Genomic DNA, 92,904 nt, shown 5'->3' with positions numbered 1-92,904 from the left:
CCCCAACCCGACCACTGCCCTCGCCTCGACAGCCGCCCCCGCCCCCGCCCCCGCCTCCGCCCCGGCTCCGGAGATCGCCGCAGCCACCCCATGGCCCGCCACCGGGTCCGCCGCTCCCGGCAGAACCGGCGGCCCCGATGCCCGGGGCGGCGTCGGCGGGGGCGCGCTGCGGCGGCTGGACGCCGTGCCGCGAGCCCGGGCCGGCACCGCCACCGGAGCCGACACCGCCACCGCCACCGGAGCCGGGGCCGGTTCGTCGGCCGAGGTACTGGACCATCCCGACCCGGGCGTCGCCGCCGAGGGCGCCGCCGTGGAGAACCTGCTGCGGTGCTGGGTTCGGGAAAGCGGGATCGGGCGCTCCGGCGGGGTCGTCGGGAGCGTGCTGCGCATCCCCCTCCCCGCATCCGGGACCGCCCTGACCGTCGGCGTCCGGTACTGGTCGGCCACCGGCTGGCACCGCTTCGGCCCCGCCCGGTTCGAAGGCGCGCCCGCCCACGCCCCCGCCCTGGACGCCGTCACCCTCGCCTCGCTGCTCGCCCGCGAGGGCGACTCCCGCGGCCGCGGCGGCGCCGACCTCGTCGGCCGGGTCGCCGACTCGGTACGCCGCACTGCCGAGTTCATCGCCGACCGGCGCGAACGGCCCACCCCGCCCGAACCCGTCGCCGGTGACCTCTTCCTCACCGCCGAACAGTCCCTCCTCCTCGGCCACCCCCTTCAGCCGGACCCGAAGAGCCGCGAAGGACTCTCCGCGGCCGAGATCCGCCGCTACTCACCCGAACTCCACGGCTCCTTCCCCCTGCACTGGCTCGCCGTCGCCCCCTCCGTCCTCGCCACCGACTCCGCCTGGACCGAACGCGGCCGCCCCGTCTCCGCCGCCCGGCTCCTCGGCCGGCTCACCCCCGGGCTCCCGCTGCCCGACGGCACGACCCCCCTTCCCCTGCACCCCTGGCAGGCCCGGGACCTGCTCCAGCGCCCCGCCGTCGCCGCCCTCCGTGACGCGGGGCTCCTGCACGACCTGGGCCCGTTCGGCGAGCCCTGGCACCCCACCTCCTCCGTCCGCACCGTCCACCGCCCCGGCGCCCCCGCGATGCTCAAGCTCTCCCTGGGCCTGCGCATCACCAACTCCCGCCGCGAGAACCTCCGCAAGGAACTCCACCGCGGGGTCGAGGTGCACCGGCTGCTCCGCACCGGCCTCGCGGAACAGTGGCAGGCGGCCCACCCCGGCTTCGACATCGTGCGCGACCCCGCCTGGATCGCCGTCGACGCCCCGGACGGCACCCCCGTCCCCGGACTCGACGCCGTGCTCCGGCACAACCCCTTCCGCTCCCACGACGACGCCGTCTGCGTCGCCGCACTCACCTCGCCCCGCCCGTGGCCGGGCCGGACCACCATGCGCTCCCGGCTCGCCGAGACCGTCGCCCGGCTCGCCGCCGCCACCGGGCGCCCGACGGCCGCCGTCGCCGCCGAGTGGTTCCTGCGCTACCTCGACCACGTCGTCCGGCCGATCCTGGCCTTCGACGCGCTCGCCGGGATCGCCCTCGAAGCGCACCAGCAGAACACGCTGGTCCTCCTCGACCCGGCCGGCTGGCCGGTCGGCGGCCGCTACCGCGACAACCAGGGCTACTACTTCCGCGCCTCCCACCGCGCGGAACTGGAGCGCCGGCTCCCCGGTATCGGCAGCGCCAGCGACACCTTCGTCTCCGACGCCGTCACCGACGAACGCTTCACCTACTACCTCGGCATCAACAACGTGCTCGGCCTCATCGGCGCCTTCGGATCCCAGCAACTCGCCGACGAACGCGTCCTGCTCGCCGCCTTCCGCCGGTTCCTCGGCAAGGCCTCCGGACTCGGACCGCTCCCCGCACGGCTGCTCGACTCACCCACCCTGCGGTGCAAGGCGAACCTGCTCACCCGCCTGGGCGGCCTCGACGAGCTCGTCGGCCCCGTGGACTCCCAGTCCGTCTACGTCACCCTCACCAACCCCCTCCACGATTGAGCGCCGATGCCCTCCACCGACACGTCCCCCTACGCATCCACCGTCACCGCGACCGCCACCCTTGCCATCGACTCCTCCGCCACGGCCCGCATCCCCGGACGGCGGCTCACCGCCCGGCTGCTGCCCCTGCTCGCCGAGGCCGAACTGCTCGACTCACCGGCCGGCTGGCGCGCCGCCGCCACCCCGGTCGGTGCCTTCCGCCTCGAACCCGTACGCCTGGGCCGCGACCTGGAGCTGCTGACCGGCTGGATGAACGACCCCGAGGTGGCCGCGTACTGGGAGCTCGCCGGCCCCGCCGCCGTCACCGCCGCCCACGTACGGTCCCAGCTCGACGGGAACGGCCACAGCATCCCCTGCCTCGGCCTCCTCGACGGCACTCCGATGAGCTACTGGGAGATCTACCGGGCCGACCTCGACCCGCTCGCCCGCCACTACCCGGCGCGCCCCCACGACACGGGTATCCACCTGCTCATCGGGGACGGCACGAACCGCGGTCGCGGTCTGGGCACCGTCCTCCTGCGCGCCGCCGCCGACCTGGTGCTCGACAACCGCCCCCGCTGCACCCGCGTCATCGCCGAACCGGACATCCGCAACACCCCCTCCGTATCAGCCTTCCTCAACTCCGGATTCCGCTGTTCCGCGGAGATCGACCTCCCGGGGAAGCGGGCCGCGCTGATGATCCGGGAGCGCGCCCTGCGCAATCTCATCTGATCCATCCGACCCTCACCCTCCCCGTTCACGCCTCACCCTTCTTCACGCCTCACCCTTCGAAAACTCTGCGTCACGCAGCAAAGTTCCCGATCCCCGAGGAGTCCCGTGCCGAATTTTCCCGCCGCCCCCGACTCCACCGGCCCCCACTTCTCGGAAGATTCCGTTCCGCCGTCCCCCCAACACCCCTGCACGCCCCCCGAACTCACCACCGCGACCTGGGAGTCCGCCGCCCGCCGGCTGCTCGCCAAGATGCTGGCCGAGTTCGCCTACGAGGAGATCATCAGCCCCCTCCGGGCCCCCGCCCCGGCGACCACCGCCGGCGACGCCTGGCAGCTGGCCCTCGACGACGGCAGCAGCCTCGGCTTCCGGGCCCGCCGCCGCGCGTACGGCAGCTGGCACGTCGCCCCCGACACCATCACGCTCACCCCGCCGCCGCCCTCCACCGAGCCCCCGACCGCCTTCGGGGACCCGTACGCCTTCCTGATCCGCGCCCGCACCCTCCTCGGCCTCGACGGCTCCACCCTCGGCCACCTCGTCCGCGAGCTCAGCGCCACCCTGGCCGCAGACGCCCGCATCGACCACACCGCGCTCACCGCCGACGTCCTCGCCGATCTCGACCACGCCGAGCTCGAAGGCCACCAGACCGGCCACCCCTGGCTCGTCCTCAACAAGGGCCGCATAGGACTGTCCGCCGCCGACACCGCCGCCTGGGCGCCCGAGGCCCGCACCCGCCAGCGGCTGCCCTGGCTCGCCGCCCACACCTCCCTCGCGGCCTACCGCGGCACGGCCGGACTGGAAGACCCGGCCCGCCTCTACGCCCAAGAGCTCGACCCCGTCACCCGCGCCGCCTTCGACCGGATCCTGCGCGCCCGCGGCCTCGACCCGCTCGGCTACCTCTACCTCCCGGTCCACCCCTGGCAGTGGGACGAGATCGTGCTCCCCCTCTTCGCCCCCGCCCTGGCCTCGGGCGCCCTGGTCCCGCTCCCCGCCGACCCCGACATACGTATCCCGCAGCAGTCCGTCCGCACCTTCCTCAACCTCACCCGCCCCGACCGGCACAGCGTCAAACTGCCGCTCTCCGTCTTCAACACCCTCGTCTGGCGCGGCCTGCCCTCCGACCACTGCGCTGCCGCCCCCGCCGTCACCGCCTGGATCCGCTCCCTCCACGACGCCGACCCCTTCCTCCGCGAGGAATGCCGCGTGGTCCTCCTCGGCGAGGTCGCCTCGGTCACCGTCCGCCACCCCGTCTACGACGAGCTCCCCGAGGCCCCGTACCAGTACAAGGAGCTCCTCGGGGCGATCTGGCGCGAGCCCCTGACCAGCCGGCTCGCCCCTGGTGAGCGGGCCCGCACGCTCGCCTCCCTCCTCCACGTCGACCCGCGCGGCCGGTCCTTCACCGCCGAGCTCGTCGCTCGGTCCGGGCTCATCCCGGCGCGCTGGCTCCAGCGGCTCTTCGCCGCCCTGCTGCCCCCGCTGCTCCACTTCCTCTACCGCTACGGCACCGTCTTCTCCCCGCACGGCGAGAACGCCACCGTGATCTTCGACGAGCACGAGGTCCCCGTCCGGATCGCCCTGAAGGACTTCGTGGACGAGATCAACATCTGCCGGGAGCCGCTGCCCGAGCTCGCCTCCGTGCCCGCCGGGGTGCGTGCCGCACTGCGCGACAAGCCCGCGGACTTCCTGCCCCAGTACATCCACTCCGGTCTCTTCGTCGGGGTCTTCCGCTACCTCTCCGCCCTGTGCGAGGACCGCCTCGGCGTCCCCGAGGAGGAGTTCTGGTCCCTCGTACGGGCGGAGATCCTGCGCCACCAGGCCCGCTTCCCCGAGCTGAAGGAGCGTTTCGAGCTCTTCGACCTGCTGGGTGAGCGGATCGGGCGGCTCTGCCTGAACCGGAACCGGCTGTACGAGGACGGCTACCGTGACCGTCCCGACCGCCCGCACGCGGTGGAGTACGGCACCGTGCCCAACCCCTTGTACCGGCCGTGAACCATCGTCGTGGCGGTCACTGTCGGCGGCGCCCCGTAGGGTTGTCATTGCTATGACGAAGCCCTCCCTCCCCGACCTGCTGCACGCCGCCGTATCCGCCGTCGGCGGCACGGAGCGGCCCGGCCAGGTGGCCATGGCCGAAGCCGTCGCCGAAGCGATCGACGACAACACGCACCGCCTGATCCAGGCCGGCACCGGCACCGGCAAGTCCCTCGGCTACCTGGTGCCGGCCCTGGCGCACGGCGAGCGCGTCGTCGTGGCCACCGCCACCCTCGCCCTCCAGCGGCAGCTCGTCGAGCGCGACCTGCCCCGGACGGTGGACGCGCTGCATCCGCAGCTCCGCCGCCGCCCGCAGTTCGCCATGCTCAAGGGCCGATCCAACTACTTGTGCCTGCACCGGCTGCACGAGGGCGCCCCGCAGGACGAGGAGGAGGGCCTCTTCGACCAGTTCGAGGCGGCCGCCCCCACCAGCAAGCTCGGCCAGGACCTGCTGCGCCTGCGCGACTGGGCGGACGAGACGGAGACCGGCGACCGGGACGACCTGACGCCCGGCGTCTCGGACAAGGCCTGGTCGCAGATCTCCGTCTCCTCCCGGGAGTGCCTGGGCGCGACGAAGTGCGCGTACGGTCCCGAGTGCTTCGCCGAGGCCGCCCGCGAGCGGGCCAAGCTGGCCGACGTCGTCGTCACCAACCACGCGCTGCTGGCCATCGACGCCATCGAGGGCGCCCCGGTGCTGCCGCAGCACGAGGTGCTGATCGTGGACGAGGCGCACGAGCTGGTCTCCCGGGTCACCGGAGTCGCCACCGGCGAGCTCACCCCGGGCCAGGTCAACCGCGCCGTGAAGCGTGCGGCCAAGCTGGTCGACGAGAAGACCGCGGACTCGCTCCAGACCGCCTCCGAGTCCTTCGAGCGGGTCATGGAGCTGGCCCTTCCGGGCCGGCTGGAGGAGGTCCCCGAGGACCTCGGGTACGCGCTGGCGGCCCTGCGGGACGCCGCTCGCAACGTCATCTCGGCGATCGGCGCGACCCGCGACAAGTCCGTCCAGGACGAGGACGCCGTCCGCAAGCAGGCCCTGGCCGCGGTGGAGAGCGTCCACGGGGTGGCCGAGCGGATCCTGCTCGGCTCCGAGTACGACGTGGTCTGGTACGAGCGGCACGACCGGTTCGGGTCCACGCTGCGGGTCGCCCCGCTGTCGGTGTCCGGGCTGCTGCGCGAGAAGCTGTTCGAGGACCGTTCCGTGGTCCTGACCTCGGCGACCCTCAAGCTCGGCGGCGATTTCAACGGGGTCGCGGCCTCGCTGGGCCTGTCCGCCGAGGGCGTCGAGGGGGAGGACGCCCCGGTCTGGAAGGGCCTGGACGTCGGCTCGCCGTTCGACTACCCCAAGCAGGGCATCCTCTACGTCGCGAAGCACCTGGCCACGCCCGGCCGGGAGGGCACCCGCGGCGACATGATGGACGAGCTCGCCGAGCTGATCGAGGCGGCCGGCGGCCGTACCCTCGGCCTGTTCTCCTCCATGCGGGGCGCCAAGGCCGCCGCCGAGGAGCTGCGCGGCCGGCTCGACAACCCGATCCTGCTCCAGGGCGAGGAGACGCTGGGCGAGCTGATCAAGGCGTTCGCGGCGGACCCGAAGACCTGCCTGTTCGGGACGCTGTCGCTCTGGCAGGGCGTGGACGTGCCGGGCCCCAGCTGCCAGCTCGTGGTGATGGACCGCATCCCGTTCCCGCGCCCGGACGATCCGCTGATGAGCGCCCGGCAGAAGTCGGTCGAGGAGCACGGAGGAAACGGCTTCATGGCCGTCGCGGCCACGCATGCGGCGCTGCTGATGGCCCAGGGCGCGGGCCGGCTCGTACGGGCCTCCGGCGACCGGGGTGTCGTCGCGGTCCTGGACCCCCGGCTGGCCACGGCCCGCTACGGGAGCTTCCTGCGGGCCACGCTGCCGGACTTCTGGTACACCACGGACCGCAACCAGGCCCGCCGCTCCCTCGCCGCCATCGACGCGAAGGCCAAGGCCGACGGCAAGTAGGAGGCCGACGGCAGGTGGTCCGGGCGGTTCCCCGCCGGCCCGGGGTACGAAACAACCCCCGGGACCGGCGCAGTGGGTCCCGGGGGCTGGCTAGGAAGCGACGAGGGTCAGATCCGGCGCAGTACCGCGACGACCTTGCCGAGGATGGTTGCCTCGTCGCCGGGGATCGGCTGGTAGGCCGCGTTGTGCGGGAGCAGCCAGACGTGCCCGTCCTCGCGCTTGAAGCGCTTGACGGTGGCCTCGCCGTCGAGCATCGCGGCCACGATGTCACCGTTCTCCGCGACCGGCTGGCGGCGGACCGTGACCCAGTCGCCGTCGCAGATGGCGGCCTCGATCATCGAGTCGCCGACGACCTTGAGGACGAAGAGCTCACCGTCGCCGACGAGCTGGCGGGGGAGCGGGAACACGTCCTCGACCGACTCCTCGGCGAGGATCGGGCCGCCGGCCGCGATCCGGCCGACCAGGGGGACGTACGAGGCGGCGGGCTTGCCGGTCGTGTCCGTCGGCTGCGAGCTGGGCTGGTCGGAGCCTCGGACCTCGTACGCCCGGGGGCGGTGCGGGTCCCGGCGCAGGAAGCCCTTGCGCTCCAGGGCCATCAGCTGGTGGGCGACCGACGAGGTGCTGGACAGGCCGACCGCCTGGCCGATCTCCCGCATCGACGGCGGGTAGCCGCGCCGCTGCACCGAGTCGCGGATGACCTCGATGACCCTCCGCTGCCGGTCCGTGAGCCCCGAGCTGTCGGCGCGGATGCCTGGAGGTCGGCCTGGCAGCGAGCGCGCGGGGCGCGCGGGCTCAGCCTCCGGGTTCAGACTTGCGTCGTTCATGGGATGCACCGGCTCGAGTCGGCTCTGGGAGCGGTTCTGGGCAGTGATGGTGGCACTGTCTGCGGTGGTGGTCACGTCGGCGGCCCCTCTCGAAATGTTCTCCCTAGCTGGACAACGGTAGTAGCTTTCGAAAGGTTGCGCCAAACACACGTTCGAGTGAAAAAACGAGGATCGCCCACCCTGGGCACATCGAGGGGTGTATGGACGATCGGTCCGCCCGAACGCGGGTTCGGTCCGGCGTCCGCTGTTTACGGTACCCTTCCCGGTCGGATCGCCACCTTCCGGTCCTGTGCCCAGTGTGGCACCGGGAATGCCTCCGTCCGGGCATCGCGCCCGGCGACACGCGGATCGAAGTAAATCCACCACAACCCAAGATCTAGTGGTTGGATGAGCGCTGCCGCCCAGAAGTTGTGGTCCCCGGTCCGCCGAGGCCCTCGGCATCGCATATGCTGGTGGCTGCTTCACGAGCCCCCGACCAAGACCCGTCTCGGTCGTTCAGGGGCCTCGTGAGGTGATTCTGTCGTGCCAAGAGGGAGGGTGAGGGAACCATGCACTGCCCCTTCTGCAGGCACCCCGACAGCCGCGTCGTCGACAGCCGCACCACGGACGACGGCACGTCGATCCGCCGGCGCCGTCAGTGCCCCGACTGCTCCCGTCGTTTCACGACGGTGGAGACGGCCTCGCTGATGGTGATCAAGCGCAGCGGGGTGACCGAACCCTTCAGCCGTACCAAGGTCATCTCCGGCGTGCGCAAGGCGTGCCAGGGACGGCCGGTCACCGAGGACGCCCTCGCCAAGCTCGGCCAGCGGGTCGAGGAGGCGGTGCGCGCCACCGGAAGCGCCGAGCTGACCACCCACGACGTGGGTCTGGCCATACTCGGCCCGTTGCAGGAGCTCGACCTGGTCGCTTACCTGCGGTTCGCGTCCGTTTACAAGGCGTTCGACACGCTCGAAGACTTCGAGACCGCCATCGCGGAACTCCGCGTGCCGCGGCCTCACCCCCAAGAGTGCGAGCCCAGGGGGGCCGCTGCGGTCCCCGTGCCCGCCTCCGCCGCCGACTGACCGGGCGGCCGCAGGCAGCGCGGCCGCACCCCGGGACAGCCAGGCGAAGAAACGTAGATACAAGACAGGCCGTGCCGCGGAATAACGCTGGCACTTTAGGGCGTTTTTGCCCGCATATGGGAGGAAGCGGCATGACAGAGACGGCGAGCGGCTCGGCACGAGGTTCCCGCACCAAGGGGACCAAGACTGCCAAGAGCGGCCTTCGGATCGAGCGCATCCACACCACCCCCGGCGTGCACCCGTACGACGAGGTGAGCTGGGAGCGCCGTGACGTCGTCATGACCAACTGGCGTGACGGGTCGGTGAACTTCGAGCAGCGTGGCGTCGAGTTCCCCGACTTCTGGTCGGTCAACGCGGTCAACATCGTCACCAGCAAGTACTTCCGCGGAGCGGTCGGCACCCCGCAGCGCGAGACCGGTCTCAAGCAGCTGATCGACCGGATCGTGAAGACGTACACGAAGGCCGGCGAGGACTTCGACTACTTCTCGTCGCCCGCCGACGCGGAGATCTTCGAGCACGAGCTGACCTACGCCCTCCTGCACCAGATCTTCAGCTTCAACTCCCCGGTGTGGTTCAACGTCGGCACGCCCCAGCCGCAGCAGGTCTCCGCCTGCTTCATCCTGGCCGTCGACGACTCCATGGAGTCGATCCTCGACTGGTACAAGGAAGAGGGCATGATCTTCAAGGGCGGCTCCGGCGCCGGCCTGAACCTCTCCCGCATCCGCTCCTCCAAGGAGCTCCTCTCCTCCGGTGGCAACGCCTCCGGCCCGGTCTCCTTCATGCGCGGCGCCGACGCGTCCGCCGGAACGATCAAGTCGGGCGGCGCCACCCGCCGCGCGGCCAAGATGGTCGTCCTGGACGTGGACCACCCGGACGTCGAGGACTTCATCGCCACCAAGGTGAAGGAAGAGGAGAAGATCCGCGCCCTGCGCGACGCGGGCTTCGACATGGACCTGGGCGGCGACGACATCACGTCCGTCCAGTACCAGAACGCCAACAACTCCGTCCGCGTGAACGACGAGTTCATGACGGCGGTCGAGAACGGCACCGAGTTCGGCCTGCGCGCCCGCATGACCGGCGAGGTCATCGAGAAGGTCGACGCCAAGGCGCTCTTCCGCAAGCTGGCCGAGGCCGCGTGGGCGTGCGCCGACCCGGGCATCCAGTACGACGGTGTGATCAACAACTGGCACACATGCCCCGAGTCCGGCCGCATCACCGCGTCGAACCCGTGCAGCGAGTACATGCACCTGGACAACACGTCCTGCAACCTCGCCTCGCTGAACCTGATGAAGTTCCTGAACGACGACGGCAAGGGCGACCAGTCCTTCGACGCCGAGCGCTTCGCCAAGGTCGTCGAGCTCGTCATCACCGCCATGGACATCTCCATCTGCTTCGCGGACTTCCCGACGCAGAAGATCGGCGAGAACACCCGCGCCTTCCGCCAGCTCGGCATCGGCTACGCCAACCTCGGCGCCCTGCTGATGGCGACCGGCCACGCGTACGACTCGGACGGCGGCCGCACCCTCGCCGCGTCGATCACCTCGCTGATGACCGGCACCGCGTACAAGCGCTCCGCCGAACTGGCCGCGATCGTCGGCCCGTACGACGGCTACGCCCGCAACGCCGAGGCGCACAAGCGCGTCATGAAGCAGCACGCCGACGCCAACGCCGTCGCGCCGCGCACCGAGGACCTGGACAACTCGATCTGGGCCGCGGCCACCGAGGCCTGGCAGGACGTCCTGCGCCTCGGCGAGAAGAACGGCTTCCGCAACTCCCAGGCCTCCGTCCTCGCGCCGACCGGCACCATCGGTCTCGCGATGTCCTGCGACACCACCGGTGTCGAGCCGGACCTGGCCCTGGTCAAGTTCAAGAAGCTCGTCGGCGGCGGCTCGATGCAGATCGTCAACGGCACCGTCCCGCAGGCCCTGCGCCGCCTGGGCTACCAGGAGGAGCAGATCGAGGCGATCGTCGCCCACATCGCCGAGCACGGCGTGGTCGTCGACGCCCCGGGCCTGAAGACCGAGCACTACTCGGTGTTCGACTGCGCCATGGGCGAGCGTTCCATCTCCGCGATGGGCCACGTCCGCATGATGGCCGCGATCCAGCCCTGGATCTCCGGCGCGATCTCGAAGACGGTCAACATGCCGGAGACGGCGACCGTCGAGGAGATCGAGGAGATCTACTTCGAGGCGTGGAAGATGGGCGTCAAGGCGCTCGCGATCTACCGCGACAACTGCAAGGTCGGCCAGCCCCTCTCCGCGAAGAAGAAGGAAGAGGAGAAGGAGGAGGTCACCGCCAAGGCGGAGGACACCATCCGCGCGGCCGTCGAGAAGGTCATCGAGTACCGTCCGGTCCGCAAGCGCCTCCCCAAGGGCCGCCCGGGCATCACCACCTCCTTCACGGTGGGTGGCGCCGAGGGCTACATGACCGCGAACTCCTACCCGGACGACGGCCTGGGCGAGGTCTTCCTGAAGATGTCCAAGCAGGGTTCGACCCTCGCGGGCATGATGGACGCCTTCTCGATCGCCGTCTCGGTCGGTCTGCAGTACGGCGTCCCGCTGGAGACGTACGTCTCGAAGTTCACGAACATGCGCTTCGAGCCGGCCGGCATGACGGACGACCCGGACGTGCGGATGGCGCAGTCGATCGTCGACTACATCTTCCGCCGCCTGGCGCTGGACTTCCTGCCCTTCGAGACCCGCTCGGCGCTCGGCATCCACACCGCCGAGGAGCGTCAGCGCCACCTGGACACCGGCTCGTACGAGCCGCTCGAGGACGACCTCGACACGGAGTCCCTGGCCCAGTCGGCCCCGCTGGCCGCCGTCCCGTCGGCCCCGAAGCCGGTCGCGGTCGTCGAGCTCCAGGCCCCGAAGACGGCGCACTCCAACGCCGAACTGGTCGAGATGCAGCTCGGTGTCTCCGCCGACGCCCCGCTCTGCTTCTCCTGCGGTACGAAGATGCAGCGCGCCGGCTCCTGCTACATCTGCGAGGGCTGCGGCTCCACGAGCGGCTGCAGCTGACACTGCTGACCGGCTGATGCCGGAGGGCTGACGGAGCGGGGATCGGCATGGTGCCGGTCCCCGCTCCGGCGTGTGACGGGTGGGGTCAGTGGGGGATGCGGCGGGACGGGCGGGGGACGAGCTCCTCGCGGAACTCCGCGATCCGGGAGTGGACCTGGCGCATCAGGTGGGTGTCCTCGATCCGGTCCAGGTAGAGGCAGCGCGCGGCCAGGCCCGGCAGGTCGAAGGCGAAGCACAGCGACATCAGCGGGTTCACGAAGAGCTCGCTGCCGCTGGTGCGGGTGGTGAACTGCACGTCGCCGAACGAGCCTCGGACGGCCGCTGCGATCGAGCCGTTGACGATGCTGGGGCGGTCCGGGGTGTGCTCCTGGGCGTGGGCGACCGCGTCGAGGAAGAGCGCGCCCTCGCGGGTGGCGCGCGGTATGGAGAAGGCGCCGAGGTAGGCGCCCTCGCGCTCCAGCGCCGCGATGTTCTCCAGCACCAGGGCGTGGCTGACCCCGTGGTACGCGTCCACCCCGAAGCCCACCGACACGACGAGGCGCTGCGGTACGTCGTCGAGGGCGGCCAGGGCCGCGACGCTGGTCAGGTCCTCCTCGGGGGTGCCGAGGCCCGCTTCGTCGCCCCGCATCAGGATGTCGGTCCCGCCGTCGACCAGGACGACCGCGTCGATGCGGTGGAGGTCGATCAGCGCGCGGTAGGCGGCGCGCAGCGGCTGCACCCCGGTCCGGGGGAAGGCGTAGACGGTGGCCGGGTAGCCGTGGGCCGCCAGCCACCGGGCCAGTGTCCGCTCGGGGAAGTAGGCCTGGTGGGGCGCGGTGTGCGGGGTGATGGCGGCGAGGTCGGGGGCGGCCCAGTCCTCCACGGGCAGCCCGGCGAGGTGGCTGAAGGAGAGGTTCGCCAGGTGGACCTCCTTGCCCTGGTGGAGGAGGGAGAGGGCGACGGGGAGGCCGGCGTAGACGTCGAAGCCGCCGCCCGCGCCCGCGATCAGGATGCGTTCGGCGTCGGCGAGGCGGCCGAAGAGCGGGTTGGTGTGCAGGGCGGTCATGGAGATCATTGTGCGGGCGGCCCGGACCGGGGCGGCAGGGGAGACGGGGGAGCGGCATGTGGAGCGGTGAGCAGCTGGATCTGGACGCCTATCTCGCGCGGATCGGATACGACGGACCGGTCGGGGAGGACGGGGAACTCCGGGCGGATCTCCCGACGTTGTACGCAGTGCACCGGGCCCACGTCGGTGCCATCGTCTTCGAGAACCTGGACGTGCTGCTCGGCCGCCCCGTCGAGCTGGACGTCAAGGCCCTGGAGGACAAGCTCGTGCACGGCCGCCGCGGCGGCTACTGCTACGAGCAGAACTCGTTGCTGGCCGCCGCCCTGGAGCGGATCGGCTTCGAGGTCTGCGGGCGCGGCGCCCGCAACCGCACCCGGGGGGACACCCTGCTCGCGGTGACGCACGCCGTTCTCGTCGTCACCGTCGAGGGTGAACGCTGGCTGTGCGACGCCGGGTTCGGCCACCAGGGCCCGCGCGAGCCCGTCCCGCTCGCGCGGCCCGGAGCCGAAGTGGTGCAGGGGGAGTGGACGTACGCCGTCCGCGAGGAGGACGAGGGGATCCTCGCGCTGTCCATGCTGCGCGAGGGCGCCTGGCGGGACCTGTACGCGTTCTCCTCGCAGCGCTATCACCCCGTCGACTACGTCCTGCTCAACCACTACAGCTCCTCCCACCCGCGCTCCGTCTTCGTCGCGCGGGTCGTCGTCCAGCACCCGGGCGACGGCGTCCACCACCCTGTTCGCCGGGCGCTGGTGGGGCGGGAGCTCACCCGGCTGCACCCCGACGGGCGGGCCGAGCGGCGTTCCGTGGACCCCGACGAGCTTCCGGCGCTGCTCGACCGGGAGTTCGGGCTTCGGCTGTCCGGGCGGGATGCGGAGGAACTGGTGCGGATCAACCGCGATAGGGACTGACCGGGGCCGCGCCGGGCCCGTACGATGGCGCGGTGCTGGTCAAGTGGATTCGCTGCACGGTGACGGACCGACGCGGGTTCGAGCGCGGGCAGCGCAAATGGGCGGGGCTGCCTGGCGAGCCGGGATTCCGGGGACAGGGCGGCGGTTGGAGCCGGGGGCGGCAGGGGGTCGCGCATGTCTTCGCGTTTTGGGAGAGCCGTTCCTTCTACGACTCCTTCATGGCCCGCTCGCACGATCGGCTGGCCGCGTCCCAGACCGGGACTTACACGAACGCGCGGGTCACGCTCTTCGACCACCGCTTCGACGTGAAGACCGGCTTCGAGCCGCGCTTCACCGACGCGGACGTCGTGCGGGTGGCCCACACCCGGGTGCGGGAGGGTCGTGTGGACCACTTCGCCCTCATGCAGGAGAAGGTGTGGAACCCGGCGATGGCCGGCTCGCCCGGAATGATCCGGGGCCTGTTCGGGGAGGCGCCGGGCCGGGAGTTCCTGGTGCTCTCGATGTGGCACGCCGCCGCCGAGCACGGCAAATACCGGCAGGAGCGGGTCGAGCGGCTCTCGCTGCGCGCCCAGACCGAGGCCGATGTGGAAGCCCTCACCGGGGACGTCGTCGACCTCGAACCGTCCTGGACGGTATGACCGTACGACGATCGGCGGGCCGACCGGCGAGCCCGGATACGCGGCCCGCCGGCCGCCGCATAGGGTCGGGGGATGGCACGACCACGGCGCATCGTCCTTGTCCGGCACGGGGAATCGGAGGGCAATGCCGATGACACGGTGTACGAACGGGAGCCCGACCACGCCCTGCGGCTGACCCGCCAGGGCCGCGAGCAGGCCGCCGAGGCCGGCGTACGGCTGCGCGAGCTGTTCGGGGACGAGGCCATCAGCGCCTACGTCTCCCCGTACCGCCGCACCCTCCAGACCTTCCGGGAGCTGCGGCTGGACCCGGCGCGGGTCCGGATGCGCGAGGAGCCGAGGCTGCGCGAGCAGGACTGGGGGAACTGGCAGGAGCGGGACGACGTACGGCTCCAGAAGGCGTACCGCGACGCGTACGGGCACTTCTTCTACCGCTTCGCGCAGGGGGAGTCCGGCGCGGACGTGTACGACCGGGTCGGGTCCTTCCTGGAGAGCCTCTACCGGAGCTTCGAGGCACCGGACCACCCGCCGAACGTGCTGCTGGTGACGCACGGGCTGACCATGCGGCTCTTCTGCATGCGCTGGTTCCACTGGTCGGTGGCGGAGTTCGAGGCTCTGTCCAACCCCGGGAACGGTGAATTCCGGGTGCTCCTGCTGGGCCCGGACGGCCGCTACCGCATGGACCGCCCGTTTGAGAGGTGGACCACACCGGAGCCTTACGACCTGGACGGCTAAACTGACGCGGGATGACCGCTGACTCCGTTTCCGAAAGGCGCTACGCACGCGCCATGGCCAGCCTCCGCGGGCTGGCCCTGGGTGATGCCCTGGGCTCCCAGTACTTCGTCCCCGTGAACTACCCCCTCCTCAAGCGCCGCGAGCTGCCCGCCGGTACCGGGACCTGGCAGTGGACCGACGACACCGAGATGGCCTGCTCGGTGGTCGCCGTCCTCGCCGCGCACGGGCGCATCGACCAGGACGCCCTGGCGAGCTCCTTCGCCCACCACCACGACTTCGACCGCGGCTACGGGCCGGCCGTGAACCGGATGCTCCGCCTCGTCCGGGAGGGCGAGGACTGGCGCACGCTGGCGGCCGAACTGTTCAACGGGCAGGGCTCGTGGGGCAACGGTGCGGCCATGCGGATCGCTCCGCTGGGCGCGTGGTACGCCGACGACCCGGAGCAGGCCACGCACCAGGCGGAGATCTCCGCCTACACCACGCACCAGCACCGCGAGGCGGTGTGCGGGGCGATGGCCGTCGCGGCGGCGGCCGCACTGGCGGCGGACCCGGCCGGTCCGCCGAAGGCCGCGGACCTGCTGGACGGGGTGGTCGCGCTGGTGCCGCGCAGTGCCGTGGGCGCGGGGCTGCGTCGGGCGCGCGACATGCTGGACTACGGGGACGCGACGACCGTCGCGGCGGTGCTGGGCTGTGGGCGGCGTACGAGCGCGCACGACACCGTGCCGTTCGCCCTGTGGTCGGCGGCGCGGTCGCTGGACGACTACGAGCGGGCGTTCTGGACCACCGCGCAAGTGGGCGGGGACGTGGACACGACCTGCGCCATCGTCGGCGGGGTGCTGGGGGCGCGCGGCGACGCGGTGCTGCCCGCCGCTTGGCTGGCCCGTACGGAGGCCCTGCCGGCCTGGCTGCCGGAGACGGCGGCGCACTAGGGGGTGTCCGCGCAGTCGTGCCGGGCGCCCGAAGGGCGCCGCGGGCCAGGCAGGACCGTGCGGACACACCTAGAGCCTCGGCGGGCGGGCGGCCGCGCGAACACCCGCCGTTCCGATTGTCACGGTCCTGCCACAGGGGTCTTTCTGCCCGGCTGAACCCGCACGTCACGGGCCTAACCTGTCCGCGCTGCCGCCTCCGTCGTGACGACGCGGCCGGCCGACAGGGGAGGGGAACCCGATGCCAGAGAACACCGACGGCGCGCCCGGCAAGGCGACCGGAGGCGCGCCCGCCGAACCGTCCACGGCCCCGGTCGCGGACGACGGCGCGGGAGCCGCACCGGTGAGAGCCCTGGCGCAGGCCGCCGGCAGGCACGCGGGCGGGGCTGCCGGCGGGGCCGGGGGCGGGCCCGGCGCCGGGGCGCCGCCCGGGTGGGACCCCAAGGCGTGGCAGACCTACCAAGTCCGCCGACAGCGGGCCGAGTCCGGGGTCTGGTCCATCGCCCCCCTCGCGTGGGCCGAGGCCGCGCGCCCCGCCCAGACCGCACCCGTGCCCACCGCCGTCCTGCTCGCCGCCGTGGCGGCCGGCCTCGCCTCCGCCGTATTCCTCGGCGACGGCCTCGGGCTCGGCCTGCTGATCGCCGTCGTGCCCGCCATGGCCGGCGCGTACCTCGCCGCCCGGGCGGCCCGGCGACGCGCGCGGCCCTGGAGCGTGGCCTGGGCGGTCGGCTGCGCCGCCCTCCTCGCCGTACCCGCGCTGCGCGACGCCGCCTGGCCCGCCACCCTGGCACTGCTCGCCGCCGTCCTGCTCGGCGCGCTGGCCCTGCACGGCAGCCGCACCTGGCCCGGCGTCCTGCTCAGCCCGCTCGGCTTCGTCGACTCCACCGTGCTCGGGATCCGCTGGGCCTGGAGCGGCCTGCGCTCGCGCGGCAGCGGGGTCGACCGCACCCGCTGGCTGCCCGTGGCCAAGGCCGCCGGCGTGGCCCTCGTCCTGCTGGTGCTCTTCGGCACCCTGTTCGCCTCCGCCGACGCGGCGTTCGCCGACCTGCTGGACGGACTCACCCCGGAGATCTCCCTCGGCGACGGACCGGTGCGCTTCGTGCTCTTCGTGCTCGGAGCCGTACTCGCGCTCGCCGCCGCCCGCGCCGCCGCCGCGCCCTCGCGCTGGGACCGGATCCGGATCGCGCCCGGAAAGCCGCGCTCCCGCGTCGAATGGGCCCTGCCGCTCATCGTGCTCGACCTGCTCTTCGCCGGCTTCAACGCCGTTCAGCTGGCCGTCCTGTTCGGCGGCTACGACAAGGTCCTGGAGAGCACCGGGCTCACCTACGCCGAGTACGCCCGCCAGGGCTTCTGGCAGCTGCTCTGGGCCACCCTGCTCACCCTCGTCGTGATCGCGCTCGCCCTGCGCTGGGCCCCGCGCGCCGGAGCCGGCGACCGGCGGTTCGTCCGCGTCGTCCTCGGCACGCTGTGCGCCCTGACCCTGGTCGTGGTCGCCTCCGCGCTGCGCCGGATGGACCTGTACGTGGACGCGTACGGGCTGACCCGGCTGCGCGTGTCGGTGGCCGCGATGGAGCTCTGGCTCGGGCTGGTGATCGTACTGATCATGGCGGCGGGCGTGCTCGGGGCCCGCTGGCTGCCGCGCGCGGTCGCGGCCGGATCGGCCGCCGCCGTCCTGGCCTTCGGGCTGCTGTCCCCGGACGGGCTGGTCGCCGAGAAGAACGTGGCCCGCTTCGAGCGGACCGGCAAGCCCGACCTGGCCGGCAAGCTCGACCTGGCCTACTTCCAGGCCCTGTCGGCGGACGCCGTGCCCGCGCTGGACCGGCTTCCCGAACCCCGCCGCTCCTGCGCCCTGCGCGGGATCAACAACGAGCTGGCGAGCCGCGGCCAGGTGCCCTGGTACGCGATGAGCCTCGGCGAGTACCGGGCCCGGCAGATCCTCCGTGAGCGCCCGGTGACGGCCTCGTACGAGGTGTGCCGGAGCCTGGGCACCTTCCACGGCCGCATCGAGTAGCGGGCGGCGTACGGGGACCCGGGCGCGGGAGGCGATCCCGCGCCCGGGTCCCCGTACGCCGTGCCGCGCGGCTCAGGCCGCCGGACCGGCCTCCGCGGCGGCGCCGTTCAGCGCCTCCAGGTCGCTCTTGCGCACCCGGATCACCAGCAGCGCGGTGGCCAGGGCGAGTCCGGCCATGGCGACGGCCGCGATGAACGCGGTGGAGATGCCCTGGGTGAGGACGATGTCCCCCCAGGGGTCGGCCATCCGCTTGGTCTCGTTGAAGGCCGCCATCTGGCCGGGGTCCGCGTGTTCCATGAAGTCCGGCAGCTGCTTCGCGCCCTCGTTCCGGCTGGCCGTGCCGAAGACGGTCACCAGGATGGACAGGCCGAGCGAGCCGCCCACCTGCTGGCTGGCGTTGAGCAGTCCGGAGGCTGCGCCCGCTTCCCGCTGGGCGACCCCGGAGACGGCGGTGAGGGTGAGGGTCACGAAGTTCAGGCCCATGCCGAAGCCGAAGAGCAGCATCGGCCCGAGGACCCCGGAGACGTACGAGCTGTCGGTGCGGATGAAGGTCAGCCAGGTCAGGCCGATTCCGGTGAGGGCGGATCCGGCGACCATGAACGGCTTGGGGCCGAAGCGCGGCAGGAAGCGCTGCGAGAGTCCGGCGGCGGTGACGATCGCGACGGTCACGGGCAGGAAGCCGAGCCCGGACTGGATGGGGGAGAAGCCCAGCACGTTCTGTACGAACTGGACGATGAAGAAGAACATCCCGAACATCGCGGCGGCGAGGCCGAGCATGATCAGGTAGGTGCCCGCGCGGTTGCGGTCGGCGAACATCCGCAGCGGGATGATCGGATCGTGGGCCCGCGACTCGATGACCACGAACAGCGTGAGCAGGACGACGGCCGCGGCGAAGGAGAAGAGGGTGCCCCCGTCGCGCCAGCCGTCCTCGGAGGCGCGGATGAACCCGTAGACGAGCGAGGCCATGCCGCCGGTGGAGGTGAGGGCCCCCGCGATGTCGAAGCGGCCCGGGTGGCGCTCGGACTCGGTGATGTAGAGCGGGGCGAGCACGGCGATCAGCAGGCCGATCGGCACGTTGACGAAGAGCACCCAGCGCCAGTCGAGCCACTCGGTCAGCATGCCGCCGGCCAGCAGGCCGATCGCGCCGCCGCCCGCGGAGACGGCGGCGAACACGCCGAACGCGCGGTTGCGCTCGGGGCCTTCGGCGAACGTCGTGGTGATCAGGGCGAGCGAGGTCGGCGAGGCGATCGCGCCGCCGACCCCCTGGAGGGCGCGGGCGGCCAGCAGTTGCCAGGGCTCCTCTGCGAAGCCGCCGAGCAGGGAGGCCGCGGTGAAGAGCAGGATGCCGGTCATGAAGACGCGGCGCCGGCCGAGGATGTCGCCGGCCCTGCCGCCGAGCAGCAGGAGGCCGCCGAAGGCCAGGGTGTAGGCGCTGATCACCCAGGACAGGTCGGTGGTGGAGAAGGCGAGGGCGGTCTGGATGTGCGGGAGTGCGATGTTCACGATCGTCGCGTCGAGGACGACCATCAGCTGACAGGCGGCGATGACCGCGAGTGCCACGCCGGGCCGCCCTTCCCGGCGGGCCGCGCCCGGTATCCGGGGCGTGGCGAGTGGAGAGCTTTTCACCGAGGATCCCCCCATAGTGAAATAGTGAACGCAGCCGTTCACTGCGGCACCACGGTAGGAGCCCCCGCTTAGTGAACGCAACCGTTCACTAAGGCTGAAAACGCGTGCGAGGGGCGCGTGGGTCGGGCGGAGGTAGAGGTGATGGTGGGTTCGCGCTGGTCAGTGGCGTCGCCGAGCCGCAGGCGCGGTCCGGAACTCGAACGGGCGATTCTCGACGCGGCGTTGGAGCAGCTGAGCACGGTCGGCTGGAACGCGCTCACCATGGAGGGCGTCGCGGCCGGTGCGCACACCGGCAAGGCGGCGGTCTACCGGCGGTGGCCGTCGAAGGCCGACCTGGTGGCCGAGGTGCTGCGGGCGGGGCTGCCGCCGATCGGGGAGATCGCCGACGGCGGTTCGGTCCGGGGGGACTTCCTCCGGTTGTGTGTGCGGATGCGTGACGTGATGGAGTCGCGCGCCGGTCAGGCGCTGCGTGCGGTCCTTCACGAATGCGACCACGCCCATGCGGGCCGGTTCCACGACGTGGTCCGGGCCGGGTTGCACGAGCCCGCCCACCGCTTGATCAGGGAGCTTGTGCAGCGCGGGATCGAGCGGGGCGACGTACGGCCGGATGCGGCGAGTCCGTTCGTCGCCGACGTCATTCCGGCCATGATGATGTACCGCGCGAAGGTGTGCGGGAGCGAATGGACGGATGCGGACATCACGGAAATGATCGATCAGGTGATGGTGCCGCTGCTCAGGGCGTGAGACGCCGCGCGGACTCCACCCGGGGCGGGGTGTGCAGGCGGCGCGGGGCGGCGTAACCTTGCTGGCGCCATGCCGTACGAAGCACCCACCCACACCGTCGAACGCTCCCTCCGTGCAACCACCGGCGCCAAGGTCATCGCCGGGGTCGACGAAGTCGGACGAGGGGCCTGGGCCGGTCCCGTCACCGTGTGCGCGGCGATCACCGGTCTGCGCCGCCCGCCCGCAGGTCTCACCGATTCCAAACTGCTCACCCAGAAACGCCGCGACGCGCTCCTCGACGTCCTGGAGGGCTGGGTCACCGCGTACGCGCTGGGACACGCCTCCCCGGAGGAGATCGACGCACTCGGGATGACGGCCGCCCTGCGGCTCGCCGCGGAGCGCGCCCTGGAGGCGCTGCCCGTGCGGCCCGACGCGGTGATCCTCGACGGCAAGCACGACTATCTCGGCCCGCCCTGGCGGGTCCGTACGGTGATCAAGGGCGACCAGTCCTGCGTGGCCGTGGCCGCGGCCTCGGTGATCGCCAAGGTCAGGCGCGACCGGATGATGGCCGAACTCGGCCAACAGGGCGGTGGATGTACGGAGTTCGCCTTCGGCGACAACGCCGGATATCCGTCGCCGGTGCACCGGGCCGCGCTCGAGGAGCTGGGGCCCACCCCGTACCACCGGCTCTCGTGGTCGTACCTCGACGGGCTGCCCAAGTGGCGCCACCTCAAGAAGGTGCGGCGCAGCGAGGAAGCGGCGGAGCTGGAAAACGGAGGCCAACTCGGCTTCGATTTCTGATCGCACCCACGTGCCACCCACCGGTACGTTTCGTACCGGTGTTTGATAGACATCAACTCATGCCTCTCACCCCCGAGGAGCCTCAGATTCACGAGAGTGCCCAGGGTCCCCGCGTCACGCCGGCCGCGAGCCGCACCGCGCAGACCCCCCGCCCCGTACCTGGTCCGCGTCCCGCCGCCGTCCCGCGGCCCGGGCGCCCCGGTCCCTCCCCCGCGGCGGCGAGCCGTACGGGCGGGGCTCCCAGGCCCGCACCGCCCGCGCAGCGTGCGCCGCTGGCCACCTCTGGACCCGTAGCCCCCACCGCACCGTCCGTTTCCGCGGCGGTGCCCCAGATCCAGCTGATCCCGGCCTCCGCCGAGGGGGCGCTGGACGCGGCCGAAGAGGCCGTCGACCTGCTGCTCGACACCGGGCGCGCGCCCGGCGACATCCTGGTGCTCACCACCGGCGACCCGCACCCGTGGGCCGCGCACGAGCTGTCCTTCGGCGAGGCCGCGTACTGGGCCCTGCACGACGCCGGGGACGACGTCTTCTACGCGGACGCGGCGCAGGCCGAGCGCGCCGCGGACCGTCCCGTCGTGGTCCTCGCGGCCAACGGCGGACCGGCCGGGGCGACCGCCACCAGCCTGCCGACCGCGCTCGCGCGGGCCGGCGCACTGCTGGTCGTGTGCGGCGACCCGGAGCAGATCAACTCCGTTCTGGGCACGGGCGTCTGACGCCCCGTACCCGGCGCGGGCAAGGGGCGGGGCCGGTCGGACCGGCCCCGCTGAAGCCCGAGGCCTGACCTGCCGTACGCCCGATCCAGGGTGTACGGCCGCGAGGGCTGCCCGCGTACGGGCGGGCGTACGGGTGAATGCGGCGCGGGCGGGCTGCGGCGCACGGAGGGCTTCGCGTACGGCGTGCGTCGGCGTACGGCCGGCTCCGCCGCGCCGCGGGTCCTCAGCGCGCGGCGGTCCGGCGCCGCAGGACCTCGGTCGCGCCGCCGCCGGTGCGCAGGGTCACCGGGGGGAATTCGGCCACGCTGTCGCCGAGGCGCTCGGGCCGCGAGTCGGAGCTGGGATGCCGGCCGCCCCGGCCCTCGCCCAGCACCTGCCAGCCGCCGCGGGTCAGCGTGATGTACGCGCCGCAGCGCAGCCCGTGCAGGGTGCAGGCGTCCCGCAGCCCCCACATCCAGGCGCCGTCCTCCTCGGTCCACCGCTCGTCGCCCTCGCGGCAGTACAGCAGCACCGCGGTCCGCACCGGGGTCCGGCGCCGCAGGTCGTGCGGGATGACCCGGCGCAGCGCGGCGAGCAGGGCGTTGCGGTACTCCCAGCCGTCGGCCGGGGCCGGGGCCGAGCGCCGGGCGAACGAGGCGCTCGCGACGAGCCGCTCCTCGGGGCCGAGCACGGCGATCACCGCGGTCGAGGGCGACGGGCCGTGCCGGGAGTGCAGACCGTGGACGACGTCGCGCGGATTGCGCAGCAGGGGGATGCCCGCCGCCGTCCATTCGGCGGGTTCCACCAGTCTGCCGTGCCGGCTGGCGCCGCCGGCTGCCGTTGTCAGTGACGACGTCGAGGGCGGGGCGAATCCGAAGGCCACGGTCCTCCCTTCGGGTACACGCCCGCAGACGGGCACAGCTGTCGTACGGGCGCGCCGCGGCGAGGCCCAAAAGAGCGCCGTCGAGCCGGGCGGGAGCAGCCCAATTCTCGCGTGGCCCGTGAGCATGCGGCAACGAGCAATTGGCGCCGCCGACCGGAATTCGCCGGTATGCCGTTCATATCCTTGCCCCGTCAGGGCCAAGATGACTCATTCGACTCCAGCTGAAGACCCAGTACCAGCGGAAACACCCCTCCGGGGGCAGGGTCGAGGCCGGGTGGAGCGTGCGTCCGGCCCGTGGACCGTCCGCGACGATCTTCTCACGCTGGGTGAATTGGCCGATTGTCCGTGCCATCCGGTTGCATGGGGGCATGGACAACCTGGAGCTCCGCACCGAAGCCGATGCCATCCTCGCCGAGCTCGTCGGCGCCCCGGGGAGCGGGGCGCGGCTGCGGGAGGACCAGTGGCAGGCCGTGGCCGCCCTGGTGGAGGAGCGCCGGCGGGCCCTGGTGGTGCAGCGCACCGGCTGGGGAAAGTCGGCGGTGTACTTCGTCGCGACCGCGCTGCTGCGCCGGCGCGGCTCCGGACCCACGGTGATCATTTCGCCGCTGCTGGCGCTGATGCGCAACCAGGTCGAGGCGGCGGCGCGGGCCGGCATCCAGGCGCGCACCATCAACTCGGCCAACCCGGAGGAGTGGGACGCCATCTACGGGGAGGTCGAGCGCGGCGAGACCGACGTGCTCCTCGTCAGCCCCGAACGCCTCAACTCCGTGGACTTCCGCGAGCAGGTGCTGCCCAAGCTCGCGGCCACGACCGGTCTGCTCGTGGTCGACGAGGCCCACTGCATCTCCGACTGGGGCCACGACTTCCGCCCCGACTACCGCCGGCTGCGGGCCATGCTCGCCGAGCTGGCCCCCGGCGTCCCGGTCCTGGCCACCACCGCGACCGCCAACGCCCGGGTCACCGCGGACGTGGCGGAGCAGCTGGGCACGGGGGCCGGCGAGGCCCTGGTGCTGCGCGGTCCGCTGGACCGGGAGAGCCTGCGCCTGGGCGTGGTCGAGCTGCCGGACGCCGCGCACCGGCTGGCCTGGCTCGCCGAGCACCTGGACGAGCTGCCCGGCTCGGGGATCATCTACACGCTGACGGTGGCCGCGGCCGAGGAGGCCGCCGCCTTCCTGCGCCAGCGCGGCTTCCCGGTGGCCTCGTACACGGGCAAGACGGAGAACGCCGACCGACTCCAGGCCGAGGACGACCTCCAGGCGAACCGGGTCAAGGCGCTGGTCGCGACCTCGGCGCTGGGCATGGGCTTCGACAAGCCCGACCTGGGCTTCGTGATCCACCTCGGCTCGCCGTCCTCGCCGATCGCGTACTACCAGCAGGTCGGCCGCGCCGGGCGAGGCGTGGAGCACGCCGAGGTCCTGCTGCTGCCGGGCAAGGAGGACGAGGCCATCTGGCGCTACTTCGCCGATACCGCCTTCCCGCCCGAGGCCCAGGTACGGCAGACCCTGTCGGCCCTCGCCGACGCCGGACGGCCGCTGTCCGTGCCCGCGCTGGAAGCCGCCGTGGAGCTCCGGCGCACCCGGCTGGAGACCATGCTCAAGGTGCTCGACGTCGACGGAGCCGTCAAGCGGGTCAAGGGCGGCTGGAGTTCCACCGGCCGGCAGTGGACGTACGACTCCGAGCGGTACGCCTGGGTCGCCCGCCAGCGGGCCGCCGAGCAGCAGGCCATGCGCGACTACGTCAGCACGACCGGGTGCCGGATGGAGTTCCTGCGCCGGCAGCTGGACGACGAGGGGGCGGCCCCGTGCGGCCGGTGCGACAACTGCGCGGGCGCCTGGGCCGATTCCTCCGTGTCCGCGGAGACCCTGACCGGCGCGGCGAAGGAACTGGAGCGCCCGGGGGTGGAGGTGGAGCCGCGCAGGATGTGGCCGACCGGCATGGCGGCCCTGGGCATCAACGTCAAGGGCCGCATCCCGGCAGGGGAGCAGTGCTCCACCGGGCGGGCCCTGGGCCGGCTCTCGGACATCGGCTGGGGCAACCGGCTGCGCCCGCTGCTCGCCGAGAACGCCCCCGACGGACCGGTCCCCGAAGACGTCCTGCACGCCGCGGTGGCCGTGCTCGCCGACTGGGCGCGCTCCGCGGGCGGCTGGGCCCCCGGTGTCCCGGACGCCTCCGCCCGGCCCGTGGGCGTCGTCGCCGTGCCGTCCCTCGCCCGTCCGCAGCTCGTCGGCTCCCTCGCGGAGGGGATCGCGGGCATCGGCCGCCTCCCGTACCTGGGCACCCTGACGTACACCGGGCCGGGCGGCGCGCACGCGGCGCGGCGCAGCAACTCCGCCCAGCGGCTCAGGGCGCTGTCCGGCACGTTCGCCGTCTCGGAGGAACTGGCCGCCGCCCTGGCGCAGTCGCCCGGGCCCGTCCTGCTGGTGGACGACTACTCCGACTCCGGCTGGACCCTGGCGGTCGCCGCCCGCCTGCTCCGGCAGGCGGGAGCCGGCCAGGTGCTCCCGCTGATCCTCGCGACGGCCGGCTGAACCGGACGGACTCCGAGACCGGCCGGCTCCGCAATCCATGACTCTGACATCGTGTCAAGGGCGGTCCGAACCCTGTGGAAGTTGAGCGGTCAAGAGTTATCCACAGGGCTTTCGGGATCTGACCGTCCGCGGGACCGTCGGGGCATGACGAACGACCGCGCATCACACACCCCGTCCGACCGGCCCGCCATCAGCCCGGCCGGACCCGCCCTCGACCCCCGGATCACCCTGCGCAGCCCGGCCGAACTGGCCGACGCGCTGCCTTACATGCTCGGTTTCCATCCGACCGACTCCCTCGTCATGGTCACCGTGCACGGCGAGGGCGGGCGCTTCGGCGGCCGGCTCCGCGTCGGCATCCCCACGGCCCCGGCCGAATGGGAGGACACCGCCCGGCAGGTCGCCGACTGCCTCGTCCGGGGCAGCGAGCGGCGCGGAGCCAAGCCCGACGGCATCGTCGTCTTCCTCTGCCAGGACCCGGCGGACGGCGAGAGCGGCCAGCGGGTCATGACCCGGCTGCGCCCGCTGGCCCAGCGCATCCGGCTGGCCTGCGGCGCCCTCGACGTGCCCGTGATGGAGGCGCTCTGCATCTCCGCCGGCCGGTACTGGTCCTACTGCTGTCCCGACGAGCGGTGCTGCTCCGCCGAGGGCAGCCCGCTGACCGCGACCGGCACCTCGGTGATGGCGGCGACCGCGACCTTCGCCGGACTCCGGGTCCGGGGCTCCCTCCGCGAGATCGAGGGCCGGCTGGCACCGCTGCGCGGGGGTGCGGCGGCGGAGATGGAGCAGGCCCTGGACCGGGCGGCCGCCGCCCTCGTGCCGAAGATCCTCGACGGAGCCACCCGGGAGGAGGTCGGCGCGGAGACGGTCACGCTGGCCCGCACCCTGATGCGGCGGATGACCCTCGCCCCGCCCGTGGACGGCGGACCGGGAGCCGACGACTGGGACGACGCGCTGCTCGGCCACGACGAGGCCGCCACCGTGATCCTCGGCCTCCAGGACCGCGAGATCCGGGACGTCGCCGCCGAGTGGATGGAGGGCGAGGAGGCGGCCCCCGCCCTGCGGCTGTGGCGGGCGCTGGCCCGCCGCTGCGTCGGGGCCTACGGAGAGCACGCGGCGGCCCCGCTCACCCTCGCGGGCTGGGTCTCGTGGGCCACCGGGGACGAGCCGACGGCCCGGATCGCCCTGGGGCTGGCCCTGCGGGCCGACGCCGACTACCGCTTCGCCCAACTGCTCCACCACGCCTGCAACGAGGGCATCGACCCGGAGGGGCTGCGGGCCTGCCTGCGCGAGGAGCGGCGGCGTAGGGAACCGCGCCGCAAGCGCGCCGCGGCCACCACCCGCCCTCCGGGCCGCCGGGAAGCTCAGCCCCGCCGAGAGCCCCGTCGCGAGCCCCGCCGCACCGCGGGGAGCGACCAGTGAGTGCGGGCCGGGGCCGGGCCGCGGGGAGCTCCGTGCGGCGGATCCGGGAAGCGGCCCTCACCGCCCTGCGGCGCACGCCCCGTCACCGGCACGGCCCAGTACGGGCGCAGCCGCCACCGGGGCCCGTGACCCGGGCGGGGGCGCCACCGTTCAGCTGGAGGGTGGCGGGGGCCCGGCCGCGCCGCCGCCCAGCGAAGCAGGCCGGAGCGCAGACAGCCCAGACAAGGCGACCCATGGCCCACTCCGTACCGCCCGCCCGCAGGACCGAGTTGCCGCCCGTGCACGGCACCGTCATCTGCGTCGCCGCGCCCTGCCTCGTCATCTCGCCGGAGCACGGCCAGTTGACCGGGCGGGGGATCGACGGGATCTACCGCTCCGGGCGCAGGCTGCTCTCCCGCTGCGTGCTCCGGGTCGGCGGCCGGGACCCGGTCGCCGTCCAGGGACGCAGCCTCGGCTCCGACCGGGCCTCCTTCACCGCGACAGTCCGTACCGGGGCCGACGCGGGGCCCGATCCCGACATCGGGGTGGAGCGGGTCCGGCACGCGGACGGCACCGAGCGGATCACGGTGCGCAGTTTCACGGCCCGGCCGCTGCGCCTGCCCGTGGAGCTGCTGCTCGGCACCGACCTGGCCGAGCTGGCCGCGGTGGCCGCGGGCCGGGCCGGGCCCGAACTGCCGGCCGGGGTGCACGCCGCCGGGCTGCGCTGGAGCAGCGGGGACGCCCAGGCCATCACGGCCGCCGAGCCGGCCCCCGACGACGCCCTCGCCTCGGCGGGGCTGCTGCGCTGGCAGCTCGAACTGGGGCCCGGCGAGTCCCGCACCATCGAGCTGCGGACCACGCAGGACCGCATTTCACGGGCCCCGGCCGGGCAGGTGGCCAACCCGCTGGCCGACGCCCGGGCGGAGGGGGACGACCCGAGGGTCGAAACCTGGTTCCGCCGCAGTGTCGAGGACCTCGGCGCGCTGCTGATGCGGGATCGAGAGCAGCCCGCCGACGCCTTCCTCGCCGCCGGGGTGCCGTGGCGGCTCGGGCTGGCTCCGGCGGAGTCCCTCTGGGCCGCCAGGATGGCGCTCCCGCTCGGCACCGGGCTCGCGGCGGCCACCCTGCGCACCCTGGCCCGGACCCAGACCGGCGGCCGGGGCGCCGACGCCGGGAAGATCCCGGGGCCGCTGCGCGGGGCCGGTCCGCAGCTGCCGCCCGGGTGCACCGGTACCGAGGCGACCCTCGCCTTCCCGGCGGTGCTCGCCGAGGCCCGGCGCTGGGGGATGCCCGAGGAGGAGGTGGCCCGGCTCCTCCCGGCGGCCGAGCGGTGCCTGGACTGGCTGCGCGGAGCCCTGGGGGCGGACGGCTTCCTGGCCGATCCCGATCCCGGGCCGCGGCGCTGCGAGACCCAGGCCCACGCCCACCGGGCCGCGCTGCTCGGCGCGGACCTGCTCGCCGGATGCGGGCGGCCCGGCGCCGAGGAGTGGCAGGAGTGGGCGGCCGCACTCCGCAAGCGGTTCCGGGACGGGTTCTGGATCGACGGCCCGGACGGCGGCCGGCCCGCCGCGGCCCTGCACCCCGACGGGCGGCCGCTGCCCCGGCTGACGGGGGCCGCCGCCCACCTCCTGGACACCGGCCTGCTGGGCGGCGGCCGACTCGCCCCCGGGCTGCTGGACCGGGTCCGCACGGAGCAGCTCGCCCGCCTCCTCGGCGCACCCGCCATGGATTCCGGCTGGGGGCTGCGGAGCATGGCGTCCCGGGAGCCGGGCCACAACCCCTTCGGCCACCGCTCGGGCGCGGTGCGGGCGTACGAGAGCGCCGTGGCGGTCGCCGGGCTGGCCCAGGCCGGCTTCGAGAAGGAGGCCGCCGGTCTGCTGCGGGGTCTGCTGGACGCCGCGGAGAGCTTCGGGTACCGGCTGCCGGAGATGTACGCCGCCGAGCAGCGCACCGCGGGCAGCGCGCCGCTCCCGCACCCGGCGGCCTGTCGCCCCGCCGCGGTGGCCGCGGCCGCCGGGGTGCACGCGCTCACCGCCCTCGCCGGGCTCCGCCCCGACGCCCCGGCGGGCACGGTCGCCGTCGTCCCGCTGCCCGGCGCTCCCCTCGGCGCCCTGCGCTTCTGCGACCTGCGGGTCTCGGGGGAACCGTTCGCCGTCCGGATCAGCCGGCTCGGCCTCGGCATGGTGGAGGAGGCGGCCGATGCGCTCCAACTGGGCGGGTAGCCTCGCGACCACTGCCTCCGGGATGACCAAAGCTCTGTTTATCGTCAGGCAGACGACTATGATCGCGGCATGTCGCCCTACGACCCGTCGGCCTATCCGCCCTTCGCTGTCACCGTCGACCTGGTCGTGCTCACCGTGCGGCGTCACGCGCTCTGTGCGCTGGTCGTCCGGCGGGGTGAGCAGCCGTTCCAGGGACGCTGGGCCCTGCCCGGCGGTTTCGTCCGCGGGGACGAGGACCTGGCCGCCGCCGCGGCCCGCGAGCTCTCCGAGGAAACCGGCCTGTGCGCGCACGACCCGGCCGAGCCGGGCGCCGACAACGGGGCGCACCTCGAACAGCTCGCCACGTACGGGGATCCGAAGCGCGATCCGCGCATGCGCGTCGTCAGCGTCGCGCATCTGGTCCTGGCTCCGGACCTGCCCGCCCCCCGGGCGGGCGGAGACGCCAACAGCGCGCGCTGGGCCCCCGTCGACGAGCTCCTGGCCGCCCCGGACCAGGCGGCCGCGGGGCTCGCCTTCGATCACGCGCGGATCCTCGCCGACGGCGTGGAGCGGGCCCGCTCCAAGATCGAGTACTCCTCGCTGGCCACGGCGTTCTGCCCGCCCGCGTTCACCGTCGGCGAGCTGCGCCGGGTCTACGAGGCCGTGTGGGGCGTGGCCCTCGACCCGCGCAACTTCCATCGCAAGGTCACCGGGACCCCCGGGTTCCTGGTCCCGGCCGGGGGCACGACGACCCGTCAGGGCGGCCGGCCCGCCCAGCTGTTCCGGGCCGGCGCGGCGCCCCTGCTCAACCCGCCGATGCTGCGCCCCGAAGTCTGACGGGTCGACACGGACGCCAACGCGTCCCGACTACCCAGAAAATCGGACATATCGCGTTATCTTGTTTGCGGTACTCACCATGCCGCAGAGCGGTCTCACCCCCCGCGAGAGAAGCGATGCTCCAGGCCATCGGACTCACCAGCACACCCCGTCGGGACCTCCCTCCCCTGGTGGAGGACCTCACGCTCGAGGCCCGCCCGGGAACCGTGACCGCCCTCCTCGGCGAACCGGGATCGGGCAAGACCACCGCACTGCGGCTCATGCTCGAACTCGAACCGGGCCGCGGCGTCACCTACTTCCGCGGCCGACCGCTGCACCGGATCCCCCATCCCGGCCGTGAGGTCGGGGTGCTGCTCGGCGATGTGCCCGGCAATCCGTCGCGGACCGTCCTGAGCCAGCTGCGGATGCTGTGCGCCGCCGCCGGCGTGCCGGCCTCCCGGGCCGACACCATGCTGGAGGTCGTCGGCATCGCCGGCCTGCGCGACCAGAGGCTCGGCTCGCTCTCGCTCGGCATGGAACGCCGGGTGGCGCTGGCCGCGGCCCTGCTCGCCGATCCGTGCACGCTGCTCCTCGACGAGCCCGCCGCCGGACTCTCGCCCCGCGAACGCGGCTGGCTCCACGGGCTGCTGCGCGGACACGCCTCCCTCGGCGGCGCGGTGCTCTTCACCACCGACGACGCCAAGGAGGCCGCCCGCAGTGCGGACCGGGTCGTCAGCATCGCGGCGGGCCGGCTCGTCGCCGACCAGGACGCGGCCGAGTTCGCCCGTACCCGGCTGCGGCCGCGGGTCGCCGTACGCAGCCCGTACGCCGCCCGGCTGGCCGACGTGCTCGGCCGGGAGGCCCGGGCCGCCCAGCGCGCGGTGGAGATCGTCGAGGAGAGCGGCAGCCGCCTGTCGGTGTACGGCAGCAGCTGCGCGGAGGTGGGTGAGGCGGCGTTCCGGCACGGCGTGCTGGTCCACCAGCTCGCCGACGAGACCGGGGACGCCGGCACGCCGTGCCCGCCCGTACCGCCGGTGCCGCAGGCGCGCACCGAGCCGGGCGGCGCGGCCCCGGCGCACCCGGCCGCCACCACTGCCGCCGCCGCCAGCAGTGCACGGCCGGCCTCCACGGTGCGCCGGGTGGGCGGACCGCTGCGGCCCCTGCGCTACGAGCTGTGCCGGGCCTTCGGGACCGCCACGCCCGTCCTCACCGCGGCCGTCGTCGTCGCCGTCTCCGCCGTCACCGCCCTGGTGCTGGCCCGGGCCGGCGGCACCCCGCAGAACCGGCTGCTCGCCGCCTGGCCGGAGCTGCTGCCCCTGCCCCCCGCCGCCCTCGGTGCCGGACTGCTCGGCGCCCTGGCCTTCGGCGAGGAGTACCGCTACCCCGCGCTCGCCGCCGACCGCGGCACCGTGCCGCGCCGCTTGGGCCTGCTCGCCGCCAAGCTCGCGGTCTGCGCCGCCCTCGCCCTGGCCTTCGGAGCCCTCGCGGTCACCGCCGACGCCGCCGCCCTGAAGCTCGTCTTCGACCGCGGCCCGCTGCGCGCCCCCGGGGAATGGCTCTCCCCGGCCGTGAGTTGGGCCGGGCTGCTCGTCGGCTGCGCCTGGGCCGGGGTCCTGGCCTCCGGCGTCTTCCGGTCGGCGGTCGCGGGCCTGGCCGCCGTGCTCGCCGTACCGGTCATCGTCGTCCCGCTCGTACGCAAGGCGCTGGACGGGCCCTCCGCGTACGCGGCAAGCGGGCTCGCGGCCCGGCTGCGCGGCCTGGCCTGGGCGCAGTGGCCCCCGGAGGCGGACCGCCTGGTCCTGGGCGCCCTGCGGGTGCTGGCCCAACCCGTCGGAACGGCGCTGCTGTTGTCGCTGATGGTCCTGTTGTGCGCCTATGGGTTCACAGGACTGCGCAGCCGCGTCCGTTGGTAAACGACCGTTGGTGATCGCCGCGGCGCCGGAGAAAGTCTGAAGGGGACCGATCCCGTCCGCATCACATGAACCGGACCGCAACTCCCCGCAAAGAGCCCGGTTCTTTACGATAAGTCGTCAATTGCGTAGGTGGCACCGATCACCCTTTCGTGTGCTTTTCACCAAAGACCTCAAGGCTCATCCGGGCACGGCCGACAAAGGATTCGTGAGTACCCTTGCGCACACCATGATGACCGCCGCCCGCCATGCCGACTCCGGCCTCGCCGGCCCGGGCGAACTCGACCGCTACCCCTACGCGGAGGCCCCCGGGACCGACCGCGTCGCAGCGCCCCACTGGGACGGCGCCGACGTCGAGTTGAGCCGGGTCGGCCGCCGCGCGGCCGGCAGCCGCGGCCGCGGACTGCACGGCCAACTCGTCCAGCAGCTCGGCCAGATGATCGTCTCCGGCGACCTCGGAGCAGACCGCCCCCTGGTCCCCGAGGAGATCGGCCAGCGGTTCGAGGTCTCCCGCACCGTGGTCCGCGAATCGCTGCGCGTGCTGGAGGCCAAGGGCCTGGTCAGCGCCCGCCCCAACGTCGGCACCCGCGTCCGTCCGGTCGCCGACTGGAACCTGCTCGACCCCGACATCATCGAGTGGCGCGCCTTCGGCCCCCAGCGCGACGACCAGCGCCGCGAGCTCAACGAGCTCCGCTGGACCATCGAGCCCCTCGCCGCCCGCCTCGCCGCCGGCCACGGGCGCCCGGACATCCAGCAGCGCCTCGCCGACATGGTCGAGATCATGGGCCACGCCCTCGGCCAGGGCGACGCGATCACCTTCGCGCGCGCCGACAACGAGTTCCACGCACTCCTCATCCAGGTCGCGGGCAACCGCATGCTGGAGCACCTCTCCGGCATCGTCTCCTCGGCCCTCCAGGTCTCCGGCAGCCCCGTCACCGCCTGCGACCGTCCGAGCGAGACGTGCGTCGCGCACCACGCGCGCATCGTCGAGGCCCTCGCGGCCGGCGACGCCGTGGGTGCCGAGAACGCGATGCGCCAGCTCCTGACGGTGCACCCGGAGGTCGAGCGCGTGGTCCCCGCACCGCGCGAGCACTGACGCGCGGACGGACGGCGGCGCGGGCGCCGGGGCGGTCGGGCGGTCGGGGTGTGACTCGGGCCACGAAGATTGGGCGTAACACTCCGCGAGGTCGAGCGATGACCTAGAGAGGTGATGGCCGACGGAGGGAAGACAGCAGCCCTTGCGGGTGCTGTGCAGCTCCCCGGCCCCTGCCCGCGCCCCCGGCCCATCCCCCGTCGGTGTCGTCGGCTCCGGTCCAGCACCATCCGGCCGGGGTCGGAAGCCGTTCCCATCGTTCCGAGAGGTTGTTCGTGTCGGCCAGCACATCCCGTACGCTCCCGCCGGAGATCGCCGATTCCGAGTCTGTGATGGCGCTCATCGAGCGGGGCAAGGCCGAGGGGCAGATCGCCGGCGATGACGTGCGTCGGGCCTTCGAGGCTGACCAGATTCCTGCGACCCAGTGGAAGAATGTTCTGCGCAGCCTCAACCAGATCCTCGAGGAAGAGGGTGTGACGCTGATGGTCAGTGCCGCGGAGTCGCCCAAGCGCACCACCCGCAAGAGCGTCGCAGCGAAGACCCCGGCCAAGCGGACGGCCACGAAGACCGTCGCGGCGAAGACGGCGGCCGCGCAGACCGTCGCCGCCGCGGCACCCGCGGCCGAGACGGTGGATCCGGAGCAGCCCGTGGACGCTCCCGCGGAGGAGCCCGGAACCGAGCCCGCCGCGAAGAAGACCGCGGCCAAGAAGACCGCCGCCAAGAAGGCGGCCCCTGCCAAGAAGACCGCCGCCAAGAAGACGGCGGCGAAGAAGACCGCCGCCAAGAAGGACGCCGACGAGGCGGGCGAAGAGGAGACCTCCGAGGAGGGCCCCGGCGCGGTCAAGGCGGAAGCCGAAGAGGAAGAGGACGGCGGCGAGAGCAAGGGCTTCGTCATCTCCGACGACGAGGACGACGCCCCGGCCCAGCAGGTCGCCGTGGCCGGCGCCACCGCCGACCCGGTCAAGGACTACCTCAAGCAGATCGGCAAGGTCCCCCTCCTCAACGCCGAGCAGGAGGTCGAGCTCGCCAAGCGCATCGAGGCGGGCCTGTTCGCCGAGGACAAGCTGGCCAATTCCGACAAGCTGGCGCCCAAGCTCAAGCGCGAGCTGGAGATCATCGCCGAGGACGGCCGCCGAACCACCTGCTGGAGGCCAACCTCCGCCTCGTGGTCTCGCTGGCCAAGCGCTACACGGGCCGCGGCATGCTCTTCCTGGACCTGATCCAGGAGGGCAACCTGGGCCTGATCCGCGCGGTCGAGAAGTTCGACTACACCAAGGGCTACAAGTTCTCCACGTACGCGACCTGGTGGATCCGCCAGGCGATCACGCGCGCCATGGCCGACCAGGCCCGCACCATCCGCATCCCGGTGCACATGGTCGAGGTCATCAACAAGCTCGCCCGCGTGCAGCGCCAGATGCTCCAGGACCTGGGCCGCGAGCCCACCCCGGAGGAGCTGGCCAAGGAACTCGACATGACCCCCGAGAAGGTCATCGAGGTCCAGAAGTACGGCCGCGAGCCGATCTCCCTGCACACGCCGCTCGGCGAGGACGGCGACAGCGAGTTCGGCGACCTCATCGAGGACTCCGAGGCGGTCGTCCCGGCCGACGCCGTGAGCTTCACGCTCCTCCAGGAGCAGCTGCACTCGGTGCTCGACACCCTGAGCGAGCGCGAGGCCGGCGTGGTCTCGATGCGCTTCGGCCTCACCGACGGCCAGCCGAAGACCCTCGACGAGATCGGCAAGGTCTACGGCGTCACGCGCGAGCGGATCCGCCAGATCGAGTCCAAGACGATGTCGAAGCTGCGCCACCCGTCGCGCTCCCAGGTCCTGCGCGACTACCTGGACTGACAGCCGGACCGGCCGGGCCCGGGGCGATCGGGCCGGGGGCCGTTCGGAGGTGGCCGTGCGCGGGTGCGCACGGCCACTTGGCGTCCCACTCTGGGTGGAGTCATGCACACTCAGAGTCAGGAGGCCTCATGCGTCGTCCCTTTTCCCGTGCTCTGGCGGGCGCGCTGACCCTGGTGGCGGGGGCGGCCGCGGCGCCGCTGGCCCAGGCGCCGCAGGCAGCCGCGGACAGTGTGGTGATCGGCGGGAAGCCGGTGAAGGCGGCCGACAGCCCGTGGGTGGTGGCCCTCGCCAGCCGTGACCGGTTCGGGGGTACGCGGGGCGGCCAGTTCTGCGGGGGTGTCATCGTGGGCCCGACGAAGGTGCTGACCGCGGCCCACTGCCTGGGCCGCCAGGTGCTGGGCGGCCCGATCGAGTCCGTCCCCGACTTCCGGGTGATCACCGGGCGTACGGAGCTGCGGGCGGCCGAGGGCCGCGAGATCCCGATCCGCTCGGCCCGGGTGAACCCGGAGTACGACGTCCGCAGCAACGCCGGGGACCTCGCCGTGCTGGAGCTCGCCGAGGCCGTGCCCGCGCAGTACGTGCTCCCGATGGCCGGGGCGGGGCATCCCGGCTACGCCGCGGGCGGCGAGGCGGCCGTGTACGGCTGGGGCGACACGAGCGGATTCGGCGACTACGCGTACGCGCTGCGCACCGCGCGCGTGACGGTGCTGGCGGACGAGGCCTGCCGGCGCGCCTACCCGGGAGACGCCGACGGGCAGTACCGGCCGGAGTCCATGGTGTGCGCGGGGCACCGCGACGGCGGCCGGGACGCCTGCCAGGGGGACAGCGGCGGGCCGCTGGTCGCCCAGGGCAAGCTCATCGGGCTGGTGTCCTGGGGGCGCGGCTGCGGGCGCCCGGACAGTCCGGGGGTGTACACGAAGATCGCGCCGCTCATCGGCTTCGTGACGGCCCCGGAGGCGGCCCCGCGGCGAAGCGACGGCCACGACATCGCGTGGGGTGCCGACAGGGGCTCCGGACCGGCCGCACGGCCCGTACGGGGGCAGGTGGCGGAAGAGCCGCAGGGCGCCGCGGGAGCTCCCGGGGGAAAACACCCGGCCGGGGGCCGCTAGCCGCGCGGCTCCGGATGTGAGGACGGGCGGCACCCCTGGGTCTCAGGGGTGCCGCCCGTCGACCGGCCTGGCCGGTCCTGGCTCGTCGGATGCGAGGTATAGGCCTGTGTCAGCGGTCCTCGGTGTCGGCATTGGCCGTCGGAGCGGACGTGAGCCGCTCGGTCTCATCCTGTATATCCGCGGCGATCTTCTTGAGTTCCGGCTCGAACTTACGCCCGTGGTGGGCGCAGAACAGCAGTTCACCGCCGCTCAGCAGGACGACGCGCAGATATGCCTGGGCGCCGCAACGGTCGCATCGGTCAGCGGCCGTCAGCGGGGTCGCGGGTGTCAGAACAGTAGTCACGTCGCCTCTTCTCTAGCTCGACGAGCTGTCGTACCAGGGTCAACATCCAACCAGGCCGAAAACGTTCCCGCTCGCGGCTTTTCCTCGAAACTTCCTTCCGAAGCTGGCCGGCTGCTGCCGGTTGGCGGCGAAGGAGCCGTATTGCGTTGCTTTACGGTTTCGCGTTGTCAGTCGTTCGCTTGTAGCAGTTCCGTCCTCCCCGGCTGAGTGCCGGTTGTTCATGAGGACGTGCCCGAACCCTAAATGGTTCATGCCTGGAAGGGAACGTGATGTTTGCTTCACCCGACCGGGGGATCGAACACCCGTGCGGTCCTGCACTAGGCTGATGAAGGCACGAGGGTGGCGTTGCATCGGCTCTACCAGGCCTCGGTACCCTTCGACGGGCAACCGAGCCACCCTGCGCCCGACGGGCCAGAAAAAGAAATTCAGCGAGGAGCGAACTGCGTGACCGCCGACACGTCCGTGCCTTCCAGCGCGCTGCTGTCCGGAGCAGACCGGGACGGCTCCAACTACACCGCGCGGCACCTGCTCGTCCTCGAAGGCCTCGAGGCCGTCCGCAAGCGCCCCGGCATGTATATCGGGTCCACCGACTCCCGAGGCCTCATGCACTGCCTCTGGGAGATCATCGACAACGCCGTGGACGAGGCCCTGGGGGGCTACTGCGACCACATCGAGGTGATCCTCCACGAGGACGCCTCGGTCGAGGTCCGCGACAACGGCCGCGGCATCCCCGTCGACGTCGAGCCCAAGACCGGGCTGTCCGGCGTCGAGGTCGTCATGACCAAGCTGCACGCCGGCGGCAAGTTCGGCGGCGGCTCGTACGCGGCCTCCGGCGGCCTGCACGGCGTCGGCGCCTCCGTGGTCAACGCCCTCTCCGCCCGGCTGGACGTCGAGGTGGACCGCAACAGCTCCACCCACGGGATCAGCTTCCGCCGCGGCGTCCCGGGGATGTTCACCGAGCAGGGCCCCGACAGCCCCTTCGACCCCGCCAACGGCCTGCGCAAGGTCAAGCGTGTCGCCAAGGGCAAGACCGGCACCCGGGTCCGCTACTGGGCCGACCGGCAGATCTTCCTCAAGGACGCCCGGCTCTCCCTGGAGACGCTCTACCAGCGCGCCCGCCAGACCGCCTTCCTCGTCCCCGGCCTGACCATCGTCGTCCGCGACGAGCGCGCCATCGACGGGGCCGGCAAGACGGAGGAGACGTTCCGTTTCGACGGGGGCATCAGCGAGTTCTGCGAGTACCTCGCGCAGGACAAGGCCGTCTGCGACGTGTTGCGCCTCACCGGCCAGGGCACCTTCAAGGAGACCGTCCCCGTCCTCGACGAGCGGGGCCACATGACCCCCACCGAGGTCACCCGCGAGCTCGGCGTGGACATCGCCCTGCGCTGGGGCACCGGGTACGAGACCCAGGTCAAGTCCTTCGTCAACATCATCGCCACGCCCAAGGGCGGCACCCACATCACCGGCTTCGAGCGCTCCGTCGCCAAGACCGTGAACGAGGTGCTCCGCTCGGCGAAGCTGCTCCGCGTCGCCGAGGACGACGTGGTCAAGGACGACGCGATGGAGGGCCTGACGGCGGTCGTCACCGTCCGGCTGGCCGAGCCCCAGTTCGAGGGCCAGACCAAGGAGGTCCTCGGCACCTCGGCGGCCGCCCGGATCGTCGCGGCCGTGGTCGCCAAGGAGCTCAAGGCCTTCCTGACCAGCACGAAGCGCGACGACAAGCAGCAGGCCCGCGCCGTGATGGAGAAGATCGTCGCGGCCGCCCGGACCCGGATCGCCGCCCGCCAGCACAAGGAGGCGCAGCGTCGCAAGACCGCGCTGGAGACCTCCTCGCTGCCCGCGAAGCTGGCGGACTGCCGCAGCGACGACGTGGAGCGCAGCGAGCTCTTCATCGTCGAGGGCGACTCGGCGCTCGGCACCGCCAAGCTCGCGCGGAACTCGGAATTCCAGGCGCTCCTGCCGATCCGCGGCAAGATCCTCAACGTCCAGAAGTCGTCGGTCTCGGACATGCTCAAGAACGCCGAGTGCGGAGCGATCATCCAGGTCATAGGGGCCGGCTCGGGCCGGACCTTCGACATCGACGCCGCGCGGTACGGCAAGATCGTCCTGCTCGTCGACGCCGACGTCGACGGCGCGCACATCCGCTGCCTGCTGCTCACGCTCTTCCAGCGGTACATGCGGCCGATGGTCGAGGCGGGCCGGGTGTTCGCCGCCGTGCCGCCGCTGCACCGGATCGAACTCGTCCAGCCCAAGAAGGGTCAGGACAAGTACGTCTACACGTATTCGGACAACGAGCTGCGCCAGACCCTGCTCGAATTCCAGCGCAAGAACGTCCGGTACAAGGATTCGATCCAGCGCTACAAGGGCCTCGGCGAGATGGACGCGGACCAGCTGGCGGAGACCACGATGGACCCCCGGTTCCGCACGCTGCGCCGGATCAACATCGGCGACCTGGACTCCGCCGAGCAGGTCTTCGACCTGCTGATGGGCAACGAGGTGGCGCCGCGCAAGGAGTTCATCACGAGCTCCGCGGCGACCCTGGACCGCTCGCGCATCGACGCCTGACCGGCGGGCACACCTCCGCCACGGCATACCGGTGCTCTTCGCTCCATCACCTGTTGGAGTGAAGAGCACCGGGACACCAGTCCGGAAAACGTCCATACCGCACATCCTTGTGGGCACGCGGCCAATGCGGCAGCGGACAAGGAGAGTTCGGTGGACAAGCACGAAGGTCCCGATGCCGGAACGATCCGGCTCGACGACCCCTGGTACGACGCGCTCGCCGTCGGCTGGGGGGAGGGCGAGGGCGGGGATCCGCCGCCCCCGCGTCCGGCCCCCGGAGGCCCGGCCGCCCCCGGGGCGTCCGACATCTACCGCGAAGTGCAGCGCAGCGCCGCCTTCCAGGAGGTCCGCAGCCGCTACCGCGGGTTCGTCGTTCCCGCGACCGCCGGATTCCTCCTCTGGTACGTCGCCTACGTGGTCGCGGCGACCATGGCGCCCGGCTTCATGGCCCGCCCCGTGGTCGGGGCCGTCAACGTGGCCCTGCTGGCGGGCCTCGGCCAGTTCCTCAGCACCTTCCTGCTGACCTGGGCGTACGCCCGGCACGCGCGGCTGCGCCGGGACCGGGCCGCGCTCGACCTGCGCTGGACGGTCTTCGAGCAGGAGCGCGACCAGGCGCGGAACCGCAACCAGAGCCGGGGGGACGGCCGGTGACCACCGAACACCAGATCCTCGCCCTGATCCTGTTCAGCCTCTTCATCGCGGTCACCCTGGGCATCACCACCTGGGTCAGCCGCAACCGGCACGGCTCAGCCGAGGAGTTCTACGCCGGCGGGCGACTGTTCTCCCCGATGGAGAACGGTTTCGCCATCGCCGGCGACTACATGTCCGCCGCCTCCTTCCTCGGCATCTCCGGCCTGATCGCCCTCTTCGGCTACGACGGCCTGCTGTACTCGGTGGGCTTCCTCGTCGCCTGGCTCGTCGTGCTCTTCCTCGTCGCCGAACTGGTCCGCAACTGCGGGCGCTTCACCCTCGCGGACGTGGTCGCGGCCCGGATGAACGAGCGGCCCGTACGGATCGCGGCCGGCGCCTCCTCCGTCACCGTCTCGGTGCTGTACCTCGTCGCACAGATGGTCGGCGCGGGCAGCCTGGTGGGCCTGCTGCTCGGCGATTCGGGCACCGCGGCCCGGACGCTGACCGTGATCGGGGTCGGCGCGCTGATGGTGGTCTACGTGTCCTTCGGCGGCATGCGGGCCACCACCTGGATCCAGATCGTGAAGGCCGTACTGCTCATGGGCGGGGCCGTCACCCTCACCGTGCTCGTACTGCTGCGCTTCCACGGGGACTTCGGCCAGCTGCTCACCAGCGCCGCCGAGCGCAGCGGGCACGGGCTGCGGTTCCTGAGCCCGGGGCTCAAGTACGGCGCCGACTGGACCTCCCGCTTCGACTTCATGAGCCTCGGCCTCGCGCTGGTCCTCGGGACGGCCGGGCTGCCGCACATCCTGTCGCGCTTCTACACGGTGCCGACGGCGCGGGCGGCGCGCCGGTCGGTGGTGTGGGCGATCGCGCTGATCGGTGGTTTCTACCTGATGACGATCGTGCTCGGGTTCGGGGCGGCCGCGCTGCTGGGCCCGGACCAGGTGCGGGCGTCCAACGCCTCGGGGAACACGGCGGTTCCGCTGCTCGCCGCCTTCCTGGGCGGCGGGGCGGAGTCGACCGGGGGAGCGGTGCTGTTCGCCTTCGTGGCGGCGATCGCCTTCGCCACGATCCTGGCCGTGGTCGCCGGGATCACGCTGGCCTCCTCGGCCTCGGTGGCGCACGACCTGTACGCCTCCCTCAAGCGCCGCCACGCGCGTCAGCGCAGCGAGGTCGCCGTGGCCCGGGTCGCGGCCGTCGGGATCGGGGCGGTGGCGATCGCCCTGGGGCTGCTCGCCCAGGACCTGAACGTGGCGTTCCTGGTGGGGCTGGCCTTCGCGGTGGCGGCCTCGGCCAATCTGCCGGTGCTGCTGTACTCGCTGTTCTGGCGGGGGTTCACCACGCGCGGCGCGGTCTGGTCGGTGTACGGGGGCCTGGTTCCGGCGGTGGTCCTGGTCGTCCTGTCGCCGGTGGTCTCCGGCAGCCCGGACTCCCTCTTCCCGGGCGTGAGCTTCCAGTTCTTCCCCCTGCAGAACCCGGGTCTGGTCTCGATCCCGCTGGGCTTCCTGGCCGGCTGGATGGGCACGGTCACCTCGGCCGAAGAGGCGGACGAGGCGAAGTACGCGGAGACGGAGGTCCGGTCCCTGACCGGTGCCGGGGCCGTCTGAGCGCGGCTCCCGTCACCGTTCGCCCGGTCACGCGCTCTCGGACGGGAGCCAGGAGTAGCGGTGTTCGGGGCGGCCCGTCTCGCCGTAGCGCAGGGCCAGGGTGACTCGGCCGGTGCGCTCCAGGAGCTTCAGGTAGCGCTGGGCGGTCTGGCGGCTGATGCCGGCGCGGTCGGCGATCCGCTGGGTGGAGAGCGGGCCTTCGGCGGAGCGCAGGACCTGGCGGACGAGTTCGGCGGTGGTGGCGGAGTGGCCCTTGGGCAGCTCGTTCGGGGAGCCGGCCGCGGCGAGGGCGCCGAAGATCCGGTCCACCTCGGCCTGTTCGGCCTCGCCGCCCGTCTCCAGGGTGCGGCGCAGGGCCCCGTACGCCTCCAGCCGGGTGCGCAGGCCCGCGAAGGTGAAGGGCTTGACCAGGTACTGCAGGGCGCCGAGGCGCATGGCGGACTGGACGGTGGCCAGGTCGCGGGCTGCCGTGACCATGATCACGTCTGTGCGGTGGCCGAGCTGGCGCAGCCGGCGGACCAGGTCCAGGCCGTTCTCGTCCGGGAGGTAGTGGTCGAGCAGGATCAGGTCCACGGGGTGGGTGTCCAGGCAGGCGAGGGCCTCGGCGGCCGAATGGGCCTGGGCGACGACGCGGAAGCCGGGGACCTTCGCCACGTAGGCCGCGTTGATCCGGGCAACGCGCATGTCGTCGTCGACGACCAACACGTGGATGTCGTGGGTCGGGGTCTGGTTCATCGCAGGGCCTCCGGGAGTACGACGGAGAACTCCGTGCCTCCGTCCGCCGCCTCGCCGGCCCGGGCCGTGCCGCCTTGGCGCTCCGCGAGGCGGCGTACGAGCGCGAGACCGAGCCCGCGCTCGCGGTGGGCCTTGGGCTGCTTGGTCGACCAGCCCTCGGTGAAGATCTCCTCGCGGCGGGCGGCCGGGACGCCGGGGCCGCTGTCCCGTACCCGGAGGATCGCCGTACGGCCTTCGGCGCGCAGCTCGACCTCGACCAGGGGCGCGGCGGAGCCCGCCGCTGCGTCCAGGGCGTTGTCCACCAGGTTGCCCGTGATGGTGACGAGCCCGCCGGGGTCGACGAGGCCGTCGGGAAGGAAGGTGGCGTCGGCGAGCCGCAGCGGGACGCCGCGTTCGGCCGCGACGGTCGCCTTGCCGACGAGGAGGGCGGCCAGCAGCGGGTCGTGGACCTTCTCGGTGACCTGCTCGGCGGTGGTGCGGTGCACTCCGACGACCTCGGTGACGAACTCCACCGCCTCCTCGTGCAGGCCCAGCTCCAGCAGGCCGAGGAGGGTGTGGAGGCGGTTGGCGTGCTCGTGGTCCTGTGCGCGCAGGGCGTCGATCAGGCCCTTGGTGGAGTCGAGCTCGCGGCCGAGGTGTTCCAGCTCGGTACGGTCGCGCAGGGTGGCGACGGCGCCGCCGTCCTCGGTGGGCATCCGGTTGGCGACCAGCACCCGCGGGCCCTGGACGGTGAGCAGGTCGCGGCCCGTGACGCGGCCGGCCAGGACGTCGGTGGTGCGGCCGGCGCCCAGTACGTCGTCCAGCGGGCGCCCGGCGACGGTGGCGGCCGTATCGGGGGCGAAGCCCAGCAGCCGGGCGGCCTCGTCGTTGACCAGCCTGACCCGGCCCTCGCGGTCGAGGGCGATCACGCCCTCGCGGATGGAGTGCAGCATCGCCTCGCGCTCGGCGAGCAGCCCGGCGATATCGGAGAAGGCCAGGTCGCGGGTCTGCCGCTGGATCCGGCGGGACAGCAGGTAGGCGGCGAGTGCGCCCGCCGCGAGGGCGCCGCCCGCGTAGGCGAGCAGGCCCGGGATGGCTCCGAGCAGCCGGTCGTGGACGCTGTCGTAGGCGATGCCGACGGAGACGGCTCCGACGATCTCCCCGTCGGCCGCGATGAGCGGGACCTTGCCGCGGGCGGAGCGGCCGAGGGTGCCCTCGTCTATCTCCATGACCTCGCGGCCCGCGAGGGCGTCGCTCGGGTCGGTGGAGACGGGCAGTCCGATCCGGTCGGTGCCGGGGTGCGAGCGGCGGATCCCGTCCAGGTCCATGACCACCACGTACTCGGCGCCCGTGGCCCGGCGGATCCGCTCGGCCGCAGCCTGCACGGGGCTGTCGGCCGTCGGCCCGGAGTCGAGGAGGTCGGCGGCCAGTGACGGGTCCGCCGCCGCGCTCTGGGCGATGGCCAGGGCGCGCCGCATGGCCTGGTCGTCGAGCTGTGCGCCGAGCGGGGCCAGGAAGAGCCCGGTGGCCAGCACGACGACCCCGGCGGCGATGGCCAGCTGGGTCAGCAGGATCTGCGAGACGGCCCGTCTGGGCAGCCCGAGGCGCCGAGCGCTCATGTGGAGGAACCGCATGACCAGCAACGGTAGGTCGCCTTCGGCCGAAGCGGAATTTCTCATGTCCACGCAAATGGCTTGCGTTATTTGCGTCCAGCTTGCGCAAGTGATGACGGCATAAAAGTGCGGTCTGAGCAGTGGACGACTCGGCAAAGCTCTGCAACTCTCGCACGGAACGACGCAAATTCCTATCTCACCTGGTTCAGAAAACTCATGCCGAGGGACGAGGACATATGAGAAGGCTCCACTGGAGAGGACGGGCGCTGGCCGTCCTGACCGCCACGGCCCTGCTGATGCTGGGATGGCCGGCCCTGACCGCCGAGGCCGCCGGCGGCCCGAGCATCGCGGCGGGCCGCCCCGCCGCGGCGAGCAGCAGCAACGGGGCCTATACGGCCGCCAACGCCACCGACGGCAACCAGTCCACGTATTGGGAGAGCGCAGCCCGGGAGAGCGCCGGCGGCGCCCTCCCGCAATGGGTGCAGACCGACCTCGGAGCCACCGCCCGCGTCGACCAGGTGGTGCTCAAGCTGCCCGCGGCCTGGGAGAGCCGCAACCAGACCCTGTCGGTCCAGGGCAGCGCCGACGGCACCGCCTTCACCACCCTGGTGAGCTCGGCGACCTACGCCTTCGGCCAGGGCAGCGGGAACACGGTCACGATCGCCTTCCCGGCCGCCCAGACCCGGTACGTCCGGATCGACATCACCGCGAACACCGGCTGGCAGGCGGCCCAGCTCTCCGAGCTGGAGGTACGCGCCGCCGGCGAGTCCTCGGCCAACCTGGCCCTCGGCAAGACCCTGACCGCCGGCAGCAGTACCCAGACCTACCTCCCGCCCAACGCCAACGACGCCGATGCGGCCAGCTACTGGGAGAGCGCCAACAACGCGCTGCCCCAGTGGCTCCAGGCCGACCTCGGCGCCTCCGTCCGCGTGGACCGCGTGGTGCTGCGCCTGCCCGGCGGCTGGGGCGCCCGCACCCAGACCCTGAAGCTCCAGGGCAGCGCCAACGGCACCGACTTCACCGACCTGACCGCGTCCAAGACGTACGCGTTCGACCCGTCGAGCGCCAACGCGGTGACCATCACCTTCGACGCCGCCACCACCCGCCACCTGCGGGTCCTGATCTCGGCGAACTCCGTACAGCCCGGCGCACAGATATCCGAGCTGGAGATCTACGGCCCGCAGACCGGGGACACCCAGCCCCCGACCGCCCCCGCCGAGCTCGCCTACACCGAGCCCGCGACCGGCCAGATCAAGCTCACCTGGAGGGCCGCCACCGACAACACGGCCGTCACCGGCTACGACGTGTACGCGAACGACCAGCTGCGCACCAGCGTGGCCGGCGACGTCACCGCCTACACCGACACCCAGCCCACCGGCACCAGCGTCACCTACCGCGTCCGGGCCAGGGACGCGGCCGGCAACCAGTCGCCCGACAGCAACAGCGTGACCCGCGCCGCGGACACCGGGGACACCCAGGCACCCACCGCCCCCGGCGCCCTGACCTTCACCGAGCCGGCCGCCGACCAGGTCAGGCTGGCCTGGCAGGCCTCCACCGACAACGTCGGCGTCACCGGCTACGAGGTGTACGCGAACAACGTGCTGCGCACGACGGTGGCCGGCAGCGCCACCACGTACACCGACACCCAGCCGGCCGACGCCACCGTCAGCTACTTCGTGCGCGCCAAGGACGCGGCGGGCAACCGTTCCGGGGACAGCAACACCGTGACCCGCAACGGCACCGGAGGCGGCGGCTCCAACCTGGCCGTCGGCAAGCCGATCACCGGATCCTCCGTGATCCACACGTTCGTCGCGGAGAACGCCAACGACAACAGCACCTCCACCTACTGGGAGGGCGCGGCCGGGGCCTACCCGAGCACCCTCACCGTCAAGCTCGGCGCCAACGCCGACGTCGACCGGCTTGTCCTCAAACTCAACCCGGACAGCAGCTGGGGCACCCGTACCCAGAACATCCAGGTCCTGGGCCGGGAGCAGAGCGCACCAGGCGCCACGGGCCTGGTCGCCGCCAAGGACTACGTCTTCAACCCGGCGTCCGGCGCCAACACCGTCACCATCCCGGTGCACGCCCGCGTCGCGGACGTGCAGCTCCGCTTCACCTCCAACACCGGGGCCTCCAACGGCCAGGTCGCCGAGTTCCAGGTCATCGGCGTCCCCGCGCCCAACCCGGACCTGGAGGTCACCGGCCTGAGCGCCACCCCGGCGGCCCCCGTCGAATCGGACTCCGTCACGCTGTCCGCCACCGTCCGCAACAGCGGCCCGGCCCCGGCGGCCGCCACGGCCGTCACCTTCAAGCTCGGCGGCAGCCAGGTGGGCACGGCGAACGTGCCCGCCCTGGCCGCGGGCGCCACGGCCATCGTCACCGCCGGCATCGGCGCACGCGATGCCGGCACCTACCCGGTGAGCGCGGTCGTCGACGAGGCGAACACGGTCATCGAGCAGAACGACACCAACAACACCTTCACCGGCTCCCCGCTGGTGGTCCGCCCGGTCGACAGCTCCGACCTGGTCGCCTCCGCCGTGAGCTGGTCCCCGAGCGCCCCGTCCGCGGGCCGGCCGGTCGACTTCACCGTCACCGTCCGGAACCAGGGAACCATCGCGGCCGCCTCCGGCGCGCACGGCGTCACGCTCACCCTCCAGGACGCGGCCGGCGCCACCGTCCGCACGCTGACCGGCTCCTTCAGCGGCGCTCTGGCACCCGGGGCCTCGACCGCCCCGATCGCCCTCGGCGGCTGGACGGCCGCGAACGGCAAGTACACGGTCAAGGCGGTCCTCGCCGACGATGCCAACGAACTCCCGGTCAAGCGCGCGAACAACACCTCCACCAAGCCCTTCTTCGTGGGCCGCGGGGCGAACATGCCCTTCGAGATGTACGAGGCGGAGGACGCGGCGGTCGGCGGCGGAGCCACCGTCGTCGGCCCCAACCGCACCATCGGCGACATCGCGGGAGAGGCCTCCGGCCGCAAGGCCGTCAACCTCGACGCGACGGGCGAGTACGTCGAGTTCACCACCCGCGCCGCCACCAACACCCTGGTCGCCCGCTTCTCCATCCCGGACGCGCCGGGCGGCGGCGGCATCGACTCCACCATCGACGTCTACGTCAACGGCACCTTCAAGAAGGCCCTGCCGCTGACCTCGAAGTACGCCTGGCTGTACGGGGCCGAGGCCGCCCCGGGCAACTCCCCGGGCTCCGGAGCCCCACGGCACATCTACGACGAGGCCAACCTGCTGCTGGGCGAGACCGTCCCGGCCGGCAGCAGGATCCGCCTCCAGAAGGACGCGGCCAACACCACCAGCTGTGCGATCGACTTCGTCAGCCTGGAACAGGCCGTCGTCACGCCCAACCCGGACCCGGCGACGTACACCGTCCCCGCCGGATTCACCCAGCAGGACGTGCAGAACGCCCTGGACAAGGTCCGCATGGACACCACCGGCACGCTCGTCGGCGTCTACCTGCCGCCCGGCGAGTACGAGACGGCGAGCAAGTTCCAGGTGTACGGCAAGGCGGTCCAGGTGCTCGGAGCCGGGCCCTGGTTCACCCGCTTCCACGCCCCGTCCACGCAGGACAACACGGACGTCGGCTGGCGCGCCGAGGCCAGCGCGAAGGGCTCCTCGTTCGCGGGATTCGCCTACTTCGGCAACTACACCTCGCGCATCGACGGCCCCGGCAAGGTGTTCGACTTCTCCAACGTCACCGACATCACCATCGACAACGTCTGGAACGAGCACACCGTGTGCCTCTACTGGGGCGCCAACACGGACCGCATCACCATCAAGAACGCCCGGATCAGGGACACGTTCGCCGACGGCATCAACATGACCAACGGCAGCACGGACAACCTCGTGTCCAACAACGAGGCGCGGTCCACGGGCGACGACAGCTTCGCGCTGTTCTCCGCGATCGACGCGGGCGGCGCGGACATGAAGGACAACCTGTACGAGAACCTGACCGCGATCCTGACCTGGCGCGCGGCCGGTGTCGCCGTCTACGGCGGATACGACAACACCTTCCGCAACATCCACATCGCCGACACCCTCGTCTACTCGGGGGTCACCGTCAGCTCGCTGGACTTCGGGTACCCGATGAACGGATTCGGCACCGATCCGACGACCTTCGAGAACGTTTCGATCGTCCGGTCCGGCGGCCATTTCTGGGGCGCTCAGACGTTCCCGGGGATCTGGCTGTTCTCGGCCTCGAAGGTGTTCCAGGGCATCAGGATCAACAACGTCGACATCGTCGATCCGACGTACAGCGGCATCATGTTCCAGACGCAGTACGTCGGCGGCCAGCCGGTCAACCCGATCAAGGACACCATCCTGAAGGACATCACCATCACCGGGGCGAAGAAGAGCGGTGACGCCTTCGACGCCAAGTCCGGCTTCGGGCTGTGGGCGAACGAGATGCCCGAGGCGGGGCAGGGTCCGGCGGTCGGTGAGGTCACCATCCACAACCTGAAGACGAGCGACAACGCCGTGGACGTACGGAACACGACCTCGACGTTCCGGATCAACCAACTGCCGTAGCCCGGCGGTGCGAAGACGGGAGGTGGGGCGCCTCCGGGAGGATCCCGGAGGCGCCCCACCTCCCCGCAAGCGACTTGCATTTCTTGCGCTACTCTTGCGCGCATGACGCGACGACTTGCTCAAGTGGCGAAGAAGGTGGGGGTCAGCGAGGCAACGGTCAGCCGGGTGCTCAACGGCAAGCCGGGCGTCTCGGAGGCCACCCGCCAGTCCGTGCTCACGGCCCTCGACGTCCTCGGGTACGAGCGGCCCACGCAGCTGCGCGGCGAGCGCGCCCGGCTGGTCGGCCTCGTGCTGCCGGAGCTGCAGAATCCGATCTTCCCCGCGTTCGCCGAGGTCATCGGCGGCGCGCTGGCCCAGCAGGGGCTGACCCCGGTGCTGTGCACGCAGACCACCGGCGGGGTCTCCGAGGCCGACTACGTCGAGCTCCTCCTCCAGCAGCAGGTGTCCGGAGTCGTCTTCGCCGGCGGTCTCTTCGCACAGGCCGACGCCCCGCACGGGCACTACCGGCTGCTGTCCGACCGCAAGGTCCCGGTGGTGCTCATCAACGCCTCCATAGAGGACCTCGGCTTCCCCTGCGTGGCCTGCGACGACGCCGTCGCCGTCGAGCAGGCCTGGCGCCACCTGGCCTCCCTGGGGCACGAGCGCATCGGCCTGGTGCTGGGCCCGCCCGACCACATCCCCTCCCTGCGCAAGCTGACGGCGGCCCAGGCGGTTGCCGCCGCGGCCGGCACCGAGCTGCCGCCCGCGCACGTGGAGCGGACGCTGTTCTCGCTGGAGGGGGGCCACGCGGCCGCCTCCCGGCTGCTCGACCGGGGGGTCACCGGCATCATCTGCGCCAGCGACCCGCTCGCGCTGGGCGCCGTACGGGCGGCCCGCCGCCGGGGGCTCGACGTACCCCGGGAGGTCTCCGTGGTCGGCTACGACGACTCGGCGTTCATGAACTGCACCGAGCCCCCGCTGACCACCGTCCGCCAGCCCATCGAGGCCATGGGCCGGGCCGCCGTCGAGCTGCTCACCGCGCAGATCCAGGGCGCCGCCGTGCAGCCCGGCGAACTGCTCTTCGAGCCCGAGCTGGTGGTGCGCGGCTCCACCGCGCAGGCTCCGCGCACCTGACCCTCGTACGGCTCCGCACCTAAGGCGAAGGGCTCCGGAACGTCCCCTGGACGCTTCGGAGCCCTTCGTGCGTCCCGCGTCCGGCACGGTGCTGTCAATCTCTTACGAAATCTGCGCGAGATATTGCGTCCATCTGTGGGTGGTGGTTGAGTGTGCCGCGCTCGTCCCACGCCTCCTGCCCGATGCTCGAAGGGGACCACCGATGAGAACCAGCCTCCGCCGCAGCGCCGCGGCCGCCCTTGTCTCCGCCTTCGCCGTCTCCGCCCTCGCGGCCTGCGGTACGAGCAGCAGCGGCGACGGCAAGTCGGCCCGGCCGAGCGGCGGTTCGGCAGACGCCGCCGCCCCGCTCGACCCCAAGACGAAGGTCACCCTCTCCATCGACTGCATGCCGCCGGCGGCCAAGGCGGCCGAGCTCAAGGAGTGGAAGGAGGACGTGGCGGAGTTCAACAAGACCTACCCGAACGTCACGATCGAGGGCCGTTCCACCCCCGGCCAGTGCCTGGAGCCCCCGCGCTTCACCGCGATGCTCAAGGCCAAGTCCCAGCCGGACGTGTTCTACGCGTACTTCACCGACCTCCAGCAGGTCCTCGACAACGACGGCGCCGAGGACATCTCCGCCTACGTCACCCCGCGGTCGGTGCCCGCGCTCGACGACATCGACCAGGGCGTCCTGGGTGTCCTCAAGCGGGACGGCAAGCTCTACGGCCTCCCCACCAGCAACTACACGATGGGCCTGCTGGTCAACCGCAAGCTCTTCCAGCAGGCGGGCCTGAACCCCGACACCCCGCCGCGCACCTGGGAGGAAGTCCGGGCGGCGGCCAAGAAGATCGCGGCCCTCGGCAGCGGCACCGCCGGCTACGGCGAGTACAGCGTCGAGAACACCGGCGGCTGGCACTACACGGCCGCCCTGTACGGCCTCGGCGGCGACATCGTCGGCGCCGACGGCAGGGCCGCCTTCAACAACCCCACCGGCAAGCAGATCGTCGACAACCTCCACGCCATGCGCTGGGAGGACGACAGCATGGGCAAGACCCAGCTGCTCAAGTGGGGCGACCTGCAGAAGCAGATGGCCTCGGACAAGCTCGGCATGTTCCTCGCCGCGCCCGACGACATCACGTACATGGTCCAGCAGCTCGGAGCGGAGTACGAGAACTTCGGCATGGGCCCGCTCCCCGGCGGCGCGGCCACCCTGGCCGGCGGCAACGGGTACGTGATCAAGAAGGGCAGCTCCCCCGACAAGATCAAGGCCGCCGTCGCCTGGCTGGACTTCAAGACCCTGTCGGTCGGCAAGGGCCAGTTCCGGTACGACCGCTCCAAGGCCGACGGCCTGCCGGTCGGCCTCCCGCAGCCCGCGTTCTTCACCGGCGCGAGCAAGTCGAAGGACGACCGGCTGAAGGCCGCGAGCGCCACCATGCCCGTCGCCAACTTCAAGGCCTTCCTGGACGATCCGGTACCCGGCAAGGCGGAGCCGAAGAAGGCCCAGGAGGTCTACAAGGTGCTCGACAAGGTGATGTCCGGGGTGCTCACCAACAAGGACGCCGACGCCGGGCAGCTCCTCGCCGAGGCGGAGAAAGCGGTCAACCAGCTGCTGGCGAACCAGTAGGAGCGAGCGGCGATGTCGGTTCCCACCACACTGGCCGCGGGCCGCGCCGCGCGCGCGGCCTCGAAGGAGAAGTTCCGCCGGGCGTTCAAGCGGAACCTCACGGCCCACGGATTCCTGATCGGCGCCGTCCTCTGCTTCTCCTTCTTCTCCTGGTACCCGATGGTCCGGGAGTTCCTGCTGGCCTTCCAGAAGACGGAGGGCGGCACCACCCGATGGGTCGGCTGGGACAACTTCCGCCACGTCTTCCAGGACCCGGGCTTCTGGCAGGCCTGGCGCAACACCCTGCTCTTCACCGGGCTCGCCCTGGTCCTCGGCTTCCTCCTCCCCTTCGTGGTCGCCGTCGTCCTCAACGAGTTCCGGCACTCCCAGGGCTATCTGCGCCTGCTGGTCTACCTGCCCGTGATGATGCCGCCGGTCGCCTCGGTCCTGCTGTTCAAGTACTTCTACGACCCCGGATACGGCCTTTTCAACAGGGCCCTGGAATTTCTGCACCTGCCCGCGCAAGACTGGCTGCAATCCAGCGACACCGCCATGCTGTCCGTCGTCATCGCGTCGACCTGGATGAACATGGGCGGCGCGACCCTGATCTACCTGGCCGCCCTCCAAGGCATCCCCGGCGAGCTGTACGAGGCCGCCGAGCTGGACGGCGCCGGACTGCTGCGCAAGGTCTGGCACGTCACCGTCCCGCAGACCAAGCTCATCCTCTCGCTCATGCTGCTGATGCAGATCATCGCGACGATGCAGGTGTTCACCGAACCGTTCCTGCTGACCGGCGGCGCCGGCCCCGAGGGTTCGACCACCACCGTCGTCGTCCTCATCTACCAGTACGCCTTCAGCTTCAACCAGTACGGCGGCGCCGCGGCCCTGGGACTGTGCCTGCTCGTCCTGCTCGCCGGCTTCTCCGCCCTGTACGTCCGCCTCAGCCGCGACAACGAGAGCTGACAGGAGCCCCCGACCATGGCAGAGCGCACGCTCATATCCCCTGCGCAGCTGGGCCGCACCCGGGGGAAGATCCTCTACTGGACCGTCCTCGCCGTGGTGGTCGTCGGCTTCACCGCCGTCTTCCTCGGCCCCCTCTACTGGATGGTGGCGGGCGGCCTCAAGAGCACCGAGGAGTTTGCCAGCGTCCCGCCCACCCTGGTGCCCCACTCCGCGCACACCGCGAACTACACGGCCGCCTGGAAGGTCATGGACCTGGCCAAGCTGCTGTTCAACACCCTCTACTACGCCTTCGGAGCCCTCGCCTTCCAGCTCGTCCTCGACGTCGGCGCCGCCTACTCGCTGTCCAGGCTGCGCCCCGTCCTCGGCAAGGCGGTCCTCGGCATGATGCTGGCGACCCTGATGATCCCGGCCACCGTCCTCGTCGTACCGCAGTACCTCACGGTCCTGGACGTGCCGCTCGTCCAGCGCAACCTGCTCAACTCGCCCTGGGTCATCTGGCTGCCGTCCGTCACCAACGCCTTCAACATCTTCCTGCTGAAGCGGTTCTTCGACTCGATCCCGCAGGAGATCCTCGACGCCGCCTCCATCGACGGGGCGAGCGCCCTGCGCACCCTGCGCTCCGTGATCCTGCCGATGTCCCGGCCCGTCCTCGGCGTCGTGTCGATCTTCGCGATCGTCGGCGTCTGGAAGGACTTCCTCTGGCCGATGCTCACCCTCCCCGACCCGGCGCTGCAGACCCTCAACGTCGGCATCTACTCCCTGTCCACCGGAGTGCCCGAGAACCACCTGATCGCCGCCCTCGCGATGGCCTCCGCGCCCACGCTCCTGGTGTTCCTGGTCTTCCAGCGCAACATCGTGAGCGGCCTGACGGCGGGCTCCCTCAAGGGCTGACCACCGGGGGCCGACCACGGCCCCGCACCGCCACGCCCGGCCGCCCCCTGTGAAAGGACCCCCCGTGGCTGACCTCCCCCTGCCCGCAGACGCCGCCGACTGGTGGCGCACGGCCGCCATCTACCAGGTGTACGTCCGCAGCTTCGCCGACGGCGACGGGGACGGCACCGGCGATCTCGCGGGCGTCCGGGCCCGCCTCCCGTACCTCGCCGAACTGGGCGTGGACGCCCTCTGGTTCACCCCCTGGTACCTTTCCCCGCTCGCCGACGGCGGCTACGACGTCGCCGACTACCGCACCATCGACCCCGCCTTCGGAACCCTCGCCGAGGCCGAGAAGCTCATCGCCGAGGCCCGCGCGCTGGGCCTGCGGACCATCGTCGACATCGTCCCCAACCACGTCTCCGACCAGCACGCCTGGTTCCGGGCCGCGCTCGCCGCCGGCCCCGGCAGCCCCGAGCGCGCGCTCTTCCACTTCCGGCCCGGCCGCGGCGAGGAGGGTGAACTGCCGCCGGGGGACTGGCCCTCGCAGTTCAACGGCGCCGCCACCTGGACGCGCGTACCCGACGGGGAGTGGTACCTGCACCTGTTCACCCCAGAGCAGCCCGACCTCAACTGGGACCACCCCGCCGTGCGCCGGGAGCACGAGGACGTACTGCGCTTCTGGTTCGACCGCGGCGTGTCCGGCGTACGGATCGACTCCGCGGCCCTGCTCGCCAAGGACCCGGCCCTGCCCGACCTGGCGGGCCGCCCTCCCGAGCCCTGGCCGCCCGGGACCGGTGAGGTCCACCCGTACATCGACCGTGACGACCTTCACACCATCTACCGCTCGTGGCGCGCGATCGCCGACGCCTACGGAGCCGTCTTCGTCGGCGAGGTCTGGCTGCCCGACTCCGAGCGCTTCGCCCGCTACCTGCGCCCCGACGAGCTGCACACCGCCTTCAACTTCTCCTTCCTCAGCTGCCCGTGGGACGCCGGGCGGCTGCGCACCTCCATCGAGGAGACCCTCGCCGAGCACGCCCCGGTCGGCGCCCCGGCCACCTGGGTGCTGTGCAACCACGACGTGACCCGTACGGTCACCCGCTACGGACGCGCCGACACCGGCTTCGACTTCGCCACCAAGGCCTTCGGCACCCCCAGCGACCCGGCCCTCGGCACCCGGCGGGCGCGCGCCGCGGCCCTCCTGACGCTCGCCCTGCCCGGCGCCGTGTACGTCTACCAGGGGGAGGAACTGGGGCTGCCGGAAGCCGACATACCGATCGGCCGGATCCAGGACCCCATGCACTTCCGATCCGGTGGCACCGACCCGGGGCGCGACGGCTGCCGGGTCCCGCTGCCGTGGACCGCGCAGCCGTGGCAGGACCCCTGGCTGCCGCAGCCCGAGGAATGGGGCACGTACGCCGCGGACCGCCAGGACGGCGACCCGGACTCCATGCTCACCCTCTACCGGACCGCCCTCGGGCTGCGCCGCGCGGCCGGCGGTTTCGGCGGCGGCTCGCTCGCGTGGCTGCCCGCGCCGCCCGGGGTACTGGCCTTCGCCCGCCCCGACGGGCTGGTCTGCGTGGTCAACCTGTCCGGCGGGCCGATCCCGCTGCCGGCGCATGCGAGCCTCCTGCTGAGCAGTTCCGCCCTGGACGGGGAGGGGCTGCTCCCGCCGGACACGGCGGTCTGGCTGCGGACCTGACCCCGCGGCCGGACCGCCGGCACGCGCCGGCCGCGCGTCACGGCATCGGCTGTGGCGGGCGGGGCCCCTGGTACTGGCCGCTCGGACGCATCCGGAGCGGCCGCTCCTGGTACTCCTCCAGCGCGTGCGCCATCCAGCCCGCCGTCCGGGACACCGCGAACACCGTCTCCCCGGCCTCGGCGGACATCCCGCTGGACACCGTCAGCACCGCCAGCGCCAGGTCCACGTTGGCGTGCAGCCCGCCCCGCCGGGCCGCCGCCGTCGCGACGACCTCCCGGGCGGCCGCCAGCGCGGGCCCCGCCTGGGGCACGCCCTCCAGCCGGGCGAACAGCGCCGTGGCCCGCGGGTCCTCGCCCTCGTACAGCCGGTGCCCGAGCCCCGGAACCCGCCGTCCCGCCCGCAGGTGGTCCGCGACCACCGGAGCGGCGCCGCCCCGCTCCAGAGCCTCCGCCAGCATCCGGTGCGCGAGCCGCCCGGCCGCACCGTGCAGCGGCCCCTCGAGCACGCCGAGACCGGCCGAGACCGCCGCGTACGGATGCGCCCGCGCCGACGCCGCCACCCGGACGGCCAGGGTCGAGGCGGCCAGGTCGTGGTCGATGAGCAGGGCGAGGGCCAGGTCCAGCGTGGCCAGCGCGTCCGGATCCGGCTCACGCGCCGTCAGCCGGGTCCACAGCTGCCGGGCCAGCCGGCCGTCCCCGCGCCAGCCGGGCGGGCCCACCTCGGGCAGCGCGCCGACCAGCGTCGGGATCAGGCAGCGCGCGGAGCCCAGTACGGCCTCCGCGGACAGGTCGAAGCGCAGCGGATCCGTCACCGCGGCGGCCGCCGTCGCCACCCGCAGCCGGTCGATCGGACCGCTGTGCTCGGGCAGCGCCGCCACCGCGCGCCGGGCGGCGGCCAGCGCCTCCGGGGGAGCGGTGAACCGGGCCCCGCGCGGCAGCGCCCCGGTCCAGAGCCACTCGGCGACCTCCTCGTAGCGGTACCGCGAAGCCAGCTCGACGGCGTCCACGCCCCGGAAGTAGTACCGGTCGGGCTCGATGAGCGTGAGCGCGGTGCGTACGGACAGCTCCGCGCCCGGGGCCGCCGCCGCTTCGCGCCGGCTGCGCAGGGCCAGGGCCTCCACCTCGCGCGCGTCGAAACTGCTGCCGCGGCCGACCGGGTCGCGGCGGCTGGTGAGCTGGCCGCGGCTGACGTACGCGTACACGGTCGCGGGCTTCACCCCCAACAGCTCCGCCGCCTGCCGGGTGCTGAGCCGGCGCTCGCCGTCCGCCTGATCATTCATGACACCCAGCCTACATATATTGATTCAATCAACATTGACAAGGATTCAATCCATGATGGATGGTCGATCCATGAACACCACCGTCGATGTGCCCCGCGGTCTCGCGGGAGTCGTGGTCACCGAGACCGAACTCGGTGACGTCCGAGGCCGCGAGGGCTTCTACCACTACCGCCAGTACTCGGCCGTCGAGCTCGCCGGGAGCCGCAGCTTCGAGGACGTGTGGCACCTGATGTTCCGCGGCGCCCTCCCGGCCGACGCCGCCGAGCGAGCCGCGTTCGCCGCCGAGATCGCCCCGCTGAGGCGGCTGCCCGACGCGGTGCAGGGAGCCCTGCCCGCCCTCGCCCGGGCCACTGCGCTCTCCGGCCCGCTCGCCGGGCTGCGGACCGCGCTCTCGCTGCTCGGCGCCTCCGCCGGGTTCCGCCCCGTGTACGACATCGACCCCGCGCGGCGGGCCGCCGACGCGCTGGCCGCCTGCGCCGCCGTACCGACCCTGCTCACCGCGCTGCACCGGCTGGGGCAGGGCCTGGAACCGGTCGAGCCGCGCGCGGACCTCCCGTACGCCGCCAACTACCTGTACATGCTCACCGGCCGGGAACCCGACCCGGTCAAGGCGCGAGCCGTCGAGCAGTACCTGATCTCCACGATCGACCACGGTTTCAACGCCTCGACCTTCACCGCCCGCGTGATCGCCTCCACCGGCGCGGACGTCGCCGCCGCCCTCACCGGCGCGATCGGTGCGCTCTCCGGCCCGCTCCACGGCGGTGCGCCCAGCCGGGCCCTGGACACCCTCGACGCCATCGGCACGGCGGACCGCATCGAACCGTGGATCCGCGAGCGGGTGCTCGCCGGGGACCGGATCATGGGCTTCGGGCACCCCGTGTACCGGACCGAGGACCCGCGTTCGCGGATGCTGCGGGAGATCGCGCTCCGCTTCGGCGGCCCGCTCGTGGACTTCGCCGTGGAGGTGGAGCGGCACGTCGAGGAGATCCTCGCGGAGCTCAAGCCGGGACGGGAGCTCCACACCAACGTGGAGTTCTACGCCGGAGTCGTCATGGAGCTGTGCGGGCTGCCGCGCGAGATGTTCACCCCGACCTTCTGCGCGGCCCGCGTGGTCGGCTGGAGCGCGAACATCCTCGAACAGGCCGCCGATTCGAAGATCATCCGTCCGGCCGCCCGGTACGTGGGCCCGAACCCGCCCGAGCCGGTTCCGGCGCTCGGCTGACTACGATCGGCCGTGTGAACAGCAGTCAGCCCGCCCGGCAGTCCGCTCGGCCGCCCGTCCGGCAGCCTGCCCAGCCGCCCGCGCCCGTCCAGCCGATCCCCGTCGTCGTGCTGTCCGGATTCCTCGGATCCGGCAAGACCACGCTGCTCAACCACCTCCTCGGGAACCGGGGAGGCACCCGGATCGGCGTCGTCGTCAACGACTTCGGCTCGATCGAGATCGACGCGATGGCGGTGGCCGGCCAGGTCGGTGACTCGATGGTCTCGCTCGGCGGCGGTTGTCTGTGCTGCGCGGTCGACGGCAGCGAGCTGGACGCGTACCTGGAGAAGCTCTCCGCGCCCGTCCACCGGATCGACGTGATCGTCATCGAGGCGAGCGGGCTGGCCGAGCCCCAGGAGATGATCCGGATGCTGGTGGCCGGCGAGAATCCGGCGATCCGGTACGGCGGGCTGGTCCAGGTCGTGGACGCGGCGGAGTTCGACGAGACCCGGGCCAAGCACCCGGAGACCGACCGCCACCTGGCCGTCGCGGACCTGGTGGTGCTGAACAAGACCGACCGGGTGGAGCCGGCCGGCCTCACCCGGATCGGGGCCGAACTGGGCACGCTCTGCCCCGGCACACCGGTGGTGGCCGCCGACCACGGCCGGATCGACCCGGAACTGCTCTTCGACCGGAGGCCGTGGACCGAGACCCGGGGCCAGCTGTCCTTCGAGGACCTGATCTCGCAGGCGAGGGACGACGCCGAGGCGGACCCCGAGGCCCACGACGCCGATCACGAGGACCACGAGGACCACGAGGATCACGCCGGGCACGCCCACACGGTCTACGAGAGCACGGAGTTCGTGTCCGAGCAGGCGCTGAACCCACGGCGGTTCATCGACTTCCTCGACCGCCGCCCGGCCGGGCTGTACCGGATCAAGGGCTACGTCCACTTCGGCGTCCCCGGCCACGAGGAGCGCTACGAGGTCCACGCCGTCGGCCGCTTCCTCCGTTTCGTGCCGGGCCCCTGGGGCCGGGGGGAGCCCCGCCGGAGCCAACTGGTCCTGATCGGCTCCGGTACGGATGCCCCCGCCCTCCTCCGCGAGCTGGAGGCCTGCCGCGAACCGGCCCCGCAGCACGCGTCGCCGGAGAGCATGTGGGGCGTCCTGCGCTACGTCGACCGCCCGGCACAGCCGGACGCGGGGCCCGAGCCGGAGACGGAGCCGGACGAGCCCGACGCGTACGGCGATCCCGACTCCGACCGAGACCCCGAAGACCTGTAGGCCGCGGCCGCCGTCAGGCGACCTCGACGCCGTACTCGCCCAGCAGGTCCTCCAGGCCCCCGCGGTAGCCCTTGCCGCCGATCACGAAGTCCCAGTCGCCGTTGGAGCGGCGCCGGAAGGAGCCGAGGACCAGCGCGGTCTCCCCGGCGCGCCCGTCGGAGACCTCCAGCCGGCCGAGTTCCTCGCCCCCCGCGGACAGCAGCCGGATGTGGGCGTCGGTGAACCCGGCGAGATCGGCGTGAGGATCGACCTCCGGGTCGATCGCGGCCACGAGGACCAGCCGGTCGGCGGGCTCGGGCAGGGCGTCGAAAGAGACCTCAAGCGCCGCCCTGTCGGGTGCCGCGTGCGCGCGGGCCCGGACCGAACCGTCCGGGGTCCGCGGGTTGTTGAAGAACACGAAGTGCTCCTCGCTCAGCACCCGGCTGCCCGTGCAGACGAGGGCGCACACGTCCAGCGCGACGGACCCCGACCAGGACATGCCGAGCACGTTGTGGTCCGCCGAAGGGGCGGCCTGCTCGGGTTCGGGCGCGCGCTGAGCCGGACCGCCGCCGAGCCGCCCGCGCAGGCCGTACTGGTGCAGCAGCTCGACGAGATCCGCCCCGGGAACCAACTCCAGCGGCTTGCCGTTGGCGAAGGTGTACGACCCGGGCCCGAAGGACGCGGTGGTGACGAGCACCCCCTTGTTCGCCCCCTTGTCCTGGACCGTGCCGTACAGATCACGCACGGCCGTCGGCGGCACCGTGTTCCGGTAGCGCTTGACCTGTACGACGATCCGCCCGCCCCGGATCGGCGCCGGATCCAGCGCCTCCACGTCCACGCCGCCGTCGCCCGACCGCTGGGTGGTCACCGCCTCCATGCCCATCGCCCGGAACAACTCGGCGACCAGGTTCTCGAAGGCGATCGGATCCATCACGAAGAGGTCCGGCTCGTCCTCGTCCGCGTCGCCCGCCTGCCCGCCGTGGCTGACGACCCCTCCGCCGACCTCGTCCGGCCGGCGCCCGGGACGCACCGCCGTCAGCTGGTCGGGCCGCGTCGACAACTGACCGCCCAGTCCCGAGACCAGACAGTCCACGGCGCTGACCTGCTCCAGGCGCAGCCCCGCGAACGCATCCCGCGCCGCCGGCACCGTGGAGAGGACGCACCGCGCCTCCTGTCCCGTCGCCGGATCGTGGCCCTCCACGAACCCGTTGACCACGACCGAGTCCAGCACGCCGAACTCGTCGGCCGCGTACAGCTCGCGCACCACCAGCAGCATGCACTGCGCCAGCAGGTCCCGGTACAGCGCCCGGCGCTCCGTCACCGGGCGGGGCTTCACCTTGTCCTGGTCCGTACTCGGGAGGTACTGCACCGCCCTGGCTTCCGGCACCACCGCGTAGCCGGGGAGCTCCCAGTCCAGCACCAGCTGGCGCGCCGCCGGGTCGTAGGCGGCCGCCACCTGCCTCGGCAGCGCCTCGGGCCAGGCCGTCGACGCGTACAGGGCGGCCGAGAAGTACTCCACCGCCGCCTCCGCGTCGCCCGTGCGCAGGGCGGCGGCCAGCTCGGTGAGCCCGCTGTTCCGCGCCCTGACCCCGGCGAGCTGCTCCGCCGCCCACCGGTCGTACTGCTGCCGGTACGCCGCCAGTTGCTGCCGGCGCTGCTGCTCCGCGGCGTTCGCGGTCTGCCAGGCCTGGGTGTACCGGGCGTGCGCCTCCCGCTCCGCCTGCGCGCGGTGGTTCGAGCCCAGCGTCCAGCCGCTGCTCTGCTGCTGGAAGTCCTCGATGCGCGGCATCGGCACCGGCTGCGCCAGGGCTCCGGGGTTGAAGGGTTCCAGCTGCTCGCCCCGGGCCAGCGCGGAGATCCGGAACGCCGGTGCCCGGCAGCCCGCCACCAACAGGCCCTTGAGGGCGGCGACCTCGGCGTCGAGCTGCGCGGTGCGCCGCAGGGCCTCCGCCTCGCGGTACTGCCGGTGGCTCCGGTTCGCGTCCCGCTCGTAGGCCCGCTGCCGGCGCTCCGCCTCGCGCTGCTGGATCACCTGCGTCTGCTGCTGCCGGCGCTGGGCCTCGGCCCAGTCCCCGATCAATCCGCCCGACCGACGACTCATCAGCTGTGTACTCCCCCCACCAACACCCAGAGGGAAAACACTAGTCGGCATTCGGGTGGTACGTCCCCCCGGTCGCACCACCCGAATGCCGTCCTACGACCTACAGGGCGCCCCCCGCCAGAGCGGCGACGACCGCGGGCAGCGCGGCCCCCGATCCGTCACGGCGCGGGTCCACGGCCGGCAGTTCGGCCGGGCTCCCGTTCGCCAGGGCGGCGCGGACCGGCGCGTTGCCGGCCCAGGCCAGGACCAGCAGGTCCTCACCCTTCAGGAACCGCTGGCAGCGCACGCCGCCGGTGGCCCGGCCCTTGCGCGGGTACTGGTCGAACGGGGTGAGCTTCCCGGACAGCATCGAGTCGTCCAGCGTCCCGTGCGAGCCCGCCACCGTGAACACCACGGCGTCGCGCGCCGGGTCCACCGCCGAGAAGTGGATCACCTTGGCGTTCTCGGAGAGCTTGATGCCCGCCATACCGCCCGCCGGGCGGCCCTGCGGGCGCACCTGGCCCGCGGGGTAGCGCAGCAGCTGGGCGTCGTCGGTGAGGAAGACCAGGTCCTCCTCGCCCGTGCGCAGTTCGACCGCGCCGACGATCCGGTCGCCCTCCTTGAGGGTGATGACCTCCAGCTCGTCCTTGTTCGCCGGGTAGTCCGGCACGACGCGCTTGACCACGCCCTGTTCGGTGCCCAGGGCCAGGCCCTGCGAGGACTCGTCCAGCGAGGTCAGGCAGATCACCTTCTCGTCCGCCTCCAGCCGGGAGAGGAACTCCGAGACCGGGGCGCCGCCCGCCAGGTTCGGCGCGGCGTGGGTGTCCGGCAGCTGCGGCAGGTCGATCACCGCGAGCCGCAGCAGCCGCCCGTACGAGGTGACCACGCCGATGTCGGCCCGGGCGGTCGCGGCCACCTGCGAGACGATCAGGTCGTGCTTCGCGCGGGATCCGCCCTCCTCTTCCGGCAGCGGGTCGCCGCCCGCGGTGCGCGCCAGCAGGCCCGTCGAGGACAGCAGGACCCGGCACGGGTCGTCCGCGACCTCCAGCGGAACCGCGGCGATCGCCGTGCCCGCCGACTCCAGCAGGACCGTCCGGCGCTCGGTGCCGAACTTCTTGGCGACCGCGGCCAGTTCCGTGGAGACCAGCTTGCGCAGCTCCGTGTCGGACTCCAGGATCCCGGTCAGCTCGTCGATCTCGCCCGTCAGCCGGTCGCGCTCGGACTCCAGCTCGATCCGGTCGAAGCGGGTGAGCCGGCGCAGCGGGGTGTCCAGGATGTACCGGGTCTGGATCTCGCTCAGCGAGAAGCGCTCGATCAGCCGCTCCATCGCCTGAGCCGAGTTGTCGCTGTCCCGGATGATCCGGATGACCTCGTCGATGTCGACCAGGGCCACCAGCAGGCCCTCGACCAGGTGCAGCCGGTCCCGGCGCTTGGTGCGGCGGAACTCGCTGCGCCGCCGCACGACCTCGAAGCGGTGGTCGAGGTAGACCTCCAGCAGCTCCTTGAGGCCCAGCGTCAGCGGCTGGCCGTCGACCAGCGCGACGTTGTTGATGCCGAAGGACTCCTCCATCGGCGTCAGCTTGTACAGCTGCTCCAGGACGGCCTCCGGGTGGAAGCCGTTCTTGATCTCGATGACCAGGCGCAGACCGTGCGAGCGGTCGGTGAGGTCCTTGACGTCCGCGATGCCCTGGAGCTTCTTGGAGCCGACCAGGTCCTTGATCTTCGCGATGACCTTCTCGGGGCCGACCGTGAAGGGCAGTTCCGTGACGACCAGGCCCTTGCGGCGCGCCGTCACGTTCTCCACGGCCACCGTGGCGCGGATCTTGAACGTGCCGCGGCCGTTCGCGTAGGCGTCCTTGATCCCCGAGAGGCCCACGATCCGGCCGCCCGTGGGCAGGTCCGGACCCGGTACGAAGCGCATCAGCGCCTCCAGGTCCGCCTGCGGGTAGCGGATCAGGTGGCGGGCGGCGGCGATGACCTCGCCCAGGTTGTGCGGGGGCATGTTGGTGGCCATGCCGACCGCGATCCCGGAGGCGCCGTTGACCAGCAGGTTCGGGTACGCCGCGGGCAGCGCGACCGGTTCCTGCTCCTGGCCGTCGTAGTTGGCGGTGAAGTCGACGGTGTCCTCGTCGATCGACTCCGTCATCAGTGACGTGGCGTCCGCCATCTTGCACTCGGTGTAACGCATCGCGGCCGGCGGGTCGTCGTTGCCGAGCGAACCGAAGTTGCCGTGGCCGTCGACCAGCGGCAGCCGCATCGAGAAGGGCTGGGCCATGCGCACGAGGGCGTCGTAGATCGACGCGTCTCCGTGCGGGTGCAGCTTGCCCATGACCTCGCCGACGACGCGGGCGCACTTCACGTATCCGCGGTCGGGGCGCAGGCCCATCTCGTTCATCTGGTAGACGATGCGCCGGTGTACCGGCTTCATGCCGTCCCGGGCGTCGGGCAGGGCGCGGGAGTAGATCACCGAGTACGCGTACTCGAGGAAGGAGCCCTGCATTTCGTCGACGACGTCGATGTCGAGGATCTTCTCCTCGAAATCCTCCGGCGGCGGGGTCTTCGTGCTGCGGCGGGCCATCGCTGCGCGGCTCCTTAACCAAGAAAGAAAGTGTGCTGGGGGTCTGGCGGCTGGTCTGATCGGCGTTGACGGGGTTGTCGCGGACCATTGTGGCCCGAGGCACCGACAACGCCGACTCCGACCCTGGGGTCACCCCCGGACGGAGGCGTGGGTGAGTGCGAGCCGGGAACTTCTCCGGTCCCCGACGCGCTTGCATACAGTGGCAGGTCTGACGGAAAAATCTGCATCGCGATCGAAGGGACCACATGCCCATGGGTCACACGGCCACAGCCCAGGCCGGCTCCGGCGGCCTGACAGCGACCGAGCACCGGCTGGCCAACGGCCTGCGCGTGGTGCTCTCCGAGGATCACCTGACCCCGGTCGCCGCGGTCTGCCTCTGGTACGACGTCGGCTCGCGCCACGAAGTCAAGGGGCGAACAGGCCTGGCTCACCTCTTCGAGCACCTGATGTTCCAGGGCTCGGCGAGCGTACCCGGCAACGGGCACTTCGAGCTGGTCCAGGGGGCCGGCGGTTCGCTCAACGGCACCACCAGCTTCGAGCGCACCAACTACTTCGAGACCATGCCGGCCCACCAGCTGGAGCTCGCGCTCTGGCTGGAAGCCGACCGGATGGGCTCGCTGCTGGCCGCCCTGGACGACGAGTCCATGGAGAACCAGCGCGACGTCGTCAAGAACGAGCGCCGCCAGCGGTACGACAACGTCCCGTACGGCACGGCCTTCGAGAAGCTGACCGCCCTCGCCTACCCCGAGGGCCACCCGTACCACCACACCCCGATCGGCTCCATGGCCGACCTGGACGCGGCCTCCCTGGAGGACGCCCGCGCCTTCTTCCGTACGTACTACGCGCCCAACAACGCGGTGCTGTCGGTCGTCGGCGACATCGACCCCGAGCAGACGCTCGCCTGGGTCGAGAAGTACTTCGGCAGCATCCCCGGGCACGACGGCAAGCAGCCGCCGCGCGACGGCGCGCTGCCCGAGATCATGGGCCGCCAGCTGCGCGAGGAGATCGTCGAGGAGGTCCCGGCCCGTGCGCTGATGGCCGCCTACCGGCTCCCGCACGACGGCACCCGCGAGTGCGACGCGGCCGACGTGGCCCTGACCGTGCTGGGCGGAGGCGAGTCCTCCCGGCTGCACAACCGCCTGGTACGCCGTGACCAGAGCGCCGTCGCCGCCGGTTTCGGCATGCTGCGCCTCGCCGGTGCGCCCTCGCTGGGCTGGCTGGACGTGAAGACCTCCAGCGGCGTCGAGGTGCCCGCCATCGAGGCGGCCGTCGACGAGGAGCTCGCGCGGTTCGCCGCCGAGGGCCCGACCGCCGAGGAGATGGAGCGCGCCCAGGCGCAGCTGGAGCGCGAGTGGCTGGACCGGCTGAGCACGGTGGCCGGGCGCGCCGACGAACTGTGCCGCTTCGCGGTGCTGTTCGGCGACCCGCAGCTGGCGCTCAGCGCGGTCGGACGCGTCCTCGACATCACCGCCGAGGAGGTGCAGGCCGTGGCCGCGGCCCGGCTGCGCCCCGACAACCGCGCGGTGCTGGTGTACGAGCCGCTCCCGGCAGAAGCCGGCGAGAACGGTGCGAGCGACGAGAACGAAGGGGCGGAGCAGTGAGCGACACCGCAGCCGTCACGATGACCTTCCACCCGCAGCCCCAGGCCGGGCAGGCCCGGCCGTGGGCCTTCCCGGCCCCCGAGCGCGGCTCGCTGCCCAACGGCCTGACCGTACTGCGCTGCCACCGGCCCGGCCAGCAGGTCGTCGCCGTCGAGGTCAACCTCGCCGCCCCGCTGGACGCCGAGCCCCAGGGCCTGGACGGCGTGGCGACCATCATGGCCCGCGCGCTGTCCGAGGGCACCGACAAGCACTCCGCCGAGGAGTTCGCGGCCGAGCTGGAGCGCTGCGGCGCCACGCTCGACGCGCACGCCGACCACCCGGGCCTGCGGGTCTCCCTGGAGGTCCCGGCCTCCCGGCTGGCCAAGGCGCTGGGCCTGGTCGCCGAGGCCCTGCGCGCACCCGCCTTCGCCGACAGCGAGGTCGACCGGCTGGTGCGCAACCGGCTCGACGAGATCCCGCACGAGCTGGCCAACCCGCAGCGCCGGGCCGCCAAGGAGCTCTCCCGGCAGCTCTTCCCGCAGGCCCTGCGCATGTCCCGGCCGCGCCAGGGCACCGAGGAGACGGTCGCCCGGATCGACTCCGCGGCCGTACGCGCCTTCTACGAGGCCCACGTACGCCCCGCCACCGCCACCGCGGTCGTCGTCGGCGACCTGACCGGGATCGACCTGGACGCCGTCCTGGGGGACACCCTGGGCGCCTGGACCGGCAACTCCGCCGAACCGCTCCCGGTTCCGCCGGTCACCGCCGACGACACGGGCCGCGTGGTCATCGTGGACCGGCCCGGCGCGGTCCAGACGCAGCTGCTCATCGGCCGGATCGGGCCGGACCGGCACGACCGGGTCTGGGCGGCGCAGGTGCTCGGCACGTACTGCCTGGGCGGCACCCTCACCTCGCGCCTGGACAAGGTGCTGCGCGAGGAGAAGGGCTACACGTACGGCGTGCGCGCCTTCGGCCAGGTGCTGCGCTCCACCGCCGACGGCAAGGGCGCCTCGATGCTCGCCATCAGCGGCTCGGTGGACACCCCCAACACCGGCCCGGCGCTCGACGACCTCTGGAAGGTGCTCCGCACCCTCGCGGAGGGCGGCCTGACCGACGCCGAACGGGACGTGGCGGTGCAGAACTTGGTGGGCGTGGCCCCGCTGAAGTTCGAGACGGCCGCGGCCGTCGCCGGCACGCTCGCCGACCAGGTCGAGCAGGAGCTTCCGGACGACTACCAGGCGCAGTTGTACGCGCAGCTGGCCCAAACGGGCACGGTGGAGGCGACGTCGGCCGTCCTGGCCGCCTTCCCGGTGGACCGCCTGGTCACGGTCCTGGTGGGCGACGCCGCGCAGATCGAGGAGCCGGTGCGGGCCCTCGGGATCGGTGAGGTCACCGTCGTCACCAACTGACGGACTCTCCAAGGGGCTCCGGCGGCTTGTCCGCCGGAGCCCCTTTTGTCTGTTTAGTGGAGAGGTTGCTCGTATGGGGTGTGGCGTATGCAACAAAAACGCGTGTCTGTTTGGCGATTGACTGATGATCCGCCTAGCGTCGGCCGTGCTGTCCGTCAGTTGTACGCGCCGCATCCGCGGCACCGGGCAGCGATCGCCGAGTCCCCGTCAGGCGCGAGCCTGGGGAGCCGGGGACCCACATGTGTCCCTGGGGTGAATCGGACCGCCTCGTCAGAGGGGGCCCGTAGGAGACCTTCCTGCTCCGAACCCGTCAGCTAACCCGGTAGGCGAGAAGGAAGGAAAGGATCAGCCCCTTCATGGCGTTTGGCAGTCGTGCCGCCGGTAAGCACCGTGGTTCCAGTCGTCTGAGCCGCAAGACCGCCGGTTACGCCGGCATAGCCGCCCTCGCCACCACCGGTGTCGTCGGCTCCCTCGCAGGCCCGGCGTTCGCCGCCTCGGACCAGGCCCCCTCCATGGAGGACACCGGCCTGAACGCCGTCGTGACCGCCGAGGACCTCCCCGGCCAGATCGAGGCCCAGGCCGACGCCCAGGAGCACGCGGCCGAGGCCGCGGCCCTCAAGGCGAAGGCGGAGGCCGACGCGAAGGCGCGCGCCGCCGAGGCCAAGCAGAAGGCCGAGGAGAAGGCGAAGGCCGAGCGCGACGCCGCCGAGCGTGCCGCCCGCGAGGAGGAGCGCAAGCGCCTCAACACCTTCGTCGCCCCCGTCGACGAGTCCTACATCAGCACCCAGTGGCACGCGGGCGGCGGCATGTGGTCCTCCGGCAGCCACACCGGCATCGACTTCCACGCGGCCTCCGGCACCACGGTGCACGCGGTCGGCATCGGCACCGTGGTCGAGGCCGGCTGGGGCGGCGCGTACGGCAACAACGTCGTCATCAAGCACGCCGACGGCACGTACACGCAGTACGGCCACATGTCCTCGCTGAGCGTCTCCGTCGGCGACCAGGTCACCGCCGGCCAGCAGATCGGCCTGTCGGGCTCCACCGGCAACTCCAGCGGCCCGCACCTGCACTTCGAGGCCCGTACCGGCGCCCAGTACGGCTCGGACATCGACCCGGTCGCGTACCTGCGCCAGCACGGCGTCAACGTCTGACCCGCAGCACCGAACCGAAGGCCCCGGCTCCCCGAGCCGGGGCCTTCGTGTTGGCTGTAAACATCTGCTATTTCCGCCCGCGCTCGGAATTTATCGCCCGGTGCAATAGAGTTCCCGTACGACAGTCGGCAGTCGGAGTCGGAATGAGGCGGAGGTCCGGACTTGCGTATTCCTGCGCACGCGGTATGCACGGCAATCCGCGAAGACATCGTCTCCGGGGTCTTCGAACCGGGCGCCCGGCTGACGGAGGAACTGCTGGCCCGCCGGTACGGGGTCTCCCGCGTCCCCGTCCGCGAGGCGCTGCGGACCCTGGAGTCCGAGGGCTTCGTCACCACCCGGCGGCACGCGGGCGCCTGCGTCGCCGAGCCCACCGAGCAGGAGGCGGCCGACCTCCTGGAGCTGCGCCTGCTGCTGGAGCCGCTGGCGGCCGCCCGCGCCGCCCGGCGGCGTACCGAGGGCCACCTCAAGGTGCTGCGCGGGCTGGTCAGACTGGGGCAGGAGCGGGCCAGGCGGGGTCAGGGAGAGGACCTGCGGTCCCTGGGTGGCTGGTTCCACGAGACCCTCGCCCAGGCCTCCGGCAGCCCTGGGCTGATCGTTCTGCTGACGCAGATGCGGCACAAGGTCGCCTGGATGTACGCCGTGGAGGCGCCGGCCCGGCCGGTGGACTCCTGGGCGGAGCACGGCGCGATCGTGGACGCGGTCGCCCGCGGCGACGCCGAGCGGGCCCGGGCGCTGACCGCGGTCCACGCGGACCGTGCGGCCGGGGCGCACCGGCTGCGGGTGAGGATTTCGCAACATGCCGTAAACACGGCGAGCGGTCCGCATTAACAAAGTCCGCGTATTAAAGAGTGGGGACTGCGGCTGAATTCCCGCCGCATACGCTCTCGTCCTGCGCGCCTGCGATGAATTCCCGAAAACGGCGGAACGAAGAAGCCGCGGCCACCGGAATAGCGGTGGTGGCCGCGGCTTCTTCGTGTGCCCGGGGTGAACCCGAAGGGTCAGACGGTCTCGGGGAGCTCCTCGAGGCCCTCGGCGACCAGCTTCGCGAGGCGGTCCAGCGCCGCCTCGGCGCCCTCGGCGTCGGACGCGAGGATGATCTCCTCGCCGCCCTGCGCACCCAGGCCCAGCACCGCGAGCATGGACGCGGCGTTGACGGGGTTCCCGTCGGCCTTCGCGATGGTCACCGGGACGCCGGAAGCGGTCGTCGCGCGGACGAAGATCGAGGCGGGACGAGCGTGCAGGCCCTCGGCCCAGCCGACGTTGACGCGGCGCTCTGCCATGGTGATGCCCTTCAGGTTCTTACGGTTGTCTAGACCAGTCTCTCACGACGTCCCTGATGCTCCGACCGACCTTCGGCCCGAATCCACCGCCGTTTGACCTCACCCAGCTTGCACTGGTTTGCCCGGGCTTGCCGCGTGCGCCGCGCAGGAGCTGTTCGGCCAGCCCTGGCCTTAAGATCGCCGCATGACCACCGCGTCGGACCCCTCGTACCCGGCCCACTGGGAAGCGGACGTCGTCCTGCGCGACGGCGGCACCGCCCGGATCCGGCCGATCACCACGGAGGACGCGGGCCGGCTGGTCAGCTTCTACGAGCAGGTCTCCGACGAGTCGAAGTACTACCGCTTCTTCGCGCCCTACCCCCGGCTCTCCGCCCGTGACGTGCACCGCTTCACCCACCACGACTACGTGGACCGCGTCGGCCTCGCGGCGACCATCGGCGAGGAGTTCATCGGCACCGTCCGCTACGACCGGATCGGCCCCGACGGCCGGCCCGCCTCCGCCCCCGCCGACGAGGCCGAGGTCGCCTTCCTCGTCCAGGACGCCCACCAGGGCCGCGGGGTCGCCTCGGCCCTCCTCGAACACATCGGCGCGGTCGCCCGCGAGCGGGGCATCCGCCGGTTCGCGGCCGAGGTGCTGCCCGCCAACAACAAGATGATCAAGGTGTTCAAGGACGCCGGGTACGAGCAGAAGCGCAGCTTCGAAGAAGGCTCCGTCCACCTCACCCTCGACCTCGAACCCACCGCCGAGTCCCTGGCCGTGCAGCGCGCCCGCGAGCAGCGCGCCGAGGCCCGCTCCGTGCAGCGGCTGCTGACCCCCCGCTCCGTGGCCGTCATCGGAGTCAGCCGCTCCGGCGGGGGCGTCGGCGCGGCGGCCCTGCGGAACCTGCGCGACAGCGGCTTCCGCGGCCACCTCTACGCCGTGAACGAGGCCGTCACCACCGACCTGCTGGACGGTGTACGGGCCTACCGCGCGCTCGGCGCCGTCGATGCCCCCGTCGACCTCGCGGTGATCGCGGTACCCGCCGAGCGGGTCCCCGAGGCCGTGGCCGCCTGCGGCGAACACGGGGTGCAGGGGCTCGTGGTGCTCTCCGCCGGGTACGGGGAGAGCGGCGCGGCCGGGCTCGACCGCCAGCGCGAACTGGTGCGCCAGGTGCGCTCGTACGGGATGCGGCTGATCGGGCCGAACGCGTACGGCGTGATCAACACCGCTCCCGAGGTCGGGCTCAACGCCTCCCTGACCCCGGCGCCCGCGCCGGTCCGGGGCCGCATCGGGCTGTTCACCCAGTCCGGGGCGATCGGCATCTCGCTGCTCTCCGCACTGCTGCGGCGGGGCGAGGGGCTGTCGTCCTTCGTCTCGGCGGGCAACCGGGCGGACGTCTCCGGGAACGACATCCTCCAGTACTGGTACGAGGACGAGGCGACCGACGTCGCGCTCATGTACCTCGAAACCCTCGGCAACCCGCGGAAGTTCACCCGCCTCGCGCGGCGGACGGCCGCCGTGAAGCCGGTGGTCGTCGCGCGGGGCGGCCGCCACACCCCGGCGGGGCACGTGGTCCCCGGGACCCGGCTGCCGGACGCAACGGTCTCGGACCTGCTGCGGCAGGCGGGGGTGATCCGGGTCGGCACGGTGACGGAGCTGGTGGACGTCGGGCTGCTGCTGGCCTCGCAGCCGCTGCCGGCCGGGCCGCGCGTGGCGATCCTCGGGAACTCGGAGTCGCTCGGCGTCCTCACCTACGACGCCTGCCTCGCGCAGGGGCTGCGGCCCGGGGCCCCGCAGGACCTGACGACGGCGGCGACGCCGCAGGACTTCCGGGTGGCGCTGGCCGCGGCGCTGGGCTCCGCCGAGAACGACGCGGTGATCGTCACCGTGATCCCCTGGGTGAACGAGCAGGAGCCGCAGGACGACCTGGCCGATGCCCTGCGGGACGCGGTGGCCGCGTACCCCGGCAAGCCGGTGGCGGTGGTCCACGTGGAACTGGCCGAGCTCGTCGACGCCCTGTCCCCGGCGGGGGCGCTGGCCCCGCGCACGCGCCCCACCGACGAGGACGAGGGCGGGTACGCCAGACCGGACGTACGGATCCCGGCGTACCCGGCCGCCGAGCGCGCCGTACGCGCGGTCGCCGAGGCCGTCCGGTACGGGCAGTGGCGCCGGGCCAACGCCGACACCGGACAGGTCCCCGAGTACGAGGACATCGACGAGGCCGGGGCGGCCGCCCGGCTCGCCGACCTCCTCGCCGACGTCGGTGAGGGTGTCGTCACCCTCACCGAGCCCGACGCCACCACGCTCCTCGCCCACTACGGGATCCGGGTGCTCCCCACCCTGCCGGCGCCCAGCGCCGACGCCGCCGTCCGGGCCGCCCGGAGCCTGGGCTACCCGGTCGCCCTCAAGACCACCGCCCCGCACCTGCGCCACCGCGCGGACCTCGGCGGCGTACGCCTCGACCTCGGGGGCGAGGCCGACCTGCGCCGCTCGTACGAGGAGCTCACCGACCTCCTCGGCACCCCCGACGAGCTGCTCCCCGTGGTCCAGGCCATGGTGCCCCGCGGGGTCGACACCGTCGTGCGGTCCGTGATCGACCCCGGCGCCGGCGCCGTCCTCTCCTTCGGCCTCGCCGGCGTCGCCTCCGAGCTGCTCGGCGACACCGCCCACCGCCTCGTCCCCGCCACCGACCGGGACGCCGCCGGGCTCATCCGGTCCATCCGGACCGCACCCCTCCTCTTCGGCTGGCGCGGCAGCGACCCCGTCGACACCCCCGCTCTCGAAGAGCTCCTGCTGCGGCTGTCCCGGCTCGTCGACGACCACCCCGAGGTGGTCGGCGTCACGCTCGAACCGGTCGTCGTCGCCACCGAGGGCCTCTCCGTGCTCAGCGCCGCCGTCCGCGTGGCCCACCCGCCGGCCCGCACCGACCTCGGTCCCCGGACGCTTCCCAGCTACTGACCGGCGCGCCAACCTCGGGAAGACGCGACCGGGGGCGCCCGGGGTGCCCCGCACGGGCCTTAGGATGGACCTCATGGCGAAATCCGGTACGACGACCCAGGGGCTGCGCACGGCGATCGAGCGCAGCGGCTACTACCCGGCCCTCGTGGCCGAGGCCGTGGAGGCCGCGGTGGGCGGCGAGCCGGTCTCGTCGTACCTGGTCCACCAGGAGACGACCTTCGACTCCAACGAGGTGCGCCGGCACGTCACCGTCCTGGTCCTGACCGGCAACCGCTTCATCGTGAGCCACACCGACGAGCAGGCCGCCGACGCCGGGTCCCCGTCCCCGTACGCGACCACCTCCACCGAGTCCGTCAAGATCGGCGCGATCTCCTCCGTGGTGCTCAGCCGCGTCGTCGCCAACCCCGAGTCGTACACCCCCGGCACCCTGCCCCGCGAGGTCGTCCTGACCATCGGCTGGGGCGCGGTCTCCCGGATCGACCTGGAGCCCGCCGCCTGCGGCGACCCGAACTGCGACTCCGACCACGGCTACACCGGCAACTCCACCGCCGACGACCTCAGCCTGCGCGTCAGCGAGGCCGGCGACGGCCCGGAGGCGGTCCGCCAGACCCTCGTGTTCGCGCAGGCGCTCAGCGAAGCGACGGCAGCCACGTCCACTTCCGCCCGCTGATGTCCTACTCCGCACCGTCGAACTGGGACGAGCCGGAGCTGCTGGACCTCACCGGCGCCCCCGTGCCGGAGTACGGCACCGGCTCGCTCGCCGACCTGCTGCCGACCCTCGTGGCCGGCCAGGGCGTCCCCGGGTTCGCCGCCGCGATCCCGGAGCTCACCCCCGCCGACCGGAACTGCGTGTTCCTGGTCGACGGCATGGGCTGGGAGCAGATCAAGGCCCACCCGGACGAGGCCCCGTACCTGACCTCCCTCCTCGGCAGCTCGCGCGGCGGCACCGGCCGCCCGATCACCGCGGGCTTCCCGGCGACCACCGCCACCTCGCTGGCCTCCGTCGGCACCGGTCTGCCGCCCGCCCGGCACGGCCTGCCCGGCTACGCCGTGCGCAACCCGGCCACCGGCGAGCTGATGAACCAGCTCCGCTGGCACCCCTGGACCCCGCCGAAGCCCTGGCAGCCGTACCCGACCGTCTTCCAGCAGGCCGACAAGGCGGGGGTGGCGACGGCGCAGGTGTCCTCGCCCGCCTTCCAGACCACCCCGCTCACCAAGATCGCGCTGAGCGGCGGCACCTTCCTCGGCCGGATGACCGGCGAGGAGCGGATGGACCTCGCGGCCGAGCGGCTCGCGGCCGGCGACCGCTCGCTGGTGTACACGTACTACAGCGAGCTCGACGGGGCCGGCCACCGGCACGGCGTGAACTCCGACGCCTGGCGCGGCCAGTTGATGTACGTCGACCGGCTGGTGCAGCGGCTCGCCGAACAACTCCCGCCGCGCACCGCGCTGTACGTGACCGCCGACCACGGCATGGTGGACGTCCCCTTCGACGAGGACTCCCGGATCGACTACGACGAGGACTGGGAGCTGGGCGCGGGCGTGGCCCTGCTCGGCGGCGAGGGCCGGGCCCGGCACGTGTACGCCGTACCCGGCGCCGAGGCCGACGTCCTGACCGTGTGGCGCGAGGTGCTGGGCGACCGGTTCTGGATCGCGAGCCGCGAAGAGGCCCTGGAACTGGGCTGGTTCGGGCCGCCGGGGGAGTGCGACGAGCGCGTGCTCGGCCGGATCGGCGACGTGGTCGCCGCCGCGTACACCGATGCCGCGATCACCGCGTCCGTGAACGAGCCCAACGAATCGGCGCTCGCCGGAATGCACGGCTCCATGACCGCGGCCGAGCAGCTGGTCCCGCTGCTCGAAATCCGCACCTGACCCGACCCGACCCCACCCGACCCGTCCCGCACATCCCTCCCGCTGACCACGACCCGAAAGGTCCCGTTCCTTCCATGCCTGAATTGGTGTTTTTCTCCGGCACGATGGACTGCGGGAAGAGTACGTTGGCGCTCCAGATCGCCCACAACCGGTCGGCGCGCGGGCTGCAGGGCGTGATCTTCACCCGTGACGACCGGGCGGGCGAGGGCAAGCTGTCCTCCCGCCTCGGTCTGGTGACGGAGGCGGTGGAGGCGCCGGAGGGCATGGACCTGTACGCGTACCTGGTCGCCGAGCTGTCCAAGGGCGGCAAGGCGGACTACGTGATCGTGGACGAGGCGCAGTTCCTCGCCCCCGACCAGATCGACCAGCTGGCGCGCGTCGTGGACGACCTGGACCTGGACGTCTTCGCCTTCGGCATCACCACGGACTTCCGCACCAAGCTCTTCCCCGGCTCGCAGCGCCTCATCGAGCTGGCCGACCGGATCGAGACCCTCCAGGTGGAGGCGATGTGCTGGTGCGGGGCGCGCGCCACCCACAACGCCCGCACGGTGGGCGGGGAGATGGTCGTGGAGGGCGAGCAGGTCGTCGTCGGCGACGTGAACCGCCCGGCGGAGGAGATCGGCTACGAGGTCCTCTGCCGCCGCCACCACCGCCGCCGCATGACGAGCGCCGCGGCCCACGCCGCCGCCCTCTCCCCGGACGTCCTCCCGGTCAACCACGGCTGAGCGCAGGGGCGGTCAGCGGCCGTTCGCGGGCCGGGACTCCACGAGCGTGAACACCGCGCCCTCCGGGTCGGTGACCGTGGACACCCTGCCGGTCAGCCCCTCGCGGGGCGGCTGGACGACGCGCCCGCCGAGCCGGTGGACGCGCGCCGCGGCCGTGTCGACGTCCTCCACCTCGAAGTACGTCATCCAGTGCGGGCCCCGGTCGTGCGGGAGCGAGCGCCCGACCCCGTGCACGGCGGCGACCGGGCGGCCGTCCAGCAGCAGCGTCACGTAGTCGAAGTCGGAGGTGGCCGTGGCGTGCGTCTCGGCCTCGTGGCCGAAGACGTGCTGGTAGAACTTGCCGACGGTCGACGTGTCCTGCGTGACCAGCTCGGCCCAGACCGGGGTGCCGGGGACGCCGGACAGCCGGGTCCCGATGTGCTCCTCGGCCTGCCAGATCCCGAAGATCGCCCCCAGCGGGTCGGAGCAGATCGCCACCCGCCCCTCACCGCCCGCGTCCAGCGGGCCCACCGCGACCGTGCCGCCGCAGGAGCGGATCGTCTCGGCCGTCGAGTCCGCGTCGTCGGTGGCGAAGTACGTGGTCCAGGCCACCGGAAGATGCCGGTCCGGCGGCATCTCGCCGATGCCGGCCACCTCCTGGCCGTCGAGCAGGGCGCGGACGTACGGGCCGAAGGGCTGGGGGCCGGGCTCGTACTCCCAGCGGAACAGGTCGGTGTAGAAGGCCTCGGTGCTCCCGAGCCCGTGCACCATCAGACTCGACCAGCACGGCGTGCCGGGCGGGCGCCGCGTTTCTTCCGGTTCCTCGGTCATGTCAGCGCTCTCCTCCGTCGTCGCTCATCCCGGACCAGATGCTTCCACTACGGCGGGTCCGGCGCGCCACGACCGGCCGGGTTTCGCCGACGCGGGGAGAGATGACCGAATCGATGCGGCCTGTCGGTGTCGGGCTTGTTACACGGGCCGCGGAGCGGGGAGGAAGATGGGCCGCATGACTGCGAACTCTGCGCCTCCTGTGATCGTTTCCGCCGCCGAACTGATGGACGAGCTGGCCGGTTCCCGGCCGCCGGCGCTGCTCGACGTCCGCTGGCAGCTGGGCGGTCCGAACCTGCGCTCCGCGTACGAGGCGGGCCACCTGCCGGGGGCGGTGTACGTGGACCTCGACCGCGAACTGGCAGGTCCGCCGGGATCGGGCGGGCGTCACCCGCTGCCGCAGCCGGAGGAGTTCGGCGCGGTGATGCGCCGCGCCGGGGTCTCGGCGGACGCGCCGGTGGTCGTGTACGACGGGGGTCTCGGCTGGGCCGCCGCACGCGCGTGGTGGCTGTTGCGCTGGACGGGTCACGCGGACGTACGGGTGCTGGACGGGGGGCTGGCCGCGTGGACGGCCGCGGGCGGGCCGGTGACAGCCGATAGCGTCACCGTTACGGAGGGCGATTTCAAGCCAAACGCGGGGGCGCTGGGGCTGCTGGACGCGGACGCAGCCGCGGCGCTCGCGCGCGCCGGGATCCTGCTGGACGCACGGGCGGGGGAGCGGTACCGGGGCGAGGTCGAGCCGATCGACCCGGTCGGCGGGCACATCCCGGGAGCGGTGTCGGCGCCGACGACGGAGAACGTCGACGCGGACGGGAAGTTCCTCGCGGCGGACGCGCTGCGGGCGCGGTTCGCCGGGCTGGGCGCCGCGGGCGGGGCGCCGGTGGGGGTGTACTGCGGTTCGGGGGTCTCGGGGGCGCACGAGGTGCTCGCGCTGGCGGTGGCCGGGATTCCGGCCGCCCTGTACGCGGGCAGCTGGTCGGAATGGTCCGCGGACCCGGCCCGGCCCGTGGCGACGGGCCCGGACCCGCAGTAGCGGGGCTGAGCCCGGCGGGATTCGCGTCCCGGGCAGGATCCAGGTCACGGGCAGGAGCCCCGTCCCGGGCAGGATCCAGGTCACGGGCAGGATCCCCGTCCTGGCGGGATCCCCGTCCTGGCGGGATTCGCGTCCCGGGCGGGAGGCGAATCCCGCCCGGGCTACTCCTGTTTCTTGCGGCGGGTGCCGAAGACGATCTCGTCCCAGCTCGGGACCGCCGCGCGGCGGCCCGGGCGGACGCCGTCGGCCTCCGCCTGGCGGTCCGTGGTGCCCGTGAGGCGGTCGCGGTGGCCCGCCACCGTGCGCGGCATCAGCACGTCCGCGTACGCGGAGCCGGCGCCGGCGCTCGCCGAGGCCGCCGGGGGCTCCTCCGCCTCCGGCTCTTCCTCCGCCGGGGGCTCGGGGCGTTCGGGGACCACCAGGTCGCCGCGGAAGCTGGGTACGGCCTCCAACAGGCTCGTCAGGCTGTCCCGTTCCTCCTCGGGCTCAGGCGCGGGCGCCGCGTTGTGGGCGGTTCGCTCCAACTGGCGGTCCAGGGCGCGGTCCAGAGGCCGGTCCCTCGGCAGCCGCGCGATCCTCGGCACGAACGGGAAGCTCGGCTCCGGTGTCGCCGGCAGGTCGTCCGCCTCGCCGATCAGCGAGCGGGCCTCGTCGTCCACGGCCACGACCAGCCGGCGCGGCGGGTCGTACGTCCAGCTAGCCGAGTGCGGTTCGCCCGCGACCCGGTAGACCAGCAGGACCTCCCACGTGCCGTCGTCGCGGCGCCAGGAGTCCCACTGCACGGACTCCTTCTCGGCGCCGCGCAGCGTGAGCCGCTCCTGCACGGCCTCGCCGAGCTGGGGTCCGGTGTTCTCTCCGGGGCGGCGCACGGGCGTCTTGCGGGCGCGCTCCGCCATGAACGCGCGCTCGGCCAGCACCGGGCCCTCGAAGCGGCGTACGCGGTCGACGGGGATGCCGGCGAGTTGGGCGACCTCCTCAGCGGAGGCACCGGCCCGTATGCGGGCCTGAATGTCACGGGGGCGGAGGTGGCTCTCCACCTCGATCTCGATCTGGTTCAGGCGCGCGCGGTCGTTGCGCACGGCAGCCCGCAGCCGCTCGTCGATCGGAAGCGTGTACTCCGTGCTGTCCGCAGCCTTGAGCACCAGTCGTGTGCCGTCATTTGAGACGGCCACGACACGCAGTTCGGGCATGGGGACCTCCCGGGTGGTGCCTGCCGACGTCACGTGCGTCGCTGCTTCCGCTAGTCGAGTGTGGCCTGCCCGGGTGCAGCCTGCCACAACCTTGCCGAGTTCAACCGGCGTGTCGGGCATGCGCCCTTGATCGCCGTTATGGCACGGTTACCTGTTGGGCACGCACAGTGACCGAATGATTACTGTGCGCATCAGGAATGCGTGCAATGCCGCGGCATCACCGGTCTCGAGTGCCGTTTCTCCATCAGTCGGCCCCCTCTCCCGAGTCCGGACATCCGAAAGGAAGGACGGCCCCAGGGCTCGCCACAGTACTCCATTCGGGCCACCTGGGTGGACCGCCGCGCCGCCGAACTTGTCGTGGGCGGCGGGAGTTGGGCTGCCCCGAATCGGGCGGGACCTGCGTGCGCGTCCGATTTCGCGTGTCCTGCTTCACAGAATCCACAGAAACGGAACTAATCGTTTCGCTCGTCGGTCAGTAACTGCTGAGAGCGGTGAAGCGCGAGACGTCGCGAGAGGCAGAACACACAGGGGATGAGGATGGGTCAGAAGGCCACGCCCGGGGTCGAACCGGGGTCCGTCACGGACGGGGCGGACGGCGCGGAAGGCGTCGAGAAGAAGCTCGATCTGAGCGTGGCCCAGATCGCGGGCTCCTCCCTCGCCACCGTCGCCGCGGCCCTGCTCGCCTCGAAGCTGGGGGTCTACGGCACCATCCTCGGCGCCGGCGTGGTCAGCGTGGTCGCCACCGCGGGCGGCCCCGTCATCCAGCACTTCTTCAAGCGCACCGGCGACCAGCTGCGCGAGAGCGCCCGGCCCAGGGCCCGTCAGGTCCCGCCGCCCGGCGAGGAGAAGGCGCCCGACGGCACCCTGCTGCTCCGTGCGACGGCGCCCTCCGGCGAGTTCGGCGCGGCCACCGTCCACGGCACCCGCGTACGGGGCTGGAAGCGGACGGCGGTGGCCTCGGGCGCGGCCTTCGCCATCGCGCTCGGCGGCCTCGGGGCCTACGAGGCCTTCTCCGGCACGGCGATCAGCCGGGGCGGCGGAACCATCTGGTCCGGCGGCACGCACAAGGTGGGCGACGAGCGGCCGGCCGGCCCCGGCAAGGAGTCCGGTACCGGCGGGAAGGGCGGGGCGACCCCGGACTCCGGGGCCTCCCCCAGCCCTTCGGCTCAGCACGGCGGCCGGGGCCCGAGCCCGAGTCCGAGCCCCGACCCTTCGTCCCCGGACTCCTCCGACTCCGGTGGCCCGGCGCCGAGTCCGAGCCCGCCGACCCCGACCACGAGCCCGAAACCCACGCCCACCCCGACCCCCACCCCGAAGCCGACACCCACGCCGGCCCCGAGCGGCAAGGGTCAGCAGCAGGCTCCCTGAGCCGGGTTACTCGCCCAGGATCCTGCGCAGGTAGTCGTTGCCGAACAGCCGGTCCGGGTCCAGCCGGTCCCGCAGCGCGGTGAACTCGCCGAAGCGCGGGTAGACGCCGGCGAAGTACTCCGCGTCCCGCGTGTGCACCTTGCCCCAGTGCGGCCGCCCGCCGTGCGCGGTAAAGATCCGCTCGGCAGCCGTGAAGTAGGCCTGGTACGGGGTGCCCTTGTACATGTGCACCGCGATGTACGCGGTCTCGCGCCCCGAGGCCGTCGACAGCGCGATGTCGTCCGCCGGAGCCGTCCGCACCTCCACCGGGAAGCTGATGCGCAGCCCGGAGCGGTCGACCATCGACTTGAGCTCCCGCAGCGCCCCGACCACCTGCTCGCGCGGCAGCGCGTACTCCATCTCCACGAACCGCACCCGGCGCGGGCTGGTGAACACCTTGTACGGGATGTCCGTGTAGGTGCGCGCGGACAGGGCGCGGCTGGCGATGCGGGCGATGGAGGGGATGGTCGCCGGGACGGCGCGGCCGAGGGAATTCACGGCCTGGAAGACCCCGTTGGACAGCAGCTCGTCCTCGACCCAGGCGCTCACGGCTCCGGGCGGGGCGGCGGGGCCCTGGCTGCGGTTGTTGCGCTTGGTGTTGCAGTTGCCGGTGTGCGGGAACCAGTAGAACTCGAAGTGCTCGTTCTCCGCGAAGTGCTGTTCGAACTCGGCGGTCACCCGGTCGAAGGCCATGGGCTCCTCACGGGCGGTCAGGAAGAAGACCGGCTCCACGGCGAAGGTGATCGCGGTGACGATGCCCAGGGCGCCGATGCCGATCCGGGCGGCCGCGAAGACGTCCGGATTCTCCTTCTCGGAGCACGTCAGCAGCCGGCCGTCCGCCGTGACCAGCTCCAGGCCGCGGATCTGGGCGGCGATGGAGGCCGAGTCCTGGCCGGTGCCGTGGGTTCCGGTGCTGGTGGCGCCGGAGACCGTCTGCTCCATGATGTCGCCCATGTTGGTGAGCGAGAGACCCTCCCGGGCCAGGGCGACGTTCAGGTCCTTGAGCACCGTGCCCGCGGCCACCGTCACGGTGCCGGCGGTCCGGTCGATCTCGCGGATCCCGGCCAGCGCCTGCGGACGTATGAGGACGCCGTCGGTCGCGGCGGCCGCGGTGAAGGAGTGGCCCGTGCCGACCGCCTTGACCTTCAGCCCGTCCTCGGCGGCCCGGCGCACCGCCTCCTGAAGCTCCCCGACCGAGGCCGGGGTCACCACGCGGGCGGGCGTGGCCGTGACGTTGCCCGCCCAGTTATGCCACGCGGTCGCCCTGCTGCTCTGCCCTGCTGTCGCCGTCCCCATCGGTTGCTGGCTCCTCCCCTTGCGCCGGCTTCGACAGCCGGCGGTATCCCGCGAACGCAACCGCCGCCGCGGCCACTCCCGACGAGATGGAGACGACGTACCCGCTGCGCGCCCCGGAGGCGTCGATGACCAGTCCCGTCACCGATGAGCCGACCGCGACGCCGACCGCGAGGCCGGTGCTGATCCAGGTCATGCCCTCGGTCAGCTTCGCGCGTGGTACGTGCGCCTCGATCAGGGCCATCGTGGTGATCATCGTGGGAGCGATGGCGAGGCCCGAGACGAAGAGCGCCACGGCCAGAAACGGAAGGTTCCCGGCCAGTAGGAGGGGGATCATACTCACGGCCATCGCACATACGCCCAGTACCCAACGGCGTTCGCTCTTGCCCTTGAGGTGGAGGAGGCCGAAGACGATGCCCGCCAGGCAGGATCCGAACGCCCAGATGGCCAGGACGAGGCTCGCCGAGGACTTGTGTCCCTGCTCCTCGGCGAAGGCCAGCGTGGACACGTCGATGGAGCCGAAGATCGCGCCGGTCGCCACGAACGTCGCCGTCAGCACCTGGAGTCCGGGGGAGCGCAGGGCCGAGGTGCGGTTCCCGTGCTCCTCGCGCGGGTGCGGCTCGGGCTCGGTGGAGCGCTGCGCGGTGAGCAGCCAGACCCCGACGAGCAGGCAGAGGGCGGCGATCAGCGGGCCGGCCTCGGGGAACCAGGTGGTGGACAGGCCGATGGCGATGATCGGGCCGAAGATGAAGCAGACCTCGTCCACGACGGACTCGAAGGAGTACGCGGTGTGCAGTTCGCGCGGGGAGTCCCGGTAGATCACGGTCCACCGGGCGCGGACCATCGAGCCGACGCTCGGCACGCAGCCCGCCACGGCCGCGCAGACGAAGAGGGTCCAGTCCGGCCACCCGTTGGCTGCGGCCACCAGCAGGACGGCGACCGAGGCCACGCAGATGAGGGTGGCGGGACGCAGCACCCGCCGCTGCCCGTACTGGTCCACCAGGCGGGAGACCTGGGGGCCGATGAACGCGGCGGCCAGGGCCAGGGTGCCGGTGAGGGCGCTCGCCATGGCGTAGCGGCCGGTGATCTCGGAGATCATCGTCAGGATGCCGACGCCCACCATGGATATGGGCAGGCGGCCTATGAGGCCTGCGGCGCTGAACCCCACGGTGCCGGGGGCCGCGAATATCGCGCGGTAGGGACTGGGCAAGGTGCCCTCCGTAAGGGACGTCATTGGCCCATACAGGTTACGACCGCCGACAAGGCACCCGCACGGGGAGAATCCGGACCAGGGCCCGGACCAGGACCCGGATCGGGAACTTAGGGTTACCTTACCCAGGTTGCGGCGCGGGTGCGCCGCCGGGCCGGTTCCCGGGCGCGGATGCCGGGTGGCAGGATGCGGACCATGTCAGACCAGCTCCGCGCCGCCGCCTCGCCCCCGGCCGAAGGCCTCGCCGCCCCGTACGACGCCCTCCTGCTGCTCTCCTTCGGCGGTCCGGAAGGACCCGACGACGTCGTGCCGTTCCTGGAGAACGTCACGCGCGGACGCGGCATCCCGCGCGAGCGGCTCAAGGAGGTCGGGCAGCACTACTTCGGCTTCGGCGGGGTCAGCCCGATCAACGGGCAGAACCGCGAGCTGCTGGACGCCCTGCGCAAGGACTTCGCCGAGCACGGACTGGACCTGCCCGTGTACTGGGGCAACCGGAACTGGGCCCCGTACCTCACGGACGTGATGCGGGAGATGGCCGCCGACGGGCGCCGCCGCATCGCGGTGCTCGCGACCAGCGCGTACGCCTCGTACTCGGGCTGCCGGCAGTACCGCGAGAACCTCGCCGACGCGCTGGCGGCGCTGGTGGAGGACGGCGCCGCCGAGCTGCCGAAGGTCGACAAGCTGCGGCACTACTTCAACCACCCCGGCTTCGTGCAGCCGATGATCGACGGGGTACTCGCCGCGCTGGAGTCGCTGCCGCAGGAGGTGCGCGCCGGCGCGCACCTCGCCTTCACCACCCATTCGATCCCGACCGCGTCCGCCGACACCTCCGGCCCGGTCGAGGAGCACACCGCCGGCGGCGAGGGCGGCGCGTACGTCAGGCAGCACCTGGACGTCGCGCAGGTGATCGCGGACGCGGTGCGGGCCGAGACGGGCACGGAGCTGCCCTGGGAGCTCGTCTACCAGTCGCGCAGCGGGGCCCCGCACATCCCGTGGCTGGAGCCGGACATCTGCGACCACCTGGAGGCGCTGCACGGAGCCGGGGCGCCGGCGGTGGTGATGGTGCCGATCGGGTTCGTCTCCGACCACATGGAGGTCCTGTACGACCTCGACACGGAGGCCACCGCGAAGGCCGCGGAGCTCGGGCTGCCGATCGCCCGGTCGGCGACCGTCGGGGCCGACCCGCGGTTCGCGGCCGCGGTCCGTGAGCTGGTGCTGGAGCGCGCCGCCGCGGAGCGGGGCGAGCCGGTGGAGCGGTGCGCGCTGGGGCTGCTCGGGCCCGGCCACGACCTGTGCGCGGTGGGCTGCTGCCCGGCGCGCGGGCCCCGGCCGGCGGCCGCGGGCGCCGACAGTCCGTACGCCTAGGAAAGGGCGAGCGTGATCTCCGAAGAGCTGAAGGCCGAACTGCTGGACGTGGGGCTGGACGCCGCCCGGCAGGCCGGGGAGCTGCTGCGGGACGGCCGGCCGGCCGATCTCGCGGTGGCGGCGACCAAGAGCAGCCCGATCGACGTGGTGACCGAGATGGACATCGCGGCGGAGAAGCTGATCACCGGGATCCTCGCGCGGCGGCGCCCCGAGGACGGGCTGCTGGGCGAGGAGGGCGCCGACGTCCCCGGCACCAGCGGGGTGCGGTGGGTCGTGGACCCGCTGGACGGCACCGTCAACTACCTGTACGGGCTGCCCAGCTGGAGCGTGTCGATCGCCGCCGAGTACGAGGGCCGGACCGTGGTCGGGGTCGTGGCGGCCCCGATGCGGCGCGAGACGTACCACGCGGTGCGCGGGGGCGGGGCCTGGCTGGGCGGGGTCCGCCTCGCCTGCCGGGCGGCGGCGCCGCTGGACCAGGCGCTGGTCGGGACGGGCTTCGCCTACCTCCAGACGCGCAAGGAGCAGCAGGCGGAGGTGGCCCGGCGGGTGATCCCCCGGGTGCGGGACATCCGGCGCGGCGGCTCGGCGGCGCTGGACCTCAGCGACGTGGCCGCCGGGCGGCTGGACGCCTACTACGAGCGCGGGCTGAACCCCTGGGACCTGGCCGCGGGCGAGCTGATCGCCCGGGAGGCCGGGGCGCTCACGGGCGGGCGGCCCGGGCAGCCCGCCTCGGGGGAGCTGGCGCTGGCCGCCACGCCGGCGGTGTTCGCCTCGCTCCAGCCGCTGCTGGACGAGGCCGGGGCCTGGCACGACTGACGAGACCGCGCCCCGGCGCGGGGGAGCCCCGGCGCGGGGAGCCCCTGCATGAGGGAGCCCCGGTTGAGGGAACCCCGGCATGAGGGAACCCCGGCCGCCGCACTGCGGCTGCCGGGGTTCTGGCTGGACTGGAGGTTGTCAGCAGGCGGAGACGGAGACCGGAACGCCGTGTTCGGCGGCGAGGCGCTGGAGATCTTCCAGTTCCGCCTGCTCCACTTCCACGAGGAAGTCGTCGCCCGTCTGGCGGGCCTGCTCAAGGTCCGTCTGCGTGGCCCGGATGCGCTGCAGGAGACCCGCGGTGAATGCGTCCATGGTGGGTTCGCCCCCTCTTCGTGGGTCGGCGGCGGCACGTGGCAGTCCGCCGTCAGGGAGTGGTTGGGGTGTGCTGTCGTCCTCCCCGGCACCCTGGGCCCAGAAACCTCGGGAGGCGAGGGAATCCTCACTTCCGGCCCCCGAGGGCCCCGGAGGGGCGCCTTACAGCCGGTTTACGGCTGAAACGGGCAGGATGGACGACGCAATACACGTGTGCCCTCAGGGCTCGATGGAAGGAAACGACGTGCGCGTACTCGTCGTCGAGGACGAGCAGCTGCTCGCCGATGCGGTGGCCACCGGGCTGCGCCGGGAGGCCATGGCCGTGGACGTCGTGTACGACGGCGCCGCGGCCCTGGAGCGCGTCGGGGTGAACGACTACGACGTGGTCGTGCTCGACCGGGACCTCCCCCTCGTGCACGGTGACGACGTCTGCCGGAAGATCGTCGAGCTCGGCATGCCCACCCGCGTGCTGATGCTGACGGCGTCCGGTGACGTGAGCGACCGGGTGGAAGGCCTGGAGCTGGGCGCGGACGACTACCTGCCCAAGCCCTTCGCGTTCAGCGAGCTGACCGCCCGCGTGCGCGCCCTGGGGCGGCGCACCACCGTCGCCCTGCCCCCCGTACTGGAGCGGGCCGGGATCAAGCTCGACCCGAACCGGCGCGAGGTGTTCCGTGACGGCAGGGAGGTGCAGCTGGCGCCCAAGGAGTTCGCGGTGCTGGAGGTTCTCATGCGGAGCGAGGGGACCGTCGTCTCCGCCGAGCAGCTGCTGGAGAAGGCATGGGACGAGAACACCGACCCGTTCACCAACGTGGTGCGGGTGACGGTCATGACCCTGCGGCGCAAGCTGGGGGAGCCGCCGGTCATCGTGACCGTGCCCGGCTCCGGCTACCGGATCTGACGCGCGTGGCGGCGACCCCGGCACCGCCAACGGTGCCGCCGAGACCGACCTGGGACCCCGGCCAGCCCGAGGGTCCCTTCCCTTGGCTGCGGCCCACCATCCGCATACGCCTCACGCTGCTCTACGGCGGGATGTTCCTGATCGCCGGCATCCTGCTGCTGTCGATCATCTACCTGCTGGCGGCGCAGGCCCTGCGCGAGGGCAACGGGCTGCCGTACAAGATCCTGGGCGGCACGGACATCCAGGTCACCAGCACCTGCCCCGGCGTGGTCGGCAAGATCCAGTCGCCCGACCAGTTCAACTCGGTGATCAACACCTGCATCCTGGAGCAGCGCCGGCACGCGCTGGACGACCTGCTCAGCCGGTCGCTGATGGCCCTGCTCGGCCTCAGCATCATCGCCTTCGCCTTCGGCTACGCGATGGCCGGCCGGGTGCTCTCGCCGCTCGGCAAGATCACCCGGACCGCCCGCCGGGTGGTCGGCTCCGACCTGACCCGGCGGATCGAGCTGGACGGGCCGGACGACGAGCTCAAGGAGCTCGCCGACACCTTCGACGAGATGCTCGACCGGCTGGAGCGGGCCTTCACCGCGCAGCAGCGCTTCGTCGCGAACGCCTCGCACGAGCTGCGCACCCCGCTGGCCATCAACCGGACGCTGCTGGAGGTGCACCTGTCCGACCCGGGTGCGCCGGTGGAGCTCCAGCAGCTGGGCAAGACGCTGCTGGCGACCAACGAGCGCAGCGAGCAGCTGGTCGAGGGCCTGTTGCTGCTGGCCCGCAGCGACAACCAGATAGTCGAGCGCAAACCCGTGGACCTGGCGGAGGTCGCCTCGCGCGCCATCGACCAGGCGCGCGGGGAGGCGGCGGTGAAGGGTGTGGAGATCCGGGGCGAACGGGCGCCGGCCGTGGTGCAGGGCAACGGCGTCCTGCTGGAGCGGATCGCGCTCAACCTGGTGCAGAACGCCGTCCGGTACAACGTGCCGGAGGACGGCTGGGTGGAGGTCACCACCGAGTCCCAGCACGGCCAGGCGATCCTCATCGTCTCGAACACGGGTCCCGTGGTTCCCGCGTACGAGGTGGACAACCTCTTCGAGCCCTTCAGACGGCTGCGTACGGAGCGCACGGGCAGCGACAAGGGTGTCGGGCTCGGTCTGTCGATCGCGCGCTCTGTGGCCCGCGCACACGGCGGGCGGATCTCGGCGACGCCGCGCGAGGGCGGTGGCCTCGTGATGCGTGTCACTTTGCCCCTGTGAGTCCCCGACCGCTTGTTCGCTCTTGGCTGAATGATGAGGGGGTGGCGAGGATGGCGCTTGTGTGATCGATCACATTGTCGAGTGTTGGATCATGTGCGTTCAGTGACCCCGAAGGGGGCCGGAAAGCCCGGGAAGTCCGGGTTTCCCGCCCCTCGAACGGCGGGAAATACACGGGGTGGCGTTTGTGCAAGACGGCCCCCGGACCGTGTACGGTCCCGGTCGTCATCCCAGCCAATCGCTCCTTCAGGTGTGCGGCTGGGTGTCGATTGAGTAACAGACCTTGATGTGAGGCAAAATCTCCGCCTCAGGTCGGGCACAAGTCCGGCCTCTCGCGCGTTACGTGCGCTGAGACACCGCTAAATCCCAGAGGGGGAGAGCGAAAAATGGCAACGGACTACGACACCCCACGCAAGACCGACGACGACGTCGACAACGACAGCATTGAAGAGCTGAAGGCCCGGCGCAACGAGAAGTCGTCTTCGAGCGTCGACGTCGACGACTTCGACGCGGCGGAGGGCATGGAGCTCCCCGGCGCAGACCTCTCCAACGAGGAACTGGCCGTTCGGGTGCTGCCCAAGCAGGCCGATGAGTTCACCTGCATGAGCTGCTTCCTGGTGCACCACCGCAGCCAGCTGGCACGCGAGAAGAACGGCCAGCCGATCTGCCGCGACTGCGACTGAGAGGCGTCGGCCGTGACCGGCTCGACACCGTTTCGGAAGCGACGCTTCCGAAAAGCTGGTGATCCGGTGGAGGCGCAAGAGGCGGCCACGGGCCCGGAAACGGGCCCAGCAGCCTCCGGCGTACCCGCCGTGTCGTCCGGCACCGCCGTGGCGGTGCCGTCGGCCGCAGAGTCCGGCGAGGGAGCCCGGCGCAGGTCCGGGGCTCGTCGGCTGCAAGCCGTCAAGAGCGGTGTGCGCAAGGGCGGCGAACATGTCAGGGCCGCCGTCCAGCACGTCGCGGACCGCATCATCGAGAACGCACCGCGCGTTCCGGTTCGGGACCTCGCGACCCTGCGCGCGCAGTTCCCGGGCCTCGGTCCCGATCAGCTTGCCGACAAGCTGATCGCGGGCGCCGCGTACGGCACCTCCACGGTGGGCGCCGGCATCGGAGCCGCGGCCATGCTGCCGGTGCCGCCCGCGATGCCCGCCGAACTGGCCGCGGAGATCACCGGGGTCGCCGCCATCGAGCTGAAGCTCGTCGCGGAACTCCACGAGGTGTACGGCCGGAGACCGGCCGGAAACCTCAGGGAACGCAGCCTCGCCTACCTGACCGCGTGGACGGAGGAGCGCGGGGTGGACCTGACCAAGCCGACGACGCTGAACATCGCGCTCGGCGGTCAGATGAAGCGCGAACTGCGCCAACAGATCATGAAGCGGACGTTCCGCAACCTGCCGAACCTGCTGCCGTTCATGGTGGGCGCCACCGTCGGGGCGGTCATGAACCACCGCGACACCCGCAAACTCGCCGAGAAGGTCCGTGCCGACCTGCGGGGCCGGGCCGTGGCCTGGGACTCCCTGACGCAGCTTCCGCCCCTTGAGCAGCCCTCCGAGCCCCTTCCCGAGGCCATCAGGGATGCCATCGAAGGCTCGGTCGGCGACTGGCCCCCGGCCTGACGTCCGGCGGGTGCGGCAGGCTCAGCCCTTGGCCGCCCGGATCGCCGAGACCAGCGCCTGCGGCTCCCGGGTCGAGACGTACGCGTACGGGGTCGGGTCCTCGGGGTCGATGATCGGGACGCGCACCGCCGTCGGGACGTAACTGCGCAGCAGCATGAAGGCGCGCGTGTCCGCCTTGTACGTGCGCCAGGCGCGCGCCTCCTCCGCGTCGAGCACCTCGGGCTCGCCCAGGGCCGCCACCGGGATCCGCGCCTCACCGGCCGCCAGCGCACCGTTCACCACGCGCACGCGCGCGGAGCCGTACGAGCTCACCACCAGCCCCGCCAGCGCGGTGCCCCCGACCAGCCCCGCCAGCAGCGGCAGCGTGCCCAGCGGCAGCAGCATCAGCGCGCACGCCAGGCCGATGAGCACGGCGATGGCCCACCAGGAGCGGGGGGCGGTCAGACGTTCGTCGTGGTGCGCGGGGGAGAGCTGCATGGCGTCAAGCCTGCCACGGGGCGACCGGCGGGTAGCGGCGCGGGTAAGGTCTGCGCCTGTGAGTGGACGAAACACAGCGTTGACGCCCCCGGCCGATGCCACCGCACCGGTCCGGCACCCCGACGCCCCGGCGCCCGGCGAGCTGCTCGGTGCGCACTACGGGCACTGCTTCGGCTGCGGCGAGGGCCAGCCCCACGGACTCCACCTGGAGGCCCGTGCCGGGGAGGGCGTCCGCGTCAGTGCCGAGTTCACCGTCAAGCCCGCGCACCAGGGTGCCCCCGGCCTCGCCCACGGCGGCGTGCTCGCCACCGCCCTCGACGAGACGCTGGGCTCCCTGAACTGGCTGCTGCGCGTCATCGCGGTGACGGGACGGCTGGAGACCGACTTCGTGCGGCCCGTGCCCGTGGGCACCGTGCTGTACCTGGAGGCCGAGGTGACCGCCGTCGCCGGGCGCAAGATCTACTCCACCGCGGTCGGCCGGATAGGCGGGCCCGAGGGCCCGGTCGCCGTGCGCGCAGACGCGCTCTTCATCGAAGTGAAGGTCGACCACTTCATCGACAACGGTCGGCCCGAGGAGATCCGGGCGGCGATGTCCGACCCGGACCAGGTCAGGCGCACGCGCGCCTTCGAGGTGAACCCCTGATGTCTGAGAACAGCCACGCCCCGATCGACGTGCTCATCAAGCGCGTCGACCCGGAGGTGCCCCTGCCCGCGTACGGCCACCCCGGCGACGCCGGCTGCGACCTGGTGACCACCGAGGCGGCCGTGCTGGAGCCCGGCGAGCGCACCGTACTGCCCACGGGGGTGTCCATCGCCCTGCCCGACGGGTACGCGGCGTTCGTGCACCCGCGCTCGGGCCTGGCCGCCCGCTGCGGGCTCGCGCTCGTGAATGCCCCGGGGACGGTGGATGCCGGGTACCGTGGGGAGATCAAGGTGATCGTGGTCAATCTCGACCCGCGCGAGAGCGTCCGGTTCGAGCGCTTCGACCGCATTGCCCAGCTGGTTGTCCAGAGGGTCGAGAAGGTGCGCTTCCACGAGGTGGCGGAACTTCCCGGCTCGGCGCGGGCCGAGGGGGGTTTCGGCTCCACCGGCGGTCATGCGGCCGTGGCCGGATCCGGCGCTGGTCAGCAGGGTGGGAATGGCTACGCTTCGGTCGTATCCGACCGGGAAGGACAGTGACGTGTTCGGACGTCGCAAGAAGAACGACTCCGCCAAGGACGGCGGCGCGGCCGAGCAGGTCGTGGACGGCGTGGCTGCCGATGAGCAGGACGGCGGCGAGGAGCTCGACTCCGCGCCCCGCCGCAGGGTGAATCTGCCGCCGGCCCCGCGGCCCGACGGCCCCTGGGACGTCTCCGAGGTGCCCGGTGCGCCCGAGGAGGGTCGCGTCGACCTGGGCGGCATTCTCGTACCGGGTGTCGAGGGCATGGAACTGCGCGTCGAGGTCGCCGGGGACGCGATCGTCGCCGCGACGGTCGTCCTCGGCGACAGCGCCGTACAGCTGCAGGCCTTCGCGGCGCCCAAGAAGGAAGGCATCTGGGGCGAGGTCCGCGACGAGATCGCCACGGGCATCACCCAGCAGGGCGGCATCATCGACGAGGTCGAGGGTCCGCTGGGCTGGGAGCTGCGCGCCCAGGTGCCCGTACCGATGCCCGACGGCCAGACCGGCGCCCAGCTGGTCCGCTTCGTCGGCGTCGACGGCCCGCGCTGGTTCCTGCGCGGCGTCATCTCCGGCCAGGGCGCGGTGCGCCCCGAGTCGGCGGGCGTGCTGGAGCAGATCTTCCGCGAGACCGTCATCGTGCGCGGCGACGGCCCGATGGCTCCGCGCGACCCGATCGTGCTGAAGCTGCCGAACGACGCCCAGATGGTGCCGGACGGCGTGCAGACCGAGGACCAGGAGGGCTCCCGCTTCTCCGGCGGCATGGGCCAGCTGGAGCAGGGTCCGACGATCACCGAGGTCCGCTGACCCGGCTGATCCAGATCCCGGCTCCCCGGCTGATCCCCGGCGACGCCTGAGGGCGACCGTTTCCGGCCGCGGGCCGTACTCCTTCGGGGGTACGGCCCGCTGTCGTACCCGGGAGGTGCGGGAGGTCCGGGCCCCGGGTGTCAGGGATCCGTCAGGGATGGGCGGACGGGCCCCGAAAGTGCGTGATCGGCGGAAACGTCCCGGAGAATGGGCGCATGGGACGCGGCAAGCTTCGGATCTACCTCGGCGCGGCACCCGGTGTGGGCAAGACGTACGCGATGCTGTCCGAGGCCCACCGCCGGGTGGAGCGGGGTGGCGATTGCGTCGTCGGCTTCGTCGAGCACCACGGGCGGCCGCGCACCGAGGTGATGCTGCACGGGCTGGAACAGGTCCCGCGCAAGGAGCTCTCGTACCGGGGCGCCGGCTTCACCGAGATGGACGTGGACGCGGTACTGGCGCGCCGGCCCGCGATCGCGCTCGTGGACGAACTCGCGCACACCAACGTGCCGGGCTCGCGCAACGCCAAGCGCTGGCAGGACGTCGAGGAGCTGCTGCGGGCGGGCATCGACGTGGTGTCCACCGTGAACATCCAGCACCTGGAGTCGCTCGGCGACGTGGTGGAGTCCATCACCGGGGTGCGGCAGCGGGAGACCGTGCCGGACGAGGTGGTGCGGCGGGCCGACCAGATCGAGCTCGTCGACATGTCCCCGCAGGCGCTGCGCCGGCGGATGGCGCACGGCAACATCTACCAGTCCGACAAGGTCGACGCGGCCCTGTCCAACTACTTCCGGCCCGGCAACCTCACCGCCCTGCGCGAGCTGGCGCTGCTGTGGGTGGCCGACCGGGCCGACGAGTACCTCCAGCAGTACCGGGGCGAGCACGGCATCCGCTCCACCTGGCAGGCCCGCGAGCGGATCGTCGTCGGGCTCACGGGCGGGCCCGAGGGCCGTACGCTCATCCGCCGCGCCTCCCGGATGGCCGCGAAGGGCTCGGGCAGCGAGATCCTCGCCGTGTACATCGCCCGCAGCGACGGGCTGACCGCGGCCTCGCCGAAGGAGCTCGCGGTCCAGCGGACGCTGGTCGAAGACCTTGGCGGAACGTTTCACCATGTGATCGGCGACGACATCCCCGACGCGCTGCTCGAATTCGCCCGCGGGGTCAACGCCACCCAGATCGTGCTCGGCTCCAGCCGCCGCAAGGCGTGGCAGTACGTCTTCGGCCCCGGCGTCGGCGCCACCGTGGCCCGCGACTCGGGGCCCGACCTCGACGTGCACATCGTCACGCACGAGGAGGTCGCCCGGGGCCGCGGGCTGCCCGTGGTCCGCTCGGCGGCCCGGCTCGGCAGGCCCCGGATCATCGCCGGCTGGTTCGTCGGCATCCTCTGCCCCGCCCTGCTGGCCGTCCTGCTCACGCACGTGAACGCCGACCCGGGCCTCGCCAACGAGATGCTGCTGTTCCTCTCGCTGACCGTGGCCGCCGCGCTGCTGGGCGGGCTCTGGCCGGCGCTGGCCTCGGCCGCCTTCGGCTCGCTGCTGCTGAACTACTTCTTCGCCCCGCCCGTCCACCGCTTCACCATCTCGGACCCGAAGAACATCGTGGCCATCGCCGTCTTCTTCGGGGTGGCGGTCTCCGTGGCCTCGGTGGTGGACCTGGCCGCCCGGCGCACCCACCAGGCCGCCCGGCTGCGCGCCGAGTCCGAGATCCTCTCCTTCCTGGCCGGCAGCGTGCTGCGCGGCGAGACCACACTGGACGCGCTGCTGGAACGGGTGCGCGAGACCTTCGCCATGGAGTCCGTCGCCCTGCTGGAGCGCACGAGCGACGTCGAGCCCTGGAAGCGGGCGGGCAGCGTCGGCCCGCGCCCGGTCGACCGCCCCGAGGAGGCCGATGTGGACATGCCCATCGGCGACCACATGGCGCTGGCCCTGTCCGGCCGGGTGCTGCCCGCCGAGGACCGCCGCGTGCTCGGCGCCTTCGCCGCCCAGGCCGCCGTGGTCCTGGACCGGCAGCGGCTGGTCGGGGAAGCCGAGGAGGCCCGCCGGCTGGCGGAGGGCAACCGGATCCGGACCGCGCTGCTGGCCGCCGTCAGCCATGACCTCCGTACGCCGCTGGCCTCCATCAAGGCCTCGGTGTCCTCCTTGCGCTCCGACGACGTGGACTGGTCCGAGGAGGACCGGGCCGAGCTCCTCGAAGGCATCGAGGACGGCGCGGACCGGCTCGACCACCTGGTGGGCAACCTGCTCGACATGTCCCGGCTCCAGACCGGCACCGTGACCCCGCTGATCCGGGAGATCGACCTCGACGAGGTGGTCCCGATGGCGCTGGGCGGCGTACCGGAGGACAGCGTGGTGCTGGACGTCCCGGAGACGCTGCCGATGGTGGCCGTGGACCCCGGGCTGCTGGAGCGGACCGTGGCCAACGTGGTGGAGAACGCCGTCAAGTACAGCCCGGCCGACGAGCGGGTGCTGGTCCGGGCGAGCTACCTGGGCGACCGGGTCGAGGTGCGCGTCGTGGACCGCGGGCCCGGAGTGCCCGACGAGGCCAAGGAGCGGATCTTCGCCCCCTTCCAGCGGCACGGGGACGCCCCGCGCGGCACCGGGGTGGGCCTCGGCCTCGCGGTGGCCCGGGGCTTCGCCGAGGCCATGGACGGCACCCTGGCGGCCGAGGACACCCCCGGCGGCGGACTGACCATGGTGCTGACGCTGCGCGCCGCGACGGGCCACAGTGGACCGGAACACGCCGCGGCGGACGGCGCGGGCCACGCCGCCGTGTCCGGCCCCGCCGCCGACGGCACCGACTTCGCCGCCGACGGTACCGACTCCGCCGCCAACGGCACCGGCCCCGCCGACGAAGACGGCACCGACCTCACCGATCTCGACCCCATACGACAGAAAGCAGGACCTCAATGACCCGGGTGCTCGTGGTGGACGACGAGCCGCAGATCGTCCGAGCCCTCGTGATCAATCTGAAGGCGCGCAAGTACGAGGTCGACGCCGCGGCGGACGGGGCCCAGGCCCTGGAGCTCGCGGCGGCCCGCCACCCCGACGTGGTCGTCCTCGACCTGGGCCTGCCCGACATGGACGGCGTCGAGGTGATCAAGGGCCTGCGCGGCTGGACCAGGGTGCCGATCCTGGTCCTCTCGGCCCGGCACAGCTCCGACGAGAAGGTCGAGGCCCTGGACGCCGGGGCCGACGACTACGTCACCAAGCCCTTCGGCATGGACGAACTGCTCGCGCGGCTGCGCGCCGCCGTCCGCCGGGCCGAGCCGGGCGCGGGCTCCGGCGAGGACGAGGTGATCGTGGAGACCGACGGCTTCACGGTGGACCTGGCCGCCAAGAAGGCCGTGCGCGAGGGGCGCGACGTACGGCTCACGCCCACCGAGTGGCACCTGCTGGAGGTGCTGGTCCGCAACGGGGGCAAGCTGGTGAGCCAGAAGCAGCTCCTCCAGGAGGTCTGGGGGCCCTCGTACGGGACCGAGACGAACTACCTGCGGGTCTACATGGCCCAGCTGCGGCGCAAGCTGGAGGCGGACCCTTCGCATCCGCGGCACTTCATCACGGAACCGGGCATGGGATACCGCTTCGAGAGGTAGTGCGGGCGCCGGTACGCTTCCTGTATGAGTGCTGAACCGCGTCCCGAGAAGTCCGTCAAGCCGGTCAGGCCGGCGGGCCGGTTCCGGCGGATGATAGAGCGGCTGTCCACCTCGCAGGAGGAGCTGCATTCGGCGGAACTGCAGGAGGACGCAGAAGCCGCCGGCTGCACGCGGATCTGCGACTCCCACGACCGCGAGATAGTCAAGGTGACGGGAACCCTGCGTACCGTCACCCTCCGGCCGCGCGCCGGGGTGCCCGCCCTGGAGGCGGAGCTCTTCGACGGCTCGGCGGCGCTGGACGTGGTCTGGCTCGGGCGTCGCTCGATCGTGGGAATCGAACCGGGGCGGCGCATGATCGCCTCCGGGAGGATCGCGATGAGCCACGGCCGCCGGGTCCTCTTCAATCCGAAGTACGAACTCCGACCGCTCGGACAGGAGCACTAGCCGGTGACGTCACTCGACAAACCGATCACCCCGGATCCCGCGGGGGAACCGTCCGCGGACCAGAAGGCCGTGACCCAGGCGGCGCTCTTCGACGCCTTCGGAGGCGTGCGGGGCACCGTGGAGACGATGCTC

General features: G+C 72.4%; 74 protein-coding genes and 1 riboswitch (1 of these 75 cut by a window edge). Of the genes, 57 read left to right on the top strand and 17 right to left on the bottom strand.

The annotated features are described in order from the left end of the window. Positions 1 to 73: 73 nt before the first annotated feature. From ADK52_RS21815 to ADK52_RS21800, 4 genes are all read left to right on the top strand, one after another. Positions 74 to 1,996: an IucA/IucC family protein gene (locus tag ADK52_RS21815; RefSeq protein ID WP_107090144.1), complete on the top strand. Its 1,923-nt coding sequence runs from the start codon at positions 74 to 76 to the stop codon at positions 1,994 to 1,996. Between the two features lie 6 nt (positions 1,997 to 2,002). Beyond that, positions 2,003 to 2,707 (top strand): GNAT family N-acetyltransferase, encoded by a 705-nt coding sequence (locus ADK52_RS21810; RefSeq protein WP_053691506.1) that lies wholly within the window; start codon positions 2,003 to 2,005, stop codon positions 2,705 to 2,707. Positions 2,708 to 2,812: 105 nt separating this feature from the next. Beyond that, positions 2,813 to 4,693, top strand: a complete 1,881-nt coding sequence (locus ADK52_RS21805) for an IucA/IucC family protein (RefSeq protein WP_053691505.1) — start codon at positions 2,813 to 2,815, stop codon at positions 4,691 to 4,693. A 52-nt stretch (positions 4,694 to 4,745) separates the two neighbouring features. Next, positions 4,746 to 6,716, top strand: a complete 1,971-nt coding sequence (locus ADK52_RS21800) for an ATP-dependent DNA helicase (protein ID WP_053691504.1) — start codon at positions 4,746 to 4,748, stop codon at positions 6,714 to 6,716. Between the two features lie 107 nt (positions 6,717 to 6,823). Here the strand turns inward: ADK52_RS21800 and lexA are convergent, their stop codons facing one another. Continuing rightward, entirely contained in the window at positions 6,824 to 7,615 is a 792-nt protein-coding gene (lexA, locus tag ADK52_RS21795; protein WP_030154280.1) for a transcriptional repressor LexA, read from the bottom strand. Between the two features lie 473 nt (positions 7,616 to 8,088). Here lexA and nrdR point away from each other — a divergent pair, with 473 nt between their 5' ends. Together nrdR and ADK52_RS21785 are read left to right on the top strand one after the other, a co-directional pair. After that, positions 8,089 to 8,601, top strand: coding sequence for a transcriptional regulator NrdR (gene nrdR / locus ADK52_RS21790; RefSeq protein WP_053691503.1), 513 nt, complete (start codon positions 8,089 to 8,091; stop codon positions 8,599 to 8,601). A 131-nt stretch (positions 8,602 to 8,732) separates the two neighbouring features. Further along, entirely contained in the window at positions 8,733 to 11,621 is a 2,889-nt protein-coding gene (locus tag ADK52_RS21785; RefSeq protein WP_053691502.1) for a vitamin B12-dependent ribonucleotide reductase, read from the top strand. An 85-nt stretch (positions 11,622 to 11,706) separates the two neighbouring features. On the opposite strand, the gene ADK52_RS21780 is transcribed toward ADK52_RS21785, so the two are convergent. Further along, complete coding sequence (locus ADK52_RS21780; protein WP_053691501.1) at positions 11,707 to 12,666, bottom strand: DUF1152 domain-containing protein; 960 nt, start codon at positions 12,664 to 12,666, stop codon at positions 11,707 to 11,709. 56 nt (positions 12,667 to 12,722) lie between these two features. Between ADK52_RS21780 and ADK52_RS21775 the strand changes: the two genes are divergently transcribed. From ADK52_RS21775 to ADK52_RS21755, 5 genes are all read left to right on the top strand, one after another. Then, positions 12,723 to 13,574, top strand: a complete 852-nt coding sequence (locus ADK52_RS21775) for an arylamine N-acetyltransferase family protein (RefSeq protein WP_053691500.1) — start codon at positions 12,723 to 12,725, stop codon at positions 13,572 to 13,574. Positions 13,575 to 13,606: 32 nt separating this feature from the next. Beyond that, positions 13,607 to 14,212 carry a YdbC family protein gene (locus tag ADK52_RS21770; protein WP_030859610.1) on the top strand — a complete coding sequence of 202 codons (606 nt, stop codon included), beginning with the start codon at positions 13,607 to 13,609 and terminating at the stop codon, positions 14,210 to 14,212. 72 nt (positions 14,213 to 14,284) lie between these two features. Then, entirely contained in the window at positions 14,285 to 14,944 is a 660-nt protein-coding gene (locus ADK52_RS21765) for a histidine phosphatase family protein (protein ID WP_053691499.1), read from the top strand. An 11-nt stretch (positions 14,945 to 14,955) separates the two neighbouring features. Beyond that, positions 14,956 to 15,873 carry an ADP-ribosylglycohydrolase family protein gene (locus ADK52_RS21760; protein ID WP_053691498.1) on the top strand — a complete coding sequence of 306 codons (918 nt, stop codon included), beginning with the start codon at positions 14,956 to 14,958 and terminating at the stop codon, positions 15,871 to 15,873. A gap of 238 nt (positions 15,874 to 16,111) precedes the next feature. Next, entirely contained in the window at positions 16,112 to 17,881 is a 1,770-nt protein-coding gene (locus ADK52_RS21755) for a DUF4153 domain-containing protein (protein ID WP_053691497.1), read from the top strand. A gap of 72 nt (positions 17,882 to 17,953) precedes the next feature. Here the strand turns inward: ADK52_RS21755 and ADK52_RS21750 are convergent, their stop codons facing one another. Beyond that, on the bottom strand, positions 17,954 to 19,507 hold the full coding sequence (locus tag ADK52_RS21750; protein ID WP_078988514.1) for an MFS transporter: 1,554 nt from the start codon (positions 19,505 to 19,507) through the stop codon (positions 17,954 to 17,956). A 141-nt stretch (positions 19,508 to 19,648) separates the two neighbouring features. On the opposite strand from ADK52_RS21750, the gene ADK52_RS21745 reads away from it, so the two are divergent. From ADK52_RS21745 to ADK52_RS21735, 3 genes are all read left to right on the top strand, one after another. Then, positions 19,649 to 20,251, top strand: a complete 603-nt coding sequence (locus ADK52_RS21745; RefSeq protein WP_053691524.1) for a TetR/AcrR family transcriptional regulator — start codon at positions 19,649 to 19,651, stop codon at positions 20,249 to 20,251. 69 nt (positions 20,252 to 20,320) lie between these two features. Then, positions 20,321 to 21,031: a ribonuclease HII gene (locus ADK52_RS21740; RefSeq protein WP_053691496.1), complete on the top strand. Its 711-nt coding sequence runs from the start codon at positions 20,321 to 20,323 to the stop codon at positions 21,029 to 21,031. A 59-nt stretch (positions 21,032 to 21,090) separates the two neighbouring features. Further along, the gene (locus ADK52_RS21735; RefSeq protein ID WP_078988509.1) at positions 21,091 to 21,744 is read left to right on the top strand and encodes a hypothetical protein; all 654 of its coding nucleotides are present in this window, start codon (positions 21,091 to 21,093) and stop codon (positions 21,742 to 21,744) included. Positions 21,745 to 21,967: 223 nt separating this feature from the next. Here the strand turns inward: ADK52_RS21735 and ADK52_RS21730 are convergent, their stop codons facing one another. Beyond that, on the bottom strand, positions 21,968 to 22,606 hold the full coding sequence (locus ADK52_RS21730; protein ID WP_053691495.1) for a hypothetical protein: 639 nt from the start codon (positions 22,604 to 22,606) through the stop codon (positions 21,968 to 21,970). 368 nt (positions 22,607 to 22,974) lie between these two features. Here ADK52_RS21730 and ADK52_RS21725 point away from each other — a divergent pair, with 368 nt between their 5' ends. From ADK52_RS21725 to ADK52_RS21690, 9 genes are all read left to right on the top strand, one after another. After that, the gene (locus ADK52_RS21725) at positions 22,975 to 25,134 is read left to right on the top strand and encodes a RecQ family ATP-dependent DNA helicase (protein WP_053691494.1); all 2,160 of its coding nucleotides are present in this window, start codon (positions 22,975 to 22,977) and stop codon (positions 25,132 to 25,134) included. A gap of 144 nt (positions 25,135 to 25,278) precedes the next feature. Next, positions 25,279 to 26,553 (top strand): DUF4192 domain-containing protein, encoded by a 1,275-nt coding sequence (locus ADK52_RS21720; protein WP_053691493.1) that lies wholly within the window; start codon positions 25,279 to 25,281, stop codon positions 26,551 to 26,553. 233 nt (positions 26,554 to 26,786) lie between these two features. Further along, the gene (locus ADK52_RS21715; protein WP_053691492.1) at positions 26,787 to 28,754 is read left to right on the top strand and encodes a glycogen debranching N-terminal domain-containing protein; all 1,968 of its coding nucleotides are present in this window, start codon (positions 26,787 to 26,789) and stop codon (positions 28,752 to 28,754) included. 69 nt (positions 28,755 to 28,823) lie between these two features. Further along, entirely contained in the window at positions 28,824 to 29,570 is a 747-nt protein-coding gene (locus ADK52_RS21710; RefSeq protein ID WP_053691491.1) for an NUDIX hydrolase, read from the top strand. Between the two features lie 116 nt (positions 29,571 to 29,686). Next, on the top strand, positions 29,687 to 31,462 hold the full coding sequence (locus tag ADK52_RS21705) for an ATP-binding cassette domain-containing protein (protein ID WP_053691490.1): 1,776 nt from the start codon (positions 29,687 to 29,689) through the stop codon (positions 31,460 to 31,462). Positions 31,463 to 31,613: 151 nt separating this feature from the next. Continuing rightward, complete coding sequence (locus ADK52_RS21700; protein WP_324615937.1) at positions 31,614 to 32,555, top strand: FadR/GntR family transcriptional regulator; 942 nt, start codon at positions 31,614 to 31,616, stop codon at positions 32,553 to 32,555. Between the two features lie 272 nt (positions 32,556 to 32,827). Then, positions 32,828 to 33,772: a sigma-70 factor domain-containing protein gene (locus ADK52_RS45075; protein WP_420714925.1), complete on the top strand. Its 945-nt coding sequence runs from the start codon at positions 32,828 to 32,830 to the stop codon at positions 33,770 to 33,772. Continuing rightward, positions 33,718 to 34,398 (top strand): RNA polymerase sigma factor, encoded by a 681-nt coding sequence (locus ADK52_RS45070; protein WP_420714924.1) that lies wholly within the window; start codon positions 33,718 to 33,720, stop codon positions 34,396 to 34,398. The genes ADK52_RS45075 and ADK52_RS45070 overlap by 55 nt, the downstream gene beginning before the upstream one ends. A 128-nt stretch (positions 34,399 to 34,526) precedes the next feature. Continuing rightward, positions 34,527 to 35,507, top strand: a complete 981-nt coding sequence (locus ADK52_RS21690) for a serine protease (protein ID WP_078988507.1) — start codon at positions 34,527 to 34,529, stop codon at positions 35,505 to 35,507. Between the two features lie 109 nt (positions 35,508 to 35,616). On the opposite strand, the gene ADK52_RS21685 is transcribed toward ADK52_RS21690, so the two are convergent. Continuing rightward, a complete protein-coding gene (locus tag ADK52_RS21685; protein ID WP_030154305.1) occupies positions 35,617 to 35,850 on the bottom strand; it encodes a DUF7455 domain-containing protein in 234 nt (77 codons plus the stop codon). A 444-nt stretch (positions 35,851 to 36,294) separates the two neighbouring features. Between ADK52_RS21685 and ADK52_RS21680 the strand changes: the two genes are divergently transcribed. The 3 genes from ADK52_RS21680 to ADK52_RS21670 all read left to right on the top strand — a co-directional run bounded on the left by ADK52_RS21680 (position 36,295) and on the right by ADK52_RS21670 (position 40,652). Next, entirely contained in the window at positions 36,295 to 38,415 is a 2,121-nt protein-coding gene (locus tag ADK52_RS21680) for a DNA gyrase/topoisomerase IV subunit B (RefSeq protein ID WP_053691488.1), read from the top strand. A 150-nt stretch (positions 38,416 to 38,565) separates the two neighbouring features. Further along, positions 38,566 to 39,063 (top strand): DUF485 domain-containing protein, encoded by a 498-nt coding sequence (locus tag ADK52_RS21675; protein WP_053691487.1) that lies wholly within the window; start codon positions 38,566 to 38,568, stop codon positions 39,061 to 39,063. Next, the gene (locus ADK52_RS21670) at positions 39,060 to 40,652 is read left to right on the top strand and encodes a cation acetate symporter (protein WP_053691486.1); all 1,593 of its coding nucleotides are present in this window, start codon (positions 39,060 to 39,062) and stop codon (positions 40,650 to 40,652) included. Before ADK52_RS21675 ends, ADK52_RS21670 begins: the two co-directional genes overlap by 4 nt. A gap of 27 nt (positions 40,653 to 40,679) precedes the next feature. Here the strand turns inward: ADK52_RS21670 and ADK52_RS21665 are convergent, their stop codons facing one another. Beyond that, the gene (locus ADK52_RS21665; RefSeq protein WP_053691485.1) at positions 40,680 to 41,387 is read right to left on the bottom strand and encodes a DUF7342 family protein; all 708 of its coding nucleotides are present in this window, start codon (positions 41,385 to 41,387) and stop codon (positions 40,680 to 40,682) included. Next, positions 41,384 to 42,985 (bottom strand): sensor histidine kinase, encoded by a 1,602-nt coding sequence (locus tag ADK52_RS21660; RefSeq protein ID WP_053691522.1) that lies wholly within the window; start codon positions 42,983 to 42,985, stop codon positions 41,384 to 41,386. Before ADK52_RS21660 ends, ADK52_RS21665 begins: the two co-directional genes overlap by 4 nt. 230 nt (positions 42,986 to 43,215) lie before the next feature. Between ADK52_RS21660 and ADK52_RS21655 the strand changes: the two genes are divergently transcribed. The 6 genes from ADK52_RS21655 to ADK52_RS21630 all read left to right on the top strand — a co-directional run bounded on the left by ADK52_RS21655 (position 43,216) and on the right by ADK52_RS21630 (position 53,750). Then, a complete protein-coding gene (locus ADK52_RS21655) occupies positions 43,216 to 47,520 on the top strand; it encodes a discoidin domain-containing protein (RefSeq protein WP_078988506.1) in 4,305 nt (1,434 codons plus the stop codon). Between the two features lie 102 nt (positions 47,521 to 47,622). Beyond that, a complete protein-coding gene (locus ADK52_RS21650) occupies positions 47,623 to 48,633 on the top strand; it encodes a LacI family DNA-binding transcriptional regulator (protein WP_053691484.1) in 1,011 nt (336 codons plus the stop codon). A gap of 202 nt (positions 48,634 to 48,835) precedes the next feature. Then, the gene (locus ADK52_RS21645; protein WP_053691483.1) at positions 48,836 to 50,236 is read left to right on the top strand and encodes an ABC transporter substrate-binding protein; all 1,401 of its coding nucleotides are present in this window, start codon (positions 48,836 to 48,838) and stop codon (positions 50,234 to 50,236) included. Between the two features lie 12 nt (positions 50,237 to 50,248). Next, on the top strand, positions 50,249 to 51,178 hold the full coding sequence (locus ADK52_RS41705; RefSeq protein ID WP_053691482.1) for a carbohydrate ABC transporter permease: 930 nt from the start codon (positions 50,249 to 50,251) through the stop codon (positions 51,176 to 51,178). 15 nt (positions 51,179 to 51,193) lie between these two features. After that, positions 51,194 to 52,069, top strand: a complete 876-nt coding sequence (locus ADK52_RS41700; protein ID WP_053691481.1) for a carbohydrate ABC transporter permease — start codon at positions 51,194 to 51,196, stop codon at positions 52,067 to 52,069. A 64-nt stretch (positions 52,070 to 52,133) separates the two neighbouring features. After that, positions 52,134 to 53,750, top strand: a complete 1,617-nt coding sequence (locus ADK52_RS21630; RefSeq protein WP_053691480.1) for a glycoside hydrolase family 13 protein — start codon at positions 52,134 to 52,136, stop codon at positions 53,748 to 53,750. A 37-nt stretch (positions 53,751 to 53,787) separates the two neighbouring features. Here the strand turns inward: ADK52_RS21630 and ADK52_RS21625 are convergent, their stop codons facing one another. Next, positions 53,788 to 55,029: a citrate synthase gene (locus ADK52_RS21625; protein ID WP_053691479.1), complete on the bottom strand. Its 1,242-nt coding sequence runs from the start codon at positions 55,027 to 55,029 to the stop codon at positions 53,788 to 53,790. 55 nt (positions 55,030 to 55,084) lie between these two features. On the opposite strand from ADK52_RS21625, the gene ADK52_RS21620 reads away from it, so the two are divergent. Together ADK52_RS21620 and ADK52_RS21615 are read left to right on the top strand one after the other, a co-directional pair. Continuing rightward, the gene (locus tag ADK52_RS21620; protein ID WP_053691520.1) at positions 55,085 to 56,251 is read left to right on the top strand and encodes a citrate synthase/methylcitrate synthase; all 1,167 of its coding nucleotides are present in this window, start codon (positions 55,085 to 55,087) and stop codon (positions 56,249 to 56,251) included. Between the two features lie 95 nt (positions 56,252 to 56,346). Then, the gene (locus tag ADK52_RS21615; protein ID WP_053691519.1) at positions 56,347 to 57,513 is read left to right on the top strand and encodes a CobW family GTP-binding protein; all 1,167 of its coding nucleotides are present in this window, start codon (positions 56,347 to 56,349) and stop codon (positions 57,511 to 57,513) included. Between the two features lie 13 nt (positions 57,514 to 57,526). Here ADK52_RS21615 and ADK52_RS21610 read toward each other — a convergent pair whose 3' ends face one another. Together ADK52_RS21610 and ADK52_RS21605 are read right to left on the bottom strand one after the other, a co-directional pair. Next, complete coding sequence (locus ADK52_RS21610) at positions 57,527 to 59,593, bottom strand: restriction endonuclease (RefSeq protein ID WP_199828532.1); 2,067 nt, start codon at positions 59,591 to 59,593, stop codon at positions 57,527 to 57,529. 100 nt (positions 59,594 to 59,693) lie between these two features. After that, complete coding sequence (locus tag ADK52_RS21605) at positions 59,694 to 62,150, bottom strand: DNA gyrase/topoisomerase IV subunit A (RefSeq protein ID WP_053691477.1); 2,457 nt, start codon at positions 62,148 to 62,150, stop codon at positions 59,694 to 59,696. 251 nt (positions 62,151 to 62,401) lie between these two features. On the opposite strand from ADK52_RS21605, the gene ADK52_RS21600 reads away from it, so the two are divergent. The 4 genes from ADK52_RS21600 to ADK52_RS21585 all read left to right on the top strand — a co-directional run bounded on the left by ADK52_RS21600 (position 62,402) and on the right by ADK52_RS21585 (position 67,118). Next, on the top strand, positions 62,402 to 63,751 hold the full coding sequence (locus ADK52_RS21600; protein ID WP_053691476.1) for a M16 family metallopeptidase: 1,350 nt from the start codon (positions 62,402 to 62,404) through the stop codon (positions 63,749 to 63,751). Positions 63,752 to 63,771: 20 nt separating this feature from the next. Beyond that, entirely contained in the window at positions 63,772 to 65,139 is a 1,368-nt protein-coding gene (locus ADK52_RS21595) for a M16 family metallopeptidase (protein ID WP_053691518.1), read from the top strand. Positions 65,140 to 65,323: 184 nt separating this feature from the next. Continuing rightward, a riboswitch (cyclic di-AMP (ydaO/yuaA leader) is annotated at positions 65,324 to 65,483 on the top strand. Between the two features lie 12 nt (positions 65,484 to 65,495). After that, on the top strand, positions 65,496 to 66,290 hold the full coding sequence (locus tag ADK52_RS21590) for a M23 family metallopeptidase (RefSeq protein ID WP_053691475.1): 795 nt from the start codon (positions 65,496 to 65,498) through the stop codon (positions 66,288 to 66,290). A 162-nt stretch (positions 66,291 to 66,452) separates the two neighbouring features. Beyond that, on the top strand, positions 66,453 to 67,118 hold the full coding sequence (locus ADK52_RS21585) for a GntR family transcriptional regulator (RefSeq protein ID WP_053691474.1): 666 nt from the start codon (positions 66,453 to 66,455) through the stop codon (positions 67,116 to 67,118). A 170-nt stretch (positions 67,119 to 67,288) separates the two neighbouring features. Here the strand turns inward: ADK52_RS21585 and ADK52_RS21580 are convergent, their stop codons facing one another. Beyond that, positions 67,289 to 67,570: an HPr family phosphocarrier protein gene (locus ADK52_RS21580; protein WP_053691473.1), complete on the bottom strand. Its 282-nt coding sequence runs from the start codon at positions 67,568 to 67,570 to the stop codon at positions 67,289 to 67,291. 184 nt (positions 67,571 to 67,754) lie between these two features. Between ADK52_RS21580 and ADK52_RS21575 the strand changes: the two genes are divergently transcribed. The 4 genes from ADK52_RS21575 to ADK52_RS21560 all read left to right on the top strand — a co-directional run bounded on the left by ADK52_RS21575 (position 67,755) and on the right by ADK52_RS21560 (position 73,105). After that, positions 67,755 to 70,508, top strand: a complete 2,754-nt coding sequence (locus ADK52_RS21575; protein WP_053691472.1) for a bifunctional GNAT family N-acetyltransferase/acetate--CoA ligase family protein — start codon at positions 67,755 to 67,757, stop codon at positions 70,506 to 70,508. Positions 70,509 to 70,572: 64 nt separating this feature from the next. After that, positions 70,573 to 71,178 carry a DUF5998 family protein gene (locus ADK52_RS21570; RefSeq protein WP_078988504.1) on the top strand — a complete coding sequence of 202 codons (606 nt, stop codon included), beginning with the start codon at positions 70,573 to 70,575 and terminating at the stop codon, positions 71,176 to 71,178. Continuing rightward, positions 71,178 to 72,380: an alkaline phosphatase family protein gene (locus tag ADK52_RS21565; protein WP_053691470.1), complete on the top strand. Its 1,203-nt coding sequence runs from the start codon at positions 71,178 to 71,180 to the stop codon at positions 72,378 to 72,380. The genes ADK52_RS21570 and ADK52_RS21565 overlap by 1 nt, the downstream gene beginning before the upstream one ends. A 74-nt stretch (positions 72,381 to 72,454) precedes the next feature. Continuing rightward, complete coding sequence (locus ADK52_RS21560; RefSeq protein WP_053691469.1) at positions 72,455 to 73,105, top strand: thymidine kinase; 651 nt, start codon at positions 72,455 to 72,457, stop codon at positions 73,103 to 73,105. 12 nt (positions 73,106 to 73,117) lie between these two features. Here ADK52_RS21560 and ADK52_RS21555 read toward each other — a convergent pair whose 3' ends face one another. Further along, positions 73,118 to 73,915, bottom strand: coding sequence for a VOC family protein (locus ADK52_RS21555; protein WP_053691468.1), 798 nt, complete (start codon positions 73,913 to 73,915; stop codon positions 73,118 to 73,120). A 175-nt stretch (positions 73,916 to 74,090) separates the two neighbouring features. Here ADK52_RS21555 and ADK52_RS21550 point away from each other — a divergent pair, with 175 nt between their 5' ends. Further along, entirely contained in the window at positions 74,091 to 74,945 is an 855-nt protein-coding gene (locus ADK52_RS21550; protein WP_053691467.1) for a sulfurtransferase, read from the top strand. Positions 74,946 to 75,106: 161 nt separating this feature from the next. On the opposite strand, the gene sepH is transcribed toward ADK52_RS21550, so the two are convergent. Further along, the gene (sepH, locus tag ADK52_RS21545) at positions 75,107 to 76,135 is read right to left on the bottom strand and encodes a septation protein SepH (protein WP_053691466.1); all 1,029 of its coding nucleotides are present in this window, start codon (positions 76,133 to 76,135) and stop codon (positions 75,107 to 75,109) included. A 537-nt stretch (positions 76,136 to 76,672) separates the two neighbouring features. On the opposite strand from sepH, the gene ADK52_RS21540 reads away from it, so the two are divergent. Further along, positions 76,673 to 77,503: a hypothetical protein gene (locus tag ADK52_RS21540; protein WP_063783901.1), complete on the top strand. Its 831-nt coding sequence runs from the start codon at positions 76,673 to 76,675 to the stop codon at positions 77,501 to 77,503. Between the two features lie 6 nt (positions 77,504 to 77,509). Here the strand turns inward: ADK52_RS21540 and ADK52_RS21535 are convergent, their stop codons facing one another. Next, the gene (locus ADK52_RS21535; protein WP_053691464.1) at positions 77,510 to 78,838 is read right to left on the bottom strand and encodes a D-arabinono-1,4-lactone oxidase; all 1,329 of its coding nucleotides are present in this window, start codon (positions 78,836 to 78,838) and stop codon (positions 77,510 to 77,512) included. Further along, a complete protein-coding gene (locus ADK52_RS21530; protein ID WP_053691463.1) occupies positions 78,789 to 80,045 on the bottom strand; it encodes an MFS transporter in 1,257 nt (418 codons plus the stop codon). The genes ADK52_RS21535 and ADK52_RS21530 overlap by 50 nt, the downstream gene beginning before the upstream one ends. 195 nt (positions 80,046 to 80,240) lie before the next feature. On the opposite strand from ADK52_RS21530, the gene ADK52_RS21525 reads away from it, so the two are divergent. Further along, positions 80,241 to 81,410 (top strand): ferrochelatase, encoded by a 1,170-nt coding sequence (locus ADK52_RS21525; RefSeq protein ID WP_053691462.1) that lies wholly within the window; start codon positions 80,241 to 80,243, stop codon positions 81,408 to 81,410. Between the two features lie 12 nt (positions 81,411 to 81,422). Continuing rightward, entirely contained in the window at positions 81,423 to 82,226 is an 804-nt protein-coding gene (locus ADK52_RS21520; RefSeq protein WP_420714923.1) for an inositol monophosphatase family protein, read from the top strand. A gap of 138 nt (positions 82,227 to 82,364) precedes the next feature. Here ADK52_RS21520 and ADK52_RS43060 read toward each other — a convergent pair whose 3' ends face one another. After that, positions 82,365 to 82,538 (bottom strand): hypothetical protein, encoded by a 174-nt coding sequence (locus tag ADK52_RS43060; protein ID WP_166682034.1) that lies wholly within the window; start codon positions 82,536 to 82,538, stop codon positions 82,365 to 82,367. Positions 82,539 to 82,782: 244 nt separating this feature from the next. Here ADK52_RS43060 and ADK52_RS21515 point away from each other — a divergent pair, with 244 nt between their 5' ends. The 4 genes from ADK52_RS21515 (at position 82,783) to ADK52_RS21500 (ending at position 86,299) form a co-directional block, all read left to right on the top strand. Then, complete coding sequence (locus ADK52_RS21515; RefSeq protein WP_030206113.1) at positions 82,783 to 83,436, top strand: response regulator transcription factor; 654 nt, start codon at positions 82,783 to 82,785, stop codon at positions 83,434 to 83,436. Positions 83,437 to 83,441: 5 nt separating this feature from the next. After that, entirely contained in the window at positions 83,442 to 84,686 is a 1,245-nt protein-coding gene (locus tag ADK52_RS21510) for a sensor histidine kinase (RefSeq protein WP_053691461.1), read from the top strand. 383 nt (positions 84,687 to 85,069) lie between these two features. Continuing rightward, positions 85,070 to 85,366, top strand: a complete 297-nt coding sequence (locus ADK52_RS21505; protein WP_030154344.1) for a DUF4193 domain-containing protein — start codon at positions 85,070 to 85,072, stop codon at positions 85,364 to 85,366. Between the two features lie 12 nt (positions 85,367 to 85,378). After that, positions 85,379 to 86,299, top strand: a complete 921-nt coding sequence (locus ADK52_RS21500) for a hypothetical protein (RefSeq protein WP_053691460.1) — start codon at positions 85,379 to 85,381, stop codon at positions 86,297 to 86,299. A 21-nt stretch (positions 86,300 to 86,320) separates the two neighbouring features. Here the strand turns inward: ADK52_RS21500 and ADK52_RS21495 are convergent, their stop codons facing one another. Continuing rightward, positions 86,321 to 86,776, bottom strand: a complete 456-nt coding sequence (locus ADK52_RS21495) for a DUF3093 domain-containing protein (RefSeq protein WP_053691459.1) — start codon at positions 86,774 to 86,776, stop codon at positions 86,321 to 86,323. Positions 86,777 to 86,834: 58 nt separating this feature from the next. Between ADK52_RS21495 and ADK52_RS21490 the strand changes: the two genes are divergently transcribed. From ADK52_RS21490 to ADK52_RS21460, 7 genes are all read left to right on the top strand, one after another. Next, complete coding sequence (locus ADK52_RS21490) at positions 86,835 to 87,419, top strand: PaaI family thioesterase (RefSeq protein WP_053691458.1); 585 nt, start codon at positions 86,835 to 86,837, stop codon at positions 87,417 to 87,419. Next, positions 87,419 to 87,955, top strand: a complete 537-nt coding sequence (gene dut, locus ADK52_RS21485; protein ID WP_053691457.1) for a dUTP diphosphatase — start codon at positions 87,419 to 87,421, stop codon at positions 87,953 to 87,955. Before ADK52_RS21490 ends, dut begins: the two co-directional genes overlap by 1 nt. Before the next feature lies 1 nt (position 87,956). Then, a complete protein-coding gene (locus ADK52_RS21480) occupies positions 87,957 to 88,739 on the top strand; it encodes a DUF3710 domain-containing protein (RefSeq protein WP_053691456.1) in 783 nt (260 codons plus the stop codon). A gap of 215 nt (positions 88,740 to 88,954) precedes the next feature. After that, complete coding sequence (locus ADK52_RS21475) at positions 88,955 to 91,645, top strand: sensor histidine kinase (RefSeq protein WP_078988503.1); 2,691 nt, start codon at positions 88,955 to 88,957, stop codon at positions 91,643 to 91,645. Then, positions 91,642 to 92,328: a response regulator gene (locus ADK52_RS21470; protein WP_030154358.1), complete on the top strand. Its 687-nt coding sequence runs from the start codon at positions 91,642 to 91,644 to the stop codon at positions 92,326 to 92,328. Before ADK52_RS21475 ends, ADK52_RS21470 begins: the two co-directional genes overlap by 4 nt. 24 nt (positions 92,329 to 92,352) lie before the next feature. Further along, complete coding sequence (locus ADK52_RS21465; protein WP_078988502.1) at positions 92,353 to 92,772, top strand: OB-fold nucleic acid binding domain-containing protein; 420 nt, start codon at positions 92,353 to 92,355, stop codon at positions 92,770 to 92,772. A gap of 3 nt (positions 92,773 to 92,775) precedes the next feature. Next, on the top strand, positions 92,776 to 92,904 hold the 5' portion of the coding sequence (locus ADK52_RS21460) for a DUF3159 domain-containing protein (RefSeq protein ID WP_030154362.1). The gene runs 597 nt beyond the window's last position; 129 of the gene's 726 nt are visible here — the first part of the coding sequence; its start codon is at positions 92,776 to 92,778; its stop codon lies off the right edge, out of view.

The sequence above is a fragment of the Streptomyces sp. WM6372 genome (assembly GCF_001279655.1).
GTDB lineage: Bacteria > Actinomycetota > Actinomycetes > Streptomycetales > Streptomycetaceae > Streptomyces.
The sequence above is the reverse complement of the archived record's forward strand: the minus strand, read 5'-3'. Positions and strand labels throughout refer to the sequence as shown.

Excerpts from the sequence above, each read along its gene's own strand:
- ADK52_RS21810 (WP_053691506.1), top strand. The coding sequence starts at position 2,003 with ATGCCCTCCACCGACACGTCCCCCTACGCATCCACCGTCACCGCGACC.
- ADK52_RS21800 (WP_053691504.1), top strand. The coding sequence starts at position 4,746 with ATGACGAAGCCCTCCCTCCCCGACCTGCTGCACGCCGCCGTATCCGCC.
- nrdR (WP_053691503.1), top strand. The coding sequence starts at position 8,089 with ATGCACTGCCCCTTCTGCAGGCACCCCGACAGCCGCGTCGTCGACAGC.
- ADK52_RS21785 (WP_053691502.1), top strand. The coding sequence starts at position 8,733 with ATGACAGAGACGGCGAGCGGCTCGGCACGAGGTTCCCGCACCAAGGGG.
- ADK52_RS21780 (WP_053691501.1), bottom strand. The coding sequence starts at position 12,666 with ATGACCGCCCTGCACACCAACCCGCTCTTCGGCCGCCTCGCCGACGCC.
- ADK52_RS21775 (WP_053691500.1), top strand. The coding sequence starts at position 12,723 with ATGTGGAGCGGTGAGCAGCTGGATCTGGACGCCTATCTCGCGCGGATC.
- ADK52_RS21765 (WP_053691499.1), top strand. The coding sequence starts at position 14,285 with ATGGCACGACCACGGCGCATCGTCCTTGTCCGGCACGGGGAATCGGAG.
- ADK52_RS21760 (WP_053691498.1), top strand. The coding sequence starts at position 14,956 with ATGACCGCTGACTCCGTTTCCGAAAGGCGCTACGCACGCGCCATGGCC.
- ADK52_RS21755 (WP_053691497.1), top strand. The coding sequence starts at position 16,112 with ATGCCAGAGAACACCGACGGCGCGCCCGGCAAGGCGACCGGAGGCGCG.
- ADK52_RS21745 (WP_053691524.1), top strand. The coding sequence starts at position 19,649 with ATGGTGGGTTCGCGCTGGTCAGTGGCGTCGCCGAGCCGCAGGCGCGGT.
- ADK52_RS21740 (WP_053691496.1), top strand. The coding sequence starts at position 20,321 with ATGCCGTACGAAGCACCCACCCACACCGTCGAACGCTCCCTCCGTGCA.
- ADK52_RS21735 (WP_078988509.1), top strand. The coding sequence starts at position 21,091 with ATGCCTCTCACCCCCGAGGAGCCTCAGATTCACGAGAGTGCCCAGGGT.
- ADK52_RS21725 (WP_053691494.1), top strand. The coding sequence starts at position 22,975 with ATGGACAACCTGGAGCTCCGCACCGAAGCCGATGCCATCCTCGCCGAG.
- ADK52_RS21720 (WP_053691493.1), top strand. The coding sequence starts at position 25,279 with ATGACGAACGACCGCGCATCACACACCCCGTCCGACCGGCCCGCCATC.
- ADK52_RS21715 (WP_053691492.1), top strand. The coding sequence starts at position 26,787 with ATGGCCCACTCCGTACCGCCCGCCCGCAGGACCGAGTTGCCGCCCGTG.
- ADK52_RS21710 (WP_053691491.1), top strand. The coding sequence starts at position 28,824 with ATGTCGCCCTACGACCCGTCGGCCTATCCGCCCTTCGCTGTCACCGTC.
- ADK52_RS21705 (WP_053691490.1), top strand. The coding sequence starts at position 29,687 with ATGCTCCAGGCCATCGGACTCACCAGCACACCCCGTCGGGACCTCCCT.
- ADK52_RS21690 (WP_078988507.1), top strand. The coding sequence starts at position 34,527 with ATGCGTCGTCCCTTTTCCCGTGCTCTGGCGGGCGCGCTGACCCTGGTG.
- ADK52_RS21665 (WP_053691485.1), bottom strand. The coding sequence starts at position 41,387 with ATGAACCAGACCCCGACCCACGACATCCACGTGTTGGTCGTCGACGAC.
- ADK52_RS21660 (WP_053691522.1), bottom strand. The coding sequence starts at position 42,985 with ATGAGCGCTCGGCGCCTCGGGCTGCCCAGACGGGCCGTCTCGCAGATC.
- ADK52_RS21655 (WP_078988506.1), top strand. The coding sequence starts at position 43,216 with ATGAGAAGGCTCCACTGGAGAGGACGGGCGCTGGCCGTCCTGACCGCC.
- ADK52_RS21650 (WP_053691484.1), top strand. The coding sequence starts at position 47,623 with ATGACGCGACGACTTGCTCAAGTGGCGAAGAAGGTGGGGGTCAGCGAG.
- ADK52_RS21645 (WP_053691483.1), top strand. The coding sequence starts at position 48,836 with ATGAGAACCAGCCTCCGCCGCAGCGCCGCGGCCGCCCTTGTCTCCGCC.
- ADK52_RS41705 (WP_053691482.1), top strand. The coding sequence starts at position 50,249 with ATGTCGGTTCCCACCACACTGGCCGCGGGCCGCGCCGCGCGCGCGGCC.
- ADK52_RS41700 (WP_053691481.1), top strand. The coding sequence starts at position 51,194 with ATGGCAGAGCGCACGCTCATATCCCCTGCGCAGCTGGGCCGCACCCGG.
- ADK52_RS21625 (WP_053691479.1), bottom strand. The coding sequence starts at position 55,029 with ATGAATGATCAGGCGGACGGCGAGCGCCGGCTCAGCACCCGGCAGGCG.
- ADK52_RS21620 (WP_053691520.1), top strand. The coding sequence starts at position 55,085 with ATGGATGGTCGATCCATGAACACCACCGTCGATGTGCCCCGCGGTCTC.
- ADK52_RS21610 (WP_199828532.1), bottom strand. The coding sequence starts at position 59,593 with ATGAGTCGTCGGTCGGGCGGATTGATCGGGGACTGGGCCGAGGCCCAG.
- ADK52_RS21605 (WP_053691477.1), bottom strand. The coding sequence starts at position 62,150 with ATGGCCCGCCGCAGCACGAAGACCCCGCCGCCGGAGGATTTCGAGGAG.
- ADK52_RS21600 (WP_053691476.1), top strand. The coding sequence starts at position 62,402 with ATGGGTCACACGGCCACAGCCCAGGCCGGCTCCGGCGGCCTGACAGCG.
- ADK52_RS21595 (WP_053691518.1), top strand. The coding sequence starts at position 63,772 with ATGACCTTCCACCCGCAGCCCCAGGCCGGGCAGGCCCGGCCGTGGGCC.
- ADK52_RS21590 (WP_053691475.1), top strand. The coding sequence starts at position 65,496 with ATGGCGTTTGGCAGTCGTGCCGCCGGTAAGCACCGTGGTTCCAGTCGT.
- ADK52_RS21580 (WP_053691473.1), bottom strand. The coding sequence starts at position 67,570 with ATGGCAGAGCGCCGCGTCAACGTCGGCTGGGCCGAGGGCCTGCACGCT.
- ADK52_RS21575 (WP_053691472.1), top strand. The coding sequence starts at position 67,755 with ATGACCACCGCGTCGGACCCCTCGTACCCGGCCCACTGGGAAGCGGAC.
- ADK52_RS21570 (WP_078988504.1), top strand. The coding sequence starts at position 70,573 with ATGGACCTCATGGCGAAATCCGGTACGACGACCCAGGGGCTGCGCACG.
- ADK52_RS21565 (WP_053691470.1), top strand. The coding sequence starts at position 71,178 with ATGTCCTACTCCGCACCGTCGAACTGGGACGAGCCGGAGCTGCTGGAC.
- ADK52_RS21560 (WP_053691469.1), top strand. The coding sequence starts at position 72,455 with ATGCCTGAATTGGTGTTTTTCTCCGGCACGATGGACTGCGGGAAGAGT.
- ADK52_RS21555 (WP_053691468.1), bottom strand. The coding sequence starts at position 73,915 with ATGACCGAGGAACCGGAAGAAACGCGGCGCCCGCCCGGCACGCCGTGC.
- ADK52_RS21550 (WP_053691467.1), top strand. The coding sequence starts at position 74,091 with ATGACTGCGAACTCTGCGCCTCCTGTGATCGTTTCCGCCGCCGAACTG.
- sepH (WP_053691466.1), bottom strand. The coding sequence starts at position 76,135 with ATGCCCGAACTGCGTGTCGTGGCCGTCTCAAATGACGGCACACGACTG.
- ADK52_RS21540 (WP_063783901.1), top strand. The coding sequence starts at position 76,673 with ATGGGTCAGAAGGCCACGCCCGGGGTCGAACCGGGGTCCGTCACGGAC.
- ADK52_RS21535 (WP_053691464.1), bottom strand. The coding sequence starts at position 78,838 with ATGGGGACGGCGACAGCAGGGCAGAGCAGCAGGGCGACCGCGTGGCAT.
- ADK52_RS21525 (WP_053691462.1), top strand. The coding sequence starts at position 80,241 with ATGTCAGACCAGCTCCGCGCCGCCGCCTCGCCCCCGGCCGAAGGCCTC.
- ADK52_RS43060 (WP_166682034.1), bottom strand. The coding sequence starts at position 82,538 with ATGGACGCATTCACCGCGGGTCTCCTGCAGCGCATCCGGGCCACGCAG.
- ADK52_RS21505 (WP_030154344.1), top strand. The coding sequence starts at position 85,070 with ATGGCAACGGACTACGACACCCCACGCAAGACCGACGACGACGTCGAC.
- ADK52_RS21495 (WP_053691459.1), bottom strand. The coding sequence starts at position 86,776 with ATGCAGCTCTCCCCCGCGCACCACGACGAACGTCTGACCGCCCCCCGC.
- dut (WP_053691457.1), top strand. The coding sequence starts at position 87,419 with ATGTCTGAGAACAGCCACGCCCCGATCGACGTGCTCATCAAGCGCGTC.
- ADK52_RS21475 (WP_078988503.1), top strand. The coding sequence starts at position 88,955 with ATGGGACGCGGCAAGCTTCGGATCTACCTCGGCGCGGCACCCGGTGTG.
- ADK52_RS21470 (WP_030154358.1), top strand. The coding sequence starts at position 91,642 with ATGACCCGGGTGCTCGTGGTGGACGACGAGCCGCAGATCGTCCGAGCC.
- ADK52_RS21465 (WP_078988502.1), top strand. The coding sequence starts at position 92,353 with ATGAGTGCTGAACCGCGTCCCGAGAAGTCCGTCAAGCCGGTCAGGCCG.